This is a genomic window from Mucilaginibacter sp. P4_D1, from assembly GCF_056401935.1.
On the sequence record NZ_JBFUIJ010000024.1, the window covers coordinates 1 to 99,536 of the forward strand.

The window sequence follows — 99,536 nt, forward strand, 5'->3', positions numbered from 1 at the left end:
GGATAGGCTAACATTGATAGCCGATAAAAGGGTTATTAGTAAAAGTTTACGCATATCAACTTTGTTAACCATTAAATATGCTCAAAATTGCCCGCTTATAAAAATTAACCACGGGAAAGTTACAATGTAGGCGGAAGAAGAGACGGGTTAATCCGAAAGGTAAAAGCTAGTTACTTTAGGGTAATTTGTTACATTTGATGAAGGATGAAATACTATTTTAAATTTGGCACCGGGTTGATTTTGCAATTAGTTATAACTGTAATATGGATACTTGTTATCTTTTTTAGCAAGAATATTTCAGCAGTGGCAAGTTGGTTTATTTACATAGGTTTTGCGTTTAACCTGATCAGCCTTTTCTATTCAAATTTAAGATCAATACTAGTAGCAATAAATAAAGAACCCCAGCTTGAATTTGATGAAGTTTGTATTTATGACCATGTTAAAAATGTAAAATATTATTGGGCAGATATTGACGAAATTGAGGAAGAAAACGGTTCACTCATGATTAAAATGTACCCGGTTGCAAAGCAAACTTCAACCGGCCAGATTTTAATACGCCAGGCTCCTAAAACTATCAGGCTTGGAAATGTGAATGCTTATTTATCAGAACTATTAACAATGTTGAATAGTTACAGTATAAAAGCTTTAAATACGGAAAAGCCGAAGAGTGAAAATTGAGTGTTTCTACTACAATTTTCACCGTCGACCTTTTCCTTCAGACTATATCATCGCCTTATTCAAAGCTTTTATAGCTTCGGCAAAATCTTCTCTTGCAACCAAAAACTGGATGTTTACCTTACGTAGGGCAAAGCCACAGCTTTTAATATTGATACCATTTTGTGCCAGTGCCGTTGCCGATTTGGCCAATAAACCCGGCTGATCCATATTGGAACCGATTAGGCATACCATTGCCATTTTTTCAACAGTTACTTTCTCGTAATCATCTTCTAATTCCTGTATCAGCTTTTTATTGAAATCCTTATCCCATATCACAATCGAGATACTGTTGGCGCTGGTGGCCTTAAAAGTATAGCTTACGCCATATTTATAAAATAGCTGCATGATATGAAAATCGGTGCCTACGTTGCCCACCATCGATGGGTCGTATATATCAATCATCATTACTTGCTCGGTTCCGGTAATTACTTCAACCCTTTTTTTATCACATATGTACTCGCGTGTGATTAGCGTGCCGGGATGTTCGGGTTGGAAAGTGTTTTTTATTCGCAGGTCAATATCATTGATCTCTAATGGTTTGGATGCTTTTGGGTGGATAGCCTCCATGCCCACATCGGCCAATTGGTCGGCCACATCGTAGTTGGTATTGCCTACCGGGAAACAATTTTCGACACCAACCAATTGCGGGTCGGCAGTACACAAATGGTATTCTTTATGTATTATGGCTTCCTGTGGTTTTACTTCAACGGCTATTTTACTAAAAGTAACTTCAGAGTATCCTCGGTCAAACTCGCGCATAATACCTTCGGTACCTTTGGCATAGCCGGTTACAATAGTAATGGTGCCGGCAAAATCTATATGTTGCAGATCTTTCCGGATGCGCTGATCTATAGTTAAGGACCGGTGATCATGGAAGCCGCTTAAATCTACAAAAGTGGCGTTGATGCCCATATTTTGCAGGATATTGGCAAAAACAAACGCCGAGTGACTTTCGCCTATAGATGCCAGGATTTCGCGTGCCGCCAGCAAAACATCGGCCTTATTTACATAGCCAGAAGCAAGGATGTTGGCAATATTTTCCAGGTAAGTTTGTGCGTCTTTAAGGCGTTGCTCAATAAAAGCATCGGCCTGGGCAAGGTTTAAGCCAAGGCCTTCATAGTTTTTATTGAGTTGTTTTAGTTTAACAATAAGTTCTTTAAGGGGCTTATGGAAATCTTTATAAGTTGCCAAACGGTGATAAACACCAGGGGCCTTGGTTTTTTTATTTTCGAGCAGGAGGTTGGTTACCCCCGAAAATGCCGAGACTACAAAGATGCGGTTGTAAAGCTGGTTGCCGCTGCGTTCAAACAGGATAATGTTTTTGATGACATCACCCAATGCGGTCATGGATGTACCGCCGATTTTTTCTACTGTTAACATTATTTTAAAACACGAATAGACACGAATTTTGTCGGATTACACGAATAAAAAACAAATTTCTGTCTATTTAGATATGAAAACTTTATATAATATAACTGCCTTTACGCTAATCCAATTCCTGAAATTCGAGATAACCGGCACTAACTAGTGTATTGCAGCATTGTCCCGAACCCAACCTAATTCGTGTAATTAGAAAAGATTTACGACAATTTGTGTGTCAATATTAATGCTCTTCCTTTTTATAAAGGTCGCCGGCCTTTTCGGCAGATAGCTTAATACCCTTTATCATCGCCGAACTAAAGCCATTGTGTTCCATCTCGTTAAGCCCTGCAATGGTACAACCGCTTGGCGATGTTACCTTATCAATTTCCTGTTCGGGGTGCGATGATAGCTGCAATAATAAATCGGCAGCACCTTTGGCTGTTTGCGCAGCCATTTTCAGTGCATCGCCGGCGTGAAAACCAATCTCCGTGCCACCTTGCGATGCAGCGCGGATAGAGCGCAAAAAGAAAGCAATACCACAGGCACAAAGTGCGGTAGCTGATGTCATTAATTCTTCATTAATCTGGATACTTACGCCAACGGTATCAAAAAGTGATTTTACCAGGTTAATGTTTTTATTGGTACCGTTATCGGTGGCAATACAGGTCATGGAGTGGCCAATGGCTATTGCGGTATTGGGCATAGCACGCACCACCTGCACGTTTAATTCCAGTTGCTGGCGGATATCGCTGCAGCTAACGCCGGATATTACTGATATCAGGAGTTGTTTTTCGGGCTTAATTGCAGGCCTTATCTCGTCAAGTAACTTATTTAACTGCTGCGGCAAAACTGCCAAAACTATGATATCCGATTTTTTAACAGCTTTTAAATTGTTATCGGTGGTATGGTAGCCTAAAGCGGCGTAATCTGCCAGCGCAGCTACATTCCTGCGTGTAAGTGTTATTTGCTGGGGTTTGCAAATACCTGCTTTAACCAACCCTTTGGCTAACGAAAGCCCGATGTTTCCAGAGCCCAAAATGGCTATTTGCTGTGATGCGTTCATGTGGTTTTACTTAAACGAGTTCCAAATGGTTTGTTGTTCTTTATATTTCCTAAATCGTCGCTTTTGCCAATTATTACCGCTTTTACGCCGCAGGCTATCGCTGTAAATGCATTATCGAGTTTAGGCAGCATACCGCTGTGTATAATTCGTTCTTTTTTTAATTCTTCATAATGCTCGGGGTTTATTTCGCGTATTAATGAGTCGTCATCATCAATATCCTGCAAAACCCCCTTTTTTTCAAAGCAATAAATCAGGGTTGTATCATATAACGATGCCAAGTTTACCGCCAATGCCGATGCAATGGTATCGGCATTAGTATTTAATAACTGCCCTTCGCCATCATGCGTTATCGCGCAAAAAACAGGGGTAAAGCCCGCCTCCATCAATTTGCTTATATTGCCCGGGTTTATAGAGTTTTCGTCGATATCGCCGACAAAGCCATAATCAATAGTTTTTACCGGGCGTTTTTTTGCTTTTATAAAATTACCATCCGCACCTGTAAGCCCTATGGCGTTATTACCAAAACGTTGTAACTGAGCCACTATATTTTTATTGATGAGGCCGCCATATACCATGGTAACCACTTTTAGCGTTTCAATATCGGTTATGCGCCTGCCATCAACAAGCTTCGCTTCAATGCCTAAATCCCCTGCTATTTGTGTTGCTACCTTGCCGCCGCCATGTACCAATATTTTATATCCATCCAGCGTTTCAAAATCTTTCAGGAAATGATATAAGTTTTCGGAGTTATCTATTACATTTCCACCGATTTTGATAACATGCAGACTTTTTTTGACTGTTATTTCGGTCGATTTAATAGAAACTGTATCACTTTTGTTCATTCTTCACAATAATTTAACACGGCACTTGTTAATTTGACCGCATTTTAAATAGAAATCTGTTAAAAATAAGAAATTATAGTCTATTTCCTGTAAAAATGATTCAAAAATGATTGTTTGGTTACACTATTGTAAGTTTACAATTTGATTATGAAATAATTAGTATACATCAATTTAAGGCATTAAACTTGCTGTAAATTTTTCCTATGGATAAAAAGAAAGGTACAAAGCCACGTGTTGTGATCATCGGCGGCGGTTTTGGAGGACTTGAATTAGCTAAGAACCTTAAAAATGCACCGGTTGATGTACTGTTGCTTGATAAACATAATTACCATACATTTCAGCCCTTGCTGTACCAGGTAGCTGCCGGTTCTATAGCTGCCGATTCTATTGGCTTTCCAATCAGGAGGATTTTTACAAAGCAGGAGAATTTCAGGTTTGCACTTGCCGAGGTTGAACAGATACACCCCGAAACCAATACGCTTACCAGCAATATAGGCACGATATATTACGATTACCTGATTATTGCAACAGGATCAAACACCAACTTTTTTGGCAACAAGGAAATTGAACATTTTGCTATGCCGATGAAGAATATCCCGGAGGCCTTAAACCTGCGTAGTTTGATATTGCAAAATCTCGAAATGTCGTTAGTCACCAAAGACCCGGAAGAGAAAGCGGCCCTGATGACTTTTGTAGTAGTAGGTGGAGGGCCAACCGGCGTGGAGCTATCCGGTGCGCTTGCCGAAATGCGCCAGCTGATTTTAATGAAAGACTATCATGGCTTGCGTAAGCATAATATGAAAGTTTACCTGGTTGAAGGTAAGGATGTTGTGCTTGGCGCCTTCTCGCCGGCAGCATCGGCAAAAGCAAAAAAGTTTTTGGAAGACATGGACGTCACCATTTACAATAGTGTACACGTGCAAAGCTATGATGGTGTTTTGCTTAAAATAGATGATGGCACTACCATACTTACCCGCAATGTTTTATGGGCTGCAGGCGTAAAAGGCGAGGTGCCCGCCGGCTTACCCCCAACTAATATTACAAGGGGTAACCGCATACAAGTTGATGAAATTAATAAAGTAAATGGTTATAGCAATATTTTTGCCATTGGCGATGTATCGGCTATGATTACCCCCGAAACACCGAATGGGCATCCGGGTGTGGCTCCTGCGGCTATCCAGCAGGGAGAGTGGCTTGCCAAAAACCTGGTGAGGATATTGAATAACCAGGCCACCGTGCCGTTTAAATATAAAGATAAAGGATCGTTAGCTACAATTGGGCGTAATAAAGCGGTGGCCGATTTAGGCAAGCTACATTTCCAGGGACTTTTTGCCTGGTTATTGTGGGGCTTTGTGCATTTAATGTCGTTAGCCGGGTTTACCAATAAGGGAATTATATTTTTTAGCTGGGCCATTAACTACTTTAATAAAAACAGCGACAACCGCCTGATTGTACGTTATTTTGATACGGAAACCCGGATGACAGATCCTGAGTCTAAATAAAATCAGTTGTTTAAAACATTGCGGCGTTTATTTTATTAGTAAAAAAGTAAACGCCTATGGATTTATTTGTTGTAATTGCTTTATTGGTTATTGTAAGCGCATTTTTCTCCTATTTAAATGCGCGCTTTATAAAACTTCCGGGTACCATCGGAATTGTTTTGATAGCCACCATAGTTTCTATCCTTATATTAATTGTTGATAAACTTGACCCTGCAACGGCTGGTTATTTAACTACCCTGGCCAAGAATATCGATTTTTCGAAGGTGGTGCTCAATATTATGCTGGGTTTCCTGTTGTTTTCGAGCGCATTTAATCTCGACGGGAAAAAGCTAAAAAAAGAAATGCGGCCTGTGTTGGTACTAAGCACGTTAGGTGTGATATTATCAACAGCTATTTTTGGTTTTCTTTTATACTACCTGGCCCCATTTTTTCATATCCACATGCCTCTTATTTATTGCTTACTGTTCGGCGCTTTGGTATCGCCTACCGACCCGGTGGCGGTTTCGGCAATTGTTAAAAACTCAAAATTGCCGGCACACCTTGAAACTATTATCTCGGGCGAATCGCTGTTCAACGATGGGGTAGGCCTGGTATTATTTGTGATTTTACTTGAGATAACCAATGTGGGCGAAAAAAATATTGAGGCTTCAAACGTAGTTATACTTATTTTGAAGGAAGTTTTTCTTGGAATTATTGCCGGGGCCGTTTTCGGGTATCTGGCACAGCGGCTCATGAAATCGGTAAAGGATTTTCAAACCATTGTGCTTATTTCTTTGGCTTTGGTAATGGGTTTATCGGTACTGGCTACAATTTTTGAATTTTCTATCCCATTAGCAGTAGTAACCGCAGGTTTGTTTGCAGGTAGTCATTCCATTAACCAGGATAATAAAGAGCGTTCGCATGAATCGTTGGAGAAGTTCTGGCAGCTGGTGGATGAAATGCTGAATACTATTTTGTTTGTGATGATTGGCCTGCAGCTTATCAATTTACCATTTGTGAATAATTATTGGGTTACCGGGAGCATCTCTATCGTATTTATATTGATAGCCCGTTGGTTAAGTATCATGCTACCGCTTACATTTTTAAGGCAATCATTAAAGGTAAACTACAGCAATATTAACGTAATGACCTGGGCCGGGTTAAGGGGAGGAATTTCGATTGCCCTGGCGCTAACTTTACCGAATACGCCCTATCGTCACCTCATCTTATCAGGAAGTTATTTTATAGTGATATTTTCGGTAATAGTGCAGGGGCTTACGCTTAATGCGATGATAAACAAGGCATCTAAGTACATAGAATAAGCGTTATTTTAATTTCGACATGTATTCGGCGATCTCGCTTTCAACAGAATCTTCGCTTTTACTTAGGGTATTGATAATGTTTTCACGCTCAAGTAATGATCTGTTCTGACTTAGCTTTTGTTTGCCTTGCAAATCGTCGACAATAATTTCAAATGCCACAATGCCCTTCATCATTTTTTGCTTGTAATCATCGGGAAGGTTATTCCATTGTTGCAGATAACCGGCTTCATAAGTGTTTATCATTTTGGTTAACAGGCCGGCAGTTTCACTCCCTTCGGCTAATAAACTTGCTTTTCCGTAGGCGTGTACAGCTAAATAATTCCAGGTAGGTACGTTAGTTTCCTTTTCGTAATTAGCGGGGGATATGTAAGCATGTGGTTCGGTAAATATCACCAATACCGGTTTATTAATTATGGCCGATGCCTGTGGGTTTGCTTTGGCAAAATGAGATAACAGCACTACCTTATTGTCGCGCTGTTCAATCAAAAAGGGAAGGTGGGTAGCAACCGGCACATTATTATCAGCAGTAATTATAGTGGCAAAACTATAGCGTTGCATAAAGCTAATGGCCTCTTGCTGGTCGGGAAACTTATTGAAAACCGGTATATACATAGTCCTCGAGAATCAAGAGTTAAGATTTTTGCTAAATATTTGCATCTATAAAAGCTGACTATAAACTTTCCAACATTTGTTTTAACACAGCCTGCGCCGCCCAAACTCGGTTACCGGCCTCATGTACAACAATACTGTTAGGCCCGTCCAAAATTTCGTCAGACAGCTCTAAGTTGCGGCGAACAGGTAAGCAATGCATAACCTTAGCATTATTGGTGAATTTTAATTTTTCGTTGGTCAGCATCCATTCCTCATTTTTACCCAATATGTTACCGTACGGCTCATAGGCTGACCAGTTTTTTACATAGATAAAATCGGCGCCCGCTAAGGCCTCCTCCTGGTTATAAATGATAGTTGCACCTTGGGTAAAATCGGCACAAAGTTCATATCCTTTAGGTTGCACGATGGTAAAATCAACATCAGCCTTGCACATCCACTCAGAAAATGAATTTGGCACGGCTTGCGGCAGCGGCTTAATATGCGGCGCCCAGGTTAATACAACTTTAGGGCGGGCAGTTGTTTTTAATTCTGTTATGGTAACCAAATCTGCAAGGCTTTGCAAAGGATGCCGGGTAGCCGATTCCAGGCTCACCACAGGTACCTTGCAAAACTCCACAAACTTGTTAAATATCATTTCGCTATAATCTTCCTCGCGGTTACGAAGGCCCGGGAATGAACGCACCCCGATTATATCTGCATACTGGCCCATAACACCTGCGGCCTCGCGGATATGCTCAACCGTTGTTCCGTCCATTACAACGCCATCGCGAAGCTCCAAAGCCCAGCCTTCTTTATCGATATTAAGCACCATTACATTCATGCCCAGGTTAAGGGCTGCCTTTTGAGTGCTCATGCGTGTACGCAAACTTGGGTTTAAAAATACCAATGCAAGCGTTTTATTTTTGCCCAGTTGCTGATTGGCATAAGGGTTTTGCTTAAGCGCCAATGCTTCTTTTACAAGGGCATCAATATTGGTAACGTCGTTTACAGAAGAAAATAGTTTCATCGGTCGGGTTTATTATATATTGCGATCTATTGATTTAAAACATCTACAAAGGCTTCCAGGAATCTATCCGCATGAGCCCTGGTTAAGTTTAAAGCAGGTAATAGCCTTACTACGTTAGGTTTAGCCTCGCCTGTAAAAATATGGTGTTTAAATAAAAGTTCTTTACGCGCGTGGGCCAATTCTTCGGGCAATTCAATCCCGATCATCAAACCACGTCCCCTTACCTCTTTAACCTGCTCCAGTTTTTTAAGCTCCTTTATCAGATACTCGCCAACTGTAGCTGCATTTTGCATCAGGTTGTCCTGTTCCATTACTTCCAGCACAGCTAATCCGGCGGCGCAAGCTAAATGGTTGCCACCAAATGTGGTACCTAACATGCCATAAGCAGGCTGTATTTTTGGCGAAATAATGATGCCGCCAACCGGGAAACCATTCCCCATTCCTTTGGCCATGCTATAAATATCAGCATCAACTCCTGCAAAATCCTGCGAGAAGAATTTGCCGGTACGCCCATAACCACATTGAACAGAGTCGGCTATAAAAACAGCGTTATACTCATCGCATAACGACCGGATTTTTTGCAGAAAACTTTCTGGTGCTACCTGGATACCGCCAACGCCTTGGATGCCCTCGATTATTACAGATGAAATTTCGTTTTCGGCAAAAGCCTGCGCCAAAGCAGCTTCATCAGCCCATGGCAAAAATATTACATTGTCGGTTTCGTTAATAGGGGCTACAATTTTTGGGTTATCAGTAACTGCAACAGCTAAAGATGTGCGCCCGTGAAATGCCTTGGTAAATGCAATAACTTTCTTTTTACCATTATAAAACGATGCCAGTTTTAAAGCATTTTCGTTTGCTTCGGCACCGGAGTTGCAAAGGAATAGTTGATAATCTTCTTTACCTGATACCTTACCTAATTTAGTGGCCAGCTCTTTTTGGATTGGGATTTCGATAGAGTTGGAGTAAAAACCAAGTTTGTGCAGTTGATCTTCTAACCGTTTTACATAGTGTGGATGCGTATGGCCAATAGATATTACAGCGTGACCGCCATACATATCAAGGTATTCGTTGTCCTGGGCATCATACACAAGGCTACCCTGGCCTCTTACTATATTTATTGGATTGATAGGATATACGTCGAATAATTTCATTTTCGTTGAGCTTAAAGCTAAAAGCTTAAGGCAGAAAGCCTTTATTTTCTTAGCGTTTGATAAGGCCAATCAGCATGGCGTTAACTTTGTTAGTTGACTTATTTGTTTGCTGAAACAAATCTTTTTATCGTCGGCAACTGCCTTTAGCCCTAAGCTTAAAAAGCAGCCGCCTTAAGTCGTAGTCCTGCGCGCTCGTCCAGTCCGAACATTAAGTTCATGTTTTGTACTGCCTGGCCCGATGCGCCTTTAAGTAAATTATCCATAATGCTGACAATGAATATTTTATTGCCATGTTTTTGCACTTGAACAAAGCATTTGTTGGTGTTTACAATTTGCTTTAAGTCAATATTCCTGTTGGTTACGTGGGTAAATGGATGCCCCTCGTAATAGTTTTGATATAGCGTTAAAGCTTCATCTTCGCTTAAATCGCTTTCTGTGTATATCGATGCGATAATACCACGTGTAAAGTCGCCGCGGTAAGGCACAAAGTTGATGGCTTTATCGAAACCAGACTGTAGCTGCTTTAAAGATTGGCCTATCTCATTCAAATGCTGGTGATTAAATACCTTGTAAACAGATAAGTTATCATTTCGCCATGTAAAGTGCGAAGTAGCTGCCAGGCTTTGGCCTGCACCTGTTGAACCGGTAGTCGCGGTAATGTGTACCTCGTTGTTTAACAATCCTTTTGATGCCAGGGGCAATAATCCCAATTGCAAACAAGTAGCAAAACAACCCGGGTTGGCTATGTTTTCTGCCGTTTTAATGGTCTCCCTGTTTAACTCAGGCAAACCGTATGTGAAGTTTTTATTTTTTACTTTTGAATTTTGACTTAAACGAAAGTCCTGGCTAAGGTCAATAATCTTTACTTCGTCTGGAATCTCATTCGCGTCCAAAAACTTTTTAGCATCGCCATGGCCAACACAAAGGAATAACACATCTATATTAATATTAAACTCTGCGGCGAATTTCAGGTCGGTATCACCAAATAAATCGGTATGTACCTCGTAAATATAATTGCCTGCATTGCTGTTGCTATGTACAAATGCAATATCAACGTTAGGGTGGTTAATGAGAATACGCAGCATTTCGCCGCCGGTATATCCCGCACCGCCAATAATGCCTGCACGTATTTTATTTAATGTTGATCCTGTCATTATTTGTTGATGGATATGAATATAAAATAAACTCCAGGTCACTTTGATCATAATTGCTGATGAAGTGTTTTTGCCCTGGTAATATTTCGATGCCCTGCTCTGGCTTTAAAACGGTTGTTTCTCCATCAATGGAGAAAGTTGCCCGCCCTTTCAAAATAAAGAACAATTGAGTTGCCTTTTCATGGTAATGTAATTGTTCTGCCGTATCTGGCGGCATTAGCTCTTGTTTTACAGATAATGCATCTGTATCAACAAAAGTCCAGCCGTGGCAGTCATCGCCCCAGTTATAATGCTTCAGGCATTCTCCTTTTGAAAAGGGTGCCCCCCTACCCCCTAAAGGGGGAGTGGGAACAGTGCTATTATTTTCTTTGTCTGCCATGATTAGTCTTGAGCAATTTTTGCTCCTCCTTCAGGGGGCTGGGGGGCATTTACTTTGTGATAGATCATTACCTGGTTGCCAAATATTTTAGAAAAGCCTTTAACGTCTTCGCCGCTCCAGGAATTATTCATTTCGCCGTAGCTACCAAATTTATTCGACATCAGATCATGATCCGATTCGATACCTACAACCTGGAAACGGTATGGGTGTAATTGCACAAATACTTTACCGCTTACGTTTGCCTGGGTATCGCTTAAAAATGCCTCCATGTTGCGCATAATTGGGTCATGGAACTGACCTTCATGCAGCCAGTTACCATAGAATGCAGAAAGCTGATCTTTCCAGGATAGCTGCCATTTGGTTAGCACGTGTTTCTCTAAAGTATGGTGAGATTTTATAATTACCATTGGCGCAGCAGCCTCAAAGCCTACCCGTCCTTTAATACCAATAATGGTATCGCCAACGTGAATATCCCTGCCAATGCCATATGGCTGCGCTATAGCCTGCAAAGCCTGGATTGCTTTGGTTGGGTGATCATACTTCTCACCGTTAATACCAACTAATTCACCTTTTTCAAATGTAAGCACAAGATCTTTCACTTCAGATTCGGTTACTTGAGTTGGCCATGCTTCTTCAGGTAATCCTAAGTTTGATGTTAAAGTTTCTTTACCACCTACAGATGTACCCCAGATGCCTTTGTTAATTGAATACTTAGCTTTCTCGAAGTTCATTTCCACACCATGATCTTTCAGGTATTGGATTTCCTCTTCACGGCTTAATTTTAAATCGCGGATAGGGGTGATGATCTTAACTTCGGGAACCAGGATGTTAAAGATCATATCAAAACGTACCTGGTCGTTACCTGCACCGGTGCTGCCGTGGGCAACAAACTCGGCGCCAATTTCTTTGGCGTAGTTAGCAATGGCAGTAGCCTGGCTCACACGCTCGGCACTTACCGAAAGCGGATAGGTGTTATTTTTTAAAACGTTACCATAAATCAAAAAACGAACACAGGTATCGTAAAAGTTTTTAGTTTCATCAACCACATGGTGTGATGTAACGCCCATTTTATAAGCGCGCTCTTCAACTCCTTTTAACTCTTCGTCGCTAAAGCCACCTGTATTTACAATTACCGAATGTACTTCATAACCAAGATCCTGTGTTAAATATATACAGCAAAATGAGGTGTCTAATCCGCCGCTGTATGCTAATACTACTTTCTTTTTCATTCTTTTTTTAGAGGTAAAAGGTTAAAGGCGAAAGGTTAAAGGTTTTCGCCTCGTAATTTTTTGGTAAAAGGTTAAAGGCGAAAGGTCAAAGGTTTTCGCCCCGTAAAAATTTTATGAAGCCAATTAACATGGCTTTTATCTCGTTTATTGCTGTGTTAGTATTTTCATAAATTTCTTTTGATATAAATCCCAAGTCATAAATCAGGTAACAAGTATATTCTACTTCATGCGCAGATCCTAAGGCATTGTCAAGATAATGAACAAAATCACGATCCGTATTTTTCCCACAACCTTCTACAATATTCAAAGGGATGGAGTATGTTGATCTGCGCAATTGGTTGGTTAAAGCAAATCTTTCTTCTACAGGCATTATTGGTAGAATATCGGCATACACCTGCTTGGTAAGCAAATGTGATTTTTTCCAAACATCTAACTTTTTATAATCCCTCATTTACCTTTACTTTTCCTTTTAACTATAGTTAGTTCTACCTTTTGCCTTTGACCTTTCACCTATCGTTTTCTGCCTTTTACCTTTGCCCTTTCGCCTTTCACCTCTAATCGTGGTGAATTCGTTTCTTAATTGCATTTTCTATCCTTTCAAGCAGCGTTGCCTTGTGCGTAATGCGTTTCATCTTTTCCTCGTCCTGCTTCATTTTTTCGGCAGGGTCAAAAAGCATGGCGGTGCACATACAGTTTTTGCGGCCTTTGCTCATCAGGATGTCGTAGTTAACGCAGCTTTTGCAGCCGGCCCAAAAGTTTTCGTCCTGGGTAAGCTCGGAGTAGGTTACTGGTTCGTATCCAATTTCTGAGTTTATTTTCATTACCGCCAGCCCGGTGGTTAGCCCGAATATTTTGGCTTCGGGATATTTTTTACGTGAAAGCTGGAAAATAGCATGCTTAATGGCCTTTGCCAAACCCACTTTACGGAAGTTAGGATTAACAATTAAGCCCGAATTGGCTACGAAGTCGCCGTGGCTCCAGGTTTCAATGTAGCAGAAACCAGCCCAGGTACCGTCTTTATGCAAGGCGATAACTGCTTTGCCTTCCAGCATTTTGTTGGCAACATATTCTGGCGAGCGTTGCGCAATACCCGTTCCGCGTGCTTTAGCCGACTCGGCCATTTCATCGCAAATCATTGTGGCGTAATCTACATGCTGTGCTGTAGCAACCTGAATATCAAAATCTTGTATGGTCATTTAAATAGATAATTACCGTTAAATTAATTGGCTTTTGATCGCCTTAATAATTAGATGGCTTTTTTACAAAGAAGTTTAACAACTTTTTTGTGGGGTTTAGTACGGGAAATTAATTCAAACCCTTGGCATATAGGGCCTTCGTCGGGAAGGGCAGGATAAAAAAACAGTTGAACCCAAAGCAGCGGCAATGGGAGCAAATGATGCTCTTGTTGCGGGCTTATTTAAGCTTGGTTGATTCATTTTTTTGAGGTATTACTGTGTTTTTAATTTGGGTGCAAATTAGGCCATAAATTTTTACTTATACAAGAAAAAACTTACTTTATAACATTTAAATGGAATTGAGGTGATCTGGCCGATATTATCCCTTTGAAAAACAGTAAAATAAAGTTATCGCTATTTAATTCTGGCGGGCCATGAAATGCTGTGAAAATGATATACAAATACTCAAAATTATGCCAGAAAGACGATACAAAAGTTCAATTAATTTCAACTTTTGTGATACTAATTAACACTTTTACGCACCTACCGATAAATCAATGAATTTGAAGACGGGCCAGTGTGCCCGATGACTTTATTTTCCCTGCGCGATGAGCCCGATGGCGTCCTCCCGAGATTTGTTTTCAATGGCCATCACAAATTCTATCGGGCCGCCGCCTTTGCCGCAGCCGAAACATTGGAACATATTTTTTTCTTCGTAAACCATTAATGAGGTAGCCTGGTCTTTGTGGAAGGGGCACTTACCTTTAAGCGCTTTCCGGCTTACTTCGAGCAGGATATATCTGGAGACGATTTGTACGAGGTTGGGTTGGACAGGGGTAGAGATAGATTCTGACATAAACATATAAGATGGGCGAAAATAAGAATTAATCTGCCAGGGGCTAAAACTTTTCGTTACTTAATCTGGATGCCCCGGGATTGTTAACTGAAGAAAGAGAAAGAATACTTATTTTGGCAAAGCGCAAATCTGTTTAAATGTATAAGCCATTTTTTGGATGAAGCGCACATCAGCAACCAATTGTCGTATTTAACCTTTTAACATTTACCTATGGATCGCGTAGCATTTAAAATGAAGCTTTTTCCCGGCTTCGAGCAGGAGTACAAAAAACGGCATGATGAAATATGGCCCGAATTATCGGCACTGCTAAAAGATGCCGGGATAAGCGATTACGCCATCTTCCTGGATGAGGACACCAACAGCCTGATAGGCGTTTTGAAAGTAGCCGATAAGGCCTTGCTGGATACTCTGCCTGCAAGCCCCATTATGCAAAAATGGTGGGCCTATATGGGCGATATTATGGAAAGTAATCCCGATAACTCGCCGGTAAGTACACCGTTAAAAGAGGTTTTTTATTTGCCATAAGTATTTAATTTTATGAAAAACTTAATACGTAAAAATGCAGGCTTAAGCTTATTGCTGATAGTAGTGATGATGCTGTCTTCTTTTATGCTGATAAAACCAGCCGATAAGCCAACATTTTACGTGATCGGCGATTCAACCGTGAAGCATGGTAAAGGTGTAGGCGATGGCGGTTTGTGGGGGTGGGGCGACTTTATAGCCCAGTATTTTGATACAACCCGGATAGCAGTTGAAAACGATGCCCTGGGTGGCACCAGTAGCCGCACTTTCCAAACCCTGGGGCTATGGGACAAGGTGCTGGCAAACGTAAAACCCGGCGACTTTGTAATTATGCAATTTGGCCATAACGATGCCGGCGCATTGGATGATACCGCCCGGGCACGCGGAACCATTAAAGGTATTGGCCCCGAGCAACAGGAAATATACAACCCGGTACGGAAAATACAGGAGGTGGTACACACCTACGGCTGGTACATGCGCAAGTATATTGCCGATGTAAAGGCCAAAGGCGCAACGCCAATAATTTGTTCGCCGGTACCGCGCAATTTTTGGAAAGAGGGCAAGTTTGCCGGCCGCAGGAACAAGGACAGCTACGGCCAATGGGCCAGTGAAATAGGTGAAGAAACCGGAACCTGTTTTATCCATCTGAATAAAATGATAGCCGATGATTATGAAGCCGAGGGCGAGGCAAAAGTAAAGTCGACCTATTTTGGTACCGATGCTACCCACACATTTGAACCTGGTGCACAGTTAAATGCAAGAATTGTAATCCAGGGCATTAGGTCGTTCAATACTTTGGCGTTGAATAAATATTTGAAGTAGTAACTGTTATGACATTGTCGCAAATGGGGCTGTAGAGACGCATAATTTGCGTCTCCCCCAGGACATTCAGGCTTTGCAAGGCCGATTTGCATGTGTGATTTGCATGCGGGAGACACAATTATGTGTCTCTACATTGATTGAAAAAATAACTTTGATAAACAGTAACTTATAATTTGTGCTGCTTCCAGCTACCTTTCAGGTACAAAAAGCACAGCATCTGCAACCGTGGCCCCGTCGGCATTTTTGTTGGAGATTTGTACGTAAGCCTGCTTGCTTTTTGATAAACTGTATAATCCCAAAGCAACCCATTCACCCGATGTTTGTCCTTCAACCTGGATAGCTGCCTGGTCAATTGTTTTTTCAGTTGCGTTTGTTCCGTCAAAAACGGTGATCTGCGTTTTTGCTGAAGCATTTTTAGTTTTTGGGAAATAAACGTACACGTTATAGCTACCATCTTTAACAATAGCCGGTTTGAACTTAACTGAATTAAGCGCGCTTGTTTTGGCCGTATCAATAAAATAAGTTGGGCCGTAACCACCCGATTGTGCAACTTTCCAATCGCCGGTTATTTGAACGTGAGCGATATCATCATTATCAACCAATACCTCGGGTGTGCTGCCATTTGCAAGCGGATTGCTTTTCAATAGTTTCTGCACCGCTGTAACATCCACCATTTGCACGGGTATTTTTCTGTCAATAGCCTGGCAGGCGGCAACGGCAGCCGACTGGCCTAATACCATAAACACCGGTTCCATGCGAATAGAACCATAAGCAATGTGCGAAGCCGAAAGGCAAACCGGTACTAAAATATTTGAAGCCTCTGCCGGTTTTGGAACAATGGCCCGGTATGAAACCGGGTAGGGGCCAAAACCGCCCACTTCAACATTGCCTTCATTTTTAACCATCCCATCAACCACCTGCCTGTCGCAATTGTGCGAGTCCATGGTATAGGCGGCCATACCAACACCATCATTGGCAACCTCTTTTCCCTGGCAGTATTGCTGGGTCATTACCAACTGGCCTACCATCCTGCGGGCCTCCCTGATATAAAGCTGGGGAGTCCAGTTTCCATGATCTATATATTCGTCTTTTGGATAGCCCCATTGTTTCATTTCATTACGTATGTTAGCCGGTATCCGCGGATCGTTACCAAGGAAATACAGTAGGCCTTTTGTATAGGTTTCATGCGCTTTCTGGATTTTTGATCTTGTTTCATAATCAGCTTCGGGGTAATCCCAGTTCATGCCTATCATATCGGTAGAAAAACCACCTTTATTATTAATGTCAGTCTTCCCATTAGGCATTTTGCTTATGATCAGCACATCGTTAATTGATTTCCAGGGCGCTTTTTCCTTCAAGCGAAGCAGCAATTCATATTTTTGAGCATCGTAGTTTTGCGGCCTGGTAATGTCTATCCGATTTTCAGGTATGTTGGTTAAGGTAATGCGGAAGTTATAAGCCTGTACCTTTTTATCTCCAGAGCCATTTGCCTGTAAGCTGGTGTTAGCTATCCCCCATAATAAACCGCTTTTTGGGTCGCCGGGTATTTTATAAGGGTCAATACCCTCGGGAAACTGGTGACCATCCATTAATTCAACACCGTTTATGGTTTCATGGTACTGGCTGTTTGCCTCCCGCCCAACCGTGTAAGAAACACCCGAGCGGGCCATTAAATCACCTTCGTAGGTGCAGTCAATAAATTCCTTTGCTTTAATAGTTATATGGGTGTCGGCGGTTGGTTTCAACGAATTTTCAACTACCATTCCGGTTATCATGTTACCGCTCTTATTTACTTTGATAAGGCGGTTTCTCATTAAAACAGTAAACCCCGCTGTTTTTGCGTATTCGTTAAAAATAGCCTCGGCTACGTTTGGTTCAAATATCCATTGCTCAAATTTTCCGTAATGCTGTCCAATCTTCCTGTAAAAATCCCTGGCCAGGCCGGTAACCACATATTTATTGCCGATATCGGTATAGCCTAAGCCGCCCGATGTCATGCCGCCCAAATGATTTCCGGGCTCGACCAATACTACTGTTTTGCCCAATTTTTTTGCTGTATAAGCCGCAATTACCCCCGCGCAGGTGCCGCCATATATACAAACATCGGTTTCAATCGCTTTAGTGCTTTGTGCGCGGACGGGCAGTATCGCACAAAAATGAGTTACTATGATTAAAAGGATAATTACTTTAAAATTTTTCATGGTTGATTGTTTAAAGGTCAGGCACCGCAATACCGGCTATATTTATTTGGGTACCTGCACCGCACTGTCATTAATTACAAACGGGTGCTGTTGCAGTATACGGTAAACTTCGGCCCCTGCCAATAATACCGGGCCGTAGCCATGTGCGGCATAGTTGTTTACCGGCCGATAGTAATAAAAAGCAGGATCGAACCCCATACCTGTACCCACGCAGGTGCCTTCTACCTGGCCCTTACTATTTACCCTGGTGCTCACCGCGTTCCAGGCAAGCAGTGTCGCAGGGCCGTAAGCTTTGGCATCCAGCCAGCCCTTGTTAATGGCCCTGGCAAAGCAATAGGCGTAAATGGCTGTTGCCGAAGTTTCAAGGTACGAATCATTACGGTCAAGCAGCTGGTGCCAGAAACCCATTGCATCCTGGCGCTGCGCAAGGCCGGCTGCATGTTTTTTTAGCATTTCTAATAAAACCGCTCGCCCGGGATGGTCGTTCGGCAGCGCGTCAAGTAATTCAATGGTAGTTAAAATAGCCCAGCCATTTGCCCTGGCCCAATGAAACTGGGGGTGCGGGTCCATATCCTGAACCCAGCCATGCATAAATAATCCACGTTCAGGGTTAAACATTCGTTTGCTGAATAATTGGTACTGCTTTACTGCTTCGTCAAAATACTTTACGTCGCCGGTAAGCGAGCCCATTTGTACCAAAGCCGGAAGGCTCATATACATATCATCAAGCCATAGGGTATTTGGATGTGGCCGGTTGCGTGCCAACGTTCCATCGGCCAGGCGAAATTGTTTTGTGAGGATATAATTGATGTAGTTGTCAATTATCGGCCGTAAATCTGCCTTTACGGTCCCGGTTTTTACAGCTTTGATCATCGCCGCGGCCATTGACCCTGCATCGTCAAGCGCCTCGGGGGCAATTACCGACTTTACAGGCGTTACTACCTGAGGGGATGTTTTCAGGTAAGCTTTAAACGCTGCAACAGCGTTACCAATATAACTCAACCGGTTTATGGTGTAGTCTGTAAATTTTTTATCCCCGGTTGCTGCGCCTGCTTCCAGCATCCCGGTGTATGTTACACCCCATTCATAGCTGATCAGCCTGAAATCGCCATCGGCAAAAACGCTATTGGCGTTTACGTTGGCCAAATTATTGATTGCCTGACCGCCCGGTTTGTCAATGAGCTGATAGGGGGTAACCGCATCCAGGTAATGATATACCTTATCCAGCACGGCTTTAACATCGGCTTGTTTGGTTTCTCCGTATGGCGTTATATAAACAGGCTTAAGCAAATGTAAGGGAGCCGTTGCATCGTTGTTTTTCGAAGCCGTAATTTGACCATAGGATGCAAATGATATTGTTTGTATTAAAAGCGTAATAACAAAGCAGTTTATAACAAATTGCAAAAGCAGGCAATTGCCGGTTGTACTGTTAGGTTGGCTCATGAAATAATGTAATTGGTTGATGTATTCGGTTATAAAGTTATGATATTAGATGTTCTGGAGGGAACATTAAGTCAAAAATCAAAATTCAAAAAGGTTTTTTGGTCTAGTGGTGAGAAGCTTTCTAAAAATAAAAAACAGACCGTCATTGCTTTGTGCTTACTCATCACATGTTGGGTTTTCGAGGTGCGTAGGCCTGTCACCCTGAGTAACCTTTATTTGCGCACAAAAGATTGCATTGTAAATGACACTTTTTTTCAATTGATAATCAGTAAGTTACAAATGCGTCAACGGCGACTTATCGAAGGGTCGCGCGGAGGGGCCTTTGCCCGCTATGGTTCGACAAGCTCACCATGACAGCCCTTTTCACGATGTCATTGCCCCTTCAGCGTTTCCCCAAATTTTACCACCCACAATAACGCGTGGATATATTTCATTAGAAGTATAAATACATTAATAAACCAWATTTAGACAGCTTCTGAGAGAACAAGAAGACTTCAGGCAATGTGTTGACGTTTGAAATGGAGTTAACAGGTTTGCGGTATAATGAAGGATAAAAACGAGAAAGAACTTGATAACCAATAGTTTATAATCAAGGTATTGTCCCCGTATTACTGCCTTTGATACGGCAATAAAATTGACGTTTAAAAAAATAAATTTTAAAACAATTTCGTCGGATTTTGTTTTATTTGCTGACTAATTGCCGATGCTTTATTGTACCTGAAAAATATTTTCTTTTTAAATATTTTAGCCTTAACTGTTTAGAAATTTACTGTCGCTTTTTTATCTTTACTATAACGGATTTAACCATATGTGGCTTCCCGTTGTTTATGTAACAGCTATTTTAAATAAACTGATCACAATTAAACTCTTCACATGAAGGACGACATTTTAGAAAACATCTTGAATGAAACCGGCGTTACACAAGCTGACACCGACACCCTTGACCTTAAAGAATTACTTAAAGTGCTGTCGCTTGTTAAAGGAGGCAGGCTTAATGTGCGCATGCCGGTAACCCAGGCGGGTATCAACGGCCGCATTTGCGAAGTGCTCAACGACATTATCGACATGAATGAGCGTTTTGTAGCCGAGATATCTGCTGCGGAAAAAACCATTGGTAAACGGGGCAACCTGGGCAAACGTATCGAACTGTCGGATGCTAAAGGTGAGTGGGCAAGCGGTGTAAATTCATTAAACAACCTCATCGAAGATCTTACTTCGCCTACGTTAGAAATTGCGGGGATGATTAACTCCGTTGCCAACGGAGATTTATCTAAACATATCCCATTAGAGATAAAAGGCCATCCGCTAAAAGGGGAGTTCCTGCGGATAGCCAAGGAATCAAACCAGATGCTTTCCAAACTCCAGCTGTTCTCCATGGAGGTAACCCGGGTAGCCCGGCAGGTAGGCTCGGAAGGTAAACTGGGCGAGCAGGCCAAAATTAAAGGCGTAGCGGGCGTATGGGCCGAACTTACCGACTCGGTAAACCAGATGGCTGGTAACTTAACGGCCCAGGTGCGTAACGTGGCTGCTGTAACCACGGCTGTAGCCAAGGGCGACCTTTCCCGAAAGATCACGGTAGAGGCCAAAGGAGAGATCCTGGAGTTAAAAAACACCATCAATACCATGGTGGATCAGCTCAACTCCTTCTCGTCCGAAGTAACCCGTGTGGCGCTCGAGGTAGGTACCGAGGGTAAGCTGGGCGGGCAGGCCAAGGTGCCGGGTGTTGCAGGTACCTGGAAAGACTTAACAGATTCTGTAAACCGTATGGCGGGTAATCTTACCTCGCAGGTACGTAATATAGCCGGTGTAACCACTGCGGTGGCCAATGGCGACCTTTCTAAAAAAATTACGGTTGACGTAAAAGGCGAAATGCTGGAGCTGAAAAAAACCATCAATACCATGGTGGATCAGCTCAACTCCTTCGCATCCGAAGTAACGCGTGTGGCGCTCGAGGTAGGTACCGAAGGTAAACTGGGCGGCCAGGCCCGTGTAAAAGGTGTAGGTGGTGTATGGAAAGACCTTACCGACTCGGTAAACCAGATGGGAAGTAACCTAACCGACCAGGTGCGTAATATTGCGGGTGTAACCACCGCCGTGGCCAAGGGCGACCTTTCGCGAAAAATTACGGTGGATGCCAAAGGCGAGTTGCTGGAATTGAAAAATACCATCAATACGATGGTGGATCAGCTTAACTCCTTCTCTTCGGAGGTTACGCGTGTAGCCCGCGAGGTGGGCTCCGAAGGTCAGTTAGGTGGCCAGGCTAATGTACCGGGCGTAGGCGGTACCTGGAAGGATTTGACCGACTCGGTAAACCAGATGGCGGGCAACCTAACCGGGCAGGTACGTAACATTGCCGAGGTAACCACCGCGGTGGCCAAAGGCGATTTATCAAAAAAAATAACGGTTGACGTACAGGGCGAGATGTTGGAACTGAAAATCACCATCAATACCATGGTGGATCAGTTGAATTCTTTCGGATCGGAAGTAACACGTGTGGCCCGTGAGGTAGGCTCGGAAGGACAGCTGGGCGGCCAGGCCAATGTGCCGGGCGTAGGCGGTACCTGGAAGGATTTAACCGACTCGGTAAATAAAATGGCCGATAACCTTACCTCGCAGGTACGTAATATAGCCGAGGTAACCACTGCTGTGGCCAAGGGCGACCTTTCCCGGAAAATTACGGTAAATGCAAAGGGTGAGTTGTTAGAGCTTAAAGATACCATCAACACCATGGTTGACCAGTTGCGCGGTTTTGCATCCGAAGTAACCCGCGTGGCCCGCGAAGTAGGGTCCGAAGGGCAGCTGGGCGGCCAGGCCAACGTGCCGGGTGTGGATGGTACCTGGAAGGATTTGACCGACTCGGTAAACAAAATGGCCGGCAACCTTACCGCGCAGTTAAGAAATATTGCCGACGTATCGATTGCGATTGCAAACGGCGATTTGTCTAAAAAAATTACGGTTGACGTTAGGGGCGAGATCCTGCAGTTGAAAGAAACCATTAACACGATGGTTGATCAGTTGCGTGGTTTTGCATCCGAAGTAACGCGGGTGGCACGGGAGGTAGGTACCGATGGTAACCTTGGCGGCCAGGCCWTTGTGCCGGGCGTTGCSGGTACCTGGAAAGATTTGACCGACTCGGTAAACCAGATGTCGAGTAACTTAACATCGCAGGTACGTAACATTGCCGAGGTAACCAAAGCGGTGGCCAGCGGCGACCTTTCAAAAACAGTTATTATCGACGTAAAGGGCGAGATCATGGACCTTAAAAACACCATCAACACGATGGTGGATCAGCTTAACTCCTTCGCATCCGAAGTAACGCGTGTTGCCCGTGAAGTAGGTACCGAAGGTAAGCTTGGGGGCCAGGCGCACGTAAAAGGTGTGGCCGGTACCTGGAAAGACTTAACTGACTCGGTAAACCAAATGGCATCCAACCTTACCGGGCAAATTCGTGGTATTGCCAAGGTGGCTACCGGTATTGCCAAAGGGAACCTGAAACAACGCCTGTCCATCAACGCTTTAGGCGAGGTGGCCCAGCTTACAGATACCATTAACGAAATGATTGATACCCTGGCGGTATTTGCCGATGAGGTAACCACCGTAGCCCGCGAGGTAGGTGTGCAGGGCCGTTTGGGCGGCCAGGCTAGTGTACCGGGCGCTTCCGGAACCTGGAAAGATTTGACCGAAAACGTAAATCAGCTGGCCCAAAACCTTACCGTACAGGTGCGCTCCATATCCGAAGTAGCCTCGGCGGTAACCAAGGGTGACCTTACCCGTACCATACGCGTGGAGGCCAAAGGCGAGCTGGAAGCTTTGAAGGATACCATTAACCAGATGATTGCCAACCTGAAAGGGACAACCTTACGTAACCACGAGCAGGATTGGCTGAAATCAAACCTGGCTAAATTTGCGCAGATGCTTCAGGGACAGCGCGACAGGAACGCGGTGGCCAACAAAGTATTATCGGAGCTTGCCGAACTGGTGAATGCCCGTTACGGCGCGTTTTATATACTGGAGCAGCCCGAGGCCGCGGACGAACCCAAACTGAAACTTTTTGCGGGCTATGCGCAAAAGAGCCGCAAACTCATTAACCAGGAATTTTCGCTTAGCGAGGGGCTGGTAGGGCAGTGCGCTACAGATAAGGAAAGGATAAGGCTTGCCAATGTACCAAACGAATATTTACAGATCAGTTCGGGTATAGGCAATGCCGCACCTATCGACCTGGTGATATTGCCGGTACTTTTTGAAAACAATGTAAAAGCGGTTATCGAGCTGGCATCTTTTGAAAACTTCAGCGATACCCACATCGACTTCCTGGATCAGCTTACCGAAAGTATCGGTATCGTATTGAACAACATTGAAACCAATACCCGTACCGAGGAATTGCTGAGCCAATCGCAGTCATTAGCCAGCGAGCTTTCGGCACAGCAGGAAGAGTTAAGGAGGGCGAACGACGAGCTGCATGATAAAGGCCGCTCGTTAGAGGAAAAGGCCGAGCAGTTGACGCTTACCTCCAAATACAAGTCGGAATTCCTGGCCAACATGTCGCATGAGTTGCGCACACCGCTTAATAGCTTATTGATATTGGCCCAGCAGCTGTTTGAAAATCCGGAAGGTAACCTTACAGAAAAACAACGGATGTTTGCCAAAACCATCCATTCATGCGGGGATGACCTTATCCAGCTGATTAATGATATCCTCGATCTGTCGAAGATTGAATCGGGTGTAATAGCGGCCGATGTGATGCCTGTTAGCTTTAAAGAGATAGCCTCATTTGCCGAATCAACCTTTAAACCGATATCCGAAGCTAAAAACCTGAAATTTGAGATCGAAGTAGAGGAAACCCTGCCCGAAATGATGGAGACAGATATGCAGCGCCTTAACCAGATCCTCAAAAACCTGCTCTCCAACGCCTTTAAATTTACCGAAAAAGGCCGGGTTAAACTCCATATTTTCCGCCCGGTCGCCGGGCATGAAAACCCTATTGGCCTGCCTGGCGAAGTCATCGCCTTTTCCATTGAAGATTCTGGCATCGGTATTTCCAAAAATACGCAGGGGATCATTTTTGAGGCCTTTCAGCAGGCCGAAGGTTCAACCAGCCGTAAATATGGTGGTACCGGCCTTGGCTTATCCATCAGTAAAGGCTTTGCCGAACTGTTAGGCGGAACGATTACCGTGGGCAGCGAGTTGGGCAAAGGCAGTACATTTACACTTTACCTGCCGCTGAAATATAAAGAAGAAAAAACACCTGTGGTGAAAATCAAGGAGAACCTTTCGGTATCGCACCTGCGTACCAGCTTGGCCGAAACAGCCGAAATGGTAATAGATGATGACCGCCACAACATAGTAGCCGAAGATAAGGTGTTGCTGGTTGTTGAGGACGATCTTCGGTTTACCAAAATCCTGATAGATAAAGCCCACGATATGGGTATAAAAGTGCTGGTGGCCATAAGTTACCTCGAGATTTTTGATAACATTATCAAATACAACCCGATTGCCATCACGCTTGATGTAAACATGCCAGAATCAAACGGATGGAAGATTCTGAAATTGTTGAAGAGCGATATCAACTTAAGGCATATACCGGTGCATGTAATCTCGGGAGAGGATAACAGGGTAATGGCGCATAAGCTTGGCGCCAAATCATTTAGCCTGAAACCGCTTTCAAATACATCGTTACAGGATTTAATTACAGGCATAGTAAGCTTCCACGAGCATTCCAAAAAACGGGTGCTGGTGATAGAGGATAACGAGAGTGAGCTTAGCAGGCTCTCTGAATTGTTATCAAGTGATAGGGTAGAGGTTGTGGGTGCCGTTACAGCTAAAAAAGCACTGTCGATACTTAAAAAGGAGATGTTTGATTGTATCATTATGGATTTTGTACTGCCCGATGCAAACGGCCTGGACCTGATCAATAAGATAAACCTGTTAAAGCAGCAGCAAACCACCATCCTGCTGCATTCCGCAAGGGATTTTACGAAGGACGAACTTATTCAGCTTAAACGTCTCAATCATAAAATCATCACTAAAACTCCATCGTCTCATGTTTACCTTTTAGAGGAGATATTGGTATTGCTGCACGTTGATAAAAAATATATCAGCGAGAGCAAGCTGAAAATGATTGATAGCGTGCGCACCCAGGCCGATGTGCTTGATGGCAAAAAAGTACTGGTTGTTGACGACGATGTGCGCAACCTGTTTGCTTTAACCGCGGTGTTTGAAAGATCAAAAATAGAAGCAATAACTGCCGAGAGCGGCCGCGAAGCACTGGAAATATTAAATAAGGATAAAACCATTGACATCGTGCTGATGGATATTATGATGCCGGAAATGGATGGGTACGAAACGATACAGATCATCCGCAAAGAAGCACGAAACAAAAACCTGCCAATAATAGCAGTTACGGCCAAAGCCATGATTGGCGACAGGCAAAAATGTATTGCTTCGGGTGCATCAGATTATATCACCAAGCCGGTAAAAACCGATCAGTTGCTGTCGCTGATGCGGGTATGGCTCATTAAATAATTATATCGATAACAAAGTACTTATACGCTAAAAATGGACGATACCAGTATCATTAAGATTCTGTTGGTTGATGATAACGAAAATAATTTACTATCGATGAGGGTAGTGCTGGAAAAAGATCAGTATGCTTTTTCCAGTGCTACCTCCGGGCGCGAAGCACTCCGTATCCTGCTGAAGGAGGATGATTTTTCGCTCATCCTGCTGGATGTAAAGATGCCGATGATGGATGGCTATGAAACCGCCGAACTTATTTATCAGCGGGACAAGCTGCGGCACATTCCCATTATTTTTATAACGGCGCATGATTATGAAGAAGCTGCCGTGTTTAAGGGCTACAAAGCCGGCGCGGTAGATTTTGTGCGGAAGCCGTTTAACCCGGAGATCCTGCGGTCGAAAGTGGCTGTGTTTACCGAATTGTATCAAAAGAACAGGTTATTGAAGCAGCAGGAAGAAAAACTGCAGCTAATTAATAACGACCTTATCCAGCTTAACCAGGAACTGGAACAGCGCGTGCTTGAACGCACCATCGCACTGGAAAACCTGAACCATGAGCTAAAGGCCCTTAACCTATCAAAAGATAAGTTCCTGTCGGTTATTTCGCATGATTTGCGCAACCCTTTAACCTCGTTGCTGGCCTCGTCAGAAAACTTGAAAAGAGATGCCGATAAGCTGAAACCAGAGCAGATTAAACTGTTATCGGGTATCATCAACCGCACTTCAAACAAAATTCTAAGCCAGTTGAATGAACTGGTTGAATGGGCCAAAAATCAACGCGAAAAAACAAGTTTCCAGCCCGTAAAACTTCACTTGCCCCATGGCATTAATGAATCGCTTGACCTGTTACGCGAAACGGCTAATCAAAAAGAGATCAGCCTTGAAAATGAAGTTGACGAAGATATTTATATTACGGCTGATACCCTGATGTTTCGCTCCGTGTTGCAAAACCTGGTAACCAATGCTATTAAATACACACCACACGGCGGTGGCGCTGTAAAGGTTTCTGCCTGTATATCAGGTGACATGGTCGAGATATGTATACGCGACAATGGCGTAGGGATGGCCGAAAATACGAAGGCCATGCTTTTTGGCAGTAGCGGCCAAACGTCCATTTTAGGAACCAATATGGAAAAAGGCAGCGGACTGGGCCTTTTACTGGTAAAGGATTTTATAACTGCCCACGGGGGAACCATTAACGTAGATACCGAGGTAGACAAAGGCACCTGTTTCCGTTTTACCTTACCACATTTTACAGAGCCACCGGAGTTGTAAAATGGGAGCAATAGTTAGATCTGTTTGATTTTTATTTCATTTCATGTTTTTTATCAATATGGGCGTTTCACCATAGTTTGCTGACACCCACAGTACTCCGCCGGAAAAGACCAATGAACTAATGAACCAGTAAACCAATGAACCAACACACAAACGTTTGTGTAAGGGTGATCAAAAACCATTTGTTATTTTAAATTTGTGGCACGGCAGGCTTGCTGTAATAGTATTAAGTTATTAGTACTAAGTCTTGAGTCGAAAGTTAGATTTATTCATTTTGACTTAGGACTAAGGACTTAGAACTTAAGGCTATCCGTCACCACACGATTAACATATAAATAGTTTACATCACACATGAAAAAAACGTTCCTCTTATTTCTTTTCATCCTATTGGCAGGGCTTGCAGGTGCGCAGCAAAAGCATGTTTTTTCGTTAAGCAAAACCGATTTTTTGCTTGATGGCAAACCATTCCAGATCATTAGCGGCGAAATGCACCCGGCAAGGATTCCTAAAATGTACTGGCGCCAGCGCATCCAAATGGCAAAGGCCATGGGTTGTAATACCATTGCCGCTTACGTTTTCTGGAATTACCTGGAACATCAGCCCGGGGTATTCGATTTTACAACCGAAAACAGGAATATTGCCGAATTTATCAGCATGTGTAAACAAGAGGGCATGTGGGTACTGTTGCGCCCCGGTCCGTACGTTTGTGCCGAGTGGGATTTTGGCGGCCTGCCACCATACCTGTTAAAAATTCCCGATATTAAAATACGGTGCATGGATCCCCGCTATATGGCGGCGGTAACCAGGTACGTGACTGCGTTGTCGCAAAAGGTAAAGGGCCTGCAATGTACCGGCGGCGGCCCGATACTGATGGTACAGGTCGAAAACGAATACGGCAGCTATGCTAATGACCGGGACTATATTAAAACACTTAAAAAACTTTGGGTTACCAATGGCATCAACGTGCCATTTTATACTGCTGATGGCCCGACCGCTTTTATGTTGGAGGCAGGCGGTGTTGACGGTGCAGCTATTGGCTTAGATAGCGGCAGCAGTGATGCCGATTTTGACCAGGCGGCCAAGCAAAATCCCAATGTTGCGGCTTTTAGCAGCGAGTCGTATCCCGGCTGGTTAACGCACTGGACAGAAAAATGGCAAAAGCCAGGTACTGATGGCATTGTGAAAGAGGTAACTTACTTACTTGAACACAAACGTTCTTTCAACTTGTATGTGGTACATGGCGGTACCAACTTTGGCTATAATGCGGGAGCAAACGCATTTAGCCCCACCCAGTTTCAGCCCGATGTTACCAGTTACGATTATGATGCGCCTGTAAATGAGCAGGGAGCACCAACGCCCAAATACTTTGCGCTACGCAATTTGATTTCAAAATATGTGAAATACAAAATACCAGAGGTTCCAAAATCGATACCAACAGTCGAAATACCGGCTTTTGATATGGCGCCTTTTACCACCGTTTGGAAAGAATTGCCTGCGGCTGTTAAATCGCCACAAGCGGTACCCATGGAAGCTCTGGGCCAGTATAGCGGCTTTATATTGTACCGCACAAAACTTATTGGCCATAAAAGCGGCAGCCTAACCATAACCGAGCCGCATGATTACGCACTTGTTTTATTAAATGGCAAACTGGTTGATACCATTTATCGCGATGGCGGCAAGTGGACTATCAAACTGCCAAAATCGGATGTAAAAAATCCGCAACTGGATATCCTGGTAGAGAACATGGGCCACATAAACTTTGCTCAATACATGGTTGACCGCAAGGGAATTACAGATCGTGTTACTCTCAATGGAATGACGCTTACCAACTGGCAGATTTTTAAACTGCCTATGGACGAAAAATTCATAGCCTCATTGCCCAATAAATATCCCGAAGGATTCCATGATGGTGTATACTTTAAAGGCGGCTTTGAATTAAGCAAAGTGGCCGATACGTATCTTGATCTTAGTAACTTTAAAAAAGGAGTTATCTGGGTAAACGGCCACAACCTGGGCCGGTACTGGAATGTTGGCCCTCAGTTCCATTTGTATTGCCCGGCAAACTGGTTGCTTAAAGGAAAAAACAGTGTAACTGTATTTGATATGCACCAGGAAACCAAAACTACCATTAAAGGAGTAAATACGCTGGAATAACCTTAAACAAAACACCCAATATTTGCACAGCTTGCCCCGAATTGATTAGGAGCAAGCTGTTTTTGTTTATGGGATAGCCATATCCACGTGAAGATTTATTGAGCGTATTTAAAGTCACAACAGGATTGCTGTGGTGCGGAAAATATCTGTAAAATACCGTGAAAACACCTATTGTATATATCAATCATTATCAGAACTTTACTACTGCAAACAATAACTCCTAAACACTAAACATAATTAATATGGCGGTCAAATTGGTTTACCGGTACTTAAGGGGATACACCCTTGATCCGGGCTTTTCAACTCAGCTGGATACCATGAAATTTAACCAGACTACCTACCGGGTACTATGGGAAAATTTGGATAAGCCCGAAAATGTAGGGCCAACCGGCGAATACTTTGAAGTGATAGACATCGACCCGCCAAGCAATTGTTATTATGAGCCGGTAAACCTGGATTCGGTAGAAGTTCTATCGCAAAACGGCTTAACCCCAAGCGAAGGCAATCCGCAATTTCATCAGCAGTTTGTGTACACAATTGCCATGAAAACCCTGGAGTACTTTGAACAATCATTGGGCCGAAAATTAATCTGGAACTCGCGCATCGTTAAAGATCCCCAGGGAAACCCTGTAAAAGGTAAAAACGGCCGGCCTATCGAAAGCTATGTTCAGCGCATACGTTTGTACCCGCACGCGTTCAGGGCTGCCAATGCCTATTATACTACCGAGAAAAAAGCCATCCTGTTTGGCTATTTTAAAGCAGCGCAGCAAATACAGGGGGCCAATTTTCCAAACGGGGCAGTATTTGCGTGTCTCTCGCCAGATATCGTATCGCATGAGGTTACCCACGCGCTTTTAGATAGTATTCACCCCCGGTTTATCGAAAATACAAATCCCGATGTGCCGGCTTTTCATGAAGCCTTTGCCGATATTGTTGCGTTATTACAACGGTTTACCATTAATGAATTGGTAATTAACCAGTTTTCAAAATCTGATGGCAGTTTAGATAAGTTTACTTTCCTGGGCGAACTGGCCACTCAATTTGGCAACGCCATGGCGCACGGCAGGGGGGCCTTACGCAGCGCCATAGGCGGCACTGATAAAGACGGAATCTGGAAACGAAGTAAGCCCGACCCTACGCTTTACCAAACCCGAACCGAGGCACATGAGTTAGGATCGGTACTGGTATCTACTTTTTTTGATGCCCTCATCAAGATTTATAATTTTAAAACCCAGGATTTAATCAGGATAGCTACAAATGGCTCGGGTGTATTGCCCCAGGGCGTACTACAGCTTGATTTGGCTACAAGGCTTGCGCAGGAAGTATGCGAAATAGCCCAGCATTTAATGAAGGTAGCAATCCGCGCACTGGATTACTGCCCGCCGGTTGACATTACATTTGGCGAGTATTTGCGTGCCCTGGTTACCGCTGATATTGATTTTGCACCCGGCGATGACAATAATTACCGCATAGCACTTATAGATGCTTTCAGGAGTTGGGGCATATTTCCCGATCATGTAAATACTTTTTCGGAAGAGAGCCTGAGATGGTGTACGCCCGATAATTTTGGGCCATTGGACCGGAACAGTCTTGGGAAAATGGCCGCTTTTTTAAGGGATAAAGTACGAACGCTATCCAACCTGGCCGATCGTAAAGAAATTTATACGCAATCAAAAGTTATACAGGCCGCTTTCCACGATTTTTTGGTTGGTAAGCCTCAAAAAAATCACAGCAATACGCCCTCGGCTATCTTATCCGGCCCCGAATTGGAAAGCCTGTTGCCTAAGCTGGGCTTAAGCACCACTGTAATTGGGTATAAAGAACTGGATGGCGTTAAATTAAAACAGGAACGGACAAGCGGCATGCTGCCTATTGAAATCCATAAAATAAGGCCTGCTTACCGTTTAGGCCGCGACGGAATGATATTGGAACAGGTAATAGTAACCATAACCCAATCAACAACCATATTAATTGAAACAGGTAGGGTTGATTTAAAAACAGGCAGCCCACTTGTTGACAGAATGAAATTCAGAGGCGGTTGTACTATTGTTTTTAATATGGCCGAAGATTTTAAGGTTAATTACCTGGTTACAAAAAATATAGCCAGCCAGGACAGGTTTACCAAGCAGCTTGCATATCAGCAAGGTAAAGACGACGCGGCCCTTTCGTTTTCCGATTCGATGTACGATGACGATAACGGGTTTAGTACTATAAATTTTGCCAATTTACATTTTCATTAAAACCTTATCATGAGTAACCTTAGCGTAAATATAAAAATGTTCCAGGTTGGCGAACTTGGAGATTGCTTCCTGTTAAAATTTAAAAAAGACGGGAGCGAAAGTTCGGTATTAATTGATTGCGGCTCGTTTCGCAATTCAGATAAATCTGAGCAAAGGCTTCAAACTATAGCCGGGTTTATTAAGGATGATTTGGAGGGTAAGCCCCTTGATGTTGTAGTGGGTACGCACCAGCATAATGATCACCTGTCGGGATATGTACACGCTTTCGATATTTTCCAGCAAACGGGTATCAATAACGTGTGGCTATCGTGGCTTGATGATCCGAAAGATGAACAAGCCGGCAAAATTGCTGCCGGGCAACGTAAAGTGACCGACAACCTCCAAAAAATTGTGGCCGAACTTGCAAAAAATAATAACGAAAGCCACTCGCTTGCTTCCAGCCGCATCTGTGATGTTTTGGGTTTTTATCTGGCAGCCGATGATGCTGAAGTACCAAAAGCCGAAAAGAAAGTAAAACGTCCGCCGGTAGTGCCGCAAATGGGTATTGATAATTTGCGCAAACTGGGTAAAACCATATCTTACCTGTCGCCGGGTTCTGTATTGGATTTGCCCGCCCTGCCTCAAAACTCGGTTAAGGTTTATGTACTGGGGCCGCCAAGAAATAGCAATTTGCTGTTTGATATTAATCCCAATAAGGATGAAACTTACGACACTAAACTTGCCGCAATAAGTAACCTTGCCGAAGGCTATCTATCGGCGATGAAAAATTTTACAGGCGAGCCGGTGGATTCGGATGAGGGAAATTTTCCGTTCGACAAAAAGCACGATAGAAAACTGACATCAAAGTTGTTTTCGAAAGAATATCAGATGAAAAAAAATGCCTGGCGCACCATAGACGACGAGTGGCTTGACCAGGCCGAGCGCTTATCCCTTTACCTGGATACTTACACCAACAACAGCAGCCTGGTACTGGCTTTTGAACTGGTTGATAGCGGTAAAGTTTTATTATTTGTTGGTGATGCCCAAACTGGCAACTGGCTTTCATGGGAAGATATTAAATGGGATAAAGACAAAGTAAAGCCAGGTTTTACTTTAGATTTTCTGTTGAATAATACTGTTTTATATAAAGTAGGGCACCATTGCAGCCATAACGCCACCCTGAAAGAATATCTTGACGATAAGATCATCCATAAAGACCTTGTAGCCATGATTCCTGTTGATCGTACTGACCCAAATATCACCAAGAATAACGGTTGGAAAATGCCGGCGGTAAATCTTTATAAAAAGCTAAAAGAAAATACGCAAAACCGCGTGCTGGTAATGGATATTGGCTATGACCCTGATTGCGACCCGGATGGCCAGGCCAAAGAAGCATGGGCTAAAGTGCCTTTTAAGCCAGTGTACAACCAACAGAAGTTTTACATAGAATATGAGGTTCACAGTGATGCAAATTAATCATAGATAAGTTGCTTTATACGTAAAAAAACGATTTGTAATCATCTAATCAAACAAATCTTTCATTCCTACTGTAACAATATAGCCCGCTTAGGCATCTATATTGAAACTATATCCGAATTTAGCGGCCGCTTTGCCGTGCGCGGTGGTGTTGATGATTTAATTTATAATGATGTTGCTTATCCTGTCTTCCAAAAAAATCCAAACAAAACGTTTTTTTAATGCCCTGTCTTTATTGCCGGCCATTGTTTTAGTAACCGCATCGTGTGGTAATAAAAATAAGCAGGCCGCCGGCCAGGCACAACAGGTGTTGGATTACAAAGTAGTGCAGGTTCAACCGCGCCAGGCCACGTTGAATGTTGATTACCCTGCCAGTATACAGGGGCAGCAAAATATCGAAATAAGGCCGAAGGTTGATGGTTATGTTGAAAAAATTTATGTTGATGAAGGCGCCGTTGTAACYAAAGGGCAATTGCTTTTTAAAATTAATGCCCCGCAATATGAGCAGGAGGTGCGTACCGCCGAGGCTGGTATTAAAACCGCCGAAGCTGATCTTGCACTTGCCAAAATGCAAGTGAATAAGGTAAAACCACTGGTGGAGAAAGACATCATCAGCCACTATGAACTGGAATCGGCCGAGTATACGCAGCAATCAAAAGCGGCGGCGTTGGCCCAGGCTAAAGCGGCATTGGTAAATGCAAAAGTAAATTTAGGGTACACTACCATCACCAGCCCTGTGAATGGCGTTATAGGCGCGTTACCCTACAAATTGGGCAGCCTGGTAACCAGCAGTACAACAGACCCGCTAACCACGGTTTACAACACCTCAAATGTTTACGTATATTTTGCCATGAACGAAAAGCAACTGCTTGGTTTTAGTCGCGATAGTACAAATAAAACGTCTTTTAAAACCAAGCTAAGCCAGTTGCCCGCGGTTTCGCTGATATTGTCTGATGGTAGTACTTATGAGCATGCCGGTAAGGTTGAAACGGTGAACGGTTTAATTAATACAGCAACCGGTGCAGCCAACGTACGTGCTGATTTTGCAAACCCGCGCGGCCTTATCCGCAGTGGCAGCAGTGCGGTAGTACGCATCCCGAATGTTGTAAAATCGGCTTTACTGGTGCCCGAAAGCGCCACTTATGAATTGCAGGACAAACGTTTTGTTTACGTGGTTGATGATCAGCATAAAATAAAAAATGTAGCCATTAAAGTGATGGATAATACGGCCGGCCAGTTTTATGTAGTTACCGATGGCTTAAAGGCCGGCGATAAAATTGTGCTGGAAAGCTCGGGTAACCTGCAGGATGGTACCGAAATTAAGCCAAATGAAGTTAGCGCCGGTTCGGTTTACGGCGGCGTTAAATAATATCGTTTCTTATCCCTCAATTCATTTACAACAGCTATACTATGCTTAAAAAATTTATAGAACGCCCGGTACTATCCACCGTAATTTCGGTTTTGCTGGTAATACTGGGTATTTTAGGGTTAATAAACTTACCAATTTCGCAATATCCGGATATCGCACCACCTACTGTACAGGTAGAGGCCTTTTATAGCGGCGCCAACGCCGATGTGGTGCTCAAAAGTGTGATCATTCCGATGGAGGAGCAGATAAACGGGGTAGAGAACATGACCTACATGACTTCATCTGCCAGTAACGATGGTTCGGCATCAATCACCGTATATTTTAAGGTTGGCACCAATCCCGATCTGGCTGCGGTAAACGTACAGAACAGGGTATCAAGGGCTACAAGTTTGCTGCCATTGGTGGTTACGCAATCCGGTGTTACGGTAGCCAAAAGCCAAAGCAGTAACCTGATTATCTTTTCGTTATACAGCGAGAATAAAACTTACGACGAAACTTTTCTGCAAAATTACGCCAAAATAAACCTGGTGCCACAAATTCAGCGGGTCACCGGGGTTGGTAATGCCAACGTGTTTGGCTCAAAAGATTATTCTATGCGAATCTGGTTAAAACCCGATGTAATGTCGCGCTATAATCTTATACCTGATGATATTACCGAAGCGCTCAACGAGCAGAATATAGAGGCCGCCCCGGGCAAATTTGGCGAAAACAGCAAGCAATCCTTCCAGTATGTTATCCGCTATAAAGGCCGGCTAAAAACCGCCGCCGAATTTGGCGATATCATCATCAAATCGGTAGGTAACGGGCAGATGTTGCGCCTGAATGATGTGGCACGTGTTGAGTTGGGTTCGTTAGATTATTCTTTCGAGATACAAACCAACAGGTTGCCTTCGGTAGGGGTGGCTATCAGCCAAACAGCAGGGTCAAACGCCCGCGATGTGATCAATGAATCGAAAAAAATCCTGGAGGCCGCTGCCGAAAAATTCCCTAAGGGGATGAAAATAACTTACCTGGTTGATGCCAACAGTTTCCTTGATGCCTCGATAGAAAAGGTGATCAGTACATTGATAGAAGCATTTATCCTGGTATTTATAGTAGTGTTTGTGTTTTTGCAGGATTTTCGGTCAACGTTAATCCCGGCTATTGCGGTGCCTGTGGCTATTGTGGGTACCTTCTTTTTCCTCAACCTGTTTGGCTTCACTATTAACCTGCTTACCCTTTTTGCGCTGGTGCTGGCAATAGGCATTGTGGTAGATGACGCCATTGTGGTGGTAGAAGCTGTACACGCCAAGCTTGATCAGGGTTATAAATCGGCGCGGAAAGCATCTGTAGATGCTATGAACGAAATTTCGGGCGCTATCGTTTCCATCACGCTGGTTATGTCGGCGGTATTTTTACCCGTTACGTTTATTTCGGGCTCTACAGGCGTATTTTATAAGCAGTTTGGTATTACGCTGGCTGTAGCCATTTTGCTATCGGCTGTAAATGCCCTAACCTTAAGCCCGGCATTATGCGCACTGTTTTTAAAACCACATGAAAAAGGGACAAAGAAACATGGTTTCATCAATCATTTTTACGTGGTGTTTAATACCTCGTTTGATGCGGTAACCAATAAATATAAAAAATCGGTAAACTTTTTGGCCGGTCGCAAATGGATTGCCCTCGCGGCGGTGGTGGTGTTTTCGTCCATCCTGATTTACCTGGTTAAAACAACCCCATCCAGCTTTGTGCCTAATGAAGACCAGGGGACAGTGTTTGCTGCCATCAGCCTGCCGCCTGCCTCGTCAATGGAACGTACCGATGCGGTAGCCAATAAGATAGACAGTATTGGCCATACCATCCCATCGGTAGTTAATACGCTTAAATTGGTGGGCTTTAACTTTATCGCCGGATCGGGCAGCGCCTACGCCATGGTGATCATGAAGCTGAAGGGCTGGGACCAACGTAAAGATAAAAGCCAAAGCCTGCAAAGTATTATCACCCAGCTTTCGGCAAAAACAAAAGACATGCGCGAGGCGAATGTGTTTTACTTTTCGCCGCCGACCTTACAGGGGTTTGGTAACAGCGACGGTTTTGAGTTTCAGCTACAGGATAAAGGCGGCCATACTGTTGATGAATTGTATAAGGTAAGTAATACCTTCCAGGCGGCATTAAAAAAACGTAAGGAGATCCAAAACCTTAACTCATCATTTAATCCAAACTTTCCGCAGTTCCAGGTAGATGTTAATGTGGCAAAATGTAAGGAGGCTGGTGTAACGGTAACAGGTGTATTAAATACCCTGCAAGGTTATTACGGCGGTTTATACGCCTCAAACTTTAATGAGTTTGGCAAGCAATACCGGGTTATGGTACAGGCAGATTATGATTACCGGGCCAACGAAATTGGCCTGAGTAAAATATTTGTACGCAACGCGGCTGGTGCCATGGCGCCAATAACATCGTTTATTACACTGAAAAGGGTATTTGGTCCCGAGTCTATTTCAAGGTTTAACTTATTTACGGCCATATCGGTTTCCGGCTCTCCAAATCCGGGGTACAGTACCGGTGATGCTATAAAGGCTATTAATGAAGTTGCCAAACAAACGCTGCCTGCCGGGTACGATTTTGAATTTTCGGGCCTTACCCGCGAAGAATTGAGCACCGGCACGCAATCGGCTTATATATTTATGCTTTGCCTGGTGTTTGTGTACTTTTTACTTAGTGCGCAATATGAAAGCTATATCCTGCCATTCGCAGTATTATTGTCGCTGCCTGTTGGCCTGGCCGGTACGTACCTGTTTGCCTGGATTTTTGATATCGGCAGTAACATTTACCTGCAAATTTCGCTCATTATGCTCATCGGTTTGCTGGCAAAGAACGCTATCCTGATTGTAGAATTTGCTTTAGAGCGACGCCGGGCAGGTATGGATTTAATACCCGCTGCCATTGCCGGCGCCGAAGCCCGTTTGCGCCCCATCCTGATGACGTCTTTTGCCTTCATATTTGGTATTATGCCATTGATGTTTTCGACGGGGGCCGGTGCAAATGGCAATAAATCCATAGGCACGGGCGCTGTAGGAGGGATGTTTGTGGGGACGGTATTTGGGGTATTTGTAATCCCGATACTATTTATCATTTTCCAATCCCTGCAGGAAAAAGTTGGCCGTAAACCAAAACCCGAAGATGAAGATGATGAGGCAGAAGTGGTACCTGCCCGTTAATTTAGTAAAAGATATAAAATGAACAGACGGAGTTTTAAATATATATTGCCCTTTACGCTACTATTTAGCGTTATGCTATCATGTAAAGTAACCAAAACGTATAACCGGCCGGATATAGGCACAACCGGGCTTTACCGCGATGGGCAAACTAACGATACCACTACCATAGCGGCCATGCCCTGGCAAAAACTTTTTGCCGATACCATACTTAAATCACTGATACAGGAAGGGCTGAATAATAACCTTGACCTTAAAACCGCTGTTCAGCGGATACTGGAAGCGCAGGCCACATTGCAGCAAAGCAAAGCCGCGTTTTATCCGTCGTTAAGCGGCAACGTAGGTGTAACCCGGTCAAAACAATCATCAGCAGGCTTAAATTATCCTGCCGGTACAATTGTTAATACTTTAACTACCACTTACCAGGCCGGTTTAACAACCTCATGGGAGGCCGATGTTTGGGGTAAACTAAGCAGCACTAAACGTGCTGCGCTGGCTGGTTTTTTGCAAACCGATGCCGCTAAGCGGGCTGTGCAAACACAGTTGATTGCCGATATAGCCAATAACTATTTTACCCTGCTGGCATTGGACAGGCAGTTGGAAATTACTCTTGAAACGCTTAAAAATCGCATTAAAGACGTGGAAACCATGAAGGAGCTTAAGGCTGGTGCTGTGGTAACCGGGGCAGCGGTGGTGCAAAGTGAAGCCAACCGCTATGCCGCCGAAGTATCGATTCCCGATTTAAAGCGCAGTATCCGCGAAACCGAAAATGCTTTGGATATCCTGTTATCAAGGCCGCCGGGCGCGGTTAACCGTAGTAGTTTGGCCACCCAGAACATGGCCGCCGAATTACAGGCGGGCATCCCAACACAATTGCTCACTAACCGCCCGGATGTACAGCAAAGCGAGTACGCTTTCCGCGCTGCGTTTGAGAATACCAACGTGGCTAAAACGTATTTTTATCCATCGTTTACCATCACGGCATCAGGAGGCTTATCCACCTTACAGTTAAAAGACTTTTTTGTCAATTCTATATTTTACAACATAGCGGCAGGCTTAACCCAGCCCATTTTTAACCAGGGACTTAATAAAGCCCGTTTACGCACCGCGCAGGCGCAGCAGCAGGAAGCACTTAACAGCCTCCAGAAAACATTGCTGGTAGCAGGACAGGAGGTATCCAACGCTTTATATGCGCACCAAACCGCGCTTGAAAAACAGGATGCCCGCGGCAAGCAGATCATCGCTTTGCAAAAATCGGTTGAGTACACACAGGAGTTGTTACGGTATAGCTCGGCCACCAATTATACCGATGTATTAACATCTGAACAAAACCTGCTGGCCGCACAGCTAAGCGGCGTTAACGACAGGTTGCAGGAGCTACAGGCGGTAGTGAATTTATACCGAGCCTTAGGCGGCGGCTGGCGGTAATAGCAGGTGTATGTTATTTTGCAATACATTGTGGGTGTAAAAAGATACAACGGATAGTGGTTAACAACTTATTGTATTTACGGAAACCAATTTGTCATTGCGAGCGATAGCGTGGCAATCTCGTCGCCTGCCTTCCTCGCAAAGATGCACAGTTCTCGATTGCTTAATTTTTATGACGACGGTTGTTTAGGGCATTGATTTCTGCAACCCTTAAAACAAAAAAAGCTTCTTAAAAAGAAGCTCATTTTCATAGGTAGATGGTATATGATGATCAGGCAATGAAGCCCGTGAATTGCGATGTATCAGCCTGTTTATTACCAAGCAATTGATTGTGAATGGCCTTAAGTGTTATCACTTCCCTTGTAAATAAATCAACAATTGAATTCTTGATCTTTTTAACTTTCTTTCCGGTATTGATGTGTACTATCTGCATGATTCAGTCAATACCAATTCCGTGCCAAAGCCGGTTGGTTTTTCTTTATAGTTTAAATTCTATCCGGCGGCCTTCGCTGTGCGCATTAAATTCAGGTGCATACATGCTTTGCAGACTGGTAACGCCGGTTGCGTAATTGCCCGGTTGTACAACACGCAGTGTATATTCAAATACATAGTTTCCTTTTTTTAGTGCACTTATAAAAAAATTGGTGGCCACATCTTTACTTACCTGGTAATAGTACAAGCCATCCTGGTATTTATAGGCCGATATGGTTTCCATCGGTTCCGTACCGGCGGGGCGCATGTCTTTCAGTTGGATGTAGTCAAAATCACGATCGGCCGTAAGGTAAACTACTACTTTTAGTACATCACCTGTTTTAGGTTGGTGGGCTGCATCAACCGCAGTAAGTATTGGCCCGGCATCAGTTTGTTTTTGAATAAAGTACTTTCGCTCCAACTGAACGTTGGTGTTTGATGGCGTTATCTTATCCAGCTTTTCGGTATACTGCCAGTACATAGCCCCCCAGTTAATAGTTTTGCTGCTGTTACTTATCTGCACATGACCAAGTGCCGGCTTCACCTGCTCATCAACCCAGGTGGTTTTCAAATAGCCGGTGCCTGCTTCGGCTTTAATGCCGGGCTTTAATACGGCCAGCGGTTTGTTGTTTAAGCTGATATTGATTTCGGTGGTGTCGGCAAGTATATTGTCGCCTTTAATCAGCAACGCGTAGCAGGCTGCTGCTGTGGCTTTGGTGGTGCGCCAGTTGTTGGTTTGTTTGTTGCGCAACAGCCATATTTTCATTTCTTCCACGGCTTTTGTATTATTGCCCGCTTCGGTAAACAGTTCGATCATCAGCGATTGCGTTTCAACCGGCGACTGGTACCAATAATACCCCGGCTTGTTAGTAGCCCAATACATGCCCAATTCATCTGATTGTTGGGCGGTTTCCAGTAGCGATTTGATGATCTGGGCGGCGGTTTCCTTTTCATCAAAACGATAGAGGGTAAGCGCTATCATGGCCTTTTCAAATTCTGGTTGCTGTACCCATTGCATGCCTGCCCGGGCCAGGTAATGGGCGCGGATGATGTTTATCTCTGTACTTGTTTCTCTGTTTTTAAAGTAACTTAATGCATACCACGCATGAATTTCGGTGGAATTGATATCCCGGACCATATAATTTTTGATGTTCTTTTTTGCGGCAGCTTCATCAGTTTTAATTTCATTATCAATATATCGGGCAGCATTGGTGCTTATGCGCGCCAACGATGCATCGTTTTTATCCGCAATGTTAAGTTTAACAAGCTGACCAATGCCTGCCAGGATATGCTGGGTAATATACCGGTCAGAAAAATCGCCCCCAAACCAGGGGAAGCCGCCGTTTTGCAATTGTTTTTGTTGCAGCTTGTTTAAATTGGCATTCAACTCATAGCTCATTTTATTCAGGTCGAAGAGAAGCGCGATTCGTTTTTTCTGTTCGGTTTCGTCAACGGCATCCTGCAGCCATGGGGTTTCTTCCAGCAATACTGATTTCAGCTCCGGATTTTTTTCGAGGTTGGATAGCAGGGCTTTTGAATCTGCGGCTTTCCACTGTTCAAATACCTTTTTTATCTGCGGGTAATGGTTCACGATATTCACCGCGAAGCTATTGGCGTAATACCGGCTAAAAATTTGTTCCGAACATTCGTAAGGGAATTCCATCAGGTAGGGTAGCGCCTGTACAGCTGTCCAGGCTGGGTTTTGGGTATATTCAAGGGTCAACGTTTTATTGGTTAGGGTGCTGCTGTTTTGATTAACCAGTTTATCAAACGTGAAATTTTTGGTTTGGCCGGGGCGAACCATCATGGGCATGGTTTCGGTAACCAGCATGCTGTTAGGGAGCACGGATAGCGTGTTTTCTTCACCATCGGTATAATTGCCCGCTGAGGCTGTTAAACGATAGGTGAGGGCCTCCAAACTGGCAGGGATAACCAGTTTAAAAGATACGGCCCCGGTTGATGTGCTGTCCAGCTCAAAAGGCTGTTCGGCATATTTTGATTTGCCAAAAAGCGCTACGGGCTGCAAGGTAACCGCATTGGTAAATTCCAGTTTAGCTTGCCCTTTCAAATGTTGGTTTGATAGATTCACAACCCGTGCCGAAACCACCAGCGTATCGCCCTCGCGCAAAAAGCGCGGCATGTTGGCGCTGATCGTCATTTTTTTCTGGGTGATAACTTCCTGTTCAATGTAGCCGCTTTGCAAATCCTTATTATGCGCAAAGCCCCTGAACTTCCAGCGGGTTAATGATTCCGGTACGGTAAAATCAATCAGCAGCTGTCCGTTATTGTCAGTATGCAATTGGGGGTAAAAGAAGGCGGTTTCATTAAAGTTTTTGCGGGTGGCTATGGGTGCTGCAGCAAGTTCTCTCGCTGTACGGATAAGAAGTTCCTTATCAAATTTCTGGCCAGGTTTGGTTTGTATTTCCCGTAAAACTACTTTATCATCTCGTAATTCATCATACATCATAGGAACAACATTACGCTCGGTTTTGAATTTAGGCGCCGATGCGAAATTTGAAGTACCCTCTTCCACCTCCTGTTTTATATCAGCATTTCCAACGGGTTCATCTATCCTGACATCCTCGTTAGGGTCACCTTCCTGGCTTTTAACACCAGGATCGGCCAATGCCAATTCTCTGCGCATATCCATGGGGATTTTCATGAGCACTATCATTTTTACGCCCTTAACCGGCCGTATTTTCCTGCTTACATAACCCTTACCGCTGAATGTTAATATCGACCCGGCAGGTACTTTGATCCTGAAATACCCGTATGCGTTGATGGTTGTGCTTATACTTGAATTATTGATGCTGATTTTTATCCCCGAAGCGACTCTGCCCCTCCAGGTAACTTTGCCTATTACATCGTAGCCGCCTTTAACAAGCCTGGCATTGCTCATATACCTGGCTTCAATTTGTTTATTGCTCAGCGCGTTCTTTTTATCTGGCGCAATGCCTTCGTTATTACCGCCGTAAAAATAATTATCGCCGCCATCGTAGTTAAAACCTAAATTATCTATGGATTCATAATTTCGGGCGGTTTCGTCATAATAGGGCTGGTATGGCTGGTCTCCTGAAGTGTTATCATTGGCCGATGGCGGTATGGTTTCCCACTCAAAATAGCGGGCCATATACTGGTACTCGGCAAAATCTGTTTGCCAGCTTAACGGCCGGGTAATATCATCCAGCGAGGCATCATATAAACCTGCCAGTAACTCGGATGTTTGTTTGTTGTCGCTTCCGTCTATCTGCAGTTTCCATTGCTCTTTTTCTCCGGGTTGCAGCTTGTCGCGCATGGTTAAAAAACGGATGTTTAAGGGCTTAACCGTGTCTTTTACCGTAATGCGTTGGTAATATTGGTATTGCCTGTTGCCGTTTATCATTTCAAATTGTACAGTAAATGCATTTTTGCTGGTGGGCACCACGGGTACGCTTATTTTTTGCGGCGCACCTGCCTGTAGTTGCAATAGTTGCGATGATAGCAGTGTGGGGCCATCATACGTTTCAAAAAGCACCTTGCAGGCTTTGCCAATTCCTATATAAAAAGTTGCGGGCTCCCTGGCTGCAACGGAGGTAGTTTGGGCTGTCACCCAATCTTCGGCTTTTTGTATAGGGGCTTTATTGGCAATATAATTAATGTACTTAATTACAGATGCTGTATCGCCGTTTACGTTTTTGGCGCTGATAACCAATGCATATACGCCGCCTGTTGATTTAAGGAGTTTGTTTAGGTCGATATTGTTGCCGCTCTTTTGGATGTCGATATCCAGGTCGGCTGTTTTTTCCTGGCGTTGCCAGTTCGAATATTCATTTTGGTGGTTATAGGCAAAGTTGGGGAAGTATTTTTCGTATTCGGTTTTGCTCATCAACCATTGATCGGGTACATCCCAAAGTCGGTTTCTGAAAAATGCATCGGGGCCTTTCAATTCATACACTTTGATGTTGGCTCTGCCATTTTGTTTTTCATCGTTGCTATTAAAAATGGTTAAAGCGGCATTGGCATGTTGGCTGTCAATAGCTTTTTCGGGTACATCGACCTCCAACCGGATCGGATTATCGCTGATGGTGATCTCACTGGTTGCAAAATGCGTTTCGCTATTGGCATCGGTAACGTTGGCCTGTATGCTAAACCGGCAGGTTTGGCCCTTATTTTCGTTATCCGGACCGTTGGCCAAAAACTTAAATTTGAAGTTGCCTTGTTCGTCGGTTTTAATGGTATCAATAGCAATTATCGCTATCTTGTTATTATTGCCATACATAATTCTCCGGCCCTGGTTGGCGGCGTCAAAGTACGGTCGCATTTCCGGCACTCTTGTTACATTATAAACCACCCTTGCGCCGGATAGTCCATAGCCCGAAAATGCATTTACCTTGCCTTTAACTATAATACTGTCGCCAAGTTTGTAAAACTGTGTAAAAGGTTCAAAATCAACCTTGAAAGTCGGCCGTTTATATTCTTCAACTTTAACCATCATCCTGCCGTTGGCGGTAAATAGGGTTAGCCATCCATTCAGCACGTTTTGCGGAATGATAAAAGAGGAAGCCGCAGTTCCAAATTCGTTGGTTTGTAATTGGGTGGTGCCTAACTCTTTATTGTTTTGGTCACTTAATTTGACATCCAGATCGGCTTGGGGCATAATACTGCTTTTGCCGTTTACACTTTGCAGCTCCATGGCTTTAAAGTAAATGGTTTGGCCTGGGCGATAAATTTGCCTGTCGGTAAAAAATACGGTTCTGATAACGGGTGCATTATTTAAGATAGGCTGTGGCGAGTAAATCTCATTTCTTTCGTTATCTGTTAAATGGTCGCCCCGGTAATTTATGGATGCAGTATATTGATTGCCTTTTGAATCAAAAATAAACGTGCCGTTAGTATCCGTTACTCCGGTGATAACCACCGGCTTCTTTTTTGTATTTCTATACCTCTCCGGGCTGTAAGTGATGGTTATAGTCGCACCTGCCAGCATATCGCCTGTTTCGCGGTTAGTTACTTTAATCTCCCGTTTTCTGTCGGGCCTTGTTCTCATCATATACGCCACCTTGCTTACTTTAAACATACCCAGCTGGATAAGGCTATCTTTGCCGCTTTGCTCAGTAGCCAATAAAAGGTACTTGCCCGGTTTTAGCGCGTCAATTTTAAACTCGGTAGTGTGTGCCTTTAAATCGGTGGTTACAGGCAGATTCAGTTGTTGGTCTTGCAATGCTTTTAAGGTTTTAATAAAAGCCAGAGTGCTTTTACCTGTCCCGATAGAACCATAGTGCCCGTCCAGTTTTCCAATATAGGTGAGCTGTGCATCGGTAACCTTATAAATACGGTAGCGCGCCTTACTAATATTGCGGTATTTTAAACCAGCAAGGATAGGTATATCCGGCGAATTCACATCCTCAAAACTAACCTGTAACTCTTTTTGGGTAATTTCATTTATCCTGTTGCCCGCGCGTTGTGCACCTGGACTTTTAGGGTAGCCGGCCATTGCCGTTTGCAGGTAAATCATGGCGGTAGTTAAGCTATCTACATCACCGTAATATTTGCCAATAGCAAATAATGCATCTGCACAAATAACACCTGCCGAAGTATCGGCAGCGATATTTTTAAGAGCAGCAAGGTACAGGGTATTTTTATTGCCCAGTGTAGCTTTATCGTACAAAAAAGTGAGCCTTTTCATATCAAGGTCGGCCAAGGCCTTCCTGTCATTTTTTTGCAGATGGAACGCCAGTCCCTGTTGCAGCAGGCGGATGCCGCGATAAAAAGTTGATGCTGTGTCGGTAGTTTTGACATCCAGTGCAGCAAAGGTTTTACTATCGCCAAAAAAACGCGGATCGTTTATTGAAAATGGCATTTTGGGTTTGGTAAGTGCCGGCTCGTCTGCCAGGAAAAAATCAGACGCCCGGTGTAAAAGCAAATCGTATAGCGTAGGTCTTAAAAAGCGGGTGTTTTTATCGCCTTGCAAAAGGCCGTCTAAAATATCAAGCGAGGTGTTTTGCTCTTTGTCGGCATCGTGTAATGATAATTGGTAAAGCCTGGTGGTTTCATTAATAATAGTTGCCAGGTCCCATTTTCTGAAATCGATGTCAGGAACTTCCAGTTTGCTTCTGCCTGCAAATGTGTACCGGTTTTGCTGATAGTAGTTCCAATACATATCGGCCAAAAACGATTGTAAAACCGGCTTAACCGGGTAAGACGAGCGGCTTATATCGGCCTTCAAAGCGGTAATAACGCTCACAAGTGCATCTTCCTGCAAATAAGTTAGGAATTTGGCATGGTAAATAACCGCGCGTACCATCTGCGGCACGTTATTTTCTTTGCGTGCCAGTGCATCAAGCTTATCAACCTTCATCAATGCCGATTTTGGCAGGCCAACCTCTGTCAATGAGTCGATAGTAAATATGATGTTATGATAGCTGGTTTGGGCCGATGATGGCCGGGCTATAAATAAAAAACAGGCAATAAAAAGGAACTTCAGGGTTTTGCAGGTTTGTGATGGCATAAGGAATGAGGATATGATGGATAACAGTAATAATACCAAAATATGATTGTTAAAAATTGTTAATTATTTACCAGATGCAAAATGAAAGGTAAATTCATAAATAATTAAAATCAAATGGTATTCACGTAATCAGCAGTTATGCCTGATCTTTATAAATTGTATTTTAAACAATTAAATTTCTTTTTAGGGATTTATTAATTATATCTTTAAGATTATTTTTCCGGGATTATAAACCAATATTTACGCCGAATACCGCCATGAAGCTCAGGGCTTTGTTATTATTTATATTAACGCAGTTTATTTTAAACCAGGTAAACGCGCAAAATACCCAGTTCCGGTTTTCGCATCTTGATATCAATGCAGGCCTGTCGCACAACCAGGTAAACTGTATTTATAAGGATAAAAAGGGCTTTATGTGGTTTGGTACGCTATCGGGTTTAAACAAATACGATGGTTATAGTTTTAAAAGCTTTAAGCACGTTGCCGGCGATACCACTACGTTAGATGATGATTACATCGTAAGCATAAACCCCGGACCGGAAGATAAACTGTGGATTGAAACCCGTACAGGCTTTAATATTTACGACCCTGCTACCGAAAAGTTCAGCAAAGACCTGAAGGATTTTATGTACAAAATTAAGGTGTACGATACGTACATTTTAGCCATAAAAAAAGACAGGTTGGGCAATTTTTGGTTTTTGGAGCACAACGCTACCCTCGGCATCTTTAAGTACGATCCTGTAACAAAGCAAACCATCAACCTGCTTCATAAACAGGGGGATACCACATCTATTTATTCAAACCTGGTTACCGATCTGTCGGTTGATTCAAAAGGGAATATATGGCTCATATCTGGCGCCGGCGTTTTGGAGCGGCTGGACCCTAAGAGCTACAAGGTTAATTACCGGTTGAAGCTTGAACAGCTGCCCGCGGCATTAAGTACCACCTATAAAATTTTTATTGATAAGCAGGATGATATCTGGGCGTTTGTACCCAGTTATTCAAAAGGTGTATTTTTCATCAGCCCCAAAAACAAAGTAATTAAACATATTTTAAAAGCCACGGGCACCATAAATACCGATGTTATATCAGATGTTATCCAGGATCAGAAAAACAGGATTTGGATTGCCACAGATCATGGAGGGATTAATTTACTTAACAAACAGGATTTTACAACTCAATACCTGCTTAACCGCGAAGATGATGATAAAACAGTAGGTCAAAATAGCATCACCTGTGTTTATGTAGATGATATAGGCATTATCTGGTGCGGCAGTTACAAACGGGGGATAAGTTATTATCACCAGAATATTATAAAATTTGCCAGCTACACTCATCACCTTTCTGATAAAAACAGCCTGCCCTTTAGCGACGTAAATAGTTTTGCTGAGGACAAACAGGGCAATATATGGATAGGCACCAACGGCGGCGGGCTGATTTACTGGGACAGGAAAACAGGCAGCTTTAAACAATACCTGCACAACGCCGCCGATAAAAACAGCCTTACCAACAATGTTGTAGTAAAGCTATTTATTGATCACGAGCAAAAACTTTGGATAGGCACCTACTATGGCGGCCTTGATTGTTTTGACGGCAAAGTGTTTAAACATTACCGGCATAACGATGCCAATGCAAACAGCATATCTGAAGACAGGGTTTGTGCTATAACCGAGGATAGCGACCATAACTTATTGGTGGGCACCTTGTCGGCAGGTTTAAATGTGCTTGATAAAAACCGGAATGTGGTTGCCACATACCGGTTTGATGGAGATATGAATAAAAGCTCTATCCACTCCAATTACATCAGTTCGGTTATTGAAGACAGGCGCAAAAATTTATGGATTGTTACGGCTTACGGCTTAGACCTTTTGGTAAAAAAAGACCACCAGTTTTTGCATTACTTACATGACGAAAAGGACCCCAACAGCCTCATCAACAACAATACCAATAATATACTGGAAGATAAAGATGGCCTAATTTGGATAAGTACCCGGGAAGGCATCAGCATATTTGATTACAAAACCGGGAAATTTACCAATATTAATAAGCTTGATGGCTTGCCCGATAATACGGTGATTGATATGCAGGAGTTTAGCCGTAATAATATATGGGTAAGTACCCCGAATGGTTTATCAAGTATTTTTATCGATCGTTCGGCGGGCAAGCTTAAGTTTCGTTTTGTTAATTACAATGAAACCGAAGGGCTGCAAGGGCGCGAGTTTACCGAAAACTCATCGTACAAAACCAGGGAAGGGGAGCTGCTGTTTGGTGGCGGCAACGGGTTTAATATTTTCAGACCTTCAAATATCCTGAATAGCACCAATCCGCCAAATTTGGTTTTTACCGATTTACAAATCTTTAACCAGTCGGTAAAAGTAGGAGATAAGGTGAACGGCTCGGTGATTTTAACACAGTCTATCGTGGATTTAAAAGACCTTAAGCTAAAATATAATGACAACGTTTTTGCTATCGAATTCGCGGCGCTTAATTATTTTAACCCCGATAAAATAAATTACCAATACCGGATGGACGGTTTTGATAAGCGGTGGATAAACGCCGATAACAAGGTGCGCAAAGCCACTTATACCAACCTTGACCCGGGCGACTATGTGTTTAGGGTGCGCGCCGGCAGCAACGAAAGCTGGAAGGGGAAGGAGCTTACGTTAAATATCAATATATCGCCGCCATTTTGGAAAACCACGTGGGCTTACATCTTATATACATTATTGGCAGTAGGCTCATTGTTATATTTAAGAAGAAGGGGTATCCAGAAAATACGTACGCAATTTTCTATCGAGAAGGAGCGGGAAGAAGCGCAGCGGATGCACGAGCTGGATTTAATGAAGATTAAATTTTTTACCAATGTAAGCCATGAGTTTCGCACCCCGCTATCGCTCATTATGGCCCCGGTGGATAAGATCCTGAAACAGATTGCCGAACCTGAGGTGCAACGGCAGCTGATGCTGGTAAACCGTAATGCTAAACGGCTGCTAAACCTGGTAAATCAATTGCTTGATTTTAGGAAGATGGAGTACCAGGAATTAAAGCTGCATAAAATGAACGGTGACATCATTGGCTTTATAAAAGACCTTTCGTTTGCGTTTACCGATGTGGCCGATCAAAAAAGCATCCGCTTTATTTTCGATTCGGAAATAGACACCTACTACACAAGCTTTGACCATGATAAAATAGAGCGGATCATGTTCAACCTGCTGTCAAATGCCTATAAGTTTACCCATGAAGGAGGGCAGGTAAGCGTTTTAATTAACCTGATTGATAAAAAGGATACCGCTGAGCAATTATTAGAAATAAGAGTTATTGATACTGGTATTGGGATTGCTGCCGATAAATTGAGCCGGATCTTTGATCCCTTTTTTCAGAACGACTTGCCCGGATCAATGCTTAACCAGGGGAGCGGTATAGGCCTATCCATAACCAAGGAGTTTGTTAAGCTGCACGAAGGGCAGATATATGTTGAGAGTGAATTTAACCAGGGCAGCTGCTTTACGGTTTTATTGCCCCTGGTGCAATTGGATATCAGTGTTTTAACAGATACGATGATGCCGTTTGATCATGATACCGAGCTTGCTCCGTTATATAGCCTGCCCAAAAACGATTCCAATAAAGAGAGCAGGGATGGCAAAAGGCCAACAGTATTATTGGTTGAAGACAATGACGATTTCAGGTTTTATATTAAGGACAATCTAAAATCGGCATTCAATGTGATTGAAGCTGAAAACGGGAAAAAAGGCTGGCAAAAGGCCCTGGCGCAACATCCTAATTTAATAGTAAGCGATATCAGCATGCCCGAGATGAATGGTATCGACCTTTGCCTAAAGATAAAAAATGATAAACGCACCTCGCATATCCCGGTAATATTGTTAACTGCCTTAACCGGCGAAGACCAGCAATTAAAAGGATTGGAAACCGGTGCAACAGATTACCTTACCAAGCCTTTTAACTTCGAGATACTACAATCAAAAATCAGGAATATACTGAGCCAGCAGGAAAGCATGCGTAAAACCTATACCAAACAGGTAGAGGTAAGCCCGACTGAGATGCATATCGATTCGCCGGACGAGCAGTTTATGAAAAAGGTGCTTATTTTGATTGATAGTAACATCTCCAACCCCAATTTCTCGGTTGAAGAATTGAGTAATGAAGTTTTTGTAAGCAGGTACACCCTCTACAAAAAAATCCTTGCCGTCACAGGCAAAACGCCCAATGAGTTAGTTCGGTCGATGAGGTTGAAACGCGCCGCCCAGCTATTGGAAACAGGCCACTTAACCATCTCCCAAATTTGCCATAAAGTAGGCTTCAAAAGCCAGAAGTATTTTGTGAAGATGTTTAAAGCCGAGTACAATACCATCCCTTCAAAGTACGCCGAGGCTGCTGAAGAGGTAGAATCTTAGCGTGGTGTAAACTGCCGTCATTGCGAGTACCTATCAGGATATCCCTGGAAAAAATCGTTATGACGTGCAACGGATATAGTTAAACGAATCTTCTAAACTACCGTCATTGCGAGGTACGAAGCAATCCCGAACTACCTGGGACTTAACATATAGAGGATTGCTTCGTACCTCAATGACGGATATTTGATATTGACAGTCAGTACCTTATAATGACGGTCTTTTTTTTAATTTTAGACACCTTAAGTGAACTACCTATAGGTTCAAACAATCAAATCATAAACCTTTTCAAAGACGATACTGTGTATCAAAGTGTAACACTTTTTTTACGCATCAGCAACCAAGCGTCACCCAGAAGATCCCCGTTAAAATAGCCCGTTGACCTCATCACAGTGATACTATTTTTTCAGTTCAGAAGGAAGTGCTAAATCGTTTATAGGGATACATTTGTAACTTTTTTGCGCCTTTTTTTAATAAAATTCTTTAGTTAATTCAATTAAATATCTATTAATCAGTGTGTTAAAACAGGTTGACATTTGTACCCCTATTTATCCACAACCGGGTTTGGTTTCGCATATAATTTTACCCTCATTATAAACATGTATTAATGCCCGGCAATAATTTGGCCCGGTTTAGTATAAACCTGATAAGCTTATATAACCAATTTTATTAAAGCAATTGTTTGTCATTTATTGATGGGAACAACAGGCGCATAAACATTAATGATTTTCATTAATAATTCTGCACGTGTTAAAAAAGATGATGGCAGCTATAGTAACGGAACCAATAAATCAAATAAAAACCAAATAAACTAAGTAAATCAATTATGCGAAAAATTCTACGAATGGCATTGCTGTTTTTGTCTCTTTTTGTATGCTTCCGGGCAGGGGCGCAAAACCAGGCAACAGTAATCAAAGGAACAGTAACAGACGACAAAGGCATAACCCTGCCGGGGGCTTCTGTCAGGGTAAAAAATGGCCAGGCTTCGGCTATAACCGATAAAGATGGTAATTACAGCATCAGCGTACCCAATGGCGCTACCGAACTTACTTTCTCGTTTATCGGGATGAAGCCGCAAGACGTTGTTATCGGTAAAAAAACAATTATCAATGTTGTGTTGGGTGTTTCGTCTACTCAATTAGCTGAAGTAGTTATCGGTTACGGCGTACAAAAGCGCCAGGATGTAAATGGCGCCATATCATCGGTAACCGCTAAGGATATTCAAAATATTCCACAAACAAGCGTTGATCAGTTACTGCAGGGTAAAGCCGCAGGTGTTACCGTTACCAACGGTACAGGGGCGCCGGGTAGTTCGGCGTCTGTGCACATCAGGGGTATAACCTCTCTTTCGGGTTCAAATGAGCCTTTATATGTAGTTGATGGTGTGTATATTGATGGTTCGGCCTATACCACCCAAAATCAAAATAATGGCGAAAATACAGTTAGCCCCCTAAGCTACATTAACCCAAATGATATTGCATCTATTGATATTTTGAAAGATGCGTCGGCTACAGCTATATACGGTAGCCGTGGCTCAAATGGGGTTATCATTATTACCACAAAAAAAGGTAAAAATAGCTCGGCTCATTTAAATTATGATGGTTATTACGGTATTCAGCAACAAGGGCATTTCCTTAAAATGATGAACCTGCCGCAGTATGCCGCTATACAAAACGAGATAGCCGATATTACCGGCATAGGCCGCAGGGGCGAGTTTGCAGACCCCACCGTACTTGGCCCGGGTACCGATTGGCAAAAAGCAGTGTTCAGAACCGCGCCGATGCAAAGCCATAACCTTTCGATGAATGGTGGTACCGAAAACGTGAATTATTATATTTCAGGCGGTTTCCTTAAACAAAACGGCACCATCATAGCGTCAAACTTTAAACGCTACTCTTTCCGTACCAATGTTGAGGGGAAATTGAAGGATTGGTTTAAACTTGGTTCAAATATGACGTTGAACCGTACCGACCAAAACATAGGCGCGAGTGATAACGGCGGTATTGTTTACCAGGCATTATTGAATGCTCCAGATCAGGCGGCCAGCAATCCAGACGGCAGCTATACCGTTGCTCCTGCATCATACGGCAGCGGCGTTTTTATAAGCCCTGTTGCATTGGCAAGCTTAAACACCAACAACCTGGTGCGCAGCCAGATAAACGCGAATTTTTACGCTGATATTCGCTTTTTGAAAAATCTGACGTTAAGATCGGAAATTGGCGGTTATAATAATTTTTCGAAAAGTGTACTGTTCTTCCCTTCATACACCGTAACATCGCCTACCAACCCGTCGCTTATATATGGTAACCCTGTAGCCAAATTAAGTGAATACACAGATCAGGCTTTAGGCTGGAACTGGAAAGAATATATTACCTACAACCATACATTTGCCCAAAAACACAGCGTAACTGCAACTGCGGGTTATGAATTGAATGAAGGCATGTACAATAGTATGAGTGCCGGTACCGATACTTTTTTAAGTAACGATTTACCAACACTTAACCTTGGCGGCGCTAAAATACCTTCTATCGGCGAAAATAAATCGTCTAATACTTTGCAATCCTTTTATGCCCGTGCAATTTATGACTACGATAGCAGGTACAGCTTAACTGCCACCATCCGGTCGGATAGGTCATCAAACTTTGCACAAGGCCACCAGACAGGTTATTTCCCATCAGCTGCCCTTGGCTGGACGATTTCAAACGAATCATTTATGGCTGGCATTAAAAGTGTAGCTGATAATGTGAAATTCAGAATTGGTTATGGTGAGGTTGGTAATCAGAACATACCGGGCTACCAGTACGGATCTGCACTTAACCCCACAATCACAGGTTTAGGTACCGGCTTTAACGTATCAAATTATAATAACCCTAACCTTACCTGGCAAACATCTATACAAACTGATATAGGTTTGGATTTTACTTTATTCGGCAGGGTTAATGTAGCTGCGGACTGGTATAATAAAACCTCGAAAAAATTCCTTTTCCAGGCACCGCTGCCAGAATTTTTAACCGGCGGGCCCAATTATCTTGGCGGAATCAGTTCGCTTTATGTAAATGGAGGCGAGGTTAGCAATAAAGGTATCGAGTTCAGCATCAATTCAAAAAACATCGTTTCAAAGAATTTTAACTGGAATACAACGGTGACTTTTAGCCATTATGTTAATAAAGTGGTTTCTACCTACAACAACAGTATCATTAATGCCAGCGTTACCTCGGGCTTTTTACAAATCCCGGTTACACGTACGCAAGTTGGCGGCCCTATAGGCGAGTTTTATGGATACACTGTTAAAGGAATATTTAAAACAGAAGACCAGCTGCAAAATGCGCCAATACAATTTGGCCAGCCTATAAGCACTACACTGGGTACCCTTGGTTCAACAACTTTGGGTGATATACAATATGTTGATACCAATCATGATGGCAAGATTGATGCAAGCGACATGAGTGCTATTGGTAATCCAAACCCAACCTTTACCTATGGTTTTACCAATAATTTCAGTTATAAAGGTATTGATCTGTCTATATTTCTGTATGGCTCTTATGGCGGCAAAGTGCTCAATTACCTTGACTACACTATAGAAGGCCTGAATGGGTTATATACCAATCAGCTTGCCGAAGCTTCAAATTACTGGAGCCCATCAAACCCTAATGCAACCATTCCGGCTCCAAAGGGCGGTGTTAACCCGAACCTTAACATGTCGACCAGGTTTTTGCAAAGTGCATCTTTTTTAAGGTTTCAAAATGTACGTTTAGGATATAACGTACCGGCAGCCTGGGCTAAACGTATTGCACTTAGTGGTTTAAAAGTGTATTGCAGTGCACAAAACTTGTTTGTAATAACAGGTTATAAAGGCCTTGACCCCGAAGTTGGCCAGCAAAATCAAAACGTGTTTTTATCCAATGTAGATTTGGGAAGGTATCCTTCGCCAAGGGTTATTTCTTTTGGAATAAACGCGGAATTTTAATTTGACCATAAAAGACTTAAAATGAAAGCAAATATTAAATATATAATCAGCGCGGCAGTCATTGGCCTTGTTTCTGTAACAGGCTGTAAAAAAGATTTCTTCAACAGGCCGCCCGAAAACGCGATAGCAATTGATAATTTTTATAAAACCGATGCCCAGGTATCATCAAGTACAATCAACCTTTACAATTCACTCTGGTTTAATTATGTGGCTAAACCAGGCTGGGCTGTGTGCGAGATGACCGGCGGTAACGGCCGTAGCTATTCATCAGATGTTACCGATTTTGGCAACCTGAACGGCGCCGTTACCAACCTCAATTCGCAGAATGATGCCGCATGGTCGTCATTATGGACTGTTGTTGCGCAGGCTAATGCCCTGATCAACTTAATGCCCCCAAGAGCAGGCGCGGATGTAACCCCGGCTGTTTTAAATAACGCCCTGGGCGAAGCCCATTTTATGCGTGCCATGGCTTATTTCCATATTGTTAGGTTATGGGGCGCGGTGCCCATTATTGAGGATGCCAGTAACTTTTTAACCAATTTTCAGGTAAATAGCAACAGGATAGAAGACATATACACCTTTATGGTTAAGGATATGAAATTTGCCGAAGCAAATTGTACCAAGATGATCAGGACTGGTTCTATCACTCAAGGCCATGTATCCAGTGGCTCAGCTTCGGCTATGCTGGCCAAAATATACCTGTATATGCAGGATTACCCTAATGCACTTGCAGAAGCACAAAAAGTGATTAACAGCGGAGAGTTTAAATTGTATGGTATAGATCTGCCTAATAAAACCTATAACGATCTGTTTAAAACAGCCAATAATAACAACGAAGAAAGCATTTGCCAGTTGCAATGGGCCGGCGGTGCATCGTATGGTCACGGTAACCCGGCACAGGCTTCATTAGCCGCCAGTGGTATTATTACCGGTACCGGCGATGGCTATAGCGTATTAGGCCCCACAATTGACTTGCAAAATTCTTATGAAGGCGGAGATTTACGCCTGCATGCTACAATTATGCAAGCGAAGGATGTTTACCCCGAAATTACTGCAGCGGCAGGAGGTTATACCGTACCGGATAATATTAATTCACAGGGAACCGATGCTGCTATCAAAAAATACGTGGTTGGTACTCCTGCCGATAATGGCGGCATAGGCGCGGCCCAATCTGCGGCAAACAATACGTACTTAATGCGTTATGCCGAAGTTTATTTAATTGCTGCAGAGGCAATTGTTGGCAAAAACTCAACCTCTACAGATGCCCAGGCTTTGGCTTACATCAATGCAATCAGGAAAAGGGCAAACCTGGCACCGTTAACAGTTATAAAACGTAACCACGCAGTTGCTAACCCTAACTATGACGCCACCTTTAACAATGCTGTGCCTACTACTATTATCCAGGATGATATTTTGACGGAAAGAAGGCATGAGTTTGCTATCGAAAACGACTACTGGTTTGACCTTTGCCGCATTGATGGATGGAATGGTATATTGAATAACAGCCACCCACTGGCTACGCAGTTTATAAGCCAGCAGGAAAGGGGTACTTACGCCAATGACCGTAAAACTGTTTACCATAGCGCGGTTACGCCAAAAAGCACCGACTTTTTATTGCCTATACCAATTAATGAAACAACCGCCGACCCTAAATTATTAGAACCAGCAGTACCATACACTTTTAAATAAATACAGCTATGAAAAATTTAAAATCGATATTTTCTTACTGCATACTTTCGCTTGTGGTGGTATTCAGTATCAGCTCCTGTAAAAAGCACGATAGCGGCGGGGATGGCCCTCCGGTTATTACCAGGATACGCACCGTTTACCAAAGCACCCAAACATCGCAAACCGTTACAGCTTTTGATTCAACAACAAGCGACGGCAAGATAGGAACCTTATATGCAGTGATAGGTAATAATTTAAGCACAACTAAAGCAATTTATATTAATGGTGTTTCTATATACTTTAACATAGCATATTCATCAAATACCACGCTTCAGTTTTCAGTGCCTACCACGGTGCCGTTTAGTAACGACACTACAAGTAACGTACTTACCGTTGTTACCGCTCATGGAAAAGTTAGTACCCCTTTTATAATTGAACAGCCTACCCCTGGCATAACAACAGTTAGCCAGCTGGCAGGTAACGCCGGCGATGTTATTACCATAACAGGTACAACATTTAATGGCCTCACAGGTGTATCATTTGGTACAGTACCGGCTACGGTACTTACCAAATCGCCTACAGTGATAACCGTAAAAGTGCCATCAGGTTTAACTGCTGCACATTTACTGGTTACCACATCGGCTACTAAAGGCGGCGGCGTAGGTACCGGTCCGGTTGTAACTTCGGGCACAAGCTTATTATCAAACAACGTTTCGTCAGCAAAGCAAACCAATTCCATATTTGGCTTCAATACAGCAATTTTTGAAGATGGGTACGAAAACGGCTGGAGCGATTATGGCTGGGGTGCCGGAGCGAAGGATGATAATACCAATTTCAGGAGAGGTACAAAATCCAGAACATACAGCTACACCGGCGGGTACGATGGTTATGTAATACAGCCGGGCAGCGGAAACAGTGTTGATGCTAATACAGCCCTTAAGTTTTCAATTTTTGGCGGCAAGGGCACTACCGGTAAAAATATCCACCTGGTACTTAATTACAATTTTAACACTGCCGTGCAGATAACACTTACAGAAGGCAAATGGACCGATTATCAAATTCCAATTGCCAACTGGGTAGATGCCGGCAATCCGCTGCCTTCAAGCATCAGTGCACTGGTTTTCCAGGAATTTAGTGGTAACTCATCTACTTTTAGTATGGATGATGTTGGTCTTGTAAATATTAAATAACACAATTAACAGGCCTGATCAATATCGTCGCCAGGATAAACCTGGCGGCGATATTTAAAATTCATTTGACTGATGAAAGCGATTAAAATAATATTCAGCGTGGGTTTGATATTGCTGATGTTAAAAGCCAACGCGCAAAAAAATCTGCTAACCAACGGCGGCTTTGAAGATGATTTTTATGGCTGGAATGATGGTGGCGGGCAAATTACCCCATGGAATATTAAAAGTGGCAAAAACAGCTGCGCCATTGTAACCACCAGCACCGATAAGTGGGTTGGGATTGATCAAACCGTCCGGATTCCTAAAAAAGCTACAGCCATCGAATTTAGCGCGTGGTTAAAAACCTTAAATGTTGTTAAAGGCAAAAATGATTGGGAAGGAGCCCTGTTTAGTGTTGCTTTTTTGGATAGTAACGATAAAGAAATAAATGGTGGCGACAACATTGCCCGCCTAACCGGCGACCAGCAATGGACGCTTTATACTAAAGTGATTAAAATACCCCAAAAGGCCGCAAGTTTTAAAGTTTTGATTGCGATGGGCAACGCCTCGGGAACAATGATAGTAGACGATGTTGCAGCCAAAGAGCAGAGTGAATAGCCCCGTTGCAAAGTAACCATCTTATACAGCTACCTAGCCTAACTAACTTGTTTTTGAATTTTGTGATACAGCTTATTTTATGACGACAAGCAATGTAATGCGCGAAAATACCCCGCTGACAGCAGGCGATTGCTTTACTGTTTTTGCGAAGGTTGATAATAATTTTGAAGGACCGCTTCATTACCATGACGATTATGAGCTTCATTTGGTTTTAAACGCCAAAGGGGCCAAACGCGTTATTGGCGGACATATTGATGTAATTGACGATTTGGAACTGGTACTGGTAGGCCCCGGCCTTTATCATGGCTGGTTTACCAACGAGTGTAAAAGCCGGCAGATAACCGAGATTGTGATCCAGTTTCATAAAGACCTTTTTGATGAGAAATTTTTACAGCGTAACCAGCTTAGTTTTTTAAAGGGAATGCTGCAGCGTGCGCCAATAGGGGTTCTTTTCTCGCCCGAAACAATTATGACGGTTAAGGATCGGCTTATGGCGCTGAATAAGCAGAGTGGCTTTACATCGGTTTTAGAATTGTTATCCATACTGCACGAGCTTTCAACATCGGCAGATATGAAAACCTTGTCGGATCCGAGCTTTATTAACGAGAAATTTTACCATAACAGCCGCCGTATCGAAAAAGTATTTGAGCATATGAATACCAACTACAACCGCAAGGTTTCCCTTGCCGAGGTTGCCCGTGTTGTTCACATGCCCGAGGCCTCTTTCAGCAGGTTTATAAAAAAGCGCACCGGAAAAACTTTTACCGATAGTTTAAACGAAATAAGGTTAGGACACGCCGCACGGATGCTCATTGACTCGACAACTACGGTGGCCGAGATAGCTTATGAGTGCGGTTTTAACAACATATCCAATTTCAACAGGATTTTTAAACGCAAAAAACAATTTACACCCAACGAGTTCAGATCAACCTATATGGTTGCGGGCTTTATGCATGGCCCGCACGTTGGCTTAAAAGCGTCAGTAGCTTAATTTATACAAACCAAAGGCAAAGAAAAAGGCCCGATAAATACCGTTACGGTAAAAAACAGGAAAATGAAAGTGATAATAAATAGTGTATTTACAATATTATTGGCCCTTATAACTTTAACGGCATGCAAAAAGGATAAAAAGACCGATACAACGGTTGTTGATACAGGCAACGGGGGGGCAACGGGCCCAATTACTTCGCCAACCGACCCCGGCATCGCAGTTTCGCAAGGTTTTTTTTTAGATAGCTGGACAGCTAAAACATTTACAAAGCCAGCTACAACAAGTGCAACAAAGCCAGCTGCATCCTCAGTTACCGTCACTGCAGATTTTGCCCAGGTAGTCTCGAAGGTATCAAACAACCTGTTTGGCAATAACATGAATCCGTTTACCAGTCAATATACCGACGCAGGCCTGGTAAAAAACATCACCAATCTATCGCCCAACATTATCAGGGCGCCGGGAGGCAGTTTGTCTGATGTGTATTTTTATGATTTGCCCGCGGGCGGTAAACCGGCTGATGTGCCTGCTCAATTATTAAAGGCCGATGGCAGCGCCGATCCTACCAGTGGGTATTGGAGCGGAATGGTAACCGATAGCTGGTCAATAAGCCTTAGCAATTACTATTCGCTGTTACAAAAAACAAATAGTACCGGTATCATCACCGTAAATTATGGCTACGCCCGTTATGGGCTGAACGATCACCCGGTTGAAACTGCCGCGCATTACGCCGCACAGTGGGTAAGGAATGATAGGGGCCGAACTAAATTATGGGAGGTAGGGAATGAAAATTTCGGCAACTGGGAGGCCGGGTATCGTATTGACGTATCGAAAAATAAGGATGGCCAGCCCGAAATTATAACGGGGCAGCTATACGGAACACATTTTAAGGTTTTTGCCGATTCGATGCGCAAGGCTGCCAGCGACATAGGTGTCTCCATTAAAATAGGTATTGTACTAACCGAAACAGACGACCAAAACAATACTACAGGTGGGCAAAACTGGAATTCGGGTGTTTTATCTGCTGCCGGATCATCGCCCGATTTTTTTGTAGTGCATAATTATTATACCCCTTATAATCAAAATTCAACACCCGACGTTATCCTGGCAACGCCGTCGGCAGTTACCGCTCCAATGGTAAGTTGGGTAAAAAATTCTGTTCAAAAGGCTGGTGTGGCTCAAAAGCCCATTGCGCTTGACGAGTGGAATATATTTGCAACTGGTTCAAGGCAACAGGTTTCTTACGTGAGTGGTGTGCATGCTGTTTTAGTACTGGGCGAGTTAATTAAAAACCAGGTAAGCATGGCCTGCCGCTGGGATCTGGCTAACGGAGGCAGCGATGGTAACGACCATGGTTTATTTACTTTTAACCAGGATGGTACTACAAATTTCACCCCGCGGCCGGCATTCTATTACCTGTATTATTTTCAAAAATACTTTGGCGACAGGATGATCAGTTCGACAGTTAGTGGAAGTACCGATATTGTGAGTTATGCATCTTCATTCACATCGGGCGAAGCTGGTGTTACCCTGGTGAATAAAAGTAGTACCGATAAGGTAGTTAGTATCAATTTCAAAAATTACTATACCGGGTCTAATTATTACTATTATACCTTGAAGGGTGGCACGGATAACGGATCGTATTCGGGTAAGGTAACCGTTAACAACAACGGCCCTGCAGGCGATGTTGGTGGTCCGGCTGGGTATGCCACGCTTGCTGCAAATTCATCTGGCACCAGCGGCGGAATAACTGTTAACGTACCCGCAAGGGGCGTGGTGTTCTTGGTTTGTGATAAAAAATAAATACCGTGTTTAACGGGGTAGTCGAAAGCCTCAGGTTCTGAGTCGAAAAAACATCAATTGACTTAGTACTTATGACTTAAAAGCAGTGTAAAACGTGTTTGTTACGGCACAGGTTGTCGTAGCAGGCCGTTTTATTTTTTATCCCAAAGCCTGTTGGTAACTACCTGGCCAATTACCTGTTCGCGGTAATTTCGGCTTATAGGAATTTTGCTGGCCTGGATAAATATCTCATTACCTTCAATCCCATCAATTTTATTGACGGCCACAATGTATGATTTATGCACCCTGATAAATGACTTGCCAGCCAGGTTCTCCTCCAGGTTTTTAAGGGATAGCATGGTTACATATTTACCTTTCAGGGTAAAAATGTTCACATAGTTCTGCATTCCCTCTACATAAAGAATTTCGTCCAACGGCACCTTTTCATATTTGCTGCCGCATTTAATAAAAAAGTAATCATCCTGCCTTTCGGCTTTATTGATATCTGCCGATGTTGTTTTGGTTAGCATCCGGTGATAATCCCGGGCTTTGCTGGCCGCCTTAAAAAAACGCTCAAAGGTAATTGGCTTAAGCAGGTAATCCAGCACATCCAGCTGAAAGCTTTCCAGGGCATAGGTAGGGTATGCGGTAGTAATAACCACCATAGGCGGTTTTTGCATAATCTTCAAAAACTCTATCCCGTTCATTTTAGGCATCTGGATATCCAGGAAAATCAAATCGGCAGGTTGCCGGTCAAGCAGTTTCATGAGCTCAAGCGGGTTTTCGCAGGTGCCGGCCAACTGTAAAAAATCTACCTCGCGTACGTAGTTCCCAAGCCCTTCGCGGGCCAATGGCTCATCGTCAACAATTATACAATTGATATTCATATTAAGCCATTTGCATTGTTGGTGATATTTGGAGCACAGCAAGTGTTAGCTGTAGTTTTACCGTAAAAGTATCGGGTTGGCTGTCAATATCCAATTCATAAATGCCGGGGTACATTAAATCGAGCCTCCGTTTAACATTGGCCAGCCCTATGCCGCCATATTTTATAGCCTGGTTGGCTTCGCCGGCTGCTGTACTGTTGCTTACAAACAGGTTTAGCCGCTGCCCCTGAAGCTCAAGTTTTATACTGATCCAATTGCTGCCGTTTACATGGGCGGATACGTGCTTGAAAGCATTTTCTACAAAGGTCATCAAAATAAAAGGGGCAATGCCCAGTTGGTCTGCAAAGGGATCATGCAGCTGTATCTCGGCCTGTACTTCGGTATCATGCCGCAGCTTTTCCAGTTCTATAAAATTTTCAAGATAGCCAATCTCTTTTTGAAGCGGGATTTGCTGGTCGTTGCATTCATACAGCTGGTGCCGCAGCAGTTCAGAAAATTTGGCCAGCGAAGCCGATGCCATATTGGGGTTTTTGTGGATAAGGAAAAAAATGGAATTGATGCTGTTAAACAAAAAATGAGGGTTAAACTGGTATTTTAAAAATTTAAGCTCGGTTTCCAGCTTTTCTTTTTCCAGCATTTGTTGCCTTTTTTGCGTTTGTGCCCAGGTTTTAGTTAGCTTAATACTCATGGCAAGGGTGCTGCTGGCCACTATTGATGGCAGCGGATTGGCCAGGAAAAGTGTGAAGAAATTATGCGGGCCGCTGCCATATAAATCATCCATTGTTCTGCCCGATAGGATGGCGCTTAAAAAATATCCCGGAACAATCAGCATGGCAGCGCTGATGATGGTTAATAACTCGTAAGTTATGTATTGCGCAAATTTGCCCTTTTCCATATAGCGTGGCATCAGGAAATACAGGTTAAAATACGCCGCCAAAGCCTGGAATACCAGGTAAAAAGTAAACTTTACCGTGTAGGGTGAAAAAAAGATGCTGCGCGCCACGCCAATAGGATCGCCCTGGGAAAATACCCACCACAGGTAATTGTATAAAAACCAAAACGGAAGATGGTACAATTTATACCTGATAAGCCAGTTTTGTTTGGATTGAATTTGAGGCATAAGCTAAAGATACAGCTAAATGAATTATTTTTTAATGGCCACAATCTCAATGGGGCTAATTAATTGACCAAATGCTACTGTTGATGTATAACCGGTAAATTATAAGAAAAGTGGGCTGTTTTAATAAACTTCGGTGCTTTTAATGTATTTCGTCAATCGGGGTGGTACGCTGGTCAATCGGTTTTTTGTGGCATGTTGGGTTTGTATTCCTTTGGATATACAATCATCGTAACCGGCCTATGAAATACTTACTCATCAGCTTCCTTTCGTTTTTTTGCCTGGCATCGTTTGCCCAGGTATCAGGTAAATTTGTGGATGCCGGAGGGCAGCCCGTATCATTTGCAACGGTAATATTATTAGATAGTACCGATAACGCGCTGATAAAATCGGCACTTACTGATGATAAAGGCGCTTTTAGATTTGAACCTGTTGGCCAGGGCCGGTATATTGTTAAGGTAAGCGATATGACCCACGAAACATGGTCGTCGCCCGTATTTGAGCTTACAGGCGTAAAGCCATCAAAAAACCTTGGTATTATTGGACTAAAAGCGGCCTCCAAACAATTAAGTGAGGTTACCATTGTGGCCAGTAAACCTTTGGTACAACAGGATCCGGGCGGGGTGGTAGTAAATGTACAAAGCAGTATATTAACAAAAGGCAGTTCGGTGTTACAAGTTCTGCAGCGCTCGCCAGGCGTAATCGTCAATCCCCAAAATACCGGCATCACCCTGAACGGAAAGACCGGTGTAATGGTTATGCTGGATGGCAAGCTGATGCGGATGTCGATGCCGCAGGTACTTACTTTGCTAAATGGCATAAGTGCTGATGACATTGAAAAAATAGAACTGTTAAATACGCCGCCCGCTAAATACGATGCCGACGGCAATGCCGGGCTCATTAACATTGTTACCAAAAAAAATAAGCAGCAGGGTACAAACGGGTCTGCTACTGTTACGGCTGGGTATAGCCAGGGCGAAAAGGGTTCCATAAATGCCTCAATCAACCACAATACAAGTAAAGTGGGCCTGCGGGCTTCTTATTCGTATGCTCGTGATCGCGGCCATAGTGAATTATTTGCAAGCGGGACAGAAATTGTACCGGCCATAGGCGGGCAAACTGAGTTTTTGTACACAGGCCTGGCCAAACCGGTAGCCAAATACCAGGATGCCGAAATTGGCGCCGATATCCGGCCCAATCAAAAGACAACCGTTGGCGCCAGTATCTATTTTGCCGCCGGGAGCGACCACAGCAATAATTACAACCACGGGCACTATGCCCTTAAGCCCGATTCTGTTTTGCTGTTCAATTCCTACCTTGATGGTATTAATCATACTTACAATACCATTGGCAGCATTTACCTGGAACGGGAACTCAGTAAAGGCGAAAAAATTAATTTTGACGCCGATTATATTTATTACAAAAACAACGGGAAAACTAATGTTGAAAGCACCTTTGTTGATAATTATGGCAACCTGGCCGGTGCCGGCGACAGCCTTTACGCGCCCCGCCAACGCGACCTGGCCAGTACCGCTATAAAAGTATCAGTACTTAAAGCAGATTACTCAAAGCAGATAAACCCAAACCTGAAATTAGAAGCAGGTGTAAAAGGCACCTTTACCCGCAGTAACAGTGTATCCGGGATAGAAAACATGCAAAACGGCCAGTGGGTGCTAAGTAGCGTAGGGGTGTCCAATAACCTGGTTACAAAAGAGATGATTGGCGCGGGGTACGCAACTTTGAACGCGAAGCTGGATACCGCTACCAGTCTTATTATTGGCGCACGCTATGAATACTCGCACAACAGTACCGATAACGCCAGCAATGCGCAATATGACATCGACGGGAAATTAAAGAAGTTGTTTCCGAGTATATTTCTGACGCGGAAACTTGACGACCATTCCGAATTGCAGTTATCCTATACCAAACGAGTAAGCCGCCCATCGTACAGCGATTTGGCTTCGTATGTAACCTATAATGACCCGGTATCTGTTTTTACCGGCAACCCGGCGTTAAAACCTACCATTACCAATAATTTTAAACTGGCTTATAATTACCACGATTATGTTTTCTCGATTTTGTTCAGCCGGGATAAGGATGTGATATTGCAAACACAAATTTCTACCGGGCCATCTAAAGGGCTGGTTTACCTTGCCCCGCAAAACGCCCCTTATCAAAATAACATCACCCTGCAAACAAGTATCCCGGTAAAAATAACAAGCTGGTGGGAGGGACGCTATGGCTTTGTTGGCGGTTGGCGGCAGTACAAAGTTGACTATACGCCGCAAACCTTTATCAAATCGTACTTTGCCGGATCGGTTGATTTTAGCGAAACATTTAAACTACCTAAAAGCATTTCGGTTGAGGTTTCCGGTTATGCCTATTCGCCGGCATATTATGCTACCTCAAGAAGCAACGGAAACGGGATGCTTAACCTTGGGATAAAAAAAGAACTTAATAACAATAAAGGCAGTTTCCAGCTATCAGTTACCGATTTGTTATCATCGGCAAGTTATTACAGTTACATTGGCCACCTAACCCGTGATGCTTTTAATTCGCAGGTACAGGTACGGTATAATGCCGAGTCAAGGAGTTTTCCCTTTGTCAAGCTTACCTATTATCGCTCATTTGGCTCAAAAAACAAAGCTCAACGAAAAGATGATAACGCATCCAAAGATGAAAGAGGGCGGTTATAAATTATATAAAAAATTGTGTCCTATATTAGGGCATGAAAAACATTATAAAAATCTGCGTTTTATTAATGGTTGTGGCCCAATCGGGCTTCGCCCAGCAAAAAACTTTCACTAATCCTTTGCTGCCTTCCGGTGCCGATCCGTGGGTTATTTACAAAGATGGCTTTTACTATTATACCAATTCAACAGGTAATCACTTGGCTATCTGGAAAACAAAAGATATCACGCAGCTGAAAACTGCTGTTAAAAAAACAATCTGGGTGCCGCCGGCAGGCACCAGCTATTCAAAAGAACTTTGGGCGCCCGAGCTTCATTTCATAAAAGGTAAATGGTATATGTATTTTGCTGCTGATGACGGCAATAACAACAACCATCGGATTTATGTGATCGAAAACCCGGCTGCCGACCCAACAGAAGGTGCCTGGACATTTAAAGGCAAGGTAGCCGATGATACCAATAAATGGGCCATAGATGTATCGGTATTTGAAAACAAGGGACAGTTATATATGATTTGGGCGGGCTGGGAAGGCGATGTTAATGTGCAGCAAAATATCTACATAGCCAAAATGAAAGATGCCTGCTCCATTGATGGCCAGCGGGTAAAAATATCAAGCCCTGAATTTGACTGGGAGAAGTATGGCGACCTTGGCGCACAATCAAACCCGCCGCACGTTAACGTAAACGAAGGGCCCGAGATTTTAAAACATAACGATAAATTATTCCTGGTTTACTCGGCCAGTGGCTGCTGGACAGATTACTACGCGCTTGGCATGCTCAGCGCATCAGCGAGTGGCGATTTAATGAACCCGGCATCATGGACAAAATCGGCCCGGCCGGTATTTAAGCAAGCGCCGGATAATGACGTTTATGCGCCTGGTCACAATTCATTCTTTAAATCGCCGGATGGAACCGAGGACTGGATATTGTACCATGCCAACTCCAAACCAGGCCAGGGCTGCGGCAATGAAAGGTCGCCCCGGGCACAAAAATTTAGCTGGAAAAAAGATGGTTCGCCCGATTTTGGGGTACCGTTAAAAGAGGGAGTAGTTTTGGCTGCACCATCAGGTAATTAGTAACAGACATATTTTCATAGAATATGCGATAATTAAACAGGGCAAACGCATCTAATAATTGGGTTAACATAACTTAACACATTTCAAATATATTTTTTATAAATATTTTATAGTCAATGCTTTATATTTTAACATGGTTAACACTAAACTGATCTTGCAACTTAGAAGCATCCAAATATTTGTGCCTGTTTTTGGCCAATACAAGTCTCTTTGGTACCTGGATCATTTAACCACCATCAGCCAATAAAAACAAGGTATCGTTTGATGGTTATATCTTCCAGATTCTACAGCTTATTCCGTTTAACTATTTAGATAGGTTTGCCCTGGATAACTAGAACTGTTAACACAATATTAAATACTGTAACAAATTGATTATATTGAGCTTGAATAACTATTAAATTAATAAAAATTTGCTTTGATGGTTAAAAATGACTTAATTACTGAATAAATATTAACTGATGCCTACTCGTTATCCAGTCAAAATAATATGTTATTTTGTTATGGCCCTGCTGTGTAAAACAGCATCGGCACAATCTGCCGATAGTTCAAGCTATGATGCTGCTGTTGGTAACGTGACAAACCGGTTTTACCAGGGCGTTGGCGAGCAGTCGCGCCTTTATAACGGCCTGGTTTATGATTCTTACGATTCATCCATCAAAGGTAGCCCTTACCTTGACGATGTTGATGCCTGGCGCCCGGGCTCGGTTGAGTACGATGGGCAAAGCTTCGAAAATGTATCTATGATTTATGACATGTACACCAATCAACTGGTGGTACTGCTCTACAATCATGCCTCGCCAATTGCGTTAATAGCCGATAAAGTTTCCGGTTTTGATTTACACCAGCGGCATTTTGTTAGGGTACCCAACAGTAATGGCGGTATAAAAGCCGGTTTTTACGAACAGCTTTATGGCGGCAAATCGCAATTAATAAAACGATCCGAAAAATTGCTTAAATCTACATCCGGGCCCAACGGCCGCGAGCGGCTTTTTGTGCCCTTTAAAGAGGTGCCCGATTATTATATCAAAAAGGGATTGGTCTATTACAAAGTGAGCAGCCAAAGCTCAGTGCTTGACCTGTTTCCAGATAAAAAGAAAGAACTTAAGCAATACATCAAAGACAAACACCTGCAGTTTGATGACCTGCGCGAACTGGCGCTGACTTCGGTAACGGCCTATTATGATAGTATAACCAAATAATATGAAAAAAATTTACCTGGCTATTATTCTTTTATTGGCGGTTAAACTATTGCATGCGCAGGTTACTTCAAAAAGCATCAGTGTTAATTTTCAACAGGCAGGCATTGATCAGTTTGCCGGCGATATTGAGGCTAAAACAGGTTACCGGTTTTATTACGACCGTGCCCAGTTTGATAGCCTAAAAATTACACTACAGGTAAATAACCAGCCGCTGGAAGATGTGCTTAAACAGGCTTTTCATAACTCTGGCTTTCAATATACCGTGGTTGCATCAAAAATGCAGGTTTTTTTAACGCTTGGGAAAGAAATTCAGACACAATCTGCCGAAGGTTATTTTAACGTAAAACCGGGGCAAAGCAAGCCGGTTATGCCGTCGCCGGTAATTGATTTTACAACAGCGCCTGTTAAAAAGCCGGTAATTGAATCAACCATCGAAAATAAGCTGTATGAAATTGGCATAAAAAGCAATGAGTTAAAACCCGGCAAAGCTGCTTTATCTGGTTATGTAAAAAGTGCCAAATCGGGCGTGGCCATTGCCGGCGCAAGCATTTATGTAAGCAATACCAGCATTGGGGTTACAACAGATCAGTTTGGTTATTTTACGTTGGCGCTACCACGCGGCAAACAATTGCTGATAGTTAAAGGCATAGGCATGAAAGATGCGCGCCGGCAAATTATGCTGTATACCGATGGCGAACTGAATATCGAACTTCAGGACCAGGTAACAACGCTTAAAGAAGTAAAGATATCGGCAGATAAAGTGGCCAATGTGCGCAGTACCGAAATGGCTGTAAGCCGGTTAGATATTAAAAGTATAAAACAGGTGCCCGCTGTTTTTGGCGAGGCCGATGTTTTACGTATTGTATTAACCTTGCCCGGTGTGCAAACCGTTGGTGAGGCCACAACCGGCTTTAATGTAAGAGGAGGTGCCGCAGATCAAAACCTGATTTTGCTTGATGACAAAACAATTTATAACCCGGCCCACTTTTTTGGTTTCTTCTCGGCCTTTAACCCCGATATTGTAAAAGGGATTGAGCTTTACAAAAGTACCATCCCCGAAAAATTTGGTGGCCGTTTATCATCGGTGTTGGAAGTTACCGACCGCGAGGGCAATAAAAAGAACTTTACAGGTTCGGCAGGCATAGGGTTACTTACCAGCAGGCTTAATGTTGAAGGGCCTATAGTGAAAGATAAAACGTCGTTCATTTTTGGCGGCCGCACCAGCTATTCAGATTGGTTGTTAAAATTATTGCCCGAGGAATATAAGCACAGCCATGCGTCGTTTTATGATTTTAACCTCGATTTAAGTCACCAGTTTAATAAGGATAATAACATTTATATCACTACCTATTTAAGCAACGATAATTTCAGGTTAAACAGCGATACCACTTATAACTACAGTAATAAAAACGCAAACATTAAATGGAAGCACAATTTTAGTAGTAAGTTATATAGTCTGTTAAGCGTTGGTTACGATGGGTATAAATATGATATTGCCAGTACAGCAAACCCGGTTAATGCCTACAAACTAAAATTTGGTATTAATCAAACCAATTTAAAAGCCGATTTTACCTATTATCTTAATCCTAATAATACGATCGACTTTGGTTTAAGCTCTATTTATTATAAACTAAACCCAGGCAGCGAAACGCCCAATAGCACATCCTCATTAATAATTCCCGATAAAGTTGCTGATGAACAGGCTTTGGAAAGCGCCCTGTACCTGGGCGATAAAATTGACATTACGCCCGATTTTACCATTAGCGCAGGTATCAGGTATTCGTTGTTTAATTATCTTGGCGCACAAACTGTGCGCAATTATGCGCCCGGCTTACCGCGTACCCCGCTCAATGTTGTTGATAGCACCAACTATGGCGGCGGCAAAGTCATAAAAACGTATTCCCGGCCCGAAATCAGGGTATCTGCCCGTTACAATATCCAGGATGACCTTTCATTAAAGGCCAGTTATAATACCCTCGCGCAATACATCCATCAACTGTCAAACACTACAGCTATATCGCCCATTGATATTTATAAACTGAGTGATCCCAACATCAAACCACAATACGGCAGCCAGGTATCGTTCGGCATATTTAAAAACGCGCAACAAAACACCATCGAAACATCGGTAGAGGTTTATTACAAACACATTGACAATTACCTGGATTATAAAAGCGGGGCAAAACTGGTAATGAGCCACGCTATTGAGCAGGAAGTTTTAAATACCCAGGGCAAAGCCTACGGAGTTGAACTTTCGGTACGTAAAACAACCGGTAAGCTAAACGGCTGGGTTAATTATACTTACTCGCGCACATTTTTAAAGCAGGACGATGCCATTGCAGGCCAGCTCATTAATGGCGGGGCATACTACCCGGCCAATTACGATAAACCGCACAGTTTTAATTTTACCGGCAATTACCGCATAACGCACCGTTACAGTGTTTCGCTGGATGTTACCTATAGCACTGGCCGCCCCATTACGTTGCCCATTGCCAAATATTATTCAAACGGAGCCGAACGGGTGTTTTATTCAGGACGGAACGAATACAGGATTCCGGACTATTTCAGGTCCGATTTTTCTATCAATATAGATGGGAACCATAAAATACACCAAACCTTCCATAATTCGTGGACGGTTGGGGTTTACAATTTAACAGGAAGGCAAAATGCTTATTCAACTTTTTTTCAACAGCAGGGTGGGGCAATTAACTCGTACCAGCTATCCATTTTTGCCAGGCCGATACCATTTATAAATTATAATATAAGGTTTTAATAGCAGGGGAAATTTGGGGATGAAGCAATTAACAATCAGAAAAGTAGTTGAGCAACAGTTATAATGAAGAGGATGTGTTACATATTGTTTGTATTGATAGCAGTAGCAGCCTGTAAAAAGCAAATTACTATCGCTCCATCGGGCAAGGTAACAAGTTACCTGGTTGTTGATGGTAATATATCATCCGGCGATTCAACTACGATCACTCTCCGCCGCACTGTTGGCCTGGATAGTAATTCGCGGGCAAACCCTGAGTTAGGTGCTGTTGTCACCATTGAAAGCGCAGCCGGTACAAGCTATCAATTAACAAGTAAAAAAAACGGTACTTATGTATCTGCGCCGTTAAACCTGGCTACGAGCGAAAAGTATAGTCTCAAAATAACCACATCAAACGGCAGCAAATATGCTTCTGATTTTGTGCAGGTAAAAAACTCGCCAACAATTGATAGCATCAGGACTACCATTACCGGTGATGGTTTGCAAATAGGTGTAGATACCCACGATCCCGGTAACGGTACTAAATACTATCGTTGGGAGTACACAGAAACTTACCAGATTCAAAGTGCGTTTGAATCGCAGTTTACGGTAGTTCAAAATACAGCCAATCCACCTCTTCCCCCTGATTTTCAATATCCGCGTACGGGCGATCAAAAAATTTATAACTGCTTTGTAAGCGATACCTCAAATACAATTATTACCGGCACCACAGCCAAGCTTGCTGTTGATAAGATAAGTAACGCGCCAATAGCGCTTATCGCGGCTAATTCCGAAAAACTGCGGTTCAGGTATAGCATCCTGATAAAACAATATGCAATTACGTTGGATGCCTTTAATTATTTTGAATTGTTGAAAAAAAATACCGAACAAATAGGAGGGATCTTCGATCCACAGCCATCAGAAATAACAGGTAACCTGCATTGCCTTACTAACCCTGGCGAACCCGTGATAGGCTTTGTAACAACAGGGCAGGTAACGCAAAAAAGGGTTTTTGTTGATAAAGCTGCTTTGCCTTCGGCTTGGATAGCCCAAACTATGTACAGTAGCTGCCATTTGGATACGCTACTATATTCACGTTTGGTGACTAATACAGCTCCGGATATCCCGCCGATATCTGTGCCTGAAGTATATAATCTGATATATTCCGGCTTATCGTTAACTGTTGATTACGCCCCTGGTGGTTATACAGCTTCGTCGCCAATATGTGTTGATTGTACTTTGCGCGGAACCAACAAAAAACCATCATTCTGGAAATAAAAAGAATATAAGTGAAAAATAGACTGATCATATTATCCATATTAACAATCGCAACGATAGCGTGTAAAAAGCCTATCAGCCTTGCACCAGTAGCTAAGGTAACCAGCTACCTGGTTGTTGATGGTAATATATCATCCGGAGATTCAACTACGATCACCCTGAGCCGCACCGTTGCGTTGGATAGCAATTCGCGGACAAACCCCGAACCGGGCGCGACCGTAGTGGTAGAGAGCGCAAGTGGCACAAGTTATAAATTAACGGGCAGGCCTAACGGAACCTATATATCCGCACCTTTAAACTTAGGGGCAAATGAAAAGTACTGCCTCAAAATCACAACAGCCAACGGCAGTAGGTACGCATCTGATTTTGTGCCGGTAAAAAATTCCCCTGCAATTGACAGCATACATACCTATATAACAGCAAACGGACTGCAAATTGGCCTGGATACACACGACGCAGGGGGGACAAGCAGGTATTATCGTTGGGAATATACCGAAACGTTTCAAATTCAATCTGCCTTTTTATCGGTGATTATCGTGAAACAGAAGTTAGATTTTCCGCGCAGGCCGCCAGATTTTCAATACGAAAGGGCTGCACCCGCCGACATGATATATAATTGCTGGCGAAGCGATACATCAGGCACTATTATTACAGGTACAACGGCAAAGCTGGGTGTCGATAAGGTTAGCAATGCACCCATCGCGTTGGTAGCATCCGATTCTGAAAAATTCAAATTCAGGTACAGCATCCTGGTTAAGCAGTATGCCATAACTACTGATGCCTTCAATTATTTTGAATTGTTAAAAAAGAATACGGAACAAATTGGCGGAATATTTGACCCGCAGCCATCCGAACTTACCGGCAATCTGCATTGTATTACCAATTTAAACGAACCGGTAATTGGCTTTATAACAGCGGGACAGGTAACTCAAAAACGGATTTTTATAAATAAAACTGATTTGCCGGCAAGTTGGGTGGCGGTAACACCTTATGATGGTTGCGTGTTGAACACGCTTTTATACGCCCGCCCGTTGGCATTGCATCCCGACCAATCTGTAAATGAAGTGGATAACCTTATCTATTCGGGCCTGCAGCTTACAGTTGACTATGCCCCGGGAGGTTATGCCTCGTCTACGCCGGTTTGTGTGGATTGTACATTACGCGGAACTAACATTAAACCATCATTTTGGAAGTAGAAAAACCATGAAGTTAACAGGGAAGTTGTTCTTATTGCTTACTACAATAGTTGCCACCACGGCTTGTAAAAAGCCTGTGGTACTGGTACCTGTTGGTGGCAACAGCAGCTACCTGGTTGTTGATGGCTTTATTAACGTTGGCGATTCTACTCATATCCTGCTCAGCCGTACAGTAAATTTAGATGGTAACGCACGGTCAGCCCCTGAACTGAATGCGACTATAACCATAGAAAGCTCGGGCGGAAATACCTATAGTTTAACAACAATGGGTAAGGGCGATTATAAAAGCCCAGTTTTAAATTTGCCAACCGATCAAAAATATCGTTTAAAAATAATTACGTCCAACGGGAAGCAGTATGCATCCGACTATGTAGTTGTGAAAAATTCGCCTGCTATTGATAGTGTTGGATATCAGGTAAAAAATGATGGTTTGGCCATGACGGTTAATACCCATGATCCATCCAATAACACGCGTTATTACCGCTGGGATTATACGATTACTTATATAGTACAATCTATGTTTGAATCAAAGTATGTTGTTGTAAACCAAGATACTACAGCATTGAGGACAGCCGACCAACAAATTTATCATTGCTGGGTAACAGATACTTCCACTACCATCGTATTAGGGTCATCGGCTAAATTAGCTGAAGACAGGATTAGCGGGCAACAGGTAGCTTTCTTGCTGCCTACAGCCGAATCGTTGCGGATTAAATTCAGTATCCTGGTAAAGCAACATGCTTTAACTTCAGAAGCTTTTAGCTATTATGATGCGCTGAATAAAAATTCGACGCAGGTAGGTGGTGTTTTTGATGCGCAGCCATCTGAATTGACGGGGAACATACACAACTTGACCGATCCCACAGAAACTGTAATTGGATTTGTAACGGCGGGGGCGGTGGCACAAAAACGACTTTTTGTTAGTGCCAGTCAGCTACCAGCTACGTGGCAGCCTAATTTAAGCTATTATAATGGCTGCGCCCTTATTACGGAATTATATGATTATATTCCGGACATGGCTCCACCGGGCTACGTTGAACACCAGGTTAAAGAGTTTATTTATTCAGGAGTAGAGACACCTATTGATACTATCAGAAACCCAAAAGCAGGTATGACTTCGGCTAAACATTATTGTGCCGATTGTACTTTGCGGGGCACCAATAAAAAACCATCATTTTGGAAATAAAACAATACCAAACCATGAAAAAAATTACCAGCATTTTTTTCGCAGTAGCGATCATGTCAATAACCCGGTTGTTTGGGCAGGTATTACCCGAAGTGCAGGCTAATTTTAACGATTACACATCAAACGCGTTGCAGGAGAAATTATTTGTACATACTGATAAAAACGGCTACACCGCAGGAGAAGTGCTTTGGTTTAGAGTATTTAATGTGGATGGTATTTTTATGAAACCCCTTGGCTTAAGTAAGGTGGTATATGTTGAAGTACTTGATGATATGCAAACGCCGGTATTGCAAACAAAAATTGCGATGAAGGATGGCAGCGGAAATGGTTCATTGTATATCCCGGTTAATTTGCCAACCGGTAATTTTGTATTAAGGGCTTATACCAATTGGATGAAAAACTTTAGCGCCGATTACTATTTTTCAAAGAAACTGGTCATCATAAATCCGCTGAAAAGTCCGGTAAAGGCAGAGAAAGCACCATTGGCGGCCTATGATATCCAGTTTTTTCCGGAGGGCGGGCACCTGGTTAGTGGAATAGCAAGTGTAGTAGGGGTAAAAGCTGCCGATCAATGGGGTAAGGGCGTAAATTTTAAGGGCGCTATTGTTAATCAGAACAATGATACGGTGGCCAGGTTTGAGCCTTTGAAATTCGGAATCGGCAGGTTTGTTTTTAAGCCTCAAAGTAATGCCACCTACCGTGCAGTTGTTAAAATTGAAGGGAAAGTAATACAAAAGGACATTCCGGCCATAAGCAATAAAGGCTACGTAATGAGTTTAAAAGATAATGGCAACGGCCAGCTTTCGGTTAGCGTAAATACAAACCTGACCGATGGCAACGTTTTCCTTTTTGCTCAAAACCATCAGGTGATTAAAGTAGTGCAATCATCTGCTGTAACCAACGGTACCGCCAATTTTGTTGTAGATAAAAGCAGGCTTGGCGAAGGGATATCGCAAATAACAGTTTTTAGTGCCGATAAAAAGCCGGTTTGCGAACGCCTTTATTTTAAACGCCCAACAAAAAAACTATCTATAAGCGCCGGTACAGGCGCTACACAGTACGCCATGCGTAAAAAGGCTGATGTTACTGTAGCTACGCAAGGTTCAGGTAATAAGCCTGTTGCCGCCAACCTGTCGGTGTCTGTTTATAGGATGGATTCGTTGCAGCACAACCAACAGGAAGATATCCTGAGTTACTTATGGTTAAAATCGGATTTAAGAGGGGAGATTGAATCGGCGGGTTATTATTTTAACGATAAAAACGCGGTAGCTACCGAGGCTGCAGACAACCTGATGCTTACCCAGGGCTGGCGAAGCTTTGCCTGGGACGATGTTTTAAATAAAAAAACACCGGCTTTTAATTTTTTACCCGAGGTAAACGGACCGGTTATTACCGCTACGCTTGTTAATAAACTTAATAACCAACCAGAAAAAGACATCCATGCCTATCTTGGGATACCGGGTAAACACATCCAGCTGTATGCCGCTAAAAGCGACGCCCGTGGTAAACTGGTATTTAATATGCGGGAGTTTTACGGGCCAAATGAAATTGTGGTTGAAACCAATACCACTGTTGATACCAATTACCGTATAGATGTTTTGACGCCATTTTCTGACCAGTTTGCCAAAGCCACAACGCCACATTTTGATGTTACGCCTGGTCTGCAAACAACTTTTGAAGATGCTGCATTAACAATGCAGGTTCAAAATATTTATAATGGGCCAAAAATGAGGCAATTTACCGACCCCCGCCCGGATACCACAGCATTTTATGGAGCGCCCTACAAAACTTACCTGTTAGATAACTACACCCGCTTTACTACAATGGAAGAGGTAATGCGCGAATACATCAGGGAGGCAAACGTTTTTCATACCGGCAACCAATTTCACGTAAAAGTGGTTACCGGTATTGGCATAGGCTTCCTGGCCGATGATGACCCGATGATGCTGATAGATGGGGTGCCATTTTTTGATATGAATAAGGTGTTTAAGGTTGATCCGCTCAAAATTCGTAAACTGGAGGATGTGCCATTTAACTACTCGCTGGGGCCATCGTACGAGCACGGAATTTTTAGTTTTACCAGCTACAAAGGCGACCTGGGCGGTGCCGAAATAGATTCGCATGCGGTGGTGCTTGATTATGAGGGCCTGCAGCAGGAACGGCAGTTTTACCAGCCGGCTTACGATACCGATGCGCAGGCGGCCAGCCACATGCCCGATTTCAGGAACGTACTTTACTGGTCGCCATCTGTAAATACGGGTGCCAATGGTAAGCAACAATTGTCATTTTATACATCCGATCAACCCGGTACTTATATTGGCGTAATACAGGGGATAACCCAAAGCGGCGAGGCGGGCAGCCAAACCTTTAGTTTTGAAGTAAAACCGAGTTATTCATCACAGGTAAAGTGAAAATGCTTCGACATAAAAAACAGTGGCGGGTTGTTTTTAAGCAGCCCGCCATTGTTTTTTAATTGGTTATTTCTCTCTTCTTTCCGGCATATCCGGTAATAGTAATCTTACTTACATCCGCATCAACCTGCAGGTTACGCGATGATTGCGACAGGTAAGTAGATCCGTAGTAAAACTCTACTCGTTTTTTTCTGCCGTTTTTATAACTGATATCTGCAAAAAAATCATCGCCTTTTAGTTTGATATATTTTTTAGGCTTCATACCAATGCCGGTTTGGCGATATACTTTCAGGCTGTCCTGATTCTGGGTGGCTACTAAAATATCACCTCGCTTAGCCGATTGTATGGCGGCCAGCGCTTTGGCATCGCCATTAATAAACAGCCCACTTTTGGCTACAGATAAAGGAGCGAAGCCGCCTTTACCATTACCCTTCAGGTACAAGCCCATAAAGGCATCATGCCGCCCGGTAAAGGGCTCCATTCCAAAATCATTACCTGCCATTACCAGGTCAAGGTTGCCGTCCTGGTCAATATCTTTTGCAACCATACCGTACACGGGGGCCATTTGTGTGGCTAATGGCATAGGGCTTATCGTAAATTTGCCGTTTCCTTTATTGGTAATAAAGCTGGTGTTCATATCTGTGGCTTTCATGATCACCGCGTTTTCTTTGTCCTTGTCGCTCCATAAATCGTCCATAGTAGCTTTGCCGAACCCCCTGTAGCTTGGGTATTTTTTGCGGATAGATATCAGCTGGCTTATCAAGTCGTCTCGGGTGTGCATCGGGAAGGGCTTTTGCAAACCGTCCTCGGCCTTCATGTAGCAAAATATCATAGCGTCGAATGAGCCGTTGCCATCAAGATCTTTACCCATAATGGTCATTGGTTGTTCAAAAGTTGCTTTGTAATTTGAATTTTGGCCCAGGTTGCCGGCCACATAATCCACCTGGCCATCGTTATTAAAATCACCGGCAACAATGCTGTTCCACCAGCCTACGTGTGCGTCAATTCCCGTTTTTATTTTGATAAAACCATTACCTGTATTTTTGTAAAACGTTACCGGCATCCACTCGCCCACAACAACCAGGTCAACAAGCCCGTCGTTATCAAAATCAGACCATAGCGCATCGGTAATCATCCCGCCGTGAACCAGTTCGGGGCAAAGCTGTGCGGTTACGTCGGTAAATTTGCCGCCATCGTTCCTGAAAATATGGCTCACCGGCGATGATGGGTAAGCACCCGAAACAGATCGCCCGCCTACAAACAGGTCAAGGTCGCCATCGTGGTCAAAATCGGCCGCCCGTACGCACGAGCCATTATCGTACTCAACCGGTACTGCGCCAAAGCTTTTGGTAAACTGGCCCTTACCATTGTTTATATATAGGCGGTCTTGCGCGGTGGTATGGTCTTTGGGGAACTCGTAGCTGCCGCTAACTACATATAAGTCAAGGAAGCCATCGCCATTTGCATCAAACAACAGCGCACCCATATCTTCTTCCTCCTTGAAACTATCGTTTAAAAAACGATTATTATCCATGGTGAACTTACCGTCGGCACCCTGCATAAAAAATACGCCTTTATTGCCTGCAGCCCCGCCAACATAAAAATCGTCGTAGCCGTTGTTATCTATATCACCCACAGCAACAGATGGTCCATATTGGCTTAGTTTATGCGGTAAGGTTGGCTGGATGTTGTAATCGATGGCATCTTTTTCCTGGTGTACATATTTGATACCCAATTGGCTTGCTGCTGATTGGAATACCGGTGCACGCTCCAACTGAAGCTGGGGGCTGTAATTGCCAGAACCGTTTTTGTATTGCAGGGTGATAGTTTGATTTGACTTGATATTTTTTACCAATTCGGTTTTGCCATCTGCCCAGCGGATGCGCAATGAGTCAATTTCATTGGCGGTGCCGATACCAAAATGAGCTTTGGCATCGTCGGTGCTCATATAACCGCGACAGGGTTGCTGATCGTAAAATTGCTGCTTGCCCTGGTAGTAAATACGCATGGTTGCACCAATGCCGCCAAGGTTCTTATTATCACCCGTTAGATTAACGGTGAGGTAATGGTGCGTTTTATCTACCTGTGTTTTGCTATTCAACGTATTCTCGTAAATGAAGGCATCGTCATCAATATTGTTAATCACCAGGTCAAGGTCGCCATCGTTATCAAGGTCGGCATAAACGCCGCCGGTCGAAAAAGTTGGCTTAACAATACCCCAGTTTTTCGACTGATCGGCAAACATATAACCGCCCTGGTTTTTAAACGCATAACTGGCCGTTTTAACAACAGGGAACGAATCGGCTGCGGCCAGCGTGCGGTTTTCCTTTACAGTGCGGCCCTGGTCGTTACTGTATAGGGCATGGTCAAGGTCGGTTACGTCGCGTGGGTAGCCGTTGGTAATCACCATATCGCGGTAACCATCGTTATCAAAATCGGCCACTAACGGCGTCCAGCTCCAGTCGGTTTGATAAATGCCGGCCATGTAGGCTATATCACTAAACTGGGTGTGCCCCAGCGGCGTTTGTCCCTGATTTAATTGCAGTACGTTACGGATATATTGATGCTCGTAATTGAATTTTTTATTGTTGATGTAGGTAATGTAGTTATCGCCCATCAGCATGGTTTTTTTACGCACATTTTCTTCGGGCAGCATCTCTAACGATACCAGGTCGGGCAGGCCGTCGTTGTTGATGTCTACCAAATCCGACCCCATTACCGACCAGCCGGTGTGCTTAAAATAGTCGCCCGCGCGGTTGGTAAATGTTCCGTTTTTATTGTTGATGTATAGCACATCGTTTGATATAAAGTCATTGCCCACATAAATATCAGGCCAGCCGTCGTTGTTAATATCTGTTACAGATACCGAGTTGCCAAAACCCTCAATTAAAATGCCTGCCTCTTTAGTAACATTGCTAAAGGTGCCGTTACCGTTATTGCGGTACAGTCGGTCGTTATTTTCGGCGCTGCCATCAGTTAGTTTAGGGCGATAGGCAACCGGGGTAGTTTTGCCTAAAAAGTTGGTCAGCAGGTACATATCCAGGTCGCCATCATGGTCGTAGTCAAAAAAAATGGCCTGTGTGCTGTAGCCGTTATCATCTAATCCGTAGGCCTTTGCTTCGTCTTTAAAAGTGGGTATGCCATCTTTATTATTGCCCTGGTTAATGTACAGCATGTTACGGCGCTGCTCGGGATTTGATTTAAACGATGCGCATACGTAAATATCCATTTTGCCATCATTATTAATATCCACAACGGATACACCCGCGCTCCATTTGCCTTCGCCATCAACGCCGGCAGTATTGGTTATATCGGTAAATTTTAAATCGCCTTTGTTGAGGAATAGCTTGTTGGCCACCATGTTGCCTGCAAAGTAAACGTCTTGCAGGCCGTCGTTATTAAAATCGCCTATACCTACGCCGGCGCCGTTATACAAATAAGGGTGGTTAAGAATGTTGATACTATCACTTGGGCTTAGGGTGTTCTTAAAATCGATGCCGGTTTGCGATGCATCCAATAGTTTAAAAAGGGTAGGGCCGTCCTGTTTGCGCGAGCAGCCGGCCGCCAAAAAAATCAATAGCACAAGGGGGAGTTTAAACTTAATGAGTAAAGGTTTTATCATGTAATTACAATAAAAATTTAATAATGGTTTATGCTTTGGCCGAGCTTTAAGTTACTGAACCCAATACAGTAAGCGTACGTAAAGAAAACTGATTTTGATATAACAGATTCTGCAAATCATCTCAATATTTCGTCAAATTGTATCGCTCAATATATGTTTATGGATTTACTGTTAGCTTTGATGAATAGCCCGCCCGGCCCAATTAACCTTTATTTATTTTATCGGAACCCATATATGAATAAACTTTACTTTACTGTTTTTGCTGTTGCCTTGTTGTTTGCCTGTAATAAAAATAACGGGTGGAAAAAATTAGCCGCAAACCCCAATTACATCCATAGGTCGGTACGCGAGGTTAGCGAGGTAATGCTGCATGATATTTATTCGCCGCCCGTGGCAAGCCGTATTTACGCTTATATTACCGTTGCAGGATATGAGGCCGCGCGTAACGGCGATACAAAATATCTGACGCTCGCGGGCCAGTTGAAGGGTTTGGATTCAATCCCCAAACCGGAAGCCGGCAAAACATACTGCTACAATTTAGCTGCAGCGCATGCCATTTTAACGGTTGGGAAAATCCTGGTGATGTCGGAAGGCCGAATAGAGGCTTTCCACAGCGGGTTGATGGATGAATTTAAAAATACCGGCATGCCCGACGATGTATACCAAAACTCGATAGCTTATGGAAAGTTGATTGCCGACCGGATTATTAAATGGGCGGGCAAGGATAATTATAAGCATACCCGTTCGTTATCAAAATACGATGTGCAAACAGACGATGCCACCTGGAAGCCAACACCACCGGCCTATATGAAAGGGGTAGAGCCGCACTGGAACGAAATACGTCCATTTTTACTGGATTCGGCACAACAGTTTAAGCCAGCAAAAGCGGTAGATTTTTCAAGGGAGCCCACCAGTTATTTTTATAAACTGGCGGTTGCCGTTAGGGAGGCCGGCCAGCATTTAACACCCGAGCAAAGCGCGATAGCTACTTATTGGGACGATAACCCGTTTAAAGTTAATACCAATGGCCATACCATGTTTGCTACCAAAAAAATATCGCCCGGAGGCCATTGGATAAACATTGCCGGGTTGGTTTGCCGCCAGGCAAAAGCCGACTACGTCCGTTCGGCTGAGACCTATGCCTGCCTGGCCGTTGTAATTGCCGATAGCTTTATCAATTGCTGGGACGAAAAATACAAAAGCAAAGTGATTCGCCCCGAAACCTATATTAACCAATACATTGATCAAAATTGGATGCCTTTGCTGCAAACCCCGCCGTTCCCCGAATATACCAGCGGACATAGTGTAGTTTCAAATGCATCGGCAGTGATGCTTGGCAAGCTGTTTGGCGATAATTTTGCTTTTACAGATTCCACCGAGGTAGAGTTTAGCATCCCCGCCCGTAAGTTCAAATCATTTAAGGCAGCGGCCGATGAGGCAGCCATCAGCCGCTTTTACGGCGGTATTCATTATATGCCATCCATTGTAAATGGCGTTGATGAAGGGAGACGTATCGGAAACTTCGCGATCAACAAGCTAAAGACACGAAAGTAGTAACAAGTATCAGGTAGTTAGTATCAAGATAGCCGCAAATACATATTGGTAAAGCTGCAAGTCTAAAATCTTGATACTTGATACTCGCTACTTGATACTATTATTAGTATGTTCTAACCTTCTGGTTCTTTTTATTTTGTTGATACTCGGTAGGGGTAGTGCCAAATTGTTTCAAGAAGTTACGGCCCAGGTGCGATTGTGAGCTGTAGCCTACCATATTTGCAACTTCGTAAACCTTATAATCGCCATCCTCAAGTAGTTTTGCGGCAGCCTTAAGGCGCGTTATATTAATCAGCTCGTTGATGGTTAGGTTGGATATGGCCTTTATTTTACGGTACAACGTAGGCTTACTCATGTTCATCAGGTTGGCAATATGCTCCACATCCAGTTCGGGGTTTTGGATGTTGTTGTTAATTACCGCGTTAAGCTTATCTAAAAAGCTTTCATCCGGTTTGGAGTAGGCCATGGTTTTAATATTTGCCAGCGGCGAACTTGCAAAATGGTCTTTAATTTTATTGCGGTTGATGAGCAGATTGGCAATTTGCACCTGTAAATGCTCGGGCGAAAAGGGTTTTTCGATATAGGCATCTGCGCCTACTTCCAGGCCTTCTATTTTGCTTTGCAGGGTGTTTTTTGCTGTAAGTAATATAATTGGGATGTGGCTGTAATCAAATGTGGTTTTGATGCGTTTGCATAATTCAAAGCCATCAATGCCAGGCATCATCACATCGCTGATAATAAGCTGGATGTTTTCAATTTCTATCATATCCAACGCTTCCTGGCCGTTGAATGCTTTTATTACAGCATATTTATCGCTCAGGTCATCCGAAATAAAATCAAGGATCTCGGGATTGTCATCCACCAAAAGTATAATCGGTTTCATAAAGTCAAAATTTTCTTCTTTTATAGAATCGGTTAGTTCATAATCGTCGGGAGTGTTGTGCAGGTCAAATTCCTTCTCCTGGTGAACAGGCAAGGTTAAGTTAAAAATATTGAAATCGTTAATAGATTTATTCAACACTAATAATCCTTTGTGCAATTCGGCAAGGGAGCGCGACAGGGAGAGGCCTATCCCTGTACCAATTTGTTTTTCTGATTCTTTCATCCTGAAGAAGGGCTCAAAAATCTTTTCACGCATTTCATAGGGCACAATGTAGCCGTTGTTTCTTATTTCAATGGTAAAAGTATTGTCGCCCTGTTCGGGTTTTAACAGTTCAACCTCGATAGCGTTTTCGCCATATTTAATGGCGTTATTGATCAGGTTACTTATTATTTTGGTAAATGCTTCAATATCAACATAGGCATACAATGTTTTATCAACACATATTAGCGTGTAACGTTGCCCTTTTTGTTCAGTTAGTGGCTTAAACCTCAAAAATATATCGGCCAGCAAATCGGCTATGTTTGTTTTTACAAAACTCAGGCTAAAGCCATTGGTTTCTGTTTTCCTGAAATCAAGCAGTTGATTTGTAAGATCGAGCAGCCTGTTGGTATTTTTTTCCATGATCTTCAGGTTATTCTGAATCTCGGGCACATGCTCAGATCTTTTTATCACCTTTTCCATTGGCCCTTTAATAAGGGTTAAAGGCGTGCGTATTTCATGGGCTACATTGGTAAAAAACTCAATTTTGGCGTTGTAGATCTGTTTCTCTTTGTCACTTTCCAATATTTCTATAAGCCTGTTATTCCGCGCCTTATTACGGTTGTGGTATTGCTGTAACAGGTAATAGCAAATGAAAATAACCAGCGATGCATACAGGATATATGCCCATATACTTTCCCAAAAAGGTGGTGCAATATTAATTACAAGCGCGGTTTCTTTGGTGCTCCAAACGCCGTTGTTATTGGCAGCTTTTACTATAAAAGTATAATGGCCGGGCTGTAGCTGCGTAAAGTATACTTTTCGGTTTCGCTTTAAATCGGTCCAGCCTTTGTCAAGCCCCTTCATGGTGTACTTATATTGGGTCATCTCCGGCGATGGGTAGCTTAAGGCCGCAAAATCAATACTAAAGGACGACTGGTTGTAATTTAAATATATTTTTTTTGTGTAGATGATTGATTGGTTAAGCAACGAATCGCTCCCTTTTACCATAATCTCTTTATTATGGACCTGGAACCCTGTTATATATACCGGGGCTACATAGTTGTTACTATTAAAGCCGGCCGGGTTAAAACTTATCATACCTTTAACACAGCCAAAATACAGGGTGCCATCGGTATCCTTAAACGCCGAGTTATAATTAAACTGATCACTGAGCAGCCCATTGGCTTTTGTATAAACCTTAATGCTATTGGTATTTATATTAAGGCAAACCAGGCCACGGGAAGTGCTTACCCATAAGTTTTTATGATCATCCTCCAACATCCTGAATACATAGTTGCTTGGGAAGCCATTATCCAGATCGAAAAATTTAAAATCGTTTTTTACCGGGTCATGCCGCCATAAGCCAAGCCCATCGGTCGCAAACCATAAAATGTGGTTGCTATCTTCAAATGCTCCATTTACTGTTATGCCATTCAGTGCATTTTTTACCGGGTAACGGTAGGGCACATGATAGCTGGTGTCTTGTTCGGGATCGTATCTATAAATACCATCGCGCACTGTGGCAATCCAAAGCATCCCGGTATGGTCTTCAACTATGTCGTAAATAAAGTCCCAGATGGGTATTTTATCAATAAGAGTAAAATCTTTTTGCTTGCGGTTATACAGGTAAAAACCCCTGGTTGCCCCAATATAAATGTTGCCATTGCGCGTTTTGCGAAAACATATTACAAAATTGCTTTTTAAAGTTTTGCTGTCTTTACCGGCAATATAAACTTTTACTACTTTGCCGCTGGGGATATCCATAATATCCAGGCCGCGCTCAAATGTGCCTATAAAGAGATTTTTTCCATCTGCAATCAGTCCATGGATGTTGGTATTGGTAATATCCGTATTGCCACCGGGCACATAATGTGTCCAGGTGTGTTTATCGGCGCTCAGTTTGTTTAGGCCATTATCTTCGGTGCCCATCCAAAGATTACCATAATCGTCTTTGCAAATTTCACGCACAACGTTGCCTTTGAGGGAGTTTTTCTCGTCGCCGGGATAAAATTTGTTAAATGTTGAATACTGTTTGGGGTAATAGTTTATCCCACCAAAATAAGTGCCTACCCAAACACCTCCCTCTACATCGTGGCATAGGGTGTAAACCGCGTTGTCGGATATGGAATATGGGTCGTTATACTTTTTACGAAGATTGAAAAATGTGCCGTGCAGGTCGTCGTAAATAAACACGCCCGATTCTGTTGCCAGCCAAAACTCATGTTCGGCATATTTGACAAAATCTCGTACGTATACTCCGGTTTTGTTTTTATTATAGGTTAACAGGTCGCGGTAAGTTCCGGTTGCGCAGTCAAAATCTTTAAAGCCCTGGCTGGTTGTAGCTATAAATATTTTGTTGTTGCCTGCGCTAAAAATTTTTTCGATAAAGTTTGATGGTGCCCATTTGGAGTGGCTGGTAATGCTATAGCTTTTAAATGAGTTATGCACAGTATCCATCTGTTCAATACTACCCCGGCTGGTAGAAACCCATATATCTCCATTATCGTTTTGGGCAATACTGGTTGCCTCAAAATGTTGCTCCGGAAAGTAATCGGTAATTTGTTTTGTTGAGGTGTTGTACTTGATGAGCGAAGCCCCTGCCACATACCAGCAGTTGTTGTAACGATCAAAGACAATACTCCGCACACCGTTTGTATTAGGGGAGTTTACACGCGTAAAACCTTCTGTTTTACTGTCAAATTTGTCAATCCCTTCATCGGTGCCCACCCATAGGTTGCCATCATGATCAAGCGCCAGCGCATGCACCATATTGCTGCAAATACTCTTGTTGTTTTTAGGATTATGCCTGAAAACCCTGAAGCTGTAACCATCAAAACGGTTTAAACCATCGCGCGTGCCAAACCACAAAAAACCCTGCTTATCCTGCAGGCTGCAGTAAACGGTATTGTTTGACAAGCCCTGCTCAACCTGGTAATGCCTGAAGTAATAAGGCTGTGCATTACAGATATTGAAGGAGAATATAAATAGTAAAAAAAATAAATATGCAGGTTTCAAAATCGATCTCTTGAACAAATATAGCCATTCTGAGCAAGGGTTTTCGTATGAATAAAAATTGATACTTTTTGACTAATTATTGAGATGATTTGGTTAATAAGGAGCCCCCCTAAATCTTTTTCTTTACATCGTGATTTTAGATATGTCAACATTACATTTTTAAAATCAACAATTAACCAATAACAAATCAATTTATGAGAAAATTTTTACTACTCAGGCATGGGGGGCCCTCCCGCGTGCAATGGCCGCCCAGTAAGTGGAGCCAAAAAGTAACATTAGTTTTATTCTCTATCATGAGCTGCCTGCTTTTTTCGCTTGGTGCATCGGCACAGGTGAAGGTAACAGGAACGGTAACTGATACAACGGGTGAAGCGCTAACAGGCGTTGCCGTACGTATTAAAGGTACCCAGGGTGGATCAACAACTGATGTAAAAGGACAGTTTAGCTTAACAGTACCCGATGCCAACAGCGTGCTTGTATTAAGCTATATTGGCTTTACAACGCTTGAAGTGCCCCTAAATGGGCAAACAGCCGTAAGAATCCGTTTAAAATCAAGTAACGCATCCTTACAGGAAATTGTGGTTACTGGTTACGGTACACAAAAAAAGGAATCCATTACGGGCGCAATCTCTACTGTAACCAGTAAGGATCTCGACCGTGTGCACGCCGGTTCAACGGTGAGTACTGGTTTAGCAGGTAAAATTCCGGGTGTAACTTTCAGGATGTCTGAAGGCAGGCCTGGAGCCAGCGCCAGCATCCAGATCCGTAACATGGGTTCTCCGCTGTATGTAATTGACGGTATCCAGCAGGATGAAGGCCAGTTTAACAACCTTGCGCCAAACGACGTGGAAAGCATTTCCGTGTTGAAAGACGCATCTGCAGCTATTTACGGTGTTCGTGCGGCAAACGGCGTGGTGGTGGTAACTACTAAAAAAGGTAGCGGCGAGGCACGTATCAACATTGATGCGTACACCGGCTACCAAAACTGGTACAGGTTCCCTAACGTGGTTAACAATTCATACGATTACATGCGTTATAAAGCAGAGGCTGAAGTAAACAGTAACGGATCGACCACTATTACACAAGCAGAGCTTGACAAATACAAAGCAGGAACTGATCCGGCTTATCGTAGTTTCGATTGGCGTAAATATGTGTTGAACAGCAATAACAACGCGCCTCAAAATTCGGTGAACGCTAACTTTACCGGTGGTTCAGACAGGTTGAACTATTACGTATCGGCTACAAACCTTTACCAAAACTCTCAGTTGGGTAAAGAGTATAAATTCAACCGCTCAAACATTCAATCAAACATTTCCTTAAAGGTAGCTAATGGTTTAAAAGTTAGTTTAGATATTAACGGCCGTATAGAAACTCGTGAAAACCCAGGTGTTCCGGGTGGTGACGATTACTTTTTGGCCAGGTTTGCTGTATTGAGAAATACACCCTTAGAGCGTCCTTATGCTAATGACAATCCCGACTATTTGAATAAAATCAATAATACAGAGTCGAACTATGCATTCCTGAACAAAAAGCTATCAGGCGTTTACCACAGCGACTGGAGGGTATTACAGACCAATTTTGGTGCAGAGTATACCGTTCCTGGTATAAAAGGATTAGTAGTTAAAGGTTTATACTCATATTATCTTGCCGATTATTTGCTGAACAACCAGGAGTATACTTATAATGCATATACTTACGATCCTGCAACTAAACAATACAATGTAACCGGCGGCAGTACCAACCCATGGCGCGAGCGTGAGCAGCGTAAAGAGTTTGCTAAAACTTACCAATGGCAAATTAACTACAACAACACTTTCGGTAAGCATACTATAGGTGCTACATTCGTATCAGAGCGTATTGAACTGCAGCATTTACGTAACTGGCTGCACGCTTCGCCTGTTTCAAATAACCTGCCCCTTATCTATTTCCCTATTATGGATCAATACCAGGATAGTGACGATAAAGAAGCACGTACAGGTTATATTGGTCGCTTAAATTACAACTACGATAACAAATATTATTTAGAAGCATCTGCAAGACGTGATGCATCGTACTTGTTTGCCCCGGATAAACGTGTAGGTTACTTCCCAGGCGTATCCCTGGGATGGAGGATTACACAAGAGGGGTTCATGAAGAGCTTATTAGGTGATAATAGCGTTCTTAACGATTTGAAGTTCAGAGGTTCATACGGTTTATTGGGTGATGACAGGAACCTTATCGGTGCGTTCTCTTATATCCCCGGTTACAACTACAATACCGGTACCGCAATTATTGGTGGTAACCCGGTGGTTACATCAAGAGATAAAGGTATAGTAACTACCAACGTGTCATGGTTAAAAAGTAAGATTTTTGACGTAGGTGCCGAATTTAGTTTACTAAACAGCCATTTAAATGGTACTGTAGATTATTTCTATCGTAAACGTACCGGATTATTAGGACGTAAATACGACGTTGTATTGCCATCTGAAGTTGGTTTTGACCTTCCTCAGGAAAACTTGAACAGTGACGCCCAGTATGGTGAGGAGATTTCACTTAACTACAATAACAAGATAGGTGCTTTTAGCTACAATATTGGAGGTAATTTCTCTTATTCACGTTCAAAAGATCTGTCACAATATAAACCTTTGTTTAACAACTCACTTGATCAGTACAGGAACTCAGCTGCAAACAGGTACTCGCATATTGACTGGGGTTACCAGGTAATCGGTCAGTTTACTTCGCAGGAGCAGATTAATAATTACAAGATTAATAACGATAACCGGGGTAACATTACCTTATTACCGGGCGATTTAATGTACAAAGATCAAAACGGTGACGGTAGAATTGACCAATACGATGAGCGTCCAATCGGTTTTGGTTATGGCACTCAACCCAACATTAACTTTGGTTTCCAGTTAGGTGGTGCTTACAAAGGGTTTGACTTCCATGCCGATTTCTCGGGTGGTGCAGGCTACACCTGGTTCCAGAATTACGAAACACGTTGGGCTTTCCAGAACACCGGTAACTTAAACACCATATTTGAAGACAGGTGGCACCACGCGGTTTACAATGATGTGAATAGTCCCTGGATTCCTGGAAAATACCCTGCCAACAGATTTAATCCGGGCTTTGGTCATGCAGATTATGAATTAAATGGTCAGCGTAATTCAACATACTGGTTACATAACGTGAAATACCTTCGTGTCAGGACACTGGAGTTAGGCTACTCATTGCCTGCTAATTTGTTAACAAAGGTAAAGATCAGGAGAGCGAGATTTTATGTTAACGCGTACAATATGTTTTCATTCGACAATCTTAAACAATTTGGCGTTGACCCGGAAACTACCGACGATAACGGGCTTCAGTTCCCGCAAAGTAAGGTACTCAACTTCGGTGTTAATTTAACCTTTTAATTAATCCCTTAAGTTTAAAACTCAATGAAAAAAATAACTATAACAACAATGTTTGCAGCCGTGTTATTAACAGGGGCCTGCAAAAAAGACAGCGAATTCCTGGATGTTCCGCCAAAGCAGATCGTATCTTCTGACGTAGCGTTTTCAGATCCGGCGTTGGTATTATCTATACTTGGTGATTTATACAACCGTCAGGTTGATTTCTCTGGTCTTGATAACGGTTGGGCATCATTTGCCGATTTTAGTGAATCATTCCCCTCAGAAAACGGTAGCTATTTCTTTGTTCAGCGCACCGGCTGGGGCTTTGGCGAGTGGGGTTTATATGATTACACCTACGTTCGCGAGCTCAATTTGTTTCTTGAACGTCTGAATGCCTCTACAAAATTGACCGACGATCAAAAAAATGGCTTTATTGCTGAAGGCAGATTTTTACGCGCCAACTTTTACTTCGAAATGGTAAAACGTATGGGAGGAGTTCCGTTGATCACCAAATCTCTTGATTACGATTTTTCTGGCAACGTAACTTCATTGCAGATCCCTCGTGCTAAAGAATCTGATATTTACGATTTCATTATCAGCGAAGCAGAGGCTATAAAGGATCTTGCTGTGGATCATGGCGATAAATCAAGAGCTACAAAGGGTGCAATTTTAGCAATGGAAGCAAGAGCTGCTTTGTATGCAGCTTCGATAGCAAAATACGGTGTTACTACACCCGTTGTAACTTTGCCGGGTAATGAAGTAGGCATACCATCAAGTATGGCCACCGGTTACTACAACAAAGCCCTTACTGCTGCAAAAGCTATTATTAGCGGTAGCGCAGGTAACTATTCACTATACAAACAGTTACCAGATTTAAGCGATAACTTTGCAAATATTTTCCTTGATAAAACAAGTTCAGAATCAATATTTGTTGAAGACTTTAAAGCAAATGCCGGTAAGACCCACGGTTTTACAACTAATGATCAACCTTATTCTATTTCTGACGAGGGTGGTGACGCCGGCAGGTTAGATCCATCGTTAAACCTGGTAGAAGCGTTTGAGAAATTGGATAACACTTATGCTCCACTGCCAACTAAAGATGGTTCGGGTAATCCTATTTACTACGCAAACCAGCTGGATATTTTTGCAGGAAGAGACCCTCGTTTAGCAGGAACAGTATTATTACCGAATGGTTTATTTAAAGGTAAACGTACCGATGTAATGGCGGGGTATCAGTTAGCTAATGGAACAATTATCAGCAGCAGCGATGCTTCACTGCCGCAGGAAGTCCCCGGATTGGGCCGTGTGCAGGTGGTAGGACAAGACGGACCTGTGAGTGGTTTAGAGCTTCGTACGCAAACAGGTTTTTATATCCGTAAATATCTTGATCCAACTGTTGGTTCTGGTCGCCGCGGTCGTGGTAGTGATGTTAACTTTATTCGTTACCGTTATGCCGAAGTATTGTTGAATGCAGCAGAAGCTGACGCAGAACTTGGAAATTACGGTGAAGCGTCAATCTATATCAACCAGGTGCGTGCACGTGTTGGTTTAACTACTCCGCTTGTATTAACAGCAGCAAACTATTTTGACCGGATTGTGCATGAGCGCCGTGTTGAGTTAGCATTTGAAGGGCATATTTTGTTTGATATGAAGCGCTGGAGACTTGCACATATTGTATGGGATGGTAACCCGATGGATGTTGCTGACCTGGTTAGCGATATTGGCGACGCCAAAAAACATAACACACAACCATTTGGTTTATGGCCATATAAATATTTTAACCCAGGCAACGCAAACAGTGGGAAATGGATCTTTAAAGAGATAAAACCAAGCCCGGTTACCGGGTCAAACAGGTTCCAGATGGGTAATTATTATTCGCAAATTTCGGATGATATCATCTCCAGAAACCCTAAAATTGTTAAGCAACCAAATCAATAGGTATTTTTAATATAAAATCATGAAAATAAAATTTCATCACATCATAATAGCCCTCTTAATTACAGCTACGGGTTGTAAGAAAGATAACTACGACGCGCCGTCGGTAGAATTAAAGGGCCATTTAACTTACAAAGGCACCACTATCAACGTAGAGCACGGGCAGGTACCTTTTGATGTTTATCAGCCTGGGTTTGGTAAATCCGGATCTATCAGGGGCTATTTTGACCAGGAAGGTGCGTATTCGTTGCTATTATTTAATGGCAACTACAAGTTCACCATACCTGCAAATCAGGGTCCTTTTTTATGGAAAGAATTAAGCGCCGGTAAACGCGATACGTTAGCCGTTAATTTAACGGGCAGCCAAACTTTAGATATTGAAGTTACACCATTCTATATGCTGCGTGAGGCGAAATTCACTGCTGCCARCAGTAAAGTAACTGCAGTGTTTAACATTGAGAAGGTTATTACAGATGCCAATGCCAAAAATATTGAGCGCGTGACGTTATATCTTGGTAAAACACAGTTTGTGTCAGAAAATGGCGATAACCGTATAGCTAAAACTGATGTTGCCGGCTCGGCAGTTACCAGCCTTAACAATGTTTCAATAAGTGTTAATATTCCAACCATCACACCTACCCAAAACTATGTTTTTGCGCGTGTGGGGTTAAAAATTGCAGGTGTGGAAGATATGATCTACACACCGGTAACAAAAGTGTCCTTCTAAGTTAATAATTGGTTTGGGGTCGTACTGTGCGGTGCGGCCCCTTTTTGTATCAGGTAGTTAGTATCAGGTATCAAGACTGCTGCCTTTTAATATCAAGTAGCAGGTATCAAAACCGCTGCAAATAGATTGCTTTAAATCGCAATAAAATCTTGATACTTGATACTAACTACTTGATACTAATTACCAACTACTTGATACTTTTTATCTTAATAAAACTAATGAAAAAACTAAATTTATGCCTTGCGGTTTTTACTGCAGCCTGTTTATCGGCTAATGCGCAGCAAAGCAGCTGGCACCTTATCAAAACAAAAATTACAACACCCTGGGCCGACAAGGTTGACCCAAATGCACCGCTGCCCGAATATCCCCGCCCGCAATTGGTGCGTGGTAACTGGCAAAATTTAAACGGACTATGGAACTACGCCATAGTACCCAAAGCATCAGCCGAGCCATCGGCTTATGCCGGTAAAATCCTGGTGCCTTTCGCCGTAGAATCTGCACTGTCGGGCGTTGGCAAAACGGTTGGGAAGGATAGCATGTTATGGTATAAAACTACCATCACCCTCAATAAAACATTAAAAGGCAAAGATGTATTGCTACACTTCGGCGCTGTTGACTGGCGTACCGAAGTTTTTGTAAACGGGTTAAGCGCCGGTAAGCATGAAGGCGGTTTCGACCCCTTTACATTCAATATCACCCCTTATTTAAAAGGCGGTGCAAAACAAGAAATTAAGGTGAGCGTGTGGGACCCAACAAATGATGGCCCGCAACCACGCGGTAAACAGGTTAAAAGTCCCGAAGGGATCTGGTACACGCCTGTAACCGGTATATGGCAAACAGTTTGGCTGGAAGGCGTTGCCAAAACGCATATTGAGGCCACCAAACAAACCCCCGATATTGATAATCACACATTAACGGTTTCGGCCGAAGTAACCGATAGCCAGCCCGGCGACCAACTAAAAATAACCGCCTGGGATGGCAAGATCAAAGTTGACGAAAAAACAGTTGATGCAGGCGCTGCCGCGATATTGGATATAAAAGACGAAAAATTATGGTCGACAACAGATCCGTTTCTGTACGATTTGCAGGTGGCTGTTATCCGTAAAGGCAAGCCGGTTGATGAGGTAAAAAGCTATTTTGCCATGCGCAAAATTTCGCTTGGCGCCGATGCCAACGGGGTACAACGCATGTTGCTGAACAACAAGTTTGTATTTGAATATGGCCCGCTTGACCAGGGCTGGTGGCCTGATGGCTTGTATACCCCGCCAACTTACGAGGCCATGAGCTACGATATTGATCAGTTAAAAGCCATGGGTTTTAACATGATCCGTAAGCACATTAAGGTTGAACCTGCCCGCTATTATAACTATTGCGATAAGACGGGTATGTTGCTTTGGCAGGATATGCCAAGCGGCGATTTGGGTAACCACTGGGAAAACCGTCCTGGCGTATTGGATAAAGCTACAGATCAGCAACGTACGCCCGAATCTGAAGGCTATTACCGCAAGGAATGGAACGCCATTATCAATTCATTATACAACTACCCCTGTATTGTGGTATGGACACCGTTTAACGAAGCCTGGGGACAATTTAAAACGGTTGAAATTACAGAATGGACGATGAAAAAAGACCCATCGCGCCTGGTGAATAGCGCAAGCGGGGGTAATTTTTACGATACAGGAAATATAGTGGATTTACACAATTACCCGCACCCGGCAATGCCGCGCCCGGAGATTTTTGGTAAAACCAAAGCTGTGGTACTGGGCGAGTTTGGCGGCCTTGGCTGGCCTGTTGATGGGCATACCTGGCAAGCCAACAAAAACTGGGGCTACCAGAACTTTAAAAATGGCGACGACCTGCTAAAACGTTACATCACCTTTACCGATAGATTGCAGGAACTTATAAAACTTGGTCTTTCGGCAGCGGTGTACACGCAAACAACCGACGTAGAAGGAGAGGTTAACGGTTTCATGACTTATGATCGTAAAGTGATTAAAATGCCTTTAGAATTGTTACATAAAGAAAATGTGAAACTTTACGATCCGGCGTTGGTGAAATAAATGATAGGAACGATTTAGCGGCGACTGAACCGCGTAGTTATCACAAGCACAAACAACAGAAAAAGCGTGAATAATTCTCTTAGAACGGAGAGAACTTAATTCGCAGAAATAAAATTCAGAACCCTCTCCTTTGGAGAGGGCAGGGTGAGGCTAACATACTTAACATGAGTAATTTTAATAAGATAGGGAAAGGCATTTGTTTAACTGCATTAACTGCGTGCAGCAGTGTTTATACATCATCGGCACAAACAGTAAAGGCATCGGTATTAACAAAGGTTAATAACCAGCAGGTGAATGCCAATTACGTTAATAACCGGGCGCCGCTGCGGCACGAATATTTTACCAAACTGCCGGTAGGCAGCATTAAAGCAGGTGGCTGGCTAAAAAAAGCGTTGGAATTGCAGCGCGATGGCCTTACCGGTAACCTGGGCGAAATAAGCGTCTGGCTGTCAAAAACCAACAATGCCTGGCTAAATAAAGAGGGTAAAGGCGAATATGGCTGGGAAGAATTACCTTACTGGTTAAAAGGCTACGCCAACATCGGCTATATGCTGGGCGATCAAAAAATTATTAAGGAAGCCAAATTCTGGATTGATGCGGTATTGAATAACCAGCGCGATGATGGTGATTTTGGTCCGGCCCGCACCAGTAAAGGCAACCGCGACCTGTGGACAAACATGCCTATGCTTTGGTGCCTGCAATCGTATTACGAATACTCGAAAGATCCGCGGGTTATCCCCTTCATGACCAAATATTTTAAGTACGAGTTATCGGTACCGGATGACCAGTTTTTAGAAGACTATTGGGAAAACAGCCGTGGCGGCGATAATATGCTGAGTGTTTATTGGTTGTACAACCGCACCGGCGATAAATTCCTGCTGGATCTGGCTGCCAAGCTGGATAAAAATACCGCTAACTGGCGCCAGGCCAATAACCTGCCCAACTGGCATAATGTAAACGTAGCCCAATGCTTTCGCGAACCCGCAACTTTTTACCTGCAGAGCCATGATTCAAAGGATCTGGCTGCTACTTATAACGATTTTAGCCTCATCCGTAAAATATATGGCCAGGTGCCCGGCGGCATGTTTGGTGCCGATGAAAATGCCCGCAAAGGTTATGACGACCCACGCCAGGCCGTAGAAACCTGTGGCATGGTTGAGCAAATGACATCAGATCAAATGCTGTTAGGATCAACCGGCGATACCTTTTGGGCATCCAACTGCGAGGATGTAGCATTCAACACATTTTCGGCAGCCTTTATGCCCGATTATCGTTCGTTGAGGTATTTAACTGCACCAAACATGGTGCTTAGCGATGGCAAAAACCACAGCCCCGGTATTGCCAATGAAGGTCCGTTTTTAATGATGAATCCTTTTAGCAGCCGCTGTTGCCAGCACAACCACGCAGCAGGCTGGGTATACTATGCCGAAAATAGCTGGATGGCTACGCCCGATAATGGTATTGCAGCACAATTGTATACACAAGGCCAGGTATCGGCAAAAGTTGGCAAAGGCGTAAATGTAAATATTGTGGAGACCAGTAAATATCCCTTTGAAGATGAGGTGAGCTTTACGGTAAATGCGGCAAAAACGGTTGCTTTCCCGCTTTACCTGCGGATACCGGAGTGGTGTAAAGCTGCCTCGGTAAAGGTAAACGGTATCCCGGTAAAATTAAGTTCGGCCAACGGCGACTATATTAAAATAGCCAAGGCCTGGAAAAACGGCGATAAAATAACCCTGCATTTACCTATGCAATTAAAAGTACGCCAGTGGGAGCAAAACAAAAGCAGCGTGAGTGTAAATTACGGGCCGCTTACTTACTCGCTTAAAATTGATGAGCAATACACTAAGGAAGATAGCCGTACCACAACTCAGGGCGATTCGCACTGGCAGCCTACGGCCGATCCTCAAAAATGGCCTTCATATGAAATTCACGCCGCATCTGCTTGGAATTATGGTTTGGTAATTGACCAGGAACATCCGGAGAAATCAATTGAAGTTATTCATCGTGCATGGCCAAAGGATAATAATCCATTTACAAATGCCAACGCGCCTATTGAGTTAAAAACAAAAGGTAAACAAATTCCCGGCTGGGCAATTGATCAATATGGCCTTTGTGGTGTGCTGCCTCAAAGCCCGGTTAAAACAGGCCAGCCGACAGTCAATTTAACATTAGTGCCCATGGGCGGCGCAAGGTTAAGAATTTCGTCGTTCCCGGTAGCAGAGTAAGTATAACAGCTAATGAAAGGCCTTAAATTTATAACAGCATTCACCGCGTTGGTCACGATGTGTTTAACCGTTGTGGCTCAGCCCAAGGAAGGGGCTATCACGCAGCAACCACCATCGCCACTGTATCGCGACCCCATTTATGATGGCGCTGCCGACCCGGTATTGGTTTTTAACCGCGCCGAAAAGGAGTGGACGATGCTGTATACCCAGCGCCGGGCTAATGTACAATCGCCGGGTGTGGCCTATTGTTATGGCACTGCCATAGGCGTTGCGGTGTCAAAAGATCATGGGCATAGCTGGGTATATAAGGGAGCACTAAATTTGGAACACGGACAGGGGCAGAATACTTTCTGGGCCCCGGATGTTGTTTATCAAAACGGCGTTTACCATATGTTTGTAGTTTATATCAAAGGTGTTTACTGCCAATGGGGCGGCGATTCGCACCTGGTACATTATACCAGTAAAAACCTGTGGGACTGGAAATATGAAGGCCCGCTTCATCTGCCAGATCATAATATCATCGACCCAACACTGATAAAACTGCCCGACGGAAAATGGCACATGTGGTATAAAGATCAAAAGCTGAACAGCATAACCATGACTGCCCAAAGCACCGACCTGGTGAATTGGAAGGTTGATGATAAACCTGCCATAGGCGGGCGTGCCCACGAAGGCCCCAAGATATTCTGGTTTAAAAACTATTACTGGTTGATAACCGACGAATGGCAGGGCCAGCGCGTTTACCGTTCAAAAGATGCGCAAACCTGGGAACACCAGGGCCTTATATTAGATAAACCCGGCCACCGTAACGAGGATACGCCAACCGGCGCACATGCCGATGTAGTGGTGAGCGGCGATCATGCTTATATTATTTATTTTACCCACCCAGGCCGCAAAACACATGGCGATGATGGGGGGCTGGATAAAGACGGAGCATATTCTTATTCAACGAAGCGCACATCTATACATGCTGCCGAACTTGAATTTGATGGCAGCACTTTGGTGTGCGACAGGGACAAACCCTTTAACTTTTGGCTGGCCGATATAGTAAACTGATGCATGATGAAGATGGGGATAACCAAGATATGGCTTGCTGGTATGTTAATTCCGCTCATGGCCTGCGGACAAGATAAAATGCCTGTGAAAGCAAGTGATCAGGTGGATATCGCGTGGGAGCAGTCGACGCTAAAACAAGTATCTCCCAGCGGTGGCAACTATGCCCGTGCCATACAACTGAGCAACAGCCACCTGCTTTGCGTTTACGAAGGCGACGGAGGGATACAAAGTACAGTAAGTACCAACCTTGGCGAAACCTGGCTTGCCCCGGTAAAAGTGGCTTCATCGGTTCCTGGTGTTAATATGGCCGTCCCTGATATTGTAGAGCTGAAAGACCACTCGCTGCTGGTATCCTACAATCCCCGGCCACACAAAGTAAATGGCGTGGCAGATACAACCAAACACTTTGCCATCATCACCAAAAAAAGCTACGATGAAGGTAAAACCTGGACAGATGAGCGCTTGATATACCAGGCCGGCTACCGGTTTGAGGATGGTTGCTGGGAGCCATCGCAATTGCAGTTGCCTTCGGGCGAAATTCAGTTATTTTATTCTGACGAGGGCATCTTTACGCAATCGAATGAGCAAAATATTTCGCTCTTCAGATCGTACGATGGCGGCCTCAGCTGGACAAAGAAACCCGAAATTGTAGCATTTACACCCGGCCATCGCGACGGGATGCCTGTACCTGTTTTGTTAAAGGCAACAAGTGAGATCGTGTTCTCCATTGAAGATAACGGCGGCGGCCAGTTTAAACCCTCAATCATTCGCAACAGCATTGCGCAAAACTGGCAAAAAACTGTTAGGCCAGGCGATACCGAACGCACTTATGCCATTACACCCAGGTTGCCCGAAACGTTTTATGCCGGCGCACCTTATTTGCGTCAGTTACACGGCGGGCAAACAATTTTATCGTACCAAAGCACCCAAAACCGGGATAACAACGGCAATTTGGCCTGTATGCAGGTGGCCGTTGGCGATGAGAATGCAAAAAACTTTAAAAATGTAAGCACGCCATTTAATGTACCTTTAAACAAGCACGGCTTGTGGAACTCGCTGTGCGTGCTTAGCGACGATACAATTATCGCCTTAACATCAACAGATGCTTATGGCAGCAACGCCATCTGGATGATAAAAGGACATTTGGCAAATAAAAAATTGAATTAAACTATTAAACACTTATACATGCAAACTAAACTAAAATTATTGGCCATCGCTTTAATAATGCCATTGAGCATGAAGCTATCGGCCCAGCAAAAAGCAACAGCACCCGTTTGGAGCCCGCAAAAAGCCAGCGCCTGGTACGCCAAAAACCAATGGCTTGTAGGCAGCGATTTTATAACCAGCAGCGCCATTAACCAATTGGAAATGTGGCAGGCCGATACCTTCGACCCGAAGACTATTGATAAGGAACTGGGATATGCGCAGGGCATTGGCATGAATGTAATGCGGGTATTTTTACACCACCTGGCCTGGCAGCAAGACCCGGCCGGCTTTAAAAAACGAGTGGACGAATACCTGGCCATATCCAGCAAACACGGCATTAAAACCATGTTTGTGTTTTTTGACGATTGCTGGAACAAAGTACCAAAAACAGGTAAACAGCCCGAGCCAAAACCTGGTATCCACAATTCGGGCTGGGCGCAGGACCCCGGCCAGCCGGCGTCCGAAGAGATGGCCAATTCGCCTGTATTGGAAAAATACGTAAAGGACGTATTAACCACTTTTAAGGCAGATAAGCGCATATTGCTTTGGGATTTATATAACGAGCCAGGCAACTCCGGTAAAGGGAACAAAAGTTTACCACTGCTTAAAAACATATTTAAATGGGCCCGGCAGGTAAACCCAAATCAGCCGATAAGTGCAGGTGTATGGTCATGGGGATTAGAGGATTTAAACAAGTTCCAGGTAGCCAATTCGGATGTAACTACTTATCACGATTATTCGCCGGTTGATGATCACCTGAAAACAGTACAATTCCTAAAAATGATTGGCCGTCCCTTAATTTGCACTGAATACATGGCCCGCCCGCGTAACAGTACATTTGCAACCGTATTGCCTATGCTGAAAAAAGAAAACGTAGGTGCCATAAACTGGGGCTTTGTAACCGGCAAAACCAATACCATTTACGCCTGGGATACCCCAATGCCCGATGGCGCCGAACCAAAACTATGGTTCCACGATATTTTTCACAAAGATGGCACGCCATATAAAACTGAAGAAACAGAACTGATTAAAAGCCTGACAGGAAGGGGAAAATAGATTTCAGATGTGCAGATTTCAAATGTGCAGATTTCAGATGTGCAGATTATGAGAGACCCGTGACATGTTTGAAAATCAAAAGAGGCTGTATCATAAATCATGATCAGCCTCTTTTTTATTATTAATGGTTTATTGCTATAAAATCAATTAGTTATCTATGGTTTTATTTGTTTTAACAATCTGATTTTCATATATTTAAAGTATAGATATATGAGATATGGCAATCAGACAACCTGTTTTCAAACACTATGATCAGCAGCAAATATTAGCTATTCCGCCAACCCTGGAGGAGCTAATCCC

57 protein-coding genes are annotated in these 99,536 nt (G+C 43.4%); 37 read left to right on the forward strand and 20 right to left on the reverse strand.

Features of this window, described 5'->3' with window-relative positions; all coding sequences use genetic code 11:
- The first annotated feature begins 204 nt into the window (after positions 1 to 204).
- Positions 205 to 678 (forward strand): hypothetical protein, encoded by a 474-nt coding sequence (locus AC1DV1_RS19090; protein WP_477362117.1) that lies wholly within the window; start codon positions 205 to 207, stop codon positions 676 to 678.
- Positions 679 to 720: 42 nt separating this feature from the next.
- Here the strand turns inward: AC1DV1_RS19090 and AC1DV1_RS19095 are convergent, their stop codons facing one another.
- From AC1DV1_RS19095 to argB, 3 genes are all read right to left on the reverse strand, one after another.
- Entirely contained in the window at positions 721 to 2,097 is a 1,377-nt protein-coding gene (locus tag AC1DV1_RS19095; RefSeq protein ID WP_477362119.1) for an aspartate kinase, read from the reverse strand.
- 223 nt (positions 2,098 to 2,320) lie between these two features.
- Positions 2,321 to 3,142 carry a pyrroline-5-carboxylate reductase gene (proC, locus tag AC1DV1_RS19100; protein ID WP_147060622.1) on the reverse strand — a complete coding sequence of 274 codons (822 nt, stop codon included), beginning with the start codon at positions 3,140 to 3,142 and terminating at the stop codon, positions 2,321 to 2,323.
- Positions 3,139 to 3,984, reverse strand: a complete 846-nt coding sequence (gene argB, locus AC1DV1_RS19105) for an acetylglutamate kinase (protein ID WP_477362121.1) — start codon at positions 3,982 to 3,984, stop codon at positions 3,139 to 3,141. The genes proC and argB overlap by 4 nt, the downstream gene beginning before the upstream one ends.
- Positions 3,985 to 4,187: 203 nt before the next feature.
- Here argB and AC1DV1_RS19110 point away from each other — a divergent pair, with 203 nt between their 5' ends.
- Positions 4,188 to 5,486, forward strand: coding sequence for an NAD(P)/FAD-dependent oxidoreductase (locus AC1DV1_RS19110; RefSeq protein ID WP_477362123.1), 1,299 nt, complete (start codon positions 4,188 to 4,190; stop codon positions 5,484 to 5,486).
- A gap of 56 nt (positions 5,487 to 5,542) precedes the next feature.
- Positions 5,543 to 6,787 carry a cation:proton antiporter gene (locus AC1DV1_RS19115; protein ID WP_477362126.1) on the forward strand — a complete coding sequence of 415 codons (1,245 nt, stop codon included), beginning with the start codon at positions 5,543 to 5,545 and terminating at the stop codon, positions 6,785 to 6,787.
- Between the two features lie 3 nt (positions 6,788 to 6,790).
- On the opposite strand, the gene AC1DV1_RS19120 is transcribed toward AC1DV1_RS19115, so the two are convergent.
- The 9 genes from AC1DV1_RS19120 to AC1DV1_RS19160 form a co-directional block, all read right to left on the reverse strand.
- The gene (locus AC1DV1_RS19120; RefSeq protein WP_477362128.1) at positions 6,791 to 7,399 is read right to left on the reverse strand and encodes an FMN-binding negative transcriptional regulator; all 609 of its coding nucleotides are present in this window, start codon (positions 7,397 to 7,399) and stop codon (positions 6,791 to 6,793) included.
- A 58-nt stretch (positions 7,400 to 7,457) separates the two neighbouring features.
- Complete coding sequence (locus tag AC1DV1_RS19125; RefSeq protein ID WP_477362130.1) at positions 7,458 to 8,405, reverse strand: N-acetylornithine carbamoyltransferase; 948 nt, start codon at positions 8,403 to 8,405, stop codon at positions 7,458 to 7,460.
- A 26-nt stretch (positions 8,406 to 8,431) separates the two neighbouring features.
- Positions 8,432 to 9,559 (reverse strand): aspartate aminotransferase family protein, encoded by a 1,128-nt coding sequence (locus tag AC1DV1_RS19130; RefSeq protein ID WP_477362132.1) that lies wholly within the window; start codon positions 9,557 to 9,559, stop codon positions 8,432 to 8,434.
- 155 nt (positions 9,560 to 9,714) lie between these two features.
- Entirely contained in the window at positions 9,715 to 10,713 is a 999-nt protein-coding gene (gene argC, locus AC1DV1_RS19135) for an N-acetyl-gamma-glutamyl-phosphate reductase (RefSeq protein ID WP_477362134.1), read from the reverse strand.
- On the reverse strand, positions 10,691 to 11,092 hold the full coding sequence (locus AC1DV1_RS19140) for a cupin domain-containing protein (RefSeq protein ID WP_477362136.1): 402 nt from the start codon (positions 11,090 to 11,092) through the stop codon (positions 10,691 to 10,693). Before AC1DV1_RS19140 ends, argC begins: the two co-directional genes overlap by 23 nt.
- Positions 11,093 to 11,094: 2 nt before the next feature.
- Positions 11,095 to 12,321 carry an argininosuccinate synthase gene (gene argG / locus AC1DV1_RS19145; RefSeq protein ID WP_477362139.1) on the reverse strand — a complete coding sequence of 409 codons (1,227 nt, stop codon included), beginning with the start codon at positions 12,319 to 12,321 and terminating at the stop codon, positions 11,095 to 11,097.
- Between the two features lie 85 nt (positions 12,322 to 12,406).
- Positions 12,407 to 12,772, reverse strand: a complete 366-nt coding sequence (locus AC1DV1_RS19150; protein ID WP_477362141.1) for a four helix bundle protein — start codon at positions 12,770 to 12,772, stop codon at positions 12,407 to 12,409.
- A gap of 103 nt (positions 12,773 to 12,875) precedes the next feature.
- Positions 12,876 to 13,517, reverse strand: a complete 642-nt coding sequence (locus AC1DV1_RS19155; protein ID WP_477362143.1) for a GNAT family N-acetyltransferase — start codon at positions 13,515 to 13,517, stop codon at positions 12,876 to 12,878.
- Positions 13,518 to 14,088: 571 nt separating this feature from the next.
- Complete coding sequence (locus tag AC1DV1_RS19160; RefSeq protein ID WP_147060594.1) at positions 14,089 to 14,352, reverse strand: CHC2 zinc finger domain-containing protein; 264 nt, start codon at positions 14,350 to 14,352, stop codon at positions 14,089 to 14,091.
- 210 nt (positions 14,353 to 14,562) lie between these two features.
- Between AC1DV1_RS19160 and rhaM the strand changes: the two genes are divergently transcribed.
- Positions 14,563 to 14,877: an L-rhamnose mutarotase gene (gene rhaM / locus AC1DV1_RS19165; RefSeq protein WP_477362145.1), complete on the forward strand. Its 315-nt coding sequence runs from the start codon at positions 14,563 to 14,565 to the stop codon at positions 14,875 to 14,877.
- A gap of 12 nt (positions 14,878 to 14,889) precedes the next feature.
- Positions 14,890 to 15,696: a rhamnogalacturonan acetylesterase gene (locus AC1DV1_RS19170; RefSeq protein ID WP_477362147.1), complete on the forward strand. Its 807-nt coding sequence runs from the start codon at positions 14,890 to 14,892 to the stop codon at positions 15,694 to 15,696.
- 188 nt (positions 15,697 to 15,884) lie between these two features.
- Here the strand turns inward: AC1DV1_RS19170 and AC1DV1_RS19175 are convergent, their stop codons facing one another.
- Together AC1DV1_RS19175 and AC1DV1_RS19180 are read right to left on the reverse strand one after the other, a co-directional pair.
- Positions 15,885 to 17,897, reverse strand: a complete 2,013-nt coding sequence (locus tag AC1DV1_RS19175; RefSeq protein WP_477362149.1) for an FAD-dependent oxidoreductase — start codon at positions 17,895 to 17,897, stop codon at positions 15,885 to 15,887.
- 42 nt (positions 17,898 to 17,939) lie between these two features.
- Complete coding sequence (locus AC1DV1_RS19180; RefSeq protein WP_477362151.1) at positions 17,940 to 19,340, reverse strand: glycoside hydrolase family 88/105 protein; 1,401 nt, start codon at positions 19,338 to 19,340, stop codon at positions 17,940 to 17,942.
- An 873-nt stretch (positions 19,341 to 20,213) separates the two neighbouring features.
- Here AC1DV1_RS19180 and AC1DV1_RS19185 point away from each other — a divergent pair.
- The 8 genes from AC1DV1_RS19185 (at position 20,214) to AC1DV1_RS19220 (ending at position 38,974) form a co-directional block, all read left to right on the forward strand.
- Positions 20,214 to 25,862: a HAMP domain-containing protein gene (locus tag AC1DV1_RS19185; protein WP_477362153.1), complete on the forward strand. Its 5,649-nt coding sequence runs from the start codon at positions 20,214 to 20,216 to the stop codon at positions 25,860 to 25,862.
- 33 nt (positions 25,863 to 25,895) lie between these two features.
- On the forward strand, positions 25,896 to 27,131 hold the full coding sequence (locus AC1DV1_RS19190) for a hybrid sensor histidine kinase/response regulator (protein WP_477362155.1): 1,236 nt from the start codon (positions 25,896 to 25,898) through the stop codon (positions 27,129 to 27,131).
- Positions 27,132 to 27,482: 351 nt separating this feature from the next.
- A complete protein-coding gene (locus AC1DV1_RS19195) occupies positions 27,483 to 29,285 on the forward strand; it encodes a beta-galactosidase (RefSeq protein ID WP_477362157.1) in 1,803 nt (600 codons plus the stop codon).
- A 242-nt stretch (positions 29,286 to 29,527) separates the two neighbouring features.
- The gene (locus AC1DV1_RS19200) at positions 29,528 to 31,525 is read left to right on the forward strand and encodes a hypothetical protein (RefSeq protein WP_477362159.1); all 1,998 of its coding nucleotides are present in this window, start codon (positions 29,528 to 29,530) and stop codon (positions 31,523 to 31,525) included.
- Positions 31,526 to 31,534: 9 nt separating this feature from the next.
- Entirely contained in the window at positions 31,535 to 32,980 is a 1,446-nt protein-coding gene (locus AC1DV1_RS19205; protein ID WP_477362161.1) for an MBL fold metallo-hydrolase, read from the forward strand.
- 169 nt (positions 32,981 to 33,149) lie between these two features.
- Positions 33,150 to 34,349, forward strand: a complete 1,200-nt coding sequence (locus tag AC1DV1_RS19210) for an efflux RND transporter periplasmic adaptor subunit (RefSeq protein WP_477362163.1) — start codon at positions 33,150 to 33,152, stop codon at positions 34,347 to 34,349.
- A gap of 41 nt (positions 34,350 to 34,390) precedes the next feature.
- The gene (locus AC1DV1_RS19215; RefSeq protein ID WP_477362165.1) at positions 34,391 to 37,549 is read left to right on the forward strand and encodes an efflux RND transporter permease subunit; all 3,159 of its coding nucleotides are present in this window, start codon (positions 34,391 to 34,393) and stop codon (positions 37,547 to 37,549) included.
- Positions 37,550 to 37,567: 18 nt separating this feature from the next.
- The gene (locus AC1DV1_RS19220) at positions 37,568 to 38,974 is read left to right on the forward strand and encodes an efflux transporter outer membrane subunit (RefSeq protein WP_477362167.1); all 1,407 of its coding nucleotides are present in this window, start codon (positions 37,568 to 37,570) and stop codon (positions 38,972 to 38,974) included.
- A gap of 271 nt (positions 38,975 to 39,245) precedes the next feature.
- Here the strand turns inward: AC1DV1_RS19220 and AC1DV1_RS19225 are convergent, their stop codons facing one another.
- The gene (locus AC1DV1_RS19225; RefSeq protein WP_477362169.1) at positions 39,246 to 39,407 is read right to left on the reverse strand and encodes a hypothetical protein; all 162 of its coding nucleotides are present in this window, start codon (positions 39,405 to 39,407) and stop codon (positions 39,246 to 39,248) included.
- A 45-nt stretch (positions 39,408 to 39,452) separates the two neighbouring features.
- Positions 39,453 to 45,932 carry an alpha-2-macroglobulin family protein gene (locus AC1DV1_RS19230; RefSeq protein WP_477362171.1) on the reverse strand — a complete coding sequence of 2,160 codons (6,480 nt, stop codon included), beginning with the start codon at positions 45,930 to 45,932 and terminating at the stop codon, positions 39,453 to 39,455.
- A gap of 257 nt (positions 45,933 to 46,189) precedes the next feature.
- On the opposite strand from AC1DV1_RS19230, the gene AC1DV1_RS19235 reads away from it, so the two are divergent.
- The 7 genes from AC1DV1_RS19235 to AC1DV1_RS19265 all read left to right on the forward strand — a co-directional run bounded on the left by AC1DV1_RS19235 (position 46,190) and on the right by AC1DV1_RS19265 (position 60,554).
- Positions 46,190 to 50,344, forward strand: a complete 4,155-nt coding sequence (locus AC1DV1_RS19235; RefSeq protein ID WP_477362173.1) for a hybrid sensor histidine kinase/response regulator — start codon at positions 46,190 to 46,192, stop codon at positions 50,342 to 50,344.
- Between the two features lie 823 nt (positions 50,345 to 51,167).
- Positions 51,168 to 54,308: a SusC/RagA family TonB-linked outer membrane protein gene (locus tag AC1DV1_RS19240; RefSeq protein WP_477362175.1), complete on the forward strand. Its 3,141-nt coding sequence runs from the start codon at positions 51,168 to 51,170 to the stop codon at positions 54,306 to 54,308.
- A gap of 21 nt (positions 54,309 to 54,329) precedes the next feature.
- Positions 54,330 to 55,997, forward strand: coding sequence for a RagB/SusD family nutrient uptake outer membrane protein (locus AC1DV1_RS19245; RefSeq protein ID WP_477362177.1), 1,668 nt, complete (start codon positions 54,330 to 54,332; stop codon positions 55,995 to 55,997).
- An 8-nt stretch (positions 55,998 to 56,005) separates the two neighbouring features.
- Positions 56,006 to 57,166 carry an IPT/TIG domain-containing protein gene (locus tag AC1DV1_RS19250; RefSeq protein ID WP_477362179.1) on the forward strand — a complete coding sequence of 387 codons (1,161 nt, stop codon included), beginning with the start codon at positions 56,006 to 56,008 and terminating at the stop codon, positions 57,164 to 57,166.
- 72 nt (positions 57,167 to 57,238) lie between these two features.
- Positions 57,239 to 57,763: a carbohydrate binding domain-containing protein gene (locus AC1DV1_RS19255; protein ID WP_477362181.1), complete on the forward strand. Its 525-nt coding sequence runs from the start codon at positions 57,239 to 57,241 to the stop codon at positions 57,761 to 57,763.
- Between the two features lie 79 nt (positions 57,764 to 57,842).
- Positions 57,843 to 58,754 carry an AraC family transcriptional regulator gene (locus AC1DV1_RS19260; RefSeq protein ID WP_477362184.1) on the forward strand — a complete coding sequence of 304 codons (912 nt, stop codon included), beginning with the start codon at positions 57,843 to 57,845 and terminating at the stop codon, positions 58,752 to 58,754.
- A 63-nt stretch (positions 58,755 to 58,817) separates the two neighbouring features.
- Positions 58,818 to 60,554 (forward strand): alpha-L-arabinofuranosidase, encoded by a 1,737-nt coding sequence (locus tag AC1DV1_RS19265; protein WP_477362186.1) that lies wholly within the window; start codon positions 58,818 to 58,820, stop codon positions 60,552 to 60,554.
- Between the two features lie 131 nt (positions 60,555 to 60,685).
- On the opposite strand, the gene AC1DV1_RS19270 is transcribed toward AC1DV1_RS19265, so the two are convergent.
- Positions 60,686 to 61,420: a LytR/AlgR family response regulator transcription factor gene (locus AC1DV1_RS19270; protein ID WP_477362188.1), complete on the reverse strand. Its 735-nt coding sequence runs from the start codon at positions 61,418 to 61,420 to the stop codon at positions 60,686 to 60,688.
- Between the two features lies 1 nt (position 61,421).
- Positions 61,422 to 62,540 carry a sensor histidine kinase gene (locus tag AC1DV1_RS19275; RefSeq protein ID WP_477362190.1) on the reverse strand — a complete coding sequence of 373 codons (1,119 nt, stop codon included), beginning with the start codon at positions 62,538 to 62,540 and terminating at the stop codon, positions 61,422 to 61,424.
- 239 nt (positions 62,541 to 62,779) lie between these two features.
- On the opposite strand from AC1DV1_RS19275, the gene AC1DV1_RS19280 reads away from it, so the two are divergent.
- From AC1DV1_RS19280 to AC1DV1_RS19315, 8 genes are all read left to right on the forward strand, one after another.
- Positions 62,780 to 65,233, forward strand: a complete 2,454-nt coding sequence (locus AC1DV1_RS19280; RefSeq protein WP_477362192.1) for a TonB-dependent receptor domain-containing protein — start codon at positions 62,780 to 62,782, stop codon at positions 65,231 to 65,233.
- 32 nt (positions 65,234 to 65,265) lie between these two features.
- Entirely contained in the window at positions 65,266 to 66,303 is a 1,038-nt protein-coding gene (locus AC1DV1_RS19285) for a glycoside hydrolase family 43 protein (RefSeq protein WP_477362194.1), read from the forward strand.
- Positions 66,304 to 66,803: 500 nt separating this feature from the next.
- A complete protein-coding gene (locus AC1DV1_RS19290; RefSeq protein WP_477362196.1) occupies positions 66,804 to 67,502 on the forward strand; it encodes a hypothetical protein in 699 nt (232 codons plus the stop codon).
- 1 nt (position 67,503) lies between these two features.
- The gene (locus AC1DV1_RS19295) at positions 67,504 to 70,275 is read left to right on the forward strand and encodes a carboxypeptidase-like regulatory domain-containing protein (RefSeq protein WP_477362198.1); all 2,772 of its coding nucleotides are present in this window, start codon (positions 67,504 to 67,506) and stop codon (positions 70,273 to 70,275) included.
- Positions 70,276 to 70,338: 63 nt separating this feature from the next.
- Positions 70,339 to 71,529 carry a DUF4249 domain-containing protein gene (locus AC1DV1_RS19300; protein WP_477362200.1) on the forward strand — a complete coding sequence of 397 codons (1,191 nt, stop codon included), beginning with the start codon at positions 70,339 to 70,341 and terminating at the stop codon, positions 71,527 to 71,529.
- Positions 71,530 to 71,540: 11 nt separating this feature from the next.
- Positions 71,541 to 72,725 carry a DUF4249 domain-containing protein gene (locus tag AC1DV1_RS19305; protein ID WP_477362202.1) on the forward strand — a complete coding sequence of 395 codons (1,185 nt, stop codon included), beginning with the start codon at positions 71,541 to 71,543 and terminating at the stop codon, positions 72,723 to 72,725.
- Between the two features lie 7 nt (positions 72,726 to 72,732).
- Entirely contained in the window at positions 72,733 to 73,911 is a 1,179-nt protein-coding gene (locus AC1DV1_RS19310; protein ID WP_477362204.1) for a DUF4249 domain-containing protein, read from the forward strand.
- Between the two features lie 14 nt (positions 73,912 to 73,925).
- Positions 73,926 to 76,322 (forward strand): hypothetical protein, encoded by a 2,397-nt coding sequence (locus tag AC1DV1_RS19315; RefSeq protein ID WP_477362206.1) that lies wholly within the window; start codon positions 73,926 to 73,928, stop codon positions 76,320 to 76,322.
- A gap of 58 nt (positions 76,323 to 76,380) precedes the next feature.
- Here AC1DV1_RS19315 and AC1DV1_RS19320 read toward each other — a convergent pair whose 3' ends face one another.
- Complete coding sequence (locus AC1DV1_RS19320; protein WP_477362208.1) at positions 76,381 to 79,944, reverse strand: VCBS repeat-containing protein; 3,564 nt, start codon at positions 79,942 to 79,944, stop codon at positions 76,381 to 76,383.
- A gap of 234 nt (positions 79,945 to 80,178) precedes the next feature.
- Between AC1DV1_RS19320 and AC1DV1_RS19325 the strand changes: the two genes are divergently transcribed.
- Positions 80,179 to 81,498, forward strand: a complete 1,320-nt coding sequence (locus tag AC1DV1_RS19325; protein WP_477362210.1) for a vanadium-dependent haloperoxidase — start codon at positions 80,179 to 80,181, stop codon at positions 81,496 to 81,498.
- Positions 81,499 to 81,601: 103 nt separating this feature from the next.
- On the opposite strand, the gene AC1DV1_RS19330 is transcribed toward AC1DV1_RS19325, so the two are convergent.
- Positions 81,602 to 85,597 carry a hybrid sensor histidine kinase/response regulator transcription factor gene (locus AC1DV1_RS19330; RefSeq protein ID WP_477362212.1) on the reverse strand — a complete coding sequence of 1,332 codons (3,996 nt, stop codon included), beginning with the start codon at positions 85,595 to 85,597 and terminating at the stop codon, positions 81,602 to 81,604.
- A 194-nt stretch (positions 85,598 to 85,791) separates the two neighbouring features.
- Here AC1DV1_RS19330 and AC1DV1_RS19335 point away from each other — a divergent pair, with 194 nt between their 5' ends.
- From AC1DV1_RS19335 to AC1DV1_RS19370, 8 genes are all read left to right on the forward strand, one after another.
- Positions 85,792 to 88,989: a SusC/RagA family TonB-linked outer membrane protein gene (locus tag AC1DV1_RS19335; RefSeq protein WP_477362214.1), complete on the forward strand. Its 3,198-nt coding sequence runs from the start codon at positions 85,792 to 85,794 to the stop codon at positions 88,987 to 88,989.
- A gap of 24 nt (positions 88,990 to 89,013) precedes the next feature.
- Positions 89,014 to 90,906, forward strand: coding sequence for a RagB/SusD family nutrient uptake outer membrane protein (locus AC1DV1_RS19340; RefSeq protein WP_477362216.1), 1,893 nt, complete (start codon positions 89,014 to 89,016; stop codon positions 90,904 to 90,906).
- 19 nt (positions 90,907 to 90,925) lie between these two features.
- Entirely contained in the window at positions 90,926 to 91,630 is a 705-nt protein-coding gene (locus AC1DV1_RS19345) for a DUF3823 domain-containing protein (protein WP_477362218.1), read from the forward strand.
- Between the two features lie 218 nt (positions 91,631 to 91,848).
- Positions 91,849 to 93,690 carry a glycoside hydrolase family 2 protein gene (locus AC1DV1_RS19350; RefSeq protein WP_477362220.1) on the forward strand — a complete coding sequence of 614 codons (1,842 nt, stop codon included), beginning with the start codon at positions 91,849 to 91,851 and terminating at the stop codon, positions 93,688 to 93,690.
- 164 nt (positions 93,691 to 93,854) lie between these two features.
- Entirely contained in the window at positions 93,855 to 95,918 is a 2,064-nt protein-coding gene (locus AC1DV1_RS19355) for a beta-L-arabinofuranosidase domain-containing protein (protein WP_477362222.1), read from the forward strand.
- Positions 95,919 to 95,930: 12 nt separating this feature from the next.
- Positions 95,931 to 96,974: a family 43 glycosylhydrolase gene (locus AC1DV1_RS19360; protein WP_477362224.1), complete on the forward strand. Its 1,044-nt coding sequence runs from the start codon at positions 95,931 to 95,933 to the stop codon at positions 96,972 to 96,974.
- A gap of 3 nt (positions 96,975 to 96,977) precedes the next feature.
- Positions 96,978 to 98,141, forward strand: a complete 1,164-nt coding sequence (locus AC1DV1_RS19365) for a sialidase family protein (RefSeq protein WP_477362226.1) — start codon at positions 96,978 to 96,980, stop codon at positions 98,139 to 98,141.
- An 18-nt stretch (positions 98,142 to 98,159) separates the two neighbouring features.
- Positions 98,160 to 99,236 (forward strand): cellulase family glycosylhydrolase, encoded by a 1,077-nt coding sequence (locus AC1DV1_RS19370; protein ID WP_477362228.1) that lies wholly within the window; start codon positions 98,160 to 98,162, stop codon positions 99,234 to 99,236.
- Positions 99,237 to 99,536: the final 300 nt, after the last annotated feature.

Bases quoted from the DNA above. Each gene is read 5' to 3' on its own strand.
- AC1DV1_RS19090 (WP_477362117.1), top strand. From the start codon at position 205: ATGAAATACTATTTTAAATTTGGCACCGGGTTGATTTTGCAATTAGTT.
- AC1DV1_RS19095 (WP_477362119.1), bottom strand. From the start codon at position 2,097: ATGTTAACAGTAGAAAAAATCGGCGGTACATCCATGACCGCATTGGGT.
- proC (WP_147060622.1), bottom strand. From the start codon at position 3,142: ATGAACGCATCACAGCAAATAGCCATTTTGGGCTCTGGAAACATCGGG.
- argB (WP_477362121.1), bottom strand. From the start codon at position 3,984: ATGAACAAAAGTGATACAGTTTCTATTAAATCGACCGAAATAACAGTC.
- AC1DV1_RS19110 (WP_477362123.1), top strand. From the start codon at position 4,188: ATGGATAAAAAGAAAGGTACAAAGCCACGTGTTGTGATCATCGGCGGC.
- AC1DV1_RS19115 (WP_477362126.1), top strand. From the start codon at position 5,543: ATGGATTTATTTGTTGTAATTGCTTTATTGGTTATTGTAAGCGCATTT.
- AC1DV1_RS19120 (WP_477362128.1), bottom strand. From the start codon at position 7,399: ATGTATATACCGGTTTTCAATAAGTTTCCCGACCAGCAAGAGGCCATT.
- AC1DV1_RS19125 (WP_477362130.1), bottom strand. From the start codon at position 8,405: ATGAAACTATTTTCTTCTGTAAACGACGTTACCAATATTGATGCCCTT.
- AC1DV1_RS19130 (WP_477362132.1), bottom strand. From the start codon at position 9,559: ATGAAATTATTCGACGTATATCCTATCAATCCAATAAATATAGTAAGA.
- argC (WP_477362134.1), bottom strand. From the start codon at position 10,713: ATGACAGGATCAACATTAAATAAAATACGTGCAGGCATTATTGGCGGT.
- AC1DV1_RS19140 (WP_477362136.1), bottom strand. From the start codon at position 11,092: ATGGCAGACAAAGAAAATAATAGCACTGTTCCCACTCCCCCTTTAGGG.
- argG (WP_477362139.1), bottom strand. From the start codon at position 12,321: ATGAAAAAGAAAGTAGTATTAGCATACAGCGGCGGATTAGACACCTCA.
- AC1DV1_RS19150 (WP_477362141.1), bottom strand. From the start codon at position 12,772: ATGAGGGATTATAAAAAGTTAGATGTTTGGAAAAAATCACATTTGCTT.
- AC1DV1_RS19155 (WP_477362143.1), bottom strand. From the start codon at position 13,517: ATGACCATACAAGATTTTGATATTCAGGTTGCTACAGCACAGCATGTA.
- AC1DV1_RS19160 (WP_147060594.1), bottom strand. From the start codon at position 14,352: ATGTCAGAATCTATCTCTACCCCTGTCCAACCCAACCTCGTACAAATC.
- rhaM (WP_477362145.1), top strand. From the start codon at position 14,563: ATGGATCGCGTAGCATTTAAAATGAAGCTTTTTCCCGGCTTCGAGCAG.
- AC1DV1_RS19170 (WP_477362147.1), top strand. From the start codon at position 14,890: ATGAAAAACTTAATACGTAAAAATGCAGGCTTAAGCTTATTGCTGATA.
- AC1DV1_RS19175 (WP_477362149.1), bottom strand. From the start codon at position 17,897: ATGAAAAATTTTAAAGTAATTATCCTTTTAATCATAGTAACTCATTTT.
- AC1DV1_RS19180 (WP_477362151.1), bottom strand. From the start codon at position 19,340: ATGAGCCAACCTAACAGTACAACCGGCAATTGCCTGCTTTTGCAATTT.
- AC1DV1_RS19190 (WP_477362155.1), top strand. From the start codon at position 25,896: ATGGACGATACCAGTATCATTAAGATTCTGTTGGTTGATGATAACGAA.
- AC1DV1_RS19195 (WP_477362157.1), top strand. From the start codon at position 27,483: ATGAAAAAAACGTTCCTCTTATTTCTTTTCATCCTATTGGCAGGGCTT.
- AC1DV1_RS19200 (WP_477362159.1), top strand. From the start codon at position 29,528: ATGGCGGTCAAATTGGTTTACCGGTACTTAAGGGGATACACCCTTGAT.
- AC1DV1_RS19205 (WP_477362161.1), top strand. From the start codon at position 31,535: ATGAGTAACCTTAGCGTAAATATAAAAATGTTCCAGGTTGGCGAACTT.
- AC1DV1_RS19215 (WP_477362165.1), top strand. From the start codon at position 34,391: ATGCTTAAAAAATTTATAGAACGCCCGGTACTATCCACCGTAATTTCG.
- AC1DV1_RS19220 (WP_477362167.1), top strand. From the start codon at position 37,568: ATGAACAGACGGAGTTTTAAATATATATTGCCCTTTACGCTACTATTT.
- AC1DV1_RS19225 (WP_477362169.1), bottom strand. From the start codon at position 39,407: ATGCAGATAGTACACATCAATACCGGAAAGAAAGTTAAAAAGATCAAG.
- AC1DV1_RS19230 (WP_477362171.1), bottom strand. From the start codon at position 45,932: ATGCCATCACAAACCTGCAAAACCCTGAAGTTCCTTTTTATTGCCTGT.
- AC1DV1_RS19235 (WP_477362173.1), top strand. From the start codon at position 46,190: ATGAAGCTCAGGGCTTTGTTATTATTTATATTAACGCAGTTTATTTTA.
- AC1DV1_RS19240 (WP_477362175.1), top strand. From the start codon at position 51,168: ATGCGAAAAATTCTACGAATGGCATTGCTGTTTTTGTCTCTTTTTGTA.
- AC1DV1_RS19245 (WP_477362177.1), top strand. From the start codon at position 54,330: ATGAAAGCAAATATTAAATATATAATCAGCGCGGCAGTCATTGGCCTT.
- AC1DV1_RS19250 (WP_477362179.1), top strand. From the start codon at position 56,006: ATGAAAAATTTAAAATCGATATTTTCTTACTGCATACTTTCGCTTGTG.
- AC1DV1_RS19255 (WP_477362181.1), top strand. From the start codon at position 57,239: ATGAAAGCGATTAAAATAATATTCAGCGTGGGTTTGATATTGCTGATG.
- AC1DV1_RS19260 (WP_477362184.1), top strand. From the start codon at position 57,843: ATGACGACAAGCAATGTAATGCGCGAAAATACCCCGCTGACAGCAGGC.
- AC1DV1_RS19265 (WP_477362186.1), top strand. From the start codon at position 58,818: ATGAAAGTGATAATAAATAGTGTATTTACAATATTATTGGCCCTTATA.
- AC1DV1_RS19270 (WP_477362188.1), bottom strand. From the start codon at position 61,420: ATGAATATCAATTGTATAATTGTTGACGATGAGCCATTGGCCCGCGAA.
- AC1DV1_RS19275 (WP_477362190.1), bottom strand. From the start codon at position 62,540: ATGCCTCAAATTCAATCCAAACAAAACTGGCTTATCAGGTATAAATTG.
- AC1DV1_RS19280 (WP_477362192.1), top strand. From the start codon at position 62,780: ATGAAATACTTACTCATCAGCTTCCTTTCGTTTTTTTGCCTGGCATCG.
- AC1DV1_RS19285 (WP_477362194.1), top strand. From the start codon at position 65,266: ATGAAAAACATTATAAAAATCTGCGTTTTATTAATGGTTGTGGCCCAA.
- AC1DV1_RS19290 (WP_477362196.1), top strand. From the start codon at position 66,804: ATGGCCCTGCTGTGTAAAACAGCATCGGCACAATCTGCCGATAGTTCA.
- AC1DV1_RS19295 (WP_477362198.1), top strand. From the start codon at position 67,504: ATGAAAAAAATTTACCTGGCTATTATTCTTTTATTGGCGGTTAAACTA.
- AC1DV1_RS19300 (WP_477362200.1), top strand. From the start codon at position 70,339: ATGAAGAGGATGTGTTACATATTGTTTGTATTGATAGCAGTAGCAGCC.
- AC1DV1_RS19310 (WP_477362204.1), top strand. From the start codon at position 72,733: ATGAAGTTAACAGGGAAGTTGTTCTTATTGCTTACTACAATAGTTGCC.
- AC1DV1_RS19315 (WP_477362206.1), top strand. From the start codon at position 73,926: ATGAAAAAAATTACCAGCATTTTTTTCGCAGTAGCGATCATGTCAATA.
- AC1DV1_RS19320 (WP_477362208.1), bottom strand. From the start codon at position 79,944: ATGATAAAACCTTTACTCATTAAGTTTAAACTCCCCCTTGTGCTATTG.
- AC1DV1_RS19325 (WP_477362210.1), top strand. From the start codon at position 80,179: ATGAATAAACTTTACTTTACTGTTTTTGCTGTTGCCTTGTTGTTTGCC.
- AC1DV1_RS19335 (WP_477362214.1), top strand. From the start codon at position 85,792: ATGAGAAAATTTTTACTACTCAGGCATGGGGGGCCCTCCCGCGTGCAA.
- AC1DV1_RS19340 (WP_477362216.1), top strand. From the start codon at position 89,014: ATGAAAAAAATAACTATAACAACAATGTTTGCAGCCGTGTTATTAACA.
- AC1DV1_RS19350 (WP_477362220.1), top strand. From the start codon at position 91,849: ATGAAAAAACTAAATTTATGCCTTGCGGTTTTTACTGCAGCCTGTTTA.
- AC1DV1_RS19355 (WP_477362222.1), top strand. From the start codon at position 93,855: ATGAGTAATTTTAATAAGATAGGGAAAGGCATTTGTTTAACTGCATTA.
- AC1DV1_RS19360 (WP_477362224.1), top strand. From the start codon at position 95,931: ATGAAAGGCCTTAAATTTATAACAGCATTCACCGCGTTGGTCACGATG.
- AC1DV1_RS19365 (WP_477362226.1), top strand. From the start codon at position 96,978: ATGATGAAGATGGGGATAACCAAGATATGGCTTGCTGGTATGTTAATT.
- AC1DV1_RS19370 (WP_477362228.1), top strand. From the start codon at position 98,160: ATGCAAACTAAACTAAAATTATTGGCCATCGCTTTAATAATGCCATTG.